This window comes from Mycobacterium bohemicum DSM 44277, assembly GCF_001053185.1.
GTDB lineage: Bacteria > Actinomycetota > Actinomycetes > Mycobacteriales > Mycobacteriaceae > Mycobacterium > Mycobacterium bohemicum.
On sequence record NZ_CSTD01000004.1, the window covers coordinates 343,124 to 455,736 of the forward strand.

Annotated in this window: 106 protein-coding genes and 13 pseudogenes (1 of these 119 cut by a window edge); 42 read left to right on the plus strand and 77 right to left on the minus strand. The window is 70.6% G+C overall.

The window, feature by feature from the left end; genetic code table 11:
- Positions 1 to 318 (plus strand): annotated as a pseudogene (locus tag BN971_RS18940) (hypothetical protein); the annotation flags it as partial.
- A 13-nt stretch (positions 319 to 331) separates the two neighbouring features.
- Positions 332 to 778: a ferritin-like domain-containing protein gene (locus BN971_RS18945; RefSeq protein WP_085180840.1), complete on the plus strand. Its 447-nt coding sequence runs from the start codon at positions 332 to 334 to the stop codon at positions 776 to 778.
- Here the strand turns inward: BN971_RS18945 and BN971_RS18950 are convergent.
- From BN971_RS18950 to mqo, 9 genes and pseudogenes are all read right to left on the minus strand, one after another.
- Positions 747 to 1,955: an alpha/beta hydrolase family protein gene (locus BN971_RS18950; RefSeq protein ID WP_085180839.1), complete on the minus strand. Its 1,209-nt coding sequence runs from the start codon at positions 1,953 to 1,955 to the stop codon at positions 747 to 749. The genes BN971_RS18945 and BN971_RS18950 overlap by 32 nt on opposite strands.
- 161 nt (positions 1,956 to 2,116) lie before the next feature.
- Positions 2,117 to 3,865, minus strand: a complete 1,749-nt coding sequence (locus tag BN971_RS18955) for a proline--tRNA ligase (protein ID WP_085180838.1) — start codon at positions 3,863 to 3,865, stop codon at positions 2,117 to 2,119.
- Positions 3,866 to 3,985: 120 nt separating this feature from the next.
- A complete protein-coding gene (locus BN971_RS18960; protein WP_085180837.1) occupies positions 3,986 to 5,578 on the minus strand; it encodes an MFS transporter in 1,593 nt (530 codons plus the stop codon).
- A gap of 22 nt (positions 5,579 to 5,600) precedes the next feature.
- Positions 5,601 to 6,817 (minus strand): annotated as a pseudogene (gene cobA / locus BN971_RS18965) (uroporphyrinogen-III C-methyltransferase).
- Positions 6,818 to 6,858: 41 nt separating this feature from the next.
- Positions 6,859 to 8,069: pseudogene (locus tag BN971_RS18970) on the minus strand (cobyrinic acid a,c-diamide synthase CobB).
- The gene (cobO, locus tag BN971_RS18975; RefSeq protein WP_085180834.1) at positions 8,066 to 8,680 is read right to left on the minus strand and encodes a cob(I)yrinic acid a,c-diamide adenosyltransferase; all 615 of its coding nucleotides are present in this window, start codon (positions 8,678 to 8,680) and stop codon (positions 8,066 to 8,068) included. The pseudogene BN971_RS18970 and the gene cobO overlap by 4 nt, the downstream one beginning before the upstream one ends.
- Positions 8,681 to 8,691: 11 nt before the next feature.
- The gene (locus BN971_RS18980) at positions 8,692 to 10,524 is read right to left on the minus strand and encodes a magnesium chelatase subunit D family protein (RefSeq protein WP_085180833.1); all 1,833 of its coding nucleotides are present in this window, start codon (positions 10,522 to 10,524) and stop codon (positions 8,692 to 8,694) included.
- Positions 10,521 to 10,991 (minus strand): GNAT family N-acetyltransferase, encoded by a 471-nt coding sequence (locus BN971_RS18985; protein ID WP_085180832.1) that lies wholly within the window; start codon positions 10,989 to 10,991, stop codon positions 10,521 to 10,523. Before BN971_RS18985 ends, BN971_RS18980 begins: the two co-directional genes overlap by 4 nt.
- Positions 10,992 to 11,073: 82 nt before the next feature.
- The gene (gene mqo, locus BN971_RS18990) at positions 11,074 to 12,504 is read right to left on the minus strand and encodes a malate dehydrogenase (quinone) (protein ID WP_211279805.1); all 1,431 of its coding nucleotides are present in this window, start codon (positions 12,502 to 12,504) and stop codon (positions 11,074 to 11,076) included.
- 209 nt (positions 12,505 to 12,713) lie between these two features.
- Here mqo and BN971_RS18995 point away from each other — a divergent pair, with 209 nt between their 5' ends.
- Both BN971_RS18995 and mtr read left to right on the plus strand, forming a co-directional pair.
- Complete coding sequence (locus BN971_RS18995) at positions 12,714 to 13,727, plus strand: alpha/beta hydrolase (RefSeq protein ID WP_085180830.1); 1,014 nt, start codon at positions 12,714 to 12,716, stop codon at positions 13,725 to 13,727.
- Positions 13,728 to 13,736: 9 nt separating this feature from the next.
- Positions 13,737 to 15,119: a mycothione reductase gene (gene mtr, locus BN971_RS19000; RefSeq protein ID WP_085180829.1), complete on the plus strand. Its 1,383-nt coding sequence runs from the start codon at positions 13,737 to 13,739 to the stop codon at positions 15,117 to 15,119.
- 135 nt (positions 15,120 to 15,254) lie between these two features.
- Here mtr and BN971_RS19005 read toward each other — a convergent pair whose 3' ends face one another.
- The gene (locus BN971_RS19005) at positions 15,255 to 15,725 is read right to left on the minus strand and encodes a Fur family transcriptional regulator (RefSeq protein ID WP_085180828.1); all 471 of its coding nucleotides are present in this window, start codon (positions 15,723 to 15,725) and stop codon (positions 15,255 to 15,257) included.
- 381 nt (positions 15,726 to 16,106) lie between these two features.
- On the opposite strand from BN971_RS19005, the gene BN971_RS25160 reads away from it, so the two are divergent.
- The 21 genes and pseudogenes from BN971_RS25160 to BN971_RS19105 all read left to right on the plus strand — a co-directional run bounded on the left by BN971_RS25160 (position 16,107) and on the right by BN971_RS19105 (position 32,299).
- A complete protein-coding gene (locus tag BN971_RS25160; RefSeq protein WP_085180827.1) occupies positions 16,107 to 16,457 on the plus strand; it encodes a WhiB family transcriptional regulator in 351 nt (116 codons plus the stop codon).
- Positions 16,458 to 16,524: 67 nt separating this feature from the next.
- Positions 16,525 to 16,860, plus strand: a complete 336-nt coding sequence (locus tag BN971_RS19015) for a hydrogenase maturation nickel metallochaperone HypA (RefSeq protein WP_085180826.1) — start codon at positions 16,525 to 16,527, stop codon at positions 16,858 to 16,860.
- Between the two features lie 28 nt (positions 16,861 to 16,888).
- Positions 16,889 to 17,650 (plus strand): hydrogenase nickel incorporation protein HypB, encoded by a 762-nt coding sequence (gene hypB, locus BN971_RS19020; protein WP_085180825.1) that lies wholly within the window; start codon positions 16,889 to 16,891, stop codon positions 17,648 to 17,650.
- 230 nt (positions 17,651 to 17,880) lie between these two features.
- Positions 17,881 to 18,936, plus strand: a complete 1,056-nt coding sequence (locus tag BN971_RS19025) for an NADH-quinone oxidoreductase subunit B family protein (protein ID WP_085180824.1) — start codon at positions 17,881 to 17,883, stop codon at positions 18,934 to 18,936.
- 53 nt (positions 18,937 to 18,989) lie between these two features.
- Entirely contained in the window at positions 18,990 to 20,789 is a 1,800-nt protein-coding gene (locus tag BN971_RS19030) for a nickel-dependent hydrogenase large subunit (protein WP_085180823.1), read from the plus strand.
- A 3-nt stretch (positions 20,790 to 20,792) separates the two neighbouring features.
- The gene (locus BN971_RS19035) at positions 20,793 to 21,707 is read left to right on the plus strand and encodes a NifU family protein (protein ID WP_085180822.1); all 915 of its coding nucleotides are present in this window, start codon (positions 20,793 to 20,795) and stop codon (positions 21,705 to 21,707) included.
- Positions 21,704 to 22,366, plus strand: coding sequence for a DUF5947 family protein (locus BN971_RS19040; protein WP_085180821.1), 663 nt, complete (start codon positions 21,704 to 21,706; stop codon positions 22,364 to 22,366). Before BN971_RS19035 ends, BN971_RS19040 begins: the two co-directional genes overlap by 4 nt.
- On the plus strand, positions 22,363 to 22,998 hold the full coding sequence (locus BN971_RS19045; RefSeq protein WP_085180820.1) for a DUF6084 family protein: 636 nt from the start codon (positions 22,363 to 22,365) through the stop codon (positions 22,996 to 22,998). Before BN971_RS19040 ends, BN971_RS19045 begins: the two co-directional genes overlap by 4 nt.
- Positions 22,995 to 24,369, plus strand: a pseudogene (locus tag BN971_RS19050) (hypothetical protein); the annotation flags it as partial. The gene BN971_RS19045 and the pseudogene BN971_RS19050, both read left to right, overlap by 4 nt.
- Complete coding sequence (locus BN971_RS26745; protein WP_090350442.1) at positions 24,360 to 24,479, plus strand: DUF6893 family small protein; 120 nt, start codon at positions 24,360 to 24,362, stop codon at positions 24,477 to 24,479. The pseudogene BN971_RS19050 and the gene BN971_RS26745, both read left to right, overlap by 10 nt.
- Positions 24,480 to 24,495: 16 nt before the next feature.
- Positions 24,496 to 24,993 carry a hydrogenase maturation protease gene (locus BN971_RS19060; protein ID WP_085180818.1) on the plus strand — a complete coding sequence of 166 codons (498 nt, stop codon included), beginning with the start codon at positions 24,496 to 24,498 and terminating at the stop codon, positions 24,991 to 24,993.
- Positions 24,994 to 24,996: 3 nt separating this feature from the next.
- Complete coding sequence (locus tag BN971_RS19065; RefSeq protein ID WP_085180817.1) at positions 24,997 to 25,251, plus strand: HypC/HybG/HupF family hydrogenase formation chaperone; 255 nt, start codon at positions 24,997 to 24,999, stop codon at positions 25,249 to 25,251.
- Between the two features lies 1 nt (position 25,252).
- Positions 25,253 to 25,924: pseudogene (locus BN971_RS19070) on the plus strand (acylphosphatase); the annotation flags it as partial.
- Positions 25,925 to 26,221: pseudogene (locus tag BN971_RS26875) on the plus strand (phosphoheptose isomerase); the annotation flags it as partial.
- The gene (hypE, locus tag BN971_RS19075) at positions 26,218 to 27,330 is read left to right on the plus strand and encodes a hydrogenase expression/formation protein HypE (RefSeq protein ID WP_085180813.1); all 1,113 of its coding nucleotides are present in this window, start codon (positions 26,218 to 26,220) and stop codon (positions 27,328 to 27,330) included. The pseudogene BN971_RS26875 and the gene hypE, both read left to right, overlap by 4 nt.
- 28 nt (positions 27,331 to 27,358) lie before the next feature.
- Positions 27,359 to 27,631, plus strand: coding sequence for a HypC/HybG/HupF family hydrogenase formation chaperone (locus BN971_RS19080; protein WP_085180812.1), 273 nt, complete (start codon positions 27,359 to 27,361; stop codon positions 27,629 to 27,631).
- A 13-nt stretch (positions 27,632 to 27,644) separates the two neighbouring features.
- Positions 27,645 to 28,781, plus strand: a complete 1,137-nt coding sequence (hypD, locus tag BN971_RS19085; protein WP_085180811.1) for a hydrogenase formation protein HypD — start codon at positions 27,645 to 27,647, stop codon at positions 28,779 to 28,781.
- A gap of 35 nt (positions 28,782 to 28,816) precedes the next feature.
- The gene (locus BN971_RS19090; protein WP_085180874.1) at positions 28,817 to 29,527 is read left to right on the plus strand and encodes a DUF6390 family protein; all 711 of its coding nucleotides are present in this window, start codon (positions 28,817 to 28,819) and stop codon (positions 29,525 to 29,527) included.
- A gap of 26 nt (positions 29,528 to 29,553) precedes the next feature.
- Complete coding sequence (locus BN971_RS19095) at positions 29,554 to 30,684, plus strand: alkaline phosphatase family protein (RefSeq protein WP_085180810.1); 1,131 nt, start codon at positions 29,554 to 29,556, stop codon at positions 30,682 to 30,684.
- Positions 30,685 to 30,819: 135 nt separating this feature from the next.
- Positions 30,820 to 31,272, plus strand: coding sequence for a hypothetical protein (locus tag BN971_RS19100; RefSeq protein ID WP_090350445.1), 453 nt, complete (start codon positions 30,820 to 30,822; stop codon positions 31,270 to 31,272).
- A gap of 115 nt (positions 31,273 to 31,387) precedes the next feature.
- Positions 31,388 to 32,299, plus strand: coding sequence for a PPE family protein (locus BN971_RS19105; protein ID WP_085180808.1), 912 nt, complete (start codon positions 31,388 to 31,390; stop codon positions 32,297 to 32,299).
- A 13-nt stretch (positions 32,300 to 32,312) separates the two neighbouring features.
- Here the strand turns inward: BN971_RS19105 and BN971_RS19110 are convergent, their stop codons facing one another.
- The 11 genes from BN971_RS19110 to dxr form a co-directional block, all read right to left on the minus strand.
- Positions 32,313 to 33,089 (minus strand): 3-oxoacyl-ACP reductase, encoded by a 777-nt coding sequence (locus tag BN971_RS19110; protein WP_090350446.1) that lies wholly within the window; start codon positions 33,087 to 33,089, stop codon positions 32,313 to 32,315.
- Positions 33,086 to 35,296 (minus strand): aldehyde dehydrogenase family protein, encoded by a 2,211-nt coding sequence (locus BN971_RS26750; protein ID WP_090350448.1) that lies wholly within the window; start codon positions 35,294 to 35,296, stop codon positions 33,086 to 33,088. The genes BN971_RS19110 and BN971_RS26750 overlap by 4 nt, the downstream gene beginning before the upstream one ends.
- Before the next feature lie 23 nt (positions 35,297 to 35,319).
- Positions 35,320 to 35,871 (minus strand): alpha/beta fold hydrolase, encoded by a 552-nt coding sequence (locus BN971_RS19120; RefSeq protein ID WP_085180804.1) that lies wholly within the window; start codon positions 35,869 to 35,871, stop codon positions 35,320 to 35,322.
- 37 nt (positions 35,872 to 35,908) lie between these two features.
- On the minus strand, positions 35,909 to 37,321 hold the full coding sequence (locus tag BN971_RS19125) for a cobyric acid synthase (protein WP_090350450.1): 1,413 nt from the start codon (positions 37,319 to 37,321) through the stop codon (positions 35,909 to 35,911).
- Between the two features lie 16 nt (positions 37,322 to 37,337).
- Entirely contained in the window at positions 37,338 to 38,195 is an 858-nt protein-coding gene (gene map / locus BN971_RS19130) for a type I methionyl aminopeptidase (RefSeq protein ID WP_085180802.1), read from the minus strand.
- 269 nt (positions 38,196 to 38,464) lie between these two features.
- Positions 38,465 to 39,040, minus strand: a complete 576-nt coding sequence (locus tag BN971_RS19135) for a DUF1707 SHOCT-like domain-containing protein (protein WP_085180801.1) — start codon at positions 39,038 to 39,040, stop codon at positions 38,465 to 38,467.
- 62 nt (positions 39,041 to 39,102) lie between these two features.
- Positions 39,103 to 40,917, minus strand: a complete 1,815-nt coding sequence (locus BN971_RS19140) for a penicillin-binding transpeptidase domain-containing protein (protein WP_085180800.1) — start codon at positions 40,915 to 40,917, stop codon at positions 39,103 to 39,105.
- A 175-nt stretch (positions 40,918 to 41,092) separates the two neighbouring features.
- Complete coding sequence (locus BN971_RS19145) at positions 41,093 to 41,947, minus strand: GNAT family N-acetyltransferase (protein ID WP_085180799.1); 855 nt, start codon at positions 41,945 to 41,947, stop codon at positions 41,093 to 41,095.
- A gap of 55 nt (positions 41,948 to 42,002) precedes the next feature.
- Entirely contained in the window at positions 42,003 to 43,163 is a 1,161-nt protein-coding gene (gene ispG / locus BN971_RS19150; RefSeq protein ID WP_085180798.1) for a flavodoxin-dependent (E)-4-hydroxy-3-methylbut-2-enyl-diphosphate synthase, read from the minus strand.
- Positions 43,164 to 43,185: 22 nt separating this feature from the next.
- Positions 43,186 to 44,400 carry a M50 family metallopeptidase gene (locus tag BN971_RS19155; RefSeq protein ID WP_085180797.1) on the minus strand — a complete coding sequence of 405 codons (1,215 nt, stop codon included), beginning with the start codon at positions 44,398 to 44,400 and terminating at the stop codon, positions 43,186 to 43,188.
- A gap of 18 nt (positions 44,401 to 44,418) precedes the next feature.
- Complete coding sequence (gene dxr / locus BN971_RS19160; protein ID WP_085180796.1) at positions 44,419 to 45,645, minus strand: 1-deoxy-D-xylulose-5-phosphate reductoisomerase; 1,227 nt, start codon at positions 45,643 to 45,645, stop codon at positions 44,419 to 44,421.
- 81 nt (positions 45,646 to 45,726) lie between these two features.
- Here dxr and BN971_RS25965 point away from each other — a divergent pair, with 81 nt between their 5' ends.
- Positions 45,727 to 45,990, plus strand: a complete 264-nt coding sequence (locus BN971_RS25965; protein WP_085180873.1) for a DUF2631 domain-containing protein — start codon at positions 45,727 to 45,729, stop codon at positions 45,988 to 45,990.
- Between the two features lie 15 nt (positions 45,991 to 46,005).
- On the opposite strand, the pseudogene BN971_RS19170 reads toward BN971_RS25965, so the two are convergent.
- The 6 genes and pseudogenes from BN971_RS19170 to pyrH form a co-directional block, all read right to left on the minus strand.
- Positions 46,006 to 46,863, minus strand: a pseudogene (locus BN971_RS19170) (cytochrome c biogenesis CcdA family protein); the annotation flags it as partial.
- A 4-nt stretch (positions 46,864 to 46,867) separates the two neighbouring features.
- On the minus strand, positions 46,868 to 47,374 hold the full coding sequence (gene dsbE, locus BN971_RS19175) for a disulfide bond-forming protein DsbE (RefSeq protein WP_085180795.1): 507 nt from the start codon (positions 47,372 to 47,374) through the stop codon (positions 46,868 to 46,870).
- 108 nt (positions 47,375 to 47,482) lie between these two features.
- Entirely contained in the window at positions 47,483 to 48,541 is a 1,059-nt protein-coding gene (gene rlmN, locus BN971_RS19180) for a dual-specificity RNA methyltransferase RlmN (RefSeq protein WP_090350455.1), read from the minus strand.
- A 22-nt stretch (positions 48,542 to 48,563) separates the two neighbouring features.
- Positions 48,564 to 49,487 (minus strand): phosphatidate cytidylyltransferase, encoded by a 924-nt coding sequence (locus tag BN971_RS19185; protein ID WP_090350457.1) that lies wholly within the window; start codon positions 49,485 to 49,487, stop codon positions 48,564 to 48,566.
- A 32-nt stretch (positions 49,488 to 49,519) separates the two neighbouring features.
- Positions 49,520 to 50,077, minus strand: coding sequence for a ribosome recycling factor (gene frr / locus BN971_RS19190; RefSeq protein WP_085180793.1), 558 nt, complete (start codon positions 50,075 to 50,077; stop codon positions 49,520 to 49,522).
- A gap of 9 nt (positions 50,078 to 50,086) precedes the next feature.
- Positions 50,087 to 50,845, minus strand: coding sequence for a UMP kinase (gene pyrH, locus BN971_RS19195; RefSeq protein WP_085180792.1), 759 nt, complete (start codon positions 50,843 to 50,845; stop codon positions 50,087 to 50,089).
- A 321-nt stretch (positions 50,846 to 51,166) separates the two neighbouring features.
- Between pyrH and mbp1 the strand changes: the two genes are divergently transcribed.
- Both mbp1 and BN971_RS19205 read left to right on the plus strand, forming a co-directional pair.
- Positions 51,167 to 51,406, plus strand: a complete 240-nt coding sequence (gene mbp1, locus BN971_RS19200; RefSeq protein WP_085180791.1) for a microaggregate-binding protein 1 — start codon at positions 51,167 to 51,169, stop codon at positions 51,404 to 51,406.
- 283 nt (positions 51,407 to 51,689) lie between these two features.
- Complete coding sequence (locus BN971_RS19205; RefSeq protein ID WP_085180790.1) at positions 51,690 to 52,433, plus strand: winged helix-turn-helix domain-containing protein; 744 nt, start codon at positions 51,690 to 51,692, stop codon at positions 52,431 to 52,433.
- A gap of 41 nt (positions 52,434 to 52,474) precedes the next feature.
- Here BN971_RS19205 and BN971_RS19210 read toward each other — a convergent pair whose 3' ends face one another.
- Together BN971_RS19210 and BN971_RS19215 are read right to left on the minus strand one after the other, a co-directional pair.
- Positions 52,475 to 53,410, minus strand: a complete 936-nt coding sequence (locus BN971_RS19210) for a lysophospholipid acyltransferase family protein (protein WP_085180871.1) — start codon at positions 53,408 to 53,410, stop codon at positions 52,475 to 52,477.
- A gap of 94 nt (positions 53,411 to 53,504) precedes the next feature.
- Complete coding sequence (locus BN971_RS19215; protein WP_085180789.1) at positions 53,505 to 54,059, minus strand: MPT63 family protein; 555 nt, start codon at positions 54,057 to 54,059, stop codon at positions 53,505 to 53,507.
- A 292-nt stretch (positions 54,060 to 54,351) separates the two neighbouring features.
- Between BN971_RS19215 and BN971_RS25970 the strand changes: the two are divergent.
- Positions 54,352 to 54,509, plus strand: a pseudogene (locus BN971_RS25970) (NAD(P)-dependent oxidoreductase); the annotation flags it as partial.
- A 140-nt stretch (positions 54,510 to 54,649) separates the two neighbouring features.
- Entirely contained in the window at positions 54,650 to 55,069 is a 420-nt protein-coding gene (locus tag BN971_RS19220; protein WP_085180788.1) for a MarR family winged helix-turn-helix transcriptional regulator, read from the plus strand.
- A gap of 6 nt (positions 55,070 to 55,075) precedes the next feature.
- On the opposite strand, the gene BN971_RS19225 is transcribed toward BN971_RS19220, so the two are convergent.
- The 11 genes and pseudogenes from BN971_RS19225 to BN971_RS19275 form a co-directional block, all read right to left on the minus strand.
- On the minus strand, positions 55,076 to 56,491 hold the full coding sequence (locus tag BN971_RS19225) for an amidase (protein WP_085180787.1): 1,416 nt from the start codon (positions 56,489 to 56,491) through the stop codon (positions 55,076 to 55,078).
- Between the two features lie 32 nt (positions 56,492 to 56,523).
- Entirely contained in the window at positions 56,524 to 57,351 is an 828-nt protein-coding gene (gene tsf, locus BN971_RS19230) for a translation elongation factor Ts (RefSeq protein ID WP_085180786.1), read from the minus strand.
- A gap of 1 nt (position 57,352) precedes the next feature.
- Entirely contained in the window at positions 57,353 to 58,207 is an 855-nt protein-coding gene (gene rpsB / locus BN971_RS19235; RefSeq protein ID WP_085180785.1) for a 30S ribosomal protein S2, read from the minus strand.
- A gap of 443 nt (positions 58,208 to 58,650) precedes the next feature.
- Positions 58,651 to 58,819 (minus strand): annotated as a pseudogene (locus BN971_RS25980) (site-specific integrase); the annotation flags it as partial.
- A 33-nt stretch (positions 58,820 to 58,852) separates the two neighbouring features.
- Positions 58,853 to 60,016: a lactate 2-monooxygenase gene (locus tag BN971_RS19245; protein WP_085180782.1), complete on the minus strand. Its 1,164-nt coding sequence runs from the start codon at positions 60,014 to 60,016 to the stop codon at positions 58,853 to 58,855.
- A gap of 35 nt (positions 60,017 to 60,051) precedes the next feature.
- Positions 60,052 to 60,897, minus strand: a complete 846-nt coding sequence (locus BN971_RS19250) for a siderophore-interacting protein (protein WP_085180781.1) — start codon at positions 60,895 to 60,897, stop codon at positions 60,052 to 60,054.
- 32 nt (positions 60,898 to 60,929) lie between these two features.
- A pseudogene (locus BN971_RS19255) lies at positions 60,930 to 61,662 on the minus strand (DprA-like winged helix domain-containing protein).
- Complete coding sequence (locus tag BN971_RS19260; RefSeq protein WP_085180779.1) at positions 61,659 to 63,170, minus strand: YifB family Mg chelatase-like AAA ATPase; 1,512 nt, start codon at positions 63,168 to 63,170, stop codon at positions 61,659 to 61,661. Before BN971_RS19260 ends, BN971_RS19255 begins: the two are co-directional and overlap by 4 nt.
- Positions 63,170 to 63,559, minus strand: a complete 390-nt coding sequence (locus tag BN971_RS19265) for a YraN family protein (protein ID WP_085180870.1) — start codon at positions 63,557 to 63,559, stop codon at positions 63,170 to 63,172. Before BN971_RS19265 ends, BN971_RS19260 begins: the two co-directional genes overlap by 1 nt.
- Before the next feature lie 96 nt (positions 63,560 to 63,655).
- A complete protein-coding gene (fdhD, locus tag BN971_RS19270; RefSeq protein WP_085180778.1) occupies positions 63,656 to 64,477 on the minus strand; it encodes a formate dehydrogenase accessory sulfurtransferase FdhD in 822 nt (273 codons plus the stop codon).
- 33 nt (positions 64,478 to 64,510) lie between these two features.
- The gene (locus BN971_RS19275) at positions 64,511 to 65,500 is read right to left on the minus strand and encodes an NAD-dependent epimerase/dehydratase family protein (protein WP_085180777.1); all 990 of its coding nucleotides are present in this window, start codon (positions 65,498 to 65,500) and stop codon (positions 64,511 to 64,513) included.
- A gap of 192 nt (positions 65,501 to 65,692) precedes the next feature.
- Between BN971_RS19275 and BN971_RS19280 the strand changes: the two genes are divergently transcribed.
- Positions 65,693 to 66,475, plus strand: a complete 783-nt coding sequence (locus BN971_RS19280) for a GAF and ANTAR domain-containing protein (RefSeq protein WP_085180776.1) — start codon at positions 65,693 to 65,695, stop codon at positions 66,473 to 66,475.
- Positions 66,476 to 66,477: 2 nt separating this feature from the next.
- On the opposite strand, the gene BN971_RS19285 is transcribed toward BN971_RS19280, so the two are convergent.
- From BN971_RS19285 to rplS, 4 genes are all read right to left on the minus strand, one after another.
- Positions 66,478 to 66,783 (minus strand): DUF2469 domain-containing protein, encoded by a 306-nt coding sequence (locus BN971_RS19285; protein WP_085180775.1) that lies wholly within the window; start codon positions 66,781 to 66,783, stop codon positions 66,478 to 66,480.
- Positions 66,780 to 67,556 (minus strand): ribonuclease HII, encoded by a 777-nt coding sequence (locus BN971_RS19290; RefSeq protein WP_085180774.1) that lies wholly within the window; start codon positions 67,554 to 67,556, stop codon positions 66,780 to 66,782. The genes BN971_RS19285 and BN971_RS19290 overlap by 4 nt, the downstream gene beginning before the upstream one ends.
- A gap of 13 nt (positions 67,557 to 67,569) precedes the next feature.
- Entirely contained in the window at positions 67,570 to 68,436 is an 867-nt protein-coding gene (gene lepB, locus BN971_RS19295) for a signal peptidase I (RefSeq protein ID WP_085180773.1), read from the minus strand.
- Positions 68,437 to 68,506: 70 nt separating this feature from the next.
- Entirely contained in the window at positions 68,507 to 68,848 is a 342-nt protein-coding gene (gene rplS, locus BN971_RS19300; RefSeq protein WP_085180772.1) for a 50S ribosomal protein L19, read from the minus strand.
- Positions 68,849 to 69,142: 294 nt separating this feature from the next.
- On the opposite strand from rplS, the gene BN971_RS19305 reads away from it, so the two are divergent.
- Positions 69,143 to 70,054 carry a serine hydrolase gene (locus tag BN971_RS19305; protein ID WP_090350460.1) on the plus strand — a complete coding sequence of 304 codons (912 nt, stop codon included), beginning with the start codon at positions 69,143 to 69,145 and terminating at the stop codon, positions 70,052 to 70,054.
- A gap of 24 nt (positions 70,055 to 70,078) precedes the next feature.
- Here BN971_RS19305 and trmD read toward each other — a convergent pair whose 3' ends face one another.
- The 5 genes from trmD to BN971_RS19330 form a co-directional block, all read right to left on the minus strand.
- Positions 70,079 to 70,765 carry a tRNA (guanosine(37)-N1)-methyltransferase TrmD gene (gene trmD / locus BN971_RS19310; protein ID WP_085180770.1) on the minus strand — a complete coding sequence of 229 codons (687 nt, stop codon included), beginning with the start codon at positions 70,763 to 70,765 and terminating at the stop codon, positions 70,079 to 70,081.
- Positions 70,762 to 71,280, minus strand: coding sequence for a ribosome maturation factor RimM (rimM, locus tag BN971_RS19315; protein ID WP_085180769.1), 519 nt, complete (start codon positions 71,278 to 71,280; stop codon positions 70,762 to 70,764). The genes trmD and rimM overlap by 4 nt, the downstream gene beginning before the upstream one ends.
- Before the next feature lie 24 nt (positions 71,281 to 71,304).
- Complete coding sequence (locus BN971_RS19320; RefSeq protein WP_085180768.1) at positions 71,305 to 71,547, minus strand: RNA-binding protein; 243 nt, start codon at positions 71,545 to 71,547, stop codon at positions 71,305 to 71,307.
- Between the two features lie 5 nt (positions 71,548 to 71,552).
- Positions 71,553 to 72,113 carry a 30S ribosomal protein S16 gene (gene rpsP / locus BN971_RS19325; RefSeq protein ID WP_085180767.1) on the minus strand — a complete coding sequence of 187 codons (561 nt, stop codon included), beginning with the start codon at positions 72,111 to 72,113 and terminating at the stop codon, positions 71,553 to 71,555.
- 154 nt (positions 72,114 to 72,267) lie between these two features.
- Positions 72,268 to 72,687, minus strand: a complete 420-nt coding sequence (locus BN971_RS19330; RefSeq protein ID WP_085180766.1) for a nuclear transport factor 2 family protein — start codon at positions 72,685 to 72,687, stop codon at positions 72,268 to 72,270.
- A gap of 70 nt (positions 72,688 to 72,757) precedes the next feature.
- Here BN971_RS19330 and BN971_RS19335 point away from each other — a divergent pair, with 70 nt between their 5' ends.
- Entirely contained in the window at positions 72,758 to 73,345 is a 588-nt protein-coding gene (locus BN971_RS19335) for a TIGR03086 family metal-binding protein (protein ID WP_085180765.1), read from the plus strand.
- A 190-nt stretch (positions 73,346 to 73,535) separates the two neighbouring features.
- A complete protein-coding gene (locus BN971_RS19340) occupies positions 73,536 to 74,405 on the plus strand; it encodes a D-alanyl-D-alanine carboxypeptidase family protein (RefSeq protein ID WP_085180764.1) in 870 nt (289 codons plus the stop codon).
- Here BN971_RS19340 and BN971_RS19345 read toward each other — a convergent pair whose 3' ends face one another.
- From BN971_RS19345 to ffh, 6 genes and pseudogenes are all read right to left on the minus strand, one after another.
- Positions 74,406 to 75,002 (minus strand): TetR/AcrR family transcriptional regulator, encoded by a 597-nt coding sequence (locus BN971_RS19345; protein WP_085180763.1) that lies wholly within the window; start codon positions 75,000 to 75,002, stop codon positions 74,406 to 74,408. It lies immediately after the preceding gene.
- A gap of 1 nt (position 75,003) precedes the next feature.
- On the minus strand, positions 75,004 to 76,785 hold the full coding sequence (locus BN971_RS19350; protein ID WP_085180762.1) for an N-acyl-D-amino-acid deacylase family protein: 1,782 nt from the start codon (positions 76,783 to 76,785) through the stop codon (positions 75,004 to 75,006).
- Positions 76,786 to 76,847: 62 nt separating this feature from the next.
- Entirely contained in the window at positions 76,848 to 77,798 is a 951-nt protein-coding gene (locus tag BN971_RS25985) for an Rv2253/PknI dimerization domain-containing protein (protein ID WP_249262749.1), read from the minus strand.
- Positions 77,799 to 77,931: 133 nt separating this feature from the next.
- Positions 77,932 to 78,462: pseudogene (locus tag BN971_RS26755) on the minus strand (serine/threonine-protein kinase); the annotation flags it as partial.
- Between the two features lie 37 nt (positions 78,463 to 78,499).
- Complete coding sequence (locus BN971_RS19360; RefSeq protein ID WP_372512014.1) at positions 78,500 to 79,600, minus strand: metal-dependent hydrolase family protein; 1,101 nt, start codon at positions 79,598 to 79,600, stop codon at positions 78,500 to 78,502.
- 27 nt (positions 79,601 to 79,627) lie between these two features.
- Entirely contained in the window at positions 79,628 to 81,202 is a 1,575-nt protein-coding gene (ffh, locus tag BN971_RS19365) for a signal recognition particle protein (RefSeq protein WP_085180759.1), read from the minus strand.
- A gap of 173 nt (positions 81,203 to 81,375) precedes the next feature.
- On the opposite strand from ffh, the gene BN971_RS19370 reads away from it, so the two are divergent.
- Entirely contained in the window at positions 81,376 to 82,170 is a 795-nt protein-coding gene (locus BN971_RS19370; RefSeq protein ID WP_085180758.1) for an alpha/beta hydrolase, read from the plus strand.
- 102 nt (positions 82,171 to 82,272) lie between these two features.
- Entirely contained in the window at positions 82,273 to 83,991 is a 1,719-nt protein-coding gene (locus BN971_RS19375; protein ID WP_085180757.1) for a DEAD/DEAH box helicase, read from the plus strand.
- 163 nt (positions 83,992 to 84,154) lie between these two features.
- Here BN971_RS19375 and BN971_RS19380 read toward each other — a convergent pair whose 3' ends face one another.
- The 7 genes and pseudogenes from BN971_RS19380 to BN971_RS19410 all read right to left on the minus strand — a co-directional run bounded on the left by BN971_RS19380 (position 84,155) and on the right by BN971_RS19410 (position 93,706).
- Positions 84,155 to 86,623 (minus strand): [protein-PII] uridylyltransferase, encoded by a 2,469-nt coding sequence (locus BN971_RS19380; protein WP_085180756.1) that lies wholly within the window; start codon positions 86,621 to 86,623, stop codon positions 84,155 to 84,157.
- 45 nt (positions 86,624 to 86,668) lie between these two features.
- Positions 86,669 to 87,007 carry a nitrogen regulatory protein P-II gene (glnB, locus tag BN971_RS19385; RefSeq protein WP_085180755.1) on the minus strand — a complete coding sequence of 113 codons (339 nt, stop codon included), beginning with the start codon at positions 87,005 to 87,007 and terminating at the stop codon, positions 86,669 to 86,671.
- On the minus strand, positions 87,004 to 88,392 hold the full coding sequence (locus BN971_RS19390; RefSeq protein ID WP_090350497.1) for an ammonium transporter: 1,389 nt from the start codon (positions 88,390 to 88,392) through the stop codon (positions 87,004 to 87,006). The genes glnB and BN971_RS19390 overlap by 4 nt, the downstream gene beginning before the upstream one ends.
- Positions 88,393 to 88,580: 188 nt before the next feature.
- Positions 88,581 to 89,912, minus strand: coding sequence for a signal recognition particle-docking protein FtsY (gene ftsY / locus BN971_RS19395; protein WP_085180753.1), 1,332 nt, complete (start codon positions 89,910 to 89,912; stop codon positions 88,581 to 88,583).
- A gap of 134 nt (positions 89,913 to 90,046) precedes the next feature.
- Positions 90,047 to 92,834: pseudogene (smc, locus tag BN971_RS25995) on the minus strand (chromosome segregation protein SMC).
- Positions 92,835 to 93,012: 178 nt separating this feature from the next.
- On the minus strand, positions 93,013 to 93,306 hold the full coding sequence (locus BN971_RS19405) for an acylphosphatase (protein ID WP_085180752.1): 294 nt from the start codon (positions 93,304 to 93,306) through the stop codon (positions 93,013 to 93,015).
- Positions 93,293 to 93,706 carry an OsmC family protein gene (locus BN971_RS19410; RefSeq protein WP_085180751.1) on the minus strand — a complete coding sequence of 138 codons (414 nt, stop codon included), beginning with the start codon at positions 93,704 to 93,706 and terminating at the stop codon, positions 93,293 to 93,295. Before BN971_RS19410 ends, BN971_RS19405 begins: the two co-directional genes overlap by 14 nt.
- 54 nt (positions 93,707 to 93,760) lie before the next feature.
- Between BN971_RS19410 and BN971_RS19415 the strand changes: the two genes are divergently transcribed.
- The gene (locus BN971_RS19415; protein ID WP_085180750.1) at positions 93,761 to 94,534 is read left to right on the plus strand and encodes a PIG-L deacetylase family protein; all 774 of its coding nucleotides are present in this window, start codon (positions 93,761 to 93,763) and stop codon (positions 94,532 to 94,534) included.
- A gap of 87 nt (positions 94,535 to 94,621) precedes the next feature.
- On the opposite strand, the gene mutM is transcribed toward BN971_RS19415, so the two are convergent.
- From mutM to BN971_RS19440, 5 genes are all read right to left on the minus strand, one after another.
- Positions 94,622 to 95,470, minus strand: a complete 849-nt coding sequence (gene mutM, locus BN971_RS19420) for a DNA-formamidopyrimidine glycosylase (RefSeq protein WP_085180749.1) — start codon at positions 95,468 to 95,470, stop codon at positions 94,622 to 94,624.
- A 5-nt stretch (positions 95,471 to 95,475) separates the two neighbouring features.
- On the minus strand, positions 95,476 to 96,189 hold the full coding sequence (gene rnc, locus BN971_RS19425; protein WP_085180748.1) for a ribonuclease III: 714 nt from the start codon (positions 96,187 to 96,189) through the stop codon (positions 95,476 to 95,478).
- Positions 96,186 to 96,773: a YceD family protein gene (locus BN971_RS19430; protein ID WP_090350461.1), complete on the minus strand. Its 588-nt coding sequence runs from the start codon at positions 96,771 to 96,773 to the stop codon at positions 96,186 to 96,188. The genes rnc and BN971_RS19430 overlap by 4 nt, the downstream gene beginning before the upstream one ends.
- Positions 96,774 to 96,832: 59 nt before the next feature.
- Positions 96,833 to 97,570 (minus strand): cell division protein SepIVA, encoded by a 738-nt coding sequence (gene sepIVA / locus BN971_RS19435; protein WP_085180746.1) that lies wholly within the window; start codon positions 97,568 to 97,570, stop codon positions 96,833 to 96,835.
- A gap of 234 nt (positions 97,571 to 97,804) precedes the next feature.
- Positions 97,805 to 98,911, minus strand: coding sequence for a hypothetical protein (locus tag BN971_RS19440; protein ID WP_085180745.1), 1,107 nt, complete (start codon positions 98,909 to 98,911; stop codon positions 97,805 to 97,807).
- A gap of 267 nt (positions 98,912 to 99,178) precedes the next feature.
- On the opposite strand from BN971_RS19440, the gene BN971_RS19445 reads away from it, so the two are divergent.
- Complete coding sequence (locus BN971_RS19445) at positions 99,179 to 100,351, plus strand: permease (RefSeq protein ID WP_085180744.1); 1,173 nt, start codon at positions 99,179 to 99,181, stop codon at positions 100,349 to 100,351.
- A 45-nt stretch (positions 100,352 to 100,396) separates the two neighbouring features.
- Here the strand turns inward: BN971_RS19445 and coaD are convergent, their stop codons facing one another.
- The 5 genes from coaD to BN971_RS19470 all read right to left on the minus strand — a co-directional run bounded on the left by coaD (position 100,397) and on the right by BN971_RS19470 (position 104,127).
- Positions 100,397 to 100,879 carry a pantetheine-phosphate adenylyltransferase gene (coaD, locus tag BN971_RS19450; protein ID WP_085180743.1) on the minus strand — a complete coding sequence of 161 codons (483 nt, stop codon included), beginning with the start codon at positions 100,877 to 100,879 and terminating at the stop codon, positions 100,397 to 100,399.
- Between the two features lie 73 nt (positions 100,880 to 100,952).
- Positions 100,953 to 101,507 carry a 16S rRNA (guanine(966)-N(2))-methyltransferase RsmD gene (gene rsmD, locus BN971_RS19455; RefSeq protein ID WP_085180742.1) on the minus strand — a complete coding sequence of 185 codons (555 nt, stop codon included), beginning with the start codon at positions 101,505 to 101,507 and terminating at the stop codon, positions 100,953 to 100,955.
- Between the two features lie 10 nt (positions 101,508 to 101,517).
- The gene (locus BN971_RS19460) at positions 101,518 to 102,144 is read right to left on the minus strand and encodes a vitamin K epoxide reductase family protein (RefSeq protein ID WP_085180868.1); all 627 of its coding nucleotides are present in this window, start codon (positions 102,142 to 102,144) and stop codon (positions 101,518 to 101,520) included.
- Positions 102,145 to 102,152: 8 nt separating this feature from the next.
- Positions 102,153 to 102,917: a DsbA family protein gene (locus BN971_RS19465; protein ID WP_085180741.1), complete on the minus strand. Its 765-nt coding sequence runs from the start codon at positions 102,915 to 102,917 to the stop codon at positions 102,153 to 102,155.
- A 91-nt stretch (positions 102,918 to 103,008) separates the two neighbouring features.
- On the minus strand, positions 103,009 to 104,127 hold the full coding sequence (locus BN971_RS19470) for an alpha/beta hydrolase (protein WP_085180740.1): 1,119 nt from the start codon (positions 104,125 to 104,127) through the stop codon (positions 103,009 to 103,011).
- A gap of 194 nt (positions 104,128 to 104,321) precedes the next feature.
- On the opposite strand from BN971_RS19470, the pseudogene BN971_RS26000 reads away from it, so the two are divergent.
- A pseudogene (locus BN971_RS26000) lies at positions 104,322 to 104,517 on the plus strand (hypothetical protein); the annotation flags it as partial.
- Complete coding sequence (locus BN971_RS19480) at positions 104,514 to 105,359, plus strand: aldo/keto reductase (RefSeq protein ID WP_090350499.1); 846 nt, start codon at positions 104,514 to 104,516, stop codon at positions 105,357 to 105,359. The pseudogene BN971_RS26000 and the gene BN971_RS19480, both read left to right, overlap by 4 nt.
- A 6-nt stretch (positions 105,360 to 105,365) precedes the next feature.
- Here the strand turns inward: BN971_RS19480 and BN971_RS19485 are convergent, their stop codons facing one another.
- From BN971_RS19485 to BN971_RS19495, 3 genes are read right to left on the minus strand one after another with little or no spacing between them, the layout of a single operon-like run.
- Positions 105,366 to 106,079 (minus strand): HNH endonuclease family protein, encoded by a 714-nt coding sequence (locus tag BN971_RS19485; RefSeq protein WP_085180738.1) that lies wholly within the window; start codon positions 106,077 to 106,079, stop codon positions 105,366 to 105,368.
- A complete protein-coding gene (gene recG / locus BN971_RS19490; RefSeq protein ID WP_085180737.1) occupies positions 106,076 to 108,313 on the minus strand; it encodes an ATP-dependent DNA helicase RecG in 2,238 nt (745 codons plus the stop codon). Before recG ends, BN971_RS19485 begins: the two co-directional genes overlap by 4 nt.
- 2 nt (positions 108,314 to 108,315) lie before the next feature.
- Positions 108,316 to 109,998 carry a DAK2 domain-containing protein gene (locus BN971_RS19495; RefSeq protein ID WP_211279804.1) on the minus strand — a complete coding sequence of 561 codons (1,683 nt, stop codon included), beginning with the start codon at positions 109,996 to 109,998 and terminating at the stop codon, positions 108,316 to 108,318.
- A gap of 272 nt (positions 109,999 to 110,270) precedes the next feature.
- Between BN971_RS19495 and rpmB the strand changes: the two genes are divergently transcribed.
- Complete coding sequence (gene rpmB / locus BN971_RS19500) at positions 110,271 to 110,465, plus strand: 50S ribosomal protein L28 (protein ID WP_085180735.1); 195 nt, start codon at positions 110,271 to 110,273, stop codon at positions 110,463 to 110,465.
- Positions 110,466 to 110,473: 8 nt separating this feature from the next.
- Here the strand turns inward: rpmB and BN971_RS19505 are convergent, their stop codons facing one another.
- Both BN971_RS19505 and BN971_RS19510 read right to left on the minus strand, forming a co-directional pair.
- Positions 110,474 to 111,157 carry a uracil-DNA glycosylase gene (locus BN971_RS19505; RefSeq protein ID WP_085180734.1) on the minus strand — a complete coding sequence of 228 codons (684 nt, stop codon included), beginning with the start codon at positions 111,155 to 111,157 and terminating at the stop codon, positions 110,474 to 110,476.
- Between the two features lie 4 nt (positions 111,158 to 111,161).
- Positions 111,162 to 112,136, minus strand: coding sequence for a thiamine-phosphate kinase (locus BN971_RS19510; RefSeq protein ID WP_085180733.1), 975 nt, complete (start codon positions 112,134 to 112,136; stop codon positions 111,162 to 111,164).
- Between the two features lie 113 nt (positions 112,137 to 112,249).
- Between BN971_RS19510 and BN971_RS19515 the strand changes: the two genes are divergently transcribed.
- Positions 112,250 to 112,613: the 5' portion of a DUF3515 domain-containing protein gene (locus tag BN971_RS19515; RefSeq protein ID WP_085180732.1), read on the plus strand. The gene runs 203 nt beyond the window's last position; 364 of the gene's 567 nt are visible here — the first part of the coding sequence; it begins with the start codon at positions 112,250 to 112,252; its stop codon lies off the right edge, out of view.

Sequence of the window (112,613 nt, forward strand, 5' to 3'; positions counted from 1 at the left end):
GCGGCGCTGACGGTGGTCGCCACGCAACGGGCCGCCCATGCCCGGGCGCTGTCCACCGAGATCGCCCGGGCGGCCGGCAAGATCACCGCGTCGTCGAGCGAGACGACCACCCCGTCCGGCACCGCCGAGCCCGCTGGCCCGCCACCGCCGCCGCCGCCCGTCTCCGACGTGATCGACGCGCTGCGGGTCTCGGCGGAGAACGCCAGCCGGCTGGTCGCCACGTCGTCGGGGTACCGCGCCGGGCTGCTCGCCTCCATCGCCGCTTCCTGCACGGCCTCCTACACGGTGGCGCTGGTCCCCGGGGGTCCGTCGATATGACGCCGGGCTCGTCATGACCTCGGGGAAGGACGCCGACAACGCGGCGCTGTGCGACGCCCTGGCCGTCGAACACTCGACCATCTACGGCTACGGCATCGTGTCCGCGCTGTCGCCGCCGAGCGTCAACAACCTGGTGGTGGAGGCCCTCACCCAGCACCGTCAGCGACGCGACGACGTCATCGCGATGCTGACGGCCCGAAAGGTCACGGCCCCGGTCCCCGCCGCCGGCTATCAGCTGCCGATGCTGGTGGGCAGCCCGGCGGACGCCGCGCGCCTGGCCGCGCGGATGGAGAACGACGGCGCGACGGCCTGGCGCGCGGTCGTCGAGCATGCGGAGACGGCCGACGACCGCGCCTTCGCCGCGACGGCCTTGATTCAGAGCGCGGTGATGGCCGCCCGCTGGAGCCGGATTCTGGGCGCCTGGCCCATCACGACGAGCTTTCCGGGCGGAAACGAGTAACGGCCTGCGCCGGGGCGACGAGACCCGACTGGCACAGGGCGGCGTCGACGAAGTCGTGCACCGGCCGCGACCGGAAAAACCCGGTGTGCGCGCCCTCGTACCATACGATCTCGGGCCGGCCCCAGTGTTCCCACAGGCGCATCACCTGGTGGCGCGGGTTCACCAGCCGGTCGGCGAGGCCGCCGTAGATGAAGCGGCCGGACATCGGCACCCGCGGGGTCAGCGACAGCGGTGAGATCATCCGCCCGATCGGCAGGGCGTGCTCGAGGGTCTGCTTGCGCGGGTCGTCGTCGCGCAGGCCGCCGTGGCCGCTGAGCACCTCGATCAGGTCGGCCACCGGCACGCCCAGCACCGCGCAGGTCAGGCCGTCCTCGACGCTGCAGACCAGCGAGGTGATGTAGCCGCCCAGCGACATGCTGTTCAGGCCGATCCGCGAGTCGGGTTCCTGGGCGCGGATCCACGAGATCAGCCGCCGGATGTCCCACACCGCCTGGGCCGTGGCGTGCACGTCGTCGAGCAGGTCCTGGGCCGGGAACGCCGCGCCCTTGACCTTCCGCGGGCCGTGCAGCGGCAGCACCGGCAGCACCACGTTGAGACCCAGGTCCTCATGCAGATGCCGGGCGCGGAACAGCCGCAGGTCCACGGCCCCGCGGCCCATCAGGGCGCCGTGCACGCACACCACCCAGGGCCGCGGTTCGCTGTGGCGCAGCAGCAGCGCACGCTCGCGGCGGTTGGCGGTGTAGCCCAGCCAGCGCTCGCGGCCGGGCTCGCCCGGGTGCGGCTCGTAGCCGCTGTCGAAGGAGAGGCGGCGCAGGTCTTGGCGGCGGATCCGGCCCGGCACCTCGGTGACGTCCGTCAGCGCCGGCGGGGCCGCGAAGAAGGCCTCGGGGCGCTCCAGCCAGCCCCGCTCCCGGTAGAACTCGAGCGCCGCGGTGACCTCGCGGTCCACCCGCCGGGGGGCGTCGGGCTCCCCCACCGGCAGGAACGTCCGCATGCCGAGCAGCACGAGTTCGTCGTGGAACACCTGCCGGGCGACCGCGATGGTCGGTCGGGCGATCGGCAGTTCGTCGTCGTGATCTCGGTGGCCCTGCCCGGCCATGAACTCGCGGGCGCGCACGAAGGGTGTCGCCACGTCGGCGGGGCGGGCCAGTCGCCGCTCCCGACGGGTGTTTGCCATCGTGCGAGGTTAGCGCGCGACCGCTGTCGCCAAGACGAGTGTGAGTGCTCTCACCCGCGAGTCGTTTTCGGCCCCGGGGCACCTCGCACACCGTCCGGCGGTGATGCAGGACGCGCTGGGCCGCCTCGCGCGCGAGCGGCGCTTCCCCGTACTGGGCTGAGCTAGCGGCCGAGGGCCGCGGCGACGTCGCGGGCCAGCGACTCGCCCGCGGTCAGCTCGCGGGTCTGGCCGCCGAAGCGGTCGCGCAATTCCACCACGCCGTCCGCCCACCCGCGGCCGACCACGACGATCCACGGCACGCCCAGCAACTCTGCGTCCTTGAACTTGACGCCGGGTGAGGCCGAACGGTCGTCGAGCAACACCTCGACGCCCAGCAGGTCCAGGTCGCGGGCCAGCTGCGTGGCGCCGTCGCGGGCCTGCGGGTCTTTGTTGGCGATCACCAGGTGGACGTCGAACGGCGCGACGGCCGACGGCCAGCGCAGGCCCAGCTCGTCGTGGTGCTGCTCGGCGATGACCGCGACCAGCCGCGACACCCCGAGCCCGTAGGAGCCCATCGTCAGGCGCACCGGCTTGCCGTCCTCGCCCAGCACGTCGACGGTGAAGGCATCGGTGTACTTGCGACCGAGCTGGAAGATGTGGGCGATCTCGATGCCCCGGGCCGACACCAGCGGGCCGGCGCCGTCGGGCGAGGGGTCGCCGTCGCGGACCTCGGCGGCCTCGATGGTGCCGTCGACGGTGAAGTCCCGGCCGGCCACCAGCCCGACGACGTGGCGGCCCTGCTCGTCCGCGCCGGTGATCCAACTGGTGCCGTCGACCACCCGCGGGTCGACAAGGTAACGAACACCGTTCTGCCGCAACGCCTTCGGCCCGATGTAGCCCTTCACCAGGAACGGGTACTTGGCGAAGTCGGCGTCGTCGAGCAGCGCGTAGTCGGCCGGATCCAGCGCCGCCCCCAGCCTCTTGTCGTCGACCTCGCGGTCACCCGGCACGCCAATGGCCAGCAGCTCCCAGTCGCCGCCGGGCTGGCGCACCTTGAGCAAGACGTTCTTCAGCGTGTCGGCCGCGGTGATCTCGCGGCCGAGGCCGGCCGTGTTGGCCCAGTCCACCAGGGTGGCGATGGTCGGGGTGTCGCCGGTGTCGTGGACCACCGCCTCGGGCAGGCCGTCGATCGGCCGGGCGTCGGGGCGGGCGGTGATGACCGCCTCGACGTTGGCCGCGTATCCCGATTCCAGGCACCGCACGAAAGTGTCCTCTCCGACCGGGCTCTCGGCCAGAAACTCCTCCGACGCGCTGCCGCCCATCGCGCCCGACACCGCCGACACGATGACGTAGCGAACCTTGAGGCGGTCGAAGATGCGCTGATAGGCCTCCCGGTGCGCGTGATAGGCGGCCTTGAGGCCGGCGTCGTCGACGTCGAAGGAGTAGGAGTCCTTCATCAGGAACTCGCGGACGCGCAGGATCCCGGCCCGCGGGCGGGCCTCGTCACGGTACTTGTTCTGAATCTGGAAGAGCAGCAACGGGAAATCCTTGTAGGAGCTGTACTCCCCCTTCACGGTCAGGGTGAACAGCTCCTCGTGCGTGGGACCCAGCAGGTAGTCGTTGCCGCGGCGGTCCTGCAGGCGGAACACGCCTTCGCCGTATTCGTTCCAGCGGTTGGTCGTCTCGTACGGCGCGCGGGGCAGCAGCGCGGGGAAGAGGATCTCCTGCCCGCCGATCGCGTTCATTTCCTCGCGCACAACGCTTTCGATCCTGCGCAGCACCCGCAGGCCCAGCGGCAGCCAGCTGTACAGCCCGGGCGCGACGGGCCGGATGTAGCCGGCCCGGATCAGCAGCTTGTGGCTGGGCACTTCGGCGTCGGCGGGGTCGTCGCGCAGGGTGCGCAGGAAGAGCTGGGACATCCGGGTGATCACAGCGGGCCAGCCTAGCGGTGACCGCAAGCGCTCGGCCCGCGACACTGACGCCAGGGCGACGACACGCCGATGGGCGTCGCCGTGAGTTCAGCCTCGAGGCAGGCCGAAGCCGGTGTGGAGCTACAGCTCCCCGGCGTCGATCGCTTCCTTGACCTCCTGGGCGTGCGCGACCTGCTCGGGCGTGTAGCCGATCAGCAGCGCGGCCGCACCGACGATGACGGCCACCCCGGCGACCCACAGCAGGCCGTAGGTGTAGCCGTGGTCGAGCGCGCCCAGTTGAACCTCGTTCATGAACTTCACGGGCCCGGTGGTGCCGCCCATGTACAGCGTCCGCGAGGTGATCACGGCCTGGATGACGGCCAGCACCAGCGGGCCGCCCAGGCTCTGCAGCATCAGCGCGATCGCCGATACCGGGCCGATCCGGTCGAAGCCGACGCCGGCGATCGCCGACAGGGTCAGCGGGACCACGCAGATGCCGATGCCGATGCCGCCGACGATGACGGGCAGCACCAGGTTCGGGAAGTAGGGCACGCCGCGGTGCATGAACGCCCAGCCGGAGATCATCGCCCAGAACAGCAGGAGTCCGCCGCCGATCGTCAGCACCCGCGGCGAGAACCGCGACACCAGCTGCGAGGAGACGCCCAGGCCGATGCCCATCGCGATGACGAAGGGGATGAAGCCGACGCCGGCGCGAAGTGCGCTGTAACCCAACACGTCCTGGACGTACAGGCCGATGCACACCGTCAGGCTGAACATCAGCCCGCCGGCCAGGAAGATCGCGGTGAAGGTCATCAGCCGGTTGCGGTCGCGGAACAGGTCGAATGGCACGACGGGGTTCTCGGCCGTGCGCTCGACGATGACGAAGGCGAGCGCGGCGCCGAAGGCCACCACACCCGAGCCGATCGTGGTGATCGAGATCCACCCCTTCTCCGGGCCCATCGAGAAGGCGAACACGGCGGCGGTGCACGCCAGGGTGGCCAGCATGGCGCCGGTGGCGTCGAGCTTCATCCGCTCGCGGTTCGTCTCGCGCAGCGCGGTGCGGGCCAGGTAGATCATCACCAGCCCGATCGGCACGTTGACCAGGAACGCCAGCCGCCACGACACCTCGGTCAGCGCCCCGCCGACGACCAGGCCCATCACCGAACCGACGGCCGTCATCGCGGCGAACACGGCCGTGGCGAAGTTACGCGCCGGGCCCTTCGGGAAAGTGGTCGCCACCAGCGCCAGGCCGGTCGGCGACGCGATCGCGGAGCCGACCCCCTGCGACAGCCGGGCGATGACCATGGTCACCTCGTCCCAGGCGACCGCGCACAGGACCGACGAGATGGTGAACAGCGCGACGCCGACGATGAAGGTGCGCTTGCGCCCGATGGTGTCGCCGAGCCGGCCGCCGAGCAGCATCAGGCCGCCGAAGGTCAGCACGTACGCGGTGATCACCCAGCTGCGGCCGGCGTCGGACAGGCTCAGGTCGTTCTGGATCTTGGGCAGCGCGACGATCGCGACGGTGCTGTCCATGGTCGCCAGCAGCTGCATGCCGCCGATGGCGATGACGGCGGCGATGAAGCGGCGAGAGGGCAGCCAGGCCGGGTAATACTTGCTGATGCGAGCGGTGGCGGTCTCCGCCGGTGCCGCTGTGCGCACCGGGGCCGGACGATCGGGGCGCGCGGACGTCCATTTCTGGGCTGCGCGCTCTGTGTCGTTGAGAGCCGTCATAATGGGTTACCTTACAGTAATCTTAAGAATCGTTTAAACCCCGAACGCCGCCACGGCGCCGATCACGATGATCGCGGGAGGTCGGATACCCTCGGCCCGGATCTTTTCGGGCGTGTCGGCCAGCGTGGCCCGCAGAGTGTGTTGCGCCGACGTTGTCCCGTGCTGAACCACCAGCACCGGCGTATCCGCAGGTCGGCCCCCCTTTATCAGCACGTCGACGAACAGTTCGATGCGTTCGACGGCCATCAGCAACACGATGGTGCCCGACATCGCGGCCAGCGCATTCCAATTCACTAACGATTCGGGGTGCTCGGGCGCCAGATGGCCGCTGACCACCACAAACTCGTGATTCATCGAGCGATGCGTGACCGGAACGCCGGCCAGCGCGGGCACGCCTATGGCGCTTGTCACACCCGGCACGACGGTCACCGGGATTCCGGCGTCGACGCAGGCCAGCACTTCCTCGTAGCCGCGGGCGAACACGAAGGGGTCCCCGCCCTTGAGGCGCACCACGAAGTGCCCGGCCCGCGCGCGCTCGATCATCACGTCGTTGATCGCGTCCTGGGCCATGGCCCGGCCGTAAGGGATCTTCGCGGCGTCGATGACCTCGACGTGCGGCGGCAGTTCGGCGAGCAGCTCCGGCGGCGCCAGCCGGTCGGCGACCACCACGTCGGCGTGGGCGAGTAGGCGACGGCCGCGCACGGTGATCAGCTCGGGGTCGCCGGGTCCGCCGCCCACGAGTGCCACCCCGCCGTGCACCACGTCGTGGGTTTCGGGGCCGTCCGGGGTGATCAGCCCCGACTGCAGCGCTTCGCGGATGGCCGAGCGGATGGCCGCGGACCGGCGGTGCTCGCCGCCGGCCAGCACGCCGACCGACAGGCCGGCGTAGCTGAAGGTCGCCGGGGTCACCGCCGTCCCCTCGACGGCGATGTCGGCGCGCACGCAGAAGATTCGGCGGCGCTCGGCCTCGGCGACCACGGCCGCGTTGACCTCCGCGTCGTTGGTGGCGGCGATCGCGTACCAGGCACCGTCCAGATCACCGTCGCGGTATTCGCGCAGTGACAGCGCGATGCCGCTCATCGCCTCGACGGCCGGGGTGGCGCTGCGGGAGATCACGTGGACGTCCGCGCCGCTGGCGATGAGCAGGGGCAGGCGGCGCTGGGCGACGTTTCCCCCGCCGAGGACGACGACCTTCTTGCCGGTCAGCCGCAATCCGGCAAGGTACGGGCTTTCGGTCACCAGGCAAAGCCTAGTGTCTGCCGATGGCGCGCCCGCGGGCGTCAGGCCCGGCGACCGGCGGCGCGTGTGACGAAGCGCACCACCGCCTCCGGCGCCGCCGCCGGATGGGTGTGCAGGTACGAGGCGTGCACGCCGGCATGCACCACCCCTTCCCGCACGCCGTCGGGCGCGGGGTTGGCGTCCAGGTTGCCAGCGCTGTCGCGATAGGCCCACGCCGGCTGGTAGCCGTCGGTGAACGTGACGGCGGTGCGGTGGAATTCGTGCCCGACGGCCCGCTGGCCGACGGCGTACAGCGGCGACTCGGCCACCGCGACCGCATCGCGATACCCCAGCGTCAGGTTGGGGGTGAACCGCGCCGATCCGTTCAGCACGCCGCACATCGGATGTCCGTCGAGTTCGGAGACGAGATAGATCAGCCCGGCGCACTCGGCGTGCACCGGTGCGCCGGCGCGGGCCAGCTCACCGATCTGCCGGCGGACGACGTCGTTGGCGGACAGCTCGGCGGTGAACTGCTCGGGAAAGCCGCCGGGCAGCACGACCGCGTCGGCGCCGTCGGGCTGGCGGCGGTCCGGACGGCGGTCAGGTCGACGTGGCGGGCGACCAGGGCGGTCATCGCCTCGACCGCGCACTGCGCGCGCCGGCCGTATTCGGTGGCGGTGACCAGGCCGAGATACCTGGTCGGAAGCTCGATTTCGTCGGTGCGCGGGATCGCGCCCAGCACGGTGACGCCGGCCTGCTCGCAGGCCTGCCGCAACACCTGCTCGTGCCGGTTCGACCCGACCCGGTTGAGGATCACCCCGGCGATGCGGGTCGAGCGGTCGAACGTCGAAAACCCGTGCAGGAGCGCGGCGATGCTGTGGCTCTGCCCGCGGGCGTCGACCACCAGGATCACCGGCGCGCCCAGCAGGCCGGCGACGTGGGCGGTGGAACCGGTCGCGGGGGCCGCGTCCGCGGACCCGATGCGCCCGTCGAACAGACCCATCACGCCCTCGATCACCGCGATGTCGGCGCCGGCGGCGCCGTGTGCGTAGAGGGGCCCGATGAGGCCCTCCCCCACCAGCACGGGGTCCAGGTTGCGGCCCGGGCGTCCGGCGGCCAGGCCGTGGTAGCCGGGGTCGATGAAGTCCGGGCCCACCTTGAACGGGGCGACGCGGTGACCCGAGCGCCGCAGCGCGCCGATCAACCCCGTTGCGACGGTCGTCTTTCCGCTGCCCGAGGCCGGCGCGGCGATGACGACGGCGGGCACGCTCACCATTCGATGCCCTTCTGGCCCTTGCGCCCGGCGTCCATCGGGTGCTTGACCTTGGTCATCTCGGTCACCAGATCGGCGGCGTCGAGCAACCGCGCCGGGGCGTTTCGCCCGGTGATGACCACGTGCTGGTGACCGGGTCGCGCGGTCAGTGCCTCGACCACCTCGTCGACGTCGACCCAGCCCCAGGCGAGCGGGTAGGTGAATTCGTCGAGCACGTAGAAGTCGTGGCGCTGGGCGGCCAACCGTCGCGCGATTTCGGCCCAGCCGTCGGCGGCCGCGGCCGCGTGGTCGACCTCGCTGCCGGCCTTGCGCGTCCAGGACCAGCCCGCGCCCATCTTGTGCCACTCGACGGCCCCGCCCACCCCGTGCTCATCGTGCAGCCGGCCGAGGTGACCGAAGGCCGCCTCCTCGCCCACCTTCCACTTCGCGCTCTTGACGAACTGGAACACCGCGACGCGCAGCCCGGCGTTCCAGGCGCGCAGCGCCATGCCGAACGCGGCGGTCGACTTGCCCTTGCCGTCGCCGGTGTGTACCGCGAGCACCGGCGTGTTGCGCCGGGCCCGGGTGGTCAGGCCGTCGTCGGGGACGCGCACCGGGTTGCCCTCTGGCATGGCCGCGCGCCTCAGGCCGCCGTGCGCACGGCACGGACCAGCTGATCGGCGTGCAACTGTTCGAGCCGTACCGTCGGCGCGCCGAGCAGGCGCGCGAGCTGCGCGGCCAAACCGAGCCGGACGTAGGACGTTTCGCAATCCACGACGACGGCGGCGGCGCCCTCGGCGACGAGGCGGGCGGCCGCGATGCGGGTGCGGCCCAGGGGGTCCGGGCCGCCGGTGGCGCGGCCGTCGGTCAGCACGACCACCAGGGGGCGGCGGGTGCGGTCGCGCGCCTTCTCGCGCACGATCAGCTCACGGGCGGCCAGCAGGCCTTCGGCCAGCGGGGTTTTGCCGCCGGTGTCGAAGCGGGACAGCCGCCGGCCGGCGATGTGCGCCGAGGAGGTCGGGGGCAGCAACAGCCGGGCCGCGTCCTGGCGGAAGGTGATCACCGCGACCTTGTCGCGGCGCTGGTAGGCGTCGCGGAGCAAGGACAGGGTGGCCCCGCCGACGGCGGCCATGCGATCGCGGGCTGCCATGGAACCGGATGCGTCGACGACGAAGATCACCAGGTTGCCCTCGCGTCCCTCGTGGACGGCCAGCCGCACGTCGTCAGGCCCGGGCCGCAGCGGGCCGGCCCCGGCTTGTGCGGCGGCCGAAAGCAGGGTGGCGAACAGGTGCAGTCCGCGCGCGCCGGTCGCCGCATCGGCCGGGCCCTCGGCGGCCGCCACCACGCTGCCGGTGGAGTTGCGGGCGCGTGACCGCCGCCCCGGCGCGCCCTCGCCGACGCCGGGCACCCTCAGCGCCCGGGCCCGGAACGTTTTCCCCGGCGGGGCGCTGGGTCTGGGCGCCTGCGGCTTGGCGGGCGGAGGCGAATGTGGTTGCGGCGCATCGTCGTTCGTGAACTGGCCGCCGCCGCCCGGCGGGTCGGGGTCGGGCTCGTTGTCGGCGCCCCCCTGCGCCAGCGCCTGCTCCAGCTGGTCGCGGTCGATGCCGGGATCGTCGAACGGGTCGCGGCGGCGCCGGTGCGGCAGCGCCAATTCCGCGGCCACCCGGACGTCGCGCTCCTCGACGGTGGTGGAGCCGCGCCAGGCCGCGTGGGCGGCCGCGGTGCGGGCGAGGACCAGGTCGGCCCGCATCCCGTCGACGTCGAACGCCGCGCACACCGCCGCGATGCGGCGTAATTCGTTGTCGGGCAACACCACGTCGGCGACCAGCTCGCGCGCGGCGGCGATCCGTCGGGCCAGGTCGGCGTCGGCGTCGGCGTAACGGTCGGCGAATCCGTCGGGGTCGGCCTCGTAGGCCATCCGCTGCCGGATCACCTCCACCCGCACGTCGACGTCGCGCGACGCCCGCACGTCGACGGTGAGGCCGAACCGGTCCAGCAGCTGCGGACGCAGCTCGCCCTCCTCGGGGTTCATCGTGCCGATCAACACGAAGCGCGCCTCGTGCGAGTGCGAGATGCCGTCGCGCTCGATGTGCACCCGGCCCATGGCGGCGGCGTCGAGCAGCACGTCGACCAGGTGATCGTGCAGCAGGTTGACCTCGTCGACGTAGAGCACGCCGCCGTGCGCGCGCGCCAGCAGCCCGGGGGAGAACGCGTGCTCGCCGTCGCGCAGCACCCGCTGCAGGTCCAGCGAACCGACGACGCGGTCTTCGGTTGCGCCCAAGGGCATTTCGACCAGTCCGCCCTCGCCGGTCGCGGCGGAGAGCAGCGCCGCGAGCCCCCGCACGGCCGTCGACTTGGCGGTGCCCTTCTCGCCGCGGATGAGCGCGCCGCCGATCTCCGGACGCACGGCGCACAGCAGCAGGGCCAGCCGCAGCTGGTCGTGCCCGACGATCGCGCTGAACGGGTAGGGCTTCACGGCTGCTCCGGCAGCCCGGAGCCGGGCCGCAGCATCGGGACGTGCGGGATGCCGTCGTCGACGAAATCCTCGCCCGCGCGGACGAATCCGTGCTGTGCGTACATGTCGGCCAGGTAGGTCTGCGCGTCGATCCGGCAGGGGTAGTCGCCCACCTCGGCCAGCGCGGCCCGCAGCAGCCGGGTGGTGTGGCCCTGGCCGCGCGCGCTGCGTTTGGTGCACAGCCGGCCGATCCGGAACGCCTTCTCGCCCCCGGCGTGCTCCTCCATCAACCGCAGCGTGCAGATCACCTCGCCGTCGGGCGTTTCCAGCCAGAAGTGCCGGGTTTCGGCCAGCAGGTCACGCCCGTCCAGCTCCGGATACGGGCACGCCTGTTCGACGACGAACACCTCGACCCGCAACTTGAGCAGCTCGTAGAGCGTGCGGGCGTCAAGATCCTTGGCCCACGACCGGCGCAACGCTTCAGTCATGAGCGCCGCTCCTCCCCGTCGGCGCGTCCCCCACGCCGCTTTGCGGCTGGGGGCGCCCCCACCGCATCGTCGGCGGCGCGGCTCACGCTGCCTCCAAGTTCAATGCCCTCGTCCCCCATGACCACACCTCGTCGAACAGCGCCGGCTCGCGGGACAGCTCCACCCCCAGCGACGGCACCATCTCCTTCAGCGTGGGCAGCCAGGACGGGTAGCGGTCGGGGAAGCAGCGCTGGAGCACATCGAGCATCGCCGGCACGGCGGTCGACGCCCCCGGCGAGCCGCCGAGGAGCCCGGCGATGCTGCCGTCGGCGGAGGCCAGCACGGTGGTGCCGAAGTCGAGCACACCGCCCCTGCGCCGGTCGCGCCGGATCACCTGCACCCGCTGGCCGGCCACCATCGGCTGCCAGTCGGAGTCCCTTGCGCTCGGCGCGAATTCGCGCAGGATGCGCATCCGGTCGGGCTCGGAGAGCCGCAGCTGACCGAGCAAGTAGTTGAGCAGGGTCATCTCGCTGACCCCGACGCCGAGCATCGACACCACGTTGTCCGGCCTGACCGAGCGGGGCAGATCGGTGACGCGGCCGTGCTTGAGGAACTTGGGCGACCATCCCGCGTACGGCCCGAACATCAGCCATGACTTGCCGTGCACGACACGAAGGTCGAGGTGCAGGGCGCCGAGCGGGGGCGCCCCGGGGGCGGGCGCGCCGTACACCTTGGCGCGGTGCGCGGCGGTGAGCGCCGGGCTGTGGGCGCGCAGGAACCGGCCGCCGATCGGGAACCCGGCGAACCCCTTGACGTCGCTGATGCCGGAGCGCTGCAGCAGCCGAAGCGCGTCACCACCGGCCCCGACGAACACGAATCTGGCGTTCAGGCGGTGCTTTGCGCGGGTCCGGCGATTGACGATCAGCAGTGTCCAGCTGCCGTCGGACGCGCGGGTGAGGTTGCGCACCTCGTGCCCGAACAGGGTGGCGGCGCCCTCGCGCACGCAATAGCCCAGAAGTTGGCGTGCCAGCGCCCCGAAGTCGACGTCGGTGCCGTGCGCGGCCCAGTTGAGCGCGGTCGGCTCGGAGAAATCGCGGCCCGCGGCCATCAGCGGCAGCCGGCGGGCGAACTCGCCGGGATCGTCGATCACCTCGATGCCGGCGAACAGCGGGTTGCCGGCCAGCGCGCGCTGCCGGCGCCGCAGGTAGCCGACCCGACGGGCGCCCCGCACGAAGCTGGCGTGCGGGATCGCGGTGATGAAGGAGCGGTCGCCGAGGATGCCGTTCTCCGCGGCGTACGCCCAGAACTGGCGGGTGACCTGGAACTGCTCGTTGACGCGGACGGCCTTGGTGATGTCGATGGAGCCGTCGGCCCGCTGCGGTGTGTAGTTCAGCTCGCAGAGCGCGGAGTGCCCGGTGCCCGCGTTGTTCCAGGGGCTGCTGCTCTCGGCGCCGACGGCGTCCAGCCGCTCGACGATCGTCATCGACCACCCCGGTTCCAGCCTCCGCAGCAACGCCCCCAGCGTGGCGCTCATGATGCCCGCGCCCACCAGCACGACGTCCGCGCGTGCGGTTTCGGTTCGCTGGCCTGTGAGCGACACCGGATCGTTGGTCCTTTCGTGGGCCGTCAGCGGCCCCTGCGCTGGTTGTGCCGTCCCAGGCTATCCCGACGCGCGCCGGCCCCGAACGCCGTGCGCCTCCCCACGGCCAGCAAAGCCTTTAAGCTGGCCTCGTGACTGGCTGGATGCCGGACGTCCTGCCCGGCTATTGGCGGCGCGCACTGCCGCTGGGGCCGGATCCCCACGGCGAGGGCGACATCGTCGCCACCCTGGTTCGGCGCGGCCCGCCGACGGAAGCCACCGAGAATTTCGCGGCGGACCGCGCGGTGCTGGCGGTCCACGGCTACACCGACTACTTCTTCCACACGGAACTGGCCGACCACTTCGCCGGCCGGGGCTTCGCCTTTTACGCGCTCGACCTGCAGAAGTGCGGCCGGTCGCACTGCGGGCGACAGACCCCCCACTTCATCACCGACCTCGCCCACTACGACGCCGAACTCGAGTACGCCCTGGCGGTCATCGCCGAGCAGACAAGCGCTGCCCAGGTCCTGGTGTACGGGCATTCGGCCGGCGGGCTCATCGTGTCGCTGTGGCTGGACCGCCTCCGCGCACGCGGCGCCCCGGCGCACGCGGCCGTCGGCGGGCTGGTGCTCAACAGCCCCTTCCTGGACCTGCACGGCCCGGCGGTCCTGCGGCACGCGGTGGCCTCGGCGACGATCGCCGGACTGTCGCGGCTGCGGCCCAAAGGCGTGATCCGCCGGCCCACCCCCGGCGGGTACGGAACCACGCTGCACCGGGATTACGGCGGCGAGTTCGACTACAACCTGCAGTGGAAACCGGTGGGCGGCTTTCCCATCACCCTGGGCTGGCTGCACGCCGTGCGCCGCGGCCAGGCCCGGCTGCACCGCGGCATCGACGTCGGTGTGCCGAGCCTGATCCTGCGGTCGGACCACAGCGTGCGGGAAAGCGCGGACCCGGCGGCAATGCATTGCGGTGACGCGGTTCTCGACGTCGACCTGATCGCCAAATGGGCGAGCCGCATCGGGAGTCGCACCACGATCGTCCCGGTCACCGACGCCAAGCACGACGTCTTCCTGTCGCTTCCACAGCCGCGCCGCGCGGCCTATCAGCAGCTGGACCGGTGGCTGGACCATCACCTCGTCAACACCGACGCCCCGGCGTCATCGGACAAAGGATGACCCTCGGCCATGGAAACCTACGACATCGCGATCATCGGAACCGGTTCGGGGAATTGCATTCTCGATGAAAGCTTCGCCGCAAAGCGGATGGCCATCTGCGAACACGGCACCTTCGGCGGCACCTGCCTCAACGTCGGGTGCATCCCGACGAAGATGTTCGTCTACGCCGCCGAGGTCGCCACGACGATCCGGGAGGCGGCGCGGTTCGGCGTCGACGCGCACATCGACCGGATCCGCTGGGCGGACATCGTCTCGCGGGTCTTCGGCCGGATCGACCCGATATCGATGAGCGGCGAGGACTTTCGGCGCTCCGCGCCCAACATCGACGTGTACGGCGCGCACACCCGGTTCGGGCCCGTCCAGCCCGACGGCCGCTACCTGTTGCGCACCGCCGCCGGTGACGAATTCTCCGCCGACCAGGTGGTGATCGCCGCGGGCTCGCGCCCGGTGGTCCCGACCGCGATCCTCGCGTCCGGCGTCACTTTCCACACGAGCGACACGATCATGCGGATCCCGGAGCTGCCCGATCACCTCGCAATCGTCGGGAGCGGTTATGTCGCAGCAGAATTCGCGCACATCTTCTCCGCGCTGGGGGTGCGCGTCACCCTCGTCGTCCGGGGCAGCACGCTGCTGCGGTATTGCGACGATACGATCTGCGAGCGCTTCACCCGCATCGCGGCGGCCAAATGGGAACTGCGCACCCACCGCACCGTGGTGAACGCCGCCGACCGCGGTTCCGGCGTGGCCCTCGAACTCGACGACGGCAGCATCCTGGACGCCGACCTGCTGCTGGTGGCGACCGGCCGGCTTTCCAACGCCGACCTGCTCGACGCCGAGCAGGCGGGTGTCGACGTCGAGGACGGCCGGGTGGCGGTCGACGAATACCAGCGCACGTCCGCGCGCGGGGTGTTCGCCCTCGGCGACGTCTCCTCGCCTTATCAGCTCAAGCACGTCGCCAACCACGAGGCCCGTGTCGTGCAGCACAACCTGACGTGCGACTGGGACGACACCGACTCGATGACCATGACCGATCACCGCTTCGTGCCGTCGGCGGTGTTCACCGATCCCCAGCTGGCGGCCGTGGGCCTGACCGAGAACCAAGCGCGGGCAAGGGGCTTCGACATATCGGTCGCGATCCAGGACTACGGCGATGTCGCCTACGGGTGGGCGATGGAAGACACCACCGGGATCGTCAAGCTGATCGCCGAGCGCAACAGCGGATGCCTGCTCGGCGCGCACATCATGGGGCATCAGGCGTCGTCGATCATCCAGCCGCTCATTCAGGCGATGCGCTCGGGAATGACGGCTCAGGAGATGGCCCGCGGCCAGTACTGGATTCACCCGGCGCTGCCGGAAGTGGTGGAGAACGCGCTGCTGGGCCTGCGCCCGTGACGATCGCAGCCGGGCGCCGCGGGTCGTCACCCTCAACCGTGACGATCGCAAGCGCGGCGTAGCCGGGCGCCGCGGGTCGTCACCCTCAACCGTGACGATCGCAAGCGCGGGTCGTCACCCTTAACGACCTCAGCGTCAGCGCGGGTCGCCCTGGCACAGGGGGCACAGGCCGTGCAGTGTGAGGCCGGCCTCCTCCGACAGTGCGAAGGAACTGCCGGCCATCGCGTGCTCGAGCGCCGAGGTGAGCTGACGCGCGGGCACCTCGATGATGGCGCCGCATTGCGTGCAGACCGCGTGATGGTGCGGGGCGGTGGCCAGGCCGTAGGTGGTGACGCCGCCGTCGAGGGTGAGCGCATGCAGCACGCCCTGGTCCACCAGCGTGGTGACCGTGCGGTAGATGGTCGCCACGTCGGGCGGCTGGGCGCCCGGTGGCAGGCAGGCCCGCACCCGCTGATGGATCTCGGCCACCGGCAGGTGCCCGTGGACCGGCTCGAGCACCGCCAGCACCTGGATCCGCGACGCCATCCGCCGCAGCCCGCGGGCCCGCAGGAAATCGCCGAGCCGCGCGGCGACGGACGGGTCCAGTACCGACGGCTTGTTCGTCACCCGTCCAGTGTCGCGCGTGGCGGCCCGGATTGCCAGCGGTCCGGGGCGGCCCCCCGGGCGCCGGGTGTGGCCGCATCGGTCGCGCGCAGGCGCCGATCACCGTGAATTACGTTGCCTCCCAGCGCCACCGGATTTACTTTACCCGCCCCCGGCGGCCCAGCCCGCACGGCGATTAGGGGCCGTCGGTAATGCCCAGTGGTGACAATGGTCCCTAGGTCAACGGCGAGCCTCTTCGTACTGTCCGGGAAGACGCCTGCTTCATCCCTGCACACGGACGAGCACAACAGGGGGTTGGCGCCGCGCCGGAAGGAATTCGGCCGGCGTACACGCTCGGCCACGGGGGCCAAGGCAGGCGGGCTGAGGAAGGCAAAAGGGGGAATAGTGTCAACGAGTCGTACCGCCCGAAGGGTAGTCATCAGATCGATCCGGGGTTCCGTCTGGGGTGCGGAGGCCGAATCCCGCATGGAGTGGGTGTCCAAAGCCCTGTGCCGCACCGTCGACCCCGACGATTTGTTCGTGCCGGGCGCCGCCCAGCGCAAGGCCGCACAGATCTGCGGGCACTGCCCGGTGCGCCTGCAGTGCGCCGTTGATGCGCTCGACAACCAGGTCGAGTTCGGTGTCTGGGGCGGCATGACGGAACGCCAGCGCCGCGTCCTGCTCCGGCAACATCCGGACGTGAAGTCCTGGACCGACTTCTTCGCCGACAAGGGCAACCAGCGCAGCGCTTCCTAGCCGGCCGGGGCACACGCGCGTGCCAAGCCGGTGCGCGCGGGGGCCCGTCCGGTGTACAACGGTGCTCATGCACGAGCTGTCGCTCTGCGAAGCCATCGCCGGCCTGGTCAGGTCGCACGCCGACGGACGCCACGTCGACGTGGTGCGGGTGCGGATCGGCGCCCTGCGACAGGTGGTCCCCGAATCTCTCTCGTTCTGTTGGACGCTCGTGCGCGACGCCGAGAACATGCCGGACGCGGAGCTGGAACTGGAGTGCGTCACCGCCGAGGTGCAGTGCCGTCGGTGCGGACGACGATCGGAGATCACCTCGGCCTGGTCGATCTGGTGCCCGCAGTGCGACAGCACCGACGTCGAGGTGCTGCGCGGTAACGAATTCCTGCTGACCTCCCTGGACGTTTCATGAAAGGCCCTGGCAATGAATCGATCTGACCATGGGTAGGTTTCACCGCCACGAAGACGGAACCGTGCACGACCACGAGCACGAGCACGAGCACGGGGATCACAGTCACTACGGCACGGGCGCGCAGCGCGTCGAGGTGCTGGAGTCGATCTTCGCCGAAAACGACCTGCTCGCCGAAGCGAACCGCAAGGCTTTCGACAGCTGCGGAGTCCGCGCCGTCAACCTGATGAGCTCGCCCGGAGCGGGCAAGACGACCATCCTGCAGGCAACGCTGGACGAACTCGCCGGCGACTTCGCGATCGGCGTGATCGAGGGCGACATCGCCACCGACCTGGACGCGGCCAAGCTCGCCGGCCGCGGCGCCCAGATCTCACTTCTGAACACCGGCAACGGATTTGGCGGCGAATGCCACCTTGATGCCCCCATGGTCGACCGCGCGCTGCGGGGCCTCGACCTGCCCGCGCTGGACCTGGTGGTGATCGAGAACGTCGGCAACCTCGTCTGCCCGGCGGAGTTCGACGTGGGCGAGCACGCCAAGGCCATGGTCTACTCCGTGACCGAGGGCGAGGACAAGCCGCTGAAATACCCCGTGATGTTCCGCTCGGTCGATGTGGTGCTGCTCAACAAGATTGACCTGGTGCCGCACCTGGACGCCGACGTCGACACCTACATCGAGCACGTGCGGCGGGTCAACGCGGCGGCGGAGATCCTGCCGGTCAGCGCCCGCACCGGGGCGGGCATGGCCGCCTGGTTCGGCTGGCTGCGGCGCTTCGCCGAAACCCCGCCGGCCTGAACCGCGTTCTGCGAACGAATCGCATGACTGCGCGACCGGGCCGCGGCGGCGAAATCCCCTGGGGCAAAAGAACAGAGCCTATGCAACGAGTGTTTAACAAATGAACGCAACGGGCACCGTTGACAACGCCCAACGGCGGGAGTAGACCCAAGAACAGCGCCGCGCAAGTGGGCCGACGGTCGACTCCGGCGGCGCAGGAGCCTTCAGCCCGGCTCCGGGAAGCCTGCAGCATGCCAACGGAAGCGGCAGTCAAAGCAGAAGAGACGTTGATCCACGTCCTCTGGATCAACGCGGGCCTCAGTTGCGACGGCGATTCGGTGGCGTTGACTGCCGCCACCCAGCCCAGCGTCGAGGAGATCGCGCTCGGCGCGCTCCCCGGCCTGCCGAAGGTCGCCGTGCACTGGCCCCTGATCGACTTCGAGTGCGGACCCAACGGGGGGGCGGACGATTTCCTCGAGTGGTTCTTCAAAGCCGATCGCGGTGAGTTGGAGCCCTTCGTGCTGGTCGTCGAGGGGTCGATTCCCAACGAGAAGATCAAGGACGAGGGGTATTGGTGCGGGTTCGGCAACGACCCGGCCACCGGGCAGCCGATGACCACCAGCGAGTGGCTCGACCGGTTGGCGCCCAAAGCGACGGCGATCGTCGCGGTGGGCACCTGTGCCACCTACGGCGGGATCCACGCCATGGCCGGCAACCCGACCGGTGCGATGGGCGTGCCGGACTACCTCGGCTGGGATTGGAAGAGCAAGGCCGGCATCCCGATCGTCTGCGTGCCCGGCTGCCCGATCCATCCGGACAACCTGTCCGAGACCCTGACCTACCTGCTCTACATGGCGACGGGGCAGGCGCCGATGATCCCGCTCGACGACGCGCTGCGGCCCGCGTGGCTGTTCGGCAACACCGTGCACGAGGGGTGCGACCGCGCCGGCTACTACGAGCAGGGCGACTTCGCCACCGAGTACGGATCGCCGAAATGCATTGTCAAGCTTGGGTGTTGGGGACCGGTCGTGAAATGCAACGTGCCCAAGCGGGGGTGGATCAACGGCGTGGGCGGCTGCCCCAACGTGGGCGGTATCTGCATCGGCTGCACCATGCCGGGCTTCCCGGACAAGTTCATGCCCTTCATGGACGAGCCGCCGGGAGGCAAGCTCTCGAGCACGGCAGTCGGCCTGTACGGCAGCGTGATCCGCAGCCTGCGCGGGATCACCGGGCGCACCGTCGACAAGGAGCCGCGCTGGCGGCACAACGGCAACGAACTCACCACCGGAGCGCGCCGCACCTGGTAGGTCACCTACCGGGTCGGGCGCTTTGAGAAGTCACTTCAGACGGGAAAATCGCAATGACAACTATTGTCCCCGAGCCGTCCACCGCCAAGCGGGAGCCCGGCCAGCTCGTCGAGATGGCGTGGGACCCGATCACCCGGATCGTGGGCAGCCTCGGCATCTACACCAAGATCGACTTCGAGAACCGCGAGGTCGTCGAGTGCCACAGCACCTCGTCGATCTTCCGTGGGTACTCGATCTTCATGAAGGGCAAGGACCCTCGCGACGCACACTTCATCACCAGCCGCATCTGCGGGATCTGCGGTGACAACCACGCGACGTGTTCGTGCTACGCGCAGAACATGGCCTACGGCGTGAAGCCACCGCACCTGGGCGAGTGGATCGTCAACCTCGGTGAGGCCGCGGAATACATGTTCGACCACAACATCTTCCAGGAGAACCTGGTCGGCGTGGACTTCTGCGAGAAGATGGTCGCCGAGACCAACCCGAGCGTGCTCGCCAAGGCCGAGAACACCCCCGCCCCGCAGGCCGGCGCGCACGGCTACCGGACCATCGCCGACATCATGCGCTCGCTCAACCCGTTCAGCGGGGAGTTCTACCGCGAGGCGCTGGCCGTCAGCCGGTGGACGCGAGAGATGTTCTGCCTCATGGAGGGTCGCCACGTGCACCCGTCCACGCTGTATCCCGGCGGGGTCGGAACGGTCGCGACCATCCAGCTGATGACCGACTACATGAGCCGGCTGATGCGCTACGTCGAGTTCATGAAGAAGGTCGTGCCCATGCACGACGACCTGTTCGACTTCTTCTACGAAGCGCTGCCCGGCTACGAGAAGGTGGGCCTGCGGCGCACCCTGCTCGGCTGCTGGGGCTCCTTCCAGGACCCCGAGGTGTGCAACTTCGAGTACAAGGACATGGAGCGCTGGGGCAACGCCATGTTCGTCACGCCCGGCGTGGTGGTCGACGGCAAACTGGTCACCCACTCGCTGGTGGACATCAACCTCGGCATCCGAATCCTCTTGGGCAGTTCGTATTACGACGACTGGACCGACCAGGAGATGTTCGTCAAGACCGACCCGCTGGGCAACGCGGTGGACCGCCGCCACCCGTGGAACCAGCACACCAACCCACACCCGCAGAAGCGGGACATGGAGGGCGGCAAATACAGCTGGGTGATGTCGCCGCGCTGGTTCGACGGCAAGGACCATCTGGCGCTGGACACCGGCGGCGGCCCGCTGGCGCGGCTGTGGTCGACGGCCCTGGCCGGCCTCGTCGACATCGGCTACGTCAAGGCGACCGGCAGCAGCGTCCAGATCAACCTGCCCAAGACCGCGCTCAAGGGCCCGGTGGAGTTCGAGTGGAAGATCCCGCGGCACGGCAGCAATACGATCGAACGCGACCGGGCGCGCACCTACTTCCAGGCCTACGCGGCGGCGTGCGCGCTGCACTTCGCCGAGAAGGCGCTGGCCGAGATCCGCGCCGGGCGCACCAAGACCTGGGAGCGCTTCGAGGTGCCCGACGAGGGCATCGGCTGCGGCTTCACCGAGGCGGTGCGCGGCGTGCTCAGCCACCATCTGGTGATCCGGGACGGCAAGATCGCCAACTACCACCCGTACCCGCCGACGCCGTGGAACGCCAACCCGCGCGACGTGTACGGGACGCCGGGCCCGTATGAGGACGCGGTGCAGGGCCAGCCGATCTTCGAGGAGAACGACCGGGAGAACTTCAAGGGAATCGACGTCATGCGCACGGTGCGCAGCTTCGACCCGTGCCTGCCGTGCGGCGTGCACATGTACCTGGGTAAGGGCAAGACCCTGGACAGATTGCACTCGCCGACCCAGTCGCCCGCCGGGGAGTGACGCATGGCGGATCGCCCGGACACACCCGCGGGAACTCCCCAGGACGCGCAGTGGCGCACGGCGGGCGATCGGATCCAGACGCTGCTGGATTCCTGCGCGGCCGGCGGGGCCGCCGCGTATGAGCGTGCCCAGGAGCTGGTCCGCGAGGTGGTCGGGCTCTACGGCGCCGGGCTGGAACGGATCATGGCGCTCCTTCTGGAGGCCGCAGACCCCGCCCTGGCCGAGCGGCTGGCCACCGACGACCTGGTGGCCAGCCTGCTCCTGGTGCACGGCCTGCACCCGCACGCCGTGCACCGCCGGGTGGCCGAAGCGTTGGACCGGGTGCGGCCCTACCTGGGCTCGCACGGCGGTGACGTCGAGCTGATCGAGGTCACCGGGGACACCGTCCGGCTGGCCTTCGCGGGCAGCTGCAAGAGCTGCCCCTCGTCGGCGGTGACGCTGGAACTGGCGGTACAGGACGCGATCCGGGCGGCCGCCCCGGAGATCACCTCGGTCGAGCTCGTGACCGTCGAGCCGAGCACCGTGATCGCCGCCGATTCGCTGCTGGCGCGCCTGCATTCCAACGGGCACACGGATTCCCACGGCCAGGGCGGCGCCTCCTGGCATCCGGTCCCCGGGCTGGCCGACCTGCGGCCGGGCGAGGTCGCCGGTTTCGAGGTCGCCGGGGCGCCGGTGCTCGCCTGCCGGGTCGACGGCCGGCTGTACGCCTACCGCGACCGCTGCCCGGAGTGCGACGACACGCTGGCGGGCGCGGTATTGCGGGGCGCGGTGCTGAGCTGCCCGCGGTGCCGGTCGCGTTTCGACGTCGCGCGTGCGGGCGCGGGCCTCGATTCGGCCGGGGCTCACCTGGATCCGCTGCCGCTGCTGGACCGCGACGGCGCGCCATCGGTGGCGGTGCCGATGGGGGTCGGCGCATGACCAGCCCGTACGAGGTGCTCAACCGCATCCGGAGCAACCGGCGAACCCCTGAACCCGCCGGGGAGCGCTGCGAGATGTGCTCCGAGCCGATCGTCGACGAGCACCAGCACGTGGTGAATGTGGCGGCGCGGCAACTGATGTGCGTCTGCCGCGCCTGCTACCTGCTGTTCACCGACACCGATGCCGAGCTGCGCTACCGCTCGGTGCCCGACCGGTATCTGGCGCTGGAGAATTTCGCGCTCGACCGCCGCGCCTGGGAGGCCCTGCAGATCCCGGTCGGCGTCGCCTTCTTCTTCCGCAACTCGGCGCTGGGACGCACCGTCGCCTTCTATCCCGGCCCCGCCGGGGCCTGCGAGTCGGAAATCGACTCGCACGCCTTGCAAGAGGCCTGGAACGCCATCGCCGGCGCGGACCCGCGGGTGCGGCTGCTGGCCGACGACGTCGAGGCGCTGCTGGTCCGGGTGCCCGACGACGACAACGACGAATCCGCCTCGCCGCACACCTATCTCGTCCCGATCGACGCCTGCTACGAGTTCGTCGGCCGGTTGCGCATGCTCTGGCGCGGCTTCGACGGCGGCCAGGAGGCCAGGGCGTTCATCGACGACTTCTTCACCCGGGTCGCCTCCCGGGCCGCCAGCGCCCCACGGACACCGCCATGACCGACATCGACTTCGCCGTCCTCGACGTGGCACCCGAACCATACGCCGTCACCCCGGTGCTGACCGCCCGCGTCGGCGTCACCGCCGGCGACCCGGTGCACGCCGTCGCCCTGCGCTGCCAGGTCCGCATCGAGCCGCTCCGCCGGTCCTACTCCGACGAGGAGGGCGCCGGGCTGCTCGACCTCTTCGGCACGCGCGAACGCTGGGCCAACACCCAGCGCACGTTCCTGTGGCAGCACTGCACCGCGATGGTGCCCGGTTTCACCGGCAACACCACCGTCGCGCTGCCGCTGGAGGCCACCTACGATTTCGAGGTCACCGCCGCCAAGTACACCCACGCCCTGCGCGACGGCGCGCTGCCGCTGCAATTCCTTTTCAGCGGAACGATTTTCGTCAAGTCCGAGCGCGGCTTCTCCGTCCAGCAGGTGCCGTGGGACTGCGAGTGTCGCTACGACATGCCGGTGGCGGTGTGGCGGGACCTGATCGCCCGGCACTACCCCAACGCGGGCTGGCTGCGGCTGAGCCACGAGACCATCGCGGCGCTGGCCGAATACAAATCCGCACACGGCCTGCTCGACCTCGACCACGCGATCACCTCGCTGCTGGACGCCGACCTGAAGGCCGCGCGGTGACCGCTTCGCCGACGTCGAGCTGGGACCGGGCCCGCGCCGTCGCGGACGCGGTGCTCTACGAGGGCTACCTGCTCTACCCGTACCGCGGCACGTCCACCAAGAACCAATCACGTTGGCAGTTCGGGGTTTTGGGGCCGCCCGGCGCGGCGGAAGCGGGCCTGGGCGAGGACCACGCCCTGGCGGCGCAGTTCCTCGTCGACGGGGCCCGGGCGCTGCGCCTGGTGGTGCGGTTCCTGCAGTTGCAGCACCGCCGGGCCGAGCGCGCCCTGCCCGGCGGGGGATACGAGCTCGTCGCCGAGCTGACGACCGCCGCCGGGTCGTGGCTGACCTGGGACGAGGCGGTCGAATACGAGGTGCCCTTCGAGCCCTTGGAGTTCGCCGGCGCCGCGCCAGCCCAGTCCTGGACGCTGCCGGTGGAGGCCGACACGGCGACCGACATCCACCTGCTCGACGGCGGGCGGCTGGTCCGTGAACGGCGCCCGGTGCGCGGCGTGCTCGAGGTGACCGGCGAGCCGGACGGCGCGCTGCGCCGGGTGTCGGTGAAGCTCTCGAACGTCGGCGATCCGGCGCGGGACAAGGACGACGCGATCGCGCGGTCGATGATCGGCACCCACATCATCGCCGAGGTCGACGGCGGCCGGTTCGTGTCGTTGCTCGAGCCGGGCCCCGCGGCGGCCGACGCGGCGTCGCGGTGCGCCCAGCACCGCTGCTTCCCCGTGCTGGCCGGGCCGCCCGGCGCCGAGGACATGCTGCTGATCTCGCCGATCATCCTCTACGACCACCCCGAGGTCGCCGAGCAGAGCAACACCGCCCTGTTCGACTGCACCGAGATCGACGAGATCCTCACGCTGCGGGTGATGACGATGACCGACGCGGAGAAGGCGCAGGCGCGCGCGACCGATCCCCGCGCCGCGCGGATCATCGACCAGTGCGACGCGATGTCGCCGCAGGACATGGCGCGCCTGCACGGTGTGCTGCGCGACCCGCACGCGCTGACCGAGTCGGCCGGCCTGGTGCCCGACATCCCCGAGGGCATCGACTGGTGGGACCCGTTGGCCGACAACGCCGTTCGTCCCGAAATCGACGCCGTGCTGGTGAACGGTGTCCGCGTGGCCCGCGACAGCCGGGTGCGGCTGCGGCCCCGGCGCAACGCCGACGCGCAGGACATCTTCGTCGCCGGCAAGACCGCCCGGGTCACGTCGGTGCACTCCGACGTCGAGGGCAACAAGCACGTCGCGGTGGTGGTCGACGACGACCCGGCCGCCGAACTGCACGAGTGGTACGGGCGCTACCTGTACTTCTCCCCCGACGAGCTCGAGCCGCTCGAGGAACAACACAGCCCGCCGTGAAAGGAGTTCGGCATGGAGATCATGGGTTGGATATTCGTCGCGATTCTCGCCCTGGTGGTGGTGGTCGCGCTGGGGCTGGGGGTGGTGTCGCTGCCCGATGCCCGCCGTTACCTCAAGCTGAGGCGGATGTAGCCCCAGCGGCCGGCTCATGACGGCACGCATCTTGGTGGCCGGAATCGGCAACATCTTCCTGAGCGACGACGGGTTCGGCTCGGAGGTGATCCGGCATGCGGGTATCGCGCGCGACGACCCCGGAATCCGCGTCACGGACTACGGAATCCGCGGCATGCACCTGGCCTACGACCTGCTCGAGGAGTGGGACACGCTGGTGCTCGTCGACGCGGTGCCCAGCCGCGGCAGCCCGGGCACGCTGCACGTGTTCCAGGCCGAGTGCGACGAAGACCCCGAAACCGCCTGCGCGCCGGAGCTCGACGCGCACAGCATGGACCCCAACGCCGTGTTCGCCAGCCTGCGCGCCCTGGGCGGGACGCCGCCCTACACCGTGGTCGTGGGGTGCGAGGCGGGCAGCGTCGAGGAGGGCATCGGCCTGAGCGAGCCCGTGGCCAGGGCGGTTCCCCGGGCCGTGCGCGCCGTCGAGGAGATCGTCAGCGCGCTGCAGTCCTCCGCCGCGCGAGAGGAGCGCTGACCCGTGTGCCTTGGTATTCCCGGTCAGGTGATCCGGATGCTGGAGGGTTACGAGGGGCAACTCGCGCTGGTCGACGTCACCGGCGAGCCGCGCAAGATCAACGTGGGCATGCTGCCGGATGAGACCTTCTCCCCCGGTGACTGGATAATCATTCACATGGGCTTCGCCGTCGAGAAGACAGACCGCGCCGGGGCGGAGCAGGCGATGGCCGGGCTCGAGCTGATGGGCCGCGGCCGTACCGCGCCGGAGGACGGCTGAGGTGACGCGATCCCCCCTGCTGCTGCGATCGGGGCCGCCCGACACCGAGGTGCGGCAGCGCGTCACCGTGACCGGCGTCGTGCAGGGGGTGGGCTTTCGGCCGTTCGTGCACCGCATCGCGGGCGAGCTGGGCCTGGCCGGGTTCGTCGGCAACGATTCGGGCGCGGTCTTCCTCGAGGTGCAGGGCGCGCGCGAGCGGGTGAGCGAGTTCGTCCGCCGGCTGCGCGCGCAGGCGCCCCCGCTGGCGCGGATCGACGGCATCCGGGTCGTCGAGGTTCCGGCCGACGGCACTGGCGACCGCGGATTCCGGATCGTGGCGAGCAGGACGATTTCCGGGCCGAGCACGCCGATCCCGCCCGACGTCGCCGTGTGCGGTGACTGCGTCGGCGAGCTGTTCGACCCGCGCGACCGGCGCCATCGGCACCCGTTCATCACCTGCACCAACTGCGGACCGCGGTTCACCATCATCCGCGAGTTGCCCTACGACCGCCCGGCCACCACCATGGCGGCGTTCACGATGTGCCGGCGCTGCGCCACCGAATACCACGACCCGGCCGATCGCCGCTTCCACGCGCAGCCGATCGCCTGCCCGGAATGCGGTCCCTCCCTGTGGTTTTCGTCGCCGACCGGACGGGTCTGCGGGTCGGACCGGGCCCTGGCGGCCGCCCAGCGCGCCCGGCAACTGATCGCCCGGTCGGCGGCGGGCGACATCGCGATCGCGATGTCGACGAGCGGCAATTCGCCCAACCTGCTGGCCGGGCTCGCCGAGGCGCGGCGGCGCGGACTGTTCACCGTCGGCTTCGCCGGGTATGACGGCGGCGCCTTCGCGCAGAGCCCGCACGTCGACGCGTGCTTCGTGGTTCGGTCGCAGAGCGTGCACCGGATCCAGGAAGCCCAGGCGCTGCTCGGGTATCGGTTGTGGCTGGCGGTCCACGAACGCCTGGGCGACGAGGATGCGGGGGCCGCATGAGCACGTCACCGGGCGACTACCTGGCGTCGGGCCCGCGGTTCGCCGAGGGCGAGGTGATCGAGCGGATCGAGTCGTTCCGCCGGCGCCGCCCCCGGTTGGTCGACGACCACGTGACGCTGGCGCACGGGGCGGGGGGCAAGGCGTCGGCGGCGCTGGTGGACGCGGTGTTCGTGGAGGCGTTCCGCAACCCGCTGCTGGAGTCGCTGGGCGACGGCGCGGTCATGACGCTGCCGGGCGGTGACCGGGTGGCGATGTCGACGGACTCGTTTGTCGTGTCGCCGCGGCGTTTTCCCGGCGGGTCGATCGGCGCGCTCGCGGTCCACGGCACCTGCAACGACCTGGCGATGGTCGGGGCCGTGCCGTCGTGGTTGTCCGCGGCGTTCGTGCTCGAGGAAGGGTTCCCGATCGCGGAGCTGCGGGAGGTCGTGGCCGACATGGCGGCCGCGGCGGCGGTCGCCGGCGTGCAGATCGTCACCGGGGACACCAAGGTGGTGCCCAAGGGGGCGGCCGACGGGATGTTCGTCACCACGACCGGCGCCGGGGTGATCCCCGCCGGACGCGCCCTGTCGGCGGGCTCGGTGCGCGTCGGCGACCGGGTGCTGTTGTCGGGCACGATGGGCGATCACGGCATGGCGGTCATGCTGGCCCGCGGTGACCTGGCGATCGAGGCCGACATCGCCTCGGACACCGCGTCGCTGAGCCCGCTGGTGGAGCTGCTGCTGGCGGCGGCGCCGTCGACGCGGTGGCTCCGCGACGCCACCCGGGGCGGGGTGGGCACCGTGTGCAACGAGCTGGCCCAGTCCTGCGGGCTCGGCGTGCTGCTGCACGAGGAGCGGCTTCCGGTGGCGCCCATGGTGACCGGGGCGTGCGAGCTGCTGGGCATCGACCCGCTGTATGTGGCCAACGAGGGCAAGTTCGTCGCCGTCGTGGCACCCGACGAGGCGCAGGCCGGGCTGGCCGCGCTGCGGTCGCATCCCCTGGGCGCCGAGGCGGCCGAGGTCGGCCAGATCGTGGCCGAGCCGGCCGAAACTGTCGTGCTGCGAACCGGGTTCGGCGGCACCCGGATCGTCGACATGCTCGTCGGTGACCCATTGCCGCGAATCTGCTGAGGGGCGTGGCGAGAGGAGATGGGCTGACATGTGTTTGGGCATTCCGGGGCGGATCGTGGAAATCACCGACGCCGCAAACTATCTGGCCAAGGTCGACGTCGGCGGGGTGCAGCGCACCATCAGCGTGCGGCTGCTCGAAGACGACCTGCCCGCGCCCAACGACTGGGTGCTGGTGCACGTCGGGTTCGCGATGGCCAAGATCGACGAAACCGAGGCGCTGCTCACCCTGGCCGCCATCCAGAAACTGGGCGACGCCTACGCCACGGAGTTGGAAGCCTTCGACTCCTCGGCGATCATCTGAGCAGGGGGACACCATGAAATTCGTTGACGAATTCCGCGATCCGGCCGCGGCCCGCAAGCTGCTCGCCGCCATCGAACATCTGGCACACCAGGCCGGGGACGGCGAGGTGTTCAAGTTCATGGAGGTGTGCGGCGGGCACACCCACACCATCTACCGGCACGGCATCGAACACCTGCTGCCCGACAACGTCGAACTGGTGCACGGGCCCGGCTGCCCGGTGTGCGTGATCCCGATGGGCCGCATCGACGACGCGATGTGGCTGGCCTCCCAGCCGGACGTGATCTTCACCTGCTTCGGCGACATGATGCGCGTCCCGGGTTCGAGCGGCAGCCTGCTTGACGCCAAGGCCCGGGGGGCCGACGTGCGGTTCGTCTATTCGCCGCTGGACGCCCTCAAGCTGGCGGTCGAGAACCCCGACAAGCAGGTGGTGTTCTTCGCGATCGGGTTCGAGACCACCGCGCCCTCCACCGCGGTGACGCTGGTGCGCGCCCGCGAGATGGGGCTGACCAATTTCAGCGTGTTCTGCAACCACGTCACGATCGTGCCGCCCATCAAGGCCATCCTGGAGTCACCGGACCTGCGGCTGTCGGGGTTCATCGGGCCGGGCCACGTGTCCACCGTGGTCGGCAACCGGCCCTACCGGTTCGTGCCGGCGGTGTACGGAAAACCATTGGTGGTGGCGGGTTTCGAGCCCCTGGACATCCTGGCGGCGGTGGCCATGCTGCTCACCCAGATCCGCGAGGGACGCTGCGAGGTGGAAAACCAGTACAAACGGGTGGTGCCCGAGGACGGCAACCCCGCCGCGCTGGCGCTGATGGGCAAGGTGTTCGCACTGCGCCCGCACTTCGAGTGGCGCGGACTGGGTTTCATCTCCCAGAGCGCGCTGCGACTGCACGACGACTTCGCCGGGTTCGACGCCGAACTGCGCTTCACCATGCCCGGCGTGCGCGTCGCCGACCCCAAGGCCTGCCAATGCGGCGAGGTCCTCAAGGGCGTGCTCAAGCCCTGGGAATGCAAGGTGTTCGGCACCGCCTGCACCCCCGAGACGCCGATCGGCACCTGCATGGTCTCCCCCGAGGGCGCGTGCGCGGCCTATTACAACTTCGGCCGCATGCACCGCGACGCCGCGAAACTCGTGGGTCGCCCTTGACGCGCGACGAACTCGGCTGGCCAAGGGGCGTGGAGATGTTCGCCCGCTACGCGTACGCCCCCAACGCGCTGGGCTACTGCGGCCCGCCCCTGGGCGCCACCCTGCGTAGCGGCTCGGCCGACGACGTGCGCGCCGCCGCCCGCCGCTTCTCCGGGGCCTGGCCCTACCTGAAGGTGCTGGCCCGGCTCACCGGGATCGCCGACCCGCTGGATTATGAACTCGTCGAATCGTATTGGCTCGGCGGCGGCCGCGGCGCCGAGGTGGACCCGCACGCCTTCTACCCCGCGCTGCTCGACATCATCGGCCCCCAGGCCGGCCACTACTGGTCGCATCTGACCCCCGACCTCGCCGACGAGGCCAGCCCCAACCACAACTTCCACGTCTTCGGCGTCTACCCCTGGACCCGATTCCTGGGGCGCGGCATGGACGAACATCCGCTCGGTGTCCTCGACAACTGCCGGATCACCTGGGGCACAGTGGTTTCCGTCTCCGGCGAACGGGTCGAGGTATCGTGCCGAAGGTTGGCGTGGGACGGCCGCGCGCTCACGCTGTCCGAACACTCGCCGCGGGTGCTCGACATCTGGGCCGACGGCTACAGCGCGGTGCCCGACGTGGCGGCGGGTGATCGGGTGGCCGTGCACTGGGACCGGCTGTGCGGCCGGCTGTCGCCGCGGCAGATGGCCGCGCTGGCCGAGAGCACCGAGCGCCAGCTGCGGCTGACCAGTCAGCGACTGGCGCGCGTCTAGCCCTGCACCGTGTCACACTGGCCAGCGTGCCGGGTTCGATCTGCGACGTGCTGCCCGCCGCCGCGGCGCTGCTCGGCTTCCCCGGCGCCCCCGACACCCTCGCGCTGACGGACTCCGCCGACGTCGACCGGATCGACCGCGTCGGCGTCGTGCTGGTGGACGGCATGGGCTGGCACCTGCTGCCGGAACTGGCCCGCAGCGCGCCACTGCTCGCCGCCGTGCTGGCCCAGGACTCCCAGGACTCCGGGCTGCTGCTGGAGCTCGCCTGCACCTTTCCCTCGACCACACCGACGAGCCTGGTGTCGCTGGGCACCGGCGCGCGGCCGGGCGAGCACGGCATCCTGGGCTTCACGCTCAACGTGCCGGGCACAAACCGGGTGCTCAACCACATCACCTGGCGAGACGATCCCCTGCCCGCCGTCTGGCAGCCGCTGCCCACCTGGTTCGCCCGGCTGGAACGGGCCGGGTTCAGCGCCCGCGCCGTGCTCCCGGAGTGGTTCATCGGCAGCGGGCTGACCGATGCCGCGTACGGCGGCGCGCAGTTCCGCCCCACCGGGCCGGCCGACGATTACGCCCTCCGGGTGGCCGACGAGTTGTCCGCGGCGCCGGGTCTGGTCTACGGCTACACCGCCGAACTGGACACCGCGGCGCACGTTTTCGGCGTCGGTTCCGACGCGTGGCATGAGGCGGCGGGGCGGGTGGACGCGGGCCTGACGCGCCTGGTCGAGACGCTGGGACCGAACGCGATGCTGCTGGTGACCGCCGACCACGGCGGCCTCAACGTTCCCGAGGACGCCCGCGTCGACCTCGACGCCGACCCCCGGCTGAGCGACGGGGTGCGGGTGGTCGCCGGTGAGCCGCGGGTGCGCTACCTGCACACCGAGCCGGGGGCCGAATCCGATGTGCGGGCCGCCTGGACCGAAATACTCGACGGCCGCGCCGAGGTGTACAGCCGCGACCAGGCCGTCGCCAGCGGGATGTTCGGGCCGGTCACACCGGCCCACCTGTCCCGGATCGGCGACGTCGTGGTGGTGTGCACCGGCGCCGACGCGGTGCTGGCGACCGGACACGAGCCTCCGGAAACGGCCCGCCTCATCGGGTTTCACGGCGCGGCCACCGCGGCCGAGACGGCCATTCCGCTGATCGTCTGGGGATGACCACCGGCTCGACCCGGTTCGGCCCGCGATGACGCCGGCGCGCCGCCCGCCGCGGGCGCGCACCGCACTTTGAGCGTTTTCACAGCCAGCTCCGCTTGCGGCCCAAGTATCGCGTTGTACAGTCGGGCCACCGTGATGTCGTGGGGCGCTGGCAAGGACCGACGACGGCAGGCCGCCGTCGCAATCGTCGCCGCGATCGGCGTTTTCATTGCCCTCGTCGCGGGTTCGTCGTTGCGACCGCAGTTTGCCGCCGCCGCATTGCCCGAGCCGGCGGCGTGGACCCAGAACGCCCCCGAGCCGGCGGTCAACGCCGCGCAACCCCAAGCCCATCCGCTCGCGCAATCGACAAGCGTTGACAAAGAAGGGTTTTCACCGCGGCCCGCGGCACCGGGCAAGAAGCCGTTCCACAGCATGTGGATGACGCGGCAGGTGCCCGCGTCATGGACCCGGTTGCCGGCCCTGGCGCCCTGGCCACCGGTGTCGGCCTCACCCAACGCCGTTCGGCCGATCGGCCATCGCTGCGACGCGCCCGCCGCCACCGGCTTCGTCGACATCAGTGTGACGCGGCTCTGCATCGCCCGCTGCTGAAATACCGGCGCCAGATCGTCGTTGCGAGCGGGGTCCGTAACCCCCGGGTCTATTTCTGAAAGAGCGCGCGCGTTCTCACGCACGACGCATACCGCCCGGTTAGGCAGAGATACACATGAATTTTGCGATGCTCCCGCCCGAGGTCAACTCCGGGCGCATGTACCACGGGCCCGGCTCGACATCGCTGGCCGGGGCCGTTGCGGCGTGGGACCGGCTGGCTGTCCGGTTGTGCGCGGCGGCGGCCGACTATCGGGCGGTGACCGCACAGCTGCACGCGGTGTGTACGGACCCCGCGACGAGGGGAATGGCGGCATCCGCCGCGGCCTACACCGATTGGCTGCACGCCGCCGCCGGGCACGCCGAGAGCGCGGCCGTCCACGCCGCGGCGGCGGTGCGCGCCCACCGTGCGGCATTGACCGCGATGGTGCCCCCGCCGGTCATCGCCGCGAACCGGACGCGGCGAACGTCGCTCGCGGCCGCCAACTGCCTGGGCCAAAGCGCCACGCAGATCGCGCAAACCGAGGCCGATTACGAGCGAATGTGGGCCCGGGACGCCGAAGCCATGTACGCCTACGCCCGCGCCTGCGCCGACGTCTCGCCGCTGGCGCCGTTCGCCCCGCCGCCCAGCGCGGGACGGGTGCACGGCGACGGGTCAGGCCCATGGCGGCTGACGTCCGCGCCCGAGGTCGTGTCGAGCGGCCGGCGGGTGATGGCGGCCATCCCCGACGCGCTGCTGGCGGTTTCGGTGTCACCACTCGCGTCGTTCGACGTGTCCCTGTCGCCGGTGACGGCGCCGCTGTCGAGGCTCAGCTCGCTGAGTGCGCCGTCGGGGATCGCGATCAGTCACCTGAATTCGCTCAACAAGGCGGCCGCACTGCGCTGCCTCTTCCCGAACCGGGGTGGTGCTGATGGGGCGCCGATCGGGGCGAGGGCCGGCCGCTCGGCGTCGATCGGGGCGTTGTCGGTGCCCCAAGTCTGGTCGGCGGCGGCCACGCCTCCCGCCGTCTACCGCGGAACGGTCGCGTAGGGTCGGCTCGGCCCTAGAGCGGGGTGACATAGGCCGAGCTGATCCCGCCGTCCACCAGGAACGTCGACGCCGTAATGAAAGACGCGTCGTCACTGGCGAGAAAGGCCACGGCGGAAGCGATTTCGCCGGGCTCCGCGAAGCGCCCCACGGGCACGTGCACCAGGCGGCGGGCGGCTCGTTCGGGGTCCTTGGCGAACAGCTCCTGCAGCAGCGGGGTGTTGACCGGTCCCGGGCACAGCGCGTTGACCCGGATGCCCCGGCGCGCGAACTGCACGCCCAGCTCGCGCGACATGGCCAGCACCCCGCCCTTGGACGCGGTGTAGGAGATCTGCGAGGTCGCCGACCCCAACACCGCGACGAACGACGCGGTGTTGATGATCGAACCCCTGCCGGCGGGGACCATGTGCCGCAGCGCCGCGCGGCAACACAGGTAGACCGACTTCAGGTTGACGTCCTGAACCCGTTGCCAGGCAGGCAGTTCCGTGTTCTCGATCAGGTCGTCGTCGGCCGGTGAGATGCCGGCGTTGTTGAACGCGATGTCGACGGAGCCGTAGGCCGCGGCGGCGGCGTCGAACAGCGCGTTGACCGCCGCCTCGTCGGACACGTCGGTCGGCACGAACACCCCCGACAGCTCCTCGGCCGCCGCCGAACCGGCCTCGGCGTCGACGTCGGCGACCACGATGTTCGCGCCCTCGGCGTGCATCCGCCGCGCCGCGGCCAGCCCGATGCCGCCGCCGCCGCCGGTGACGACGGCCACCTTGCCCGCCAGCCGTCGGGTGAGATCCATCAGGGCTCCTCTCGGATCGCGATGAACACGTTCTTGGTGTCGGTGAACTGCAGCGGCGCGTCGGGGCCGAGCTCTCGCCCCAGCCCGGAGTGCTTGAAGCCGCCGAACGGGGTGCTGTAGCGGACCGAGGAATGCGAGTTCACCGACAGGTTGCCGGATTCGACCGCCCGCGATACCCGCAGCGCGCGCGACAGGTCGTCGGTCCAGATCGATCCCGACAGCCCGTAGGGGGTGTCGTTGGCCAGCGCGACGGCGTCGGGCTCGTCGTCGAACGGCAGCACGGTGACGACCGGGCCGAAGATCTCCTCGCGAACGCTGCGGTCGGTGCGCGCCGGGGTGAGAACCGTGGGGGGGAACCAGAATCCGGGCCCGGACGGCGCCGTGCCGCGAAACGCGACGGGCGCCCCGTCGGGCACGTAGGAGGCGACCTTGGCGCGGTGCTCGGCCGACACCAGCGGGCCCATCTCGGTGTCCCGTGATCGTGGGTCCCCGACGACGACACCGCGCACCGCCGGCTCCAGCAGCCCCATGAAGCGGTCATAGACGCTGCGCTGCACGAGGATCCGGCTGCGCGCGCAGCAATCCTGGCCCGCGTTGTCGAACACCCCGGCCGGCGCGGTCGCCGCGGCCCGCTCCAGGTCGCAATCGGCGAAGACGATGTTGGCGCTCTTGCCGCCGAGTTCCAACGTCACCCGCTTGACGTCGGCCGCCGCCGCGGCCATTACCGCCTTGCCCACCACGGTGGAACCGGTGAACACGATCTTGCGCACCTCGGGACGCGTCACCAACCGCTGCCCGACCACACCGCCCGCGCCCGGCAGCACCTGCAGGAGATCGGGGTCCAGCCCGGCCTGCGCCGCCAGCTCCCCGAGCCGGATCGTGGTCAGCGGCGTCCACTCGGCGGGTTTGACCAGCACCGCGTTGCCGGCGGCCAGGGCCGGGGCGATGCCCCAGGAGGCGATCATCATCGGGAAGTTCCACGGCGTGATCACCCCGACCACGCCGAGCGGCTCGTTGAACGTGACGTCCAGGCCGCCCGCGACGGGAATCTGCTTGCCGCACAAGCGTTCCGGGCTCGCGGCGTAGAACGTCAGCACGTCACGGACGTGGGCCGCCTCCCACTCGGCCGACCCGATCGGGTGGCCGGAGTTGGCGACCACGCGCAGCGCGCAGGTGCGGTTGTCCAAACCCCACGCCACGGCGGTGGGCGCGAAGCTGCCGTCGGCAAACCGCTTGTAGGAGTTGATGTTCGGCGCGTGAAACAACGTCAGCTCGCGCAGCGTGGCCAGCAGCCCGGCGACGAAGCAGCCGAAGGTCTCCGACATGCCGTGGGGGCGGGCGGCGTCGGGAAAGACCGCGGAGCCGTCGCGGTCGCGCAGCGAGAGGTGGATGTGACAGCTATTGCCTTCGCGCTCATCGTATTTCGCCATGAACGTCACGCTCTTGCCGTGCTGGTCCGCGATCTCCTTCGCGCCGTTCTTGTAGATGGCGTGGTTGTCGCAGGTGATCAGGGCCTCGCCGTAGCGGAAACCGATCTCCTGCTGGCCCCTGTTGCACTCGCCCTTGACGGCCTCGAAGTGCAGGCCGGCGCCGACCATCCCCTGCCGGATGTCATGCAGCAGCGGTTCCATCCGCGACGACGCCAGCACCGCGTAGTCGATGTTGTAGTCGCTCGCCGGGGTCAGCCCGCGGTAGCCGTCGGCCCAGGCCTGCCGGTAGGGCTGGTCGAACACCAGGAACTCCAGCTCGGTGGCCACGTCCGCGACCCATCCGCGCCCGGCCAGCCGGTCGAGCTGGCGGCGCAGGATCGCGCGCGGGGCCGCCGCCACCGCGGTGCCGTCGCCCCAGGCGAGGTCGGCGATGACCAGGGCGGTGCCGGGCAGCCAGGGCACCAGCCGGAGCGTGGAGAGGTCGGGCGTCATCACCATGTCGCCGTAGCCGGTGTCCCAGCTCGACATCGCATAGCCGGCCACGGTGTTCATCTCGACGTCGACGGCCAGCAGGTAGGCGCAGCACTCGGCGCCGTGGGCGGCGACCTCGTCGACAAAGAGCCGGGCCGAGACCCGCTTGCCGACGAGCCTGCCCTGCATGTCGGTGAACGCCACGATGACGGTGTCGACCTCGCCGATGCCGACCAGCTGGTCGAGTGCGGCCAGCGGCAGCGGGGCCGCGGGGCCGTCCGCGCCTTCGGTGCTCTCCCTGCGAACCATGCAGGCTAGTCAACCAGGAGCCGCTACCAGCTGCTGGTGCGCAACACGATCTCGGCGGCCAACTGCGCGGTCGACTCCTGCGGGTTGCGCCCGCCGAGCTCGACGACGCGGTAGTCGGAGTAGACGAACCGGTCGCTGTCGCGGGCGACCTGGCGCGCCGCCGGCGAGCTGACCAGCGCGGTGGTGCCGACCTCGACCGGGGGGCAGTGTTCGTCGGCGACGGCGCCCTCGGTGTTCGCCACCCGCGGATGCCCGCGATCGATCACCACCAGGCCCACGAACCGGCCCAGCCTGGTTGCCGCCAGCTCCCACGCGAGCTCGCCGCCGGCGCGGTCGCCGACCACCACGGCCCACCCGATGCCCAGCGCGTCGAGGATGCCCACCACCGACTTGGCGGTCAGCCGCGGGTCGAAGCCGACCACGACGGTGCGCAACGAGGCGGTGTGCAGCCGGTCGCACACCCCGTCGTAGGCGTGCGGCGAGCGGTGCTCGTCGCCGAGAAGGAGGACGACGACGCCCTTTTCGGGACCGCCTACGGCGACCGGCACGGCCAACCCGTCGAGCGTGGTCATCATCGAGGGCACTCTCGCACGTTACCCCACCGCGAACGCCTCAGGGCCGCAGACCAATCGCGACACAGGGGCGCCGCGGGGGTGGTCCGTCGAGCAGGCCCAGCACGGCGGCGACGTCGAGGTGGGACGCCAGCAGGTCGGCGATCGTGTCCAGTTGCGCGTCGCGCCGGGCCGCGACGTCGGTGTCGGCGGCGACGACGAAGACCTCGCCGCGGCGCACGCCCTGCGGTTCGGCGTCCACGTCGAACCAGGCGTCCTCGCCGCAGCGGGAGACCCGGCCGTGGTGGATCTCGTACCCGGCCAGCGGCCGGCCCCAGCGGCGCAGCGTCTTGCTCTCGTCGAAGGCGATGTCGGCGTCCAGGAGCCCGAGCCCGACGACCTCGCCGGCCCCGGATTCCACGGGGTCGTCGATGCGCCGGCACAGCATCTGGAATCCCCCGCAGATGCCCAGCAGCGGCTTGCCGGCGCGCGCGTGGTCGGCGATCGCTGCGGCCAGGCCGCGCTCGCGCAGCCATGCGAGGTCGGCCACGGTGGCCTTGCTGCCCGGAATCACGACGAGGTCGGCGTCCGCGAGGTCGGCGGGGTCGGCGACCCAGCGGACCAGGACCCCGGGCTCGCAGGCCAGCGCCTCGACGTCGGTGGAGTTGGAGATCCGCGGCAGCCGGATCGCTGCGACGCGCAGCCACTCGCGCCCGCGCGGCGGGGCGGGCGCGCCGACGACACGGTGCGCGACCACCGACAGCGAGTCCTCGGCGTCCAGCCACAGGTCGTCGGCGTAGGGCAGCACCCCGTAGGTGGGGCGGCCCGTCATCGCCTGCAGTTGCCGCAGTCCGGGTTCGAGCAGCGCGGGGTCCCCGCGGAACTTGTTGACCACGAAGCCGGCGATCAGCGCCTGGTCGTCGGGGTCGAGCACCGCGACCGTCCCGAACAGGTGGGCCAGCAGGCCGCCGCGGTCGATGTCGCCGACCACGATCACCGGCAGGTCGGCCGCGCGGGCAAGGCCCAGGTTGGCCAGATCGGTGGCCCGCAGGTTGATCTCGGCCGGCGATCCCGCCCCCTCGCAGATCACCGCGTCGAACTCCGCGCGCAGGCCCGCCAGTTCCGCCTCGACGATCCCGGCCAGCCGGTCGCGGTGCGCGAAGTAGTCGGCGGCGCCGACCGTGTCGGCGGCGCGGCCTCGGATCACCAACTGCGAGGTCCGGTCGCCCCCGGGTTTCAGCAGGATCGGGTTGAACCGCACGCTGGGCTCCAGCCCCGCCGCCCGGGCCTGGATCGCCTGCGCCCGGCCGATCTCGCCGCCCTCGACGGTGACCACCGAGTTGTTGGACATGTTCTGCGCCTTGAACGGCGCGACGCGAACACCCTTTCGCCGGAGCAACCGGCACAGGCCGGCCACCACCACGGACTTGCCCGCGTCGGAACTGGTGCCCGCGACCAGCAGCGCACCACTCACCGGGCTCGCCGCGACCTCAAGGCAGCGTGAGGATCTCGACGCCGGTGTCGGTGACCAGCAGGGTGTGCTCGAACTGGGCGGTCCATTTGCGGTCCTTGGTGACCACGGTCCAGTTGTCGTCCCAGATCTCGTAGTCCAGGCCGCCGAGGTTGATCATCGGCTCGATGGTGAACGTCATGCCCGGCTGCATGATCGTCGCGACCGACGGCTGGTCGTAGTGCAGGACCACCAGGCCGTTGTGGAACGTGGTGCCGATGCCGTGGCCGGTGAAGTCGCGAACGACGTTGTAGCCGAAGCGATTTGCGTAGGCCTCGATGACCCGCCCGACGACCGACAGCGCACGCCCCGGCTTGACGGCGTTGATCGCGCGCATCGTGGCCTCGTGGGTGCGCTCCACGAGCAGCCGGTGCTCCTCGGAAACGTTGCCGGCCAGGAAGGTGGCATTGGTGTCGCCGTGCACCCCGTCGATGTAGGCGGTGACGTCGATGTTGACGATGTCGCCGTCCTCGATCACCGTCGAGTCGGGGATCCCGTGGCAGATCACCTCGTTGAGCGACGTGCAGCACGACTTGGGGTAGCCCTTGTAGCCCAGCGTGGACGGGTAGGCGCCGTGGTCGACCATGTACGCGTGGGCGATGCGGTCCAGTTCGTCGGTCGTCACCCCGGGCGCGACGGCCTTGCCGGCCTCGGCGAGCGCGCCGGCCGCGATGCGTCCGGCGACGCGCATCTTCTCGATCACCTCGGGCGTCTGCACCCAGGGCTCGCTGCCCTCCTGGGCGGTGGTCTTGCCGACGTATTCCGGTCGGGGGATGCGGCCGGGCACCGGCAGAGTCGGGGACAGCACTCCGGGGGACAGCGCGGTGCGGGTAGCCATGCCGCCAGCTTAGTGGGGCTCGACGGCCGGCGCGTTGCTCCGCTCGCCGCGCGCTCGTTCATCACACCGGCCACTTTGGCCCCCGACCGGACCGGGCACTCGTTGTGCCCGCCTTCGAGCGACAATCGGCCGGGTGTCGGTGGCGCGGTGCCCGATTACGGCCAGTTGTCGCTCGAAGGCGGGCACAACATGCGCCGCCCGGGCCAGGGACTCGTGAGACTGCCGGTGCCGGTGTGACGGCAGGGGCTCGGTTGGCGCCGGCGGCCGCGTCAGGGCCGGTGCCGGCGCAGCAGCGACCGGCGCGGTCCCCGGATGGTCACCGAACCGCCGACCACCCGGCCGGTCACCACCACGTGCGGGCGCCCCTCGCCCGGGGCGTCCTTGCGACGGTCGCTGGCGCTGCCGACGTACACCTCCACGTCGTCGATCGAGGCGCTGGCGCCCTCCGGCAACCGGATGTCCACCGACCCGAGGCGGATGTCGAGCTCGATGACGACCACCGGCCCGGCGAAGCGGGCCTTGGTGAGGTCGAGATCGACCGAGCCCATTCGGCGCACCAGCGCCAGCCGCGTCGGCACCATCCACTCACCGTGACGCTTCAGCGAGCCGGCCCAGCCGCGCAGTTCCACCCTGTCGGCCGCGGAGGTGACGATGGCGCCCGGGCCCGGCAGGTCGTCGACGAGCCCGTCCAGCTCGCCCCTGGTGCGCGCGTAGGAGACCCGCGACGAACGCTGCTCGAACTCGTCGATGTCGATCAGCCCGAGCGCGACGGCGTTGTGCAGCCGCCGCATGGTGCCGTTGCGGTCGGCGTCGGAAACGCGCAGCGCCGACGGCGCGGCCACCATGTCGCCTCCGGATGTTTCGCCCACCCCCGCAATTTACCGCTGACGCGAGGCCGGGAGACCGCTCACGCCAAGAAGTCCCGGGGCAGCGACTCGAACATCACCTTGGTCATGCGGACCGCGTATTCCGAGCTGCCTCCCCCGACGATCAGCGAGGCGAACGCCAGGTCGCCGCGGTAGCCGGCGAACCAGGAGTGCGAGCCGCCGGGGAACTCGGCCTCCCCGGTCTTCCCGTACACCGCGCCGCACCCGGCGATCTCCTTGGCCGTCCCGTTGGTCACCACCAGGCGCATCATCGGACGCAATGCGTCGACCATCTTCGGCGAGATGGGGGTGGAGTCGCCGTCCACCGCCGTCGGCCGCCCGGCGATGAGCTGCGGCACCGGCGTCCTGCCCGCCGCGACGGTGGCCGCGACCAGGGCCATGCCGAACGGGCTGGCCAGCACCTTGCCCTGGCCGAAGCCGTCCTCGGTGCGCTCGGCGAGGTCCACCGTCGGCGGCACCGAGCCGGTGACCGTCGTGATGCCCTCCACCTGGTAGTCGAGCCCGATCCCGTACTGGGTGGCCGCCTGCGTCAGGCCACGCGGCGGTAGCTTGCTGCTCAGCTCGGCGAAGGTGGTGTTGCAGGAGCTGGCGAACGCGCGCGACATGGGCACCACGCCGAGGTCGAAGCCGCCGTAGTTGGGGATGGTGCGGTGCCCGATGTCGATGTGGCCGGGACAGCCCAGCATCGTGTTGGGCGTGGCCATGTCGCGCTCGACGGCGGCGCCGGCGGTGACCATCTTGAACGTCGACCCGGGCGGGAAGAGCCCGTTGGTGGCGAGCAGGCCGTCGGCGTCGGCCCCGGCGTTCTGCGCGATGGCCAGGATCTCCCCCGTCGACGGCTTGATGACGACGATCATCGCCTTGCCGCCCCGGGTGTCCACCGCGTGCTGGGCGGCGTTCTGCACGGACCGGTCCAGGGTGATCGAGACCGACGGCGCCGGCGCTCCCTCGACCTCGTGCAGCACTGCGACGTCGACACCGTTCTGGTTGACGCTGACCACGCGCCAGCCGGCCTGGCCGTCGAGCTGGTCGATCACGGCCTTCTTCACCGCGCCGATCACGGCCGGCGCGAAATGCGGGTCGGTCGGCAGCATGTCGGCCTGGGGCGTGACCACGATGCCGGGCAACCGGCCGATGGCGGGAAACACCTTGTCGTTGTCGTCGGGGTGCAGCGTCACCCCAAGGTCCAGGGGGTCGGTGCGGGAGCTGGCCTTCTCGGCCAGCAGCTGGGGATCGGTGAGGGTGTCATTGAACGGGTGCAGGACGTCGACCACCGCGTGGGCGGTCCCGATCAGCGCCGGACCGGCCTGGGTCGCGTCCAGCGTGTAGTGGTACAGGTAGCCCGGCGCCAGCACGTCGCTGCCGCCCAGCTCGTTGACCGAGGCCCGCCGCGGGGGGTCGGACCGCAGCGCGAAGGTCTGGTGCTCCCCCAGCTTGGGGTGCAGCCCGTTGGCGGCCCAGCGCACCTCCCAGCGCCCCTCGTCGCGCGCCATCCGCAGCTGGCCGTCGTAGGCCCAGGTGCGGTTCTTGGGCAGGTGCCAGGTGAAGCGGTAGCTGACCGTGCCGGTGTCCTCGGCGTACTTGATGTTGAGGATCTGCGCGTCCAGGTGGGAGGCCTGCAATCCCGCCCAGGCGGCGTTGAGCGCCGCGCGGGCCTCGTTGGGGTCGTCGCTGAGCTGGGCCGCGGTCGCGGTATCGCCGATCGCGAGGGCGCCGAAGAACTTCTCGGCCGCCGGTCCCGGACCGTCAGGCCGCGGGGTGCAGCCGGGCAGGGCCAGGGCCGCGACGAGGAGCAGAGCCGCCGCGCCCGATACCAGTGGGGTTTTTGTGACCATTGGTACAGATGTTATGCGGGTGGTCGTCACACCAACGCCGACACACCGAGACGCAATCGTGATGCGCCCGAGGCTGATCGCCCGATACCGAGCGCCCGGCCAGCCGGGCGTTGGTGCGTCACTGCCCGCGCAGCCGGGCATTCGCCGGCTGGCAGGCCGCGGCCCAGGACGCGTCTCAGTCCAGCAGCACCGTCGCGAAGGTGCCGACCTCGGCGAAGCCGATCCGGGCGTAGGCCGCGCGGGCGACCGTGTTGAAGCTGTTCACGTACAGGCTGGCGATCCGCCCGCTTCCGACTGTCACGGCGGCGACGGTCGCGGTGCCGCGGGTGCCCAGGCCCCGGCCGCGCCACTCGGGGTGGACCCAAACGCCCTGAATCTGTCCGACGCCCGGGGACTGCGACCCCACCTCGGCCTTGAAGATGACCTCGCCGTGCTCGAACCGGGCCCAGGCCCGGCCGGCCGCGATCAGGCTGGCCACCCGCCGGCGATAGCCGCGGCCACCGTCGCCGAGCCGCGGGTCGACGCCCACCTCGCCGATGAACATGTCGACGGCGGCCACCAGGTAGGCGTCCAGCTCGTCGGGGCGGACCTGGCGCACCTCGACATCGATGTCGCAGCTGGGATGGCTGGACAGCGCCATCAGCGGCTGGTTGTCGCGGACGTCGCGCGCCGGACCCCAGGCCGCCTCCAGCCGCTCCCACATCGGCATCACCAGGTGGGCCCTGCCGACCAGCGACGAACAGCGCCGGGTCCCGCTCATCGCCTCGTCGGCGAACGCGTTGAGGTCGTCGCGCGCACCGCGCAGCGGGATGAGGTTGGCGCCGGCGAAGCACAGCGACTCCGCCACGCCGCTGCGCGTCCACAGCTCGCCGCCGATCGCGTTCGGTTCGATGCCGTGGTCGGCGACCCGGGCCGCGACCATGCACGAGCCCACCGGGTCGTCGTGGAAGACGCGCCACACCGCGGCGGCGTCGCGCACCACGGACACTCGTCGGTCGCCGGCAAGGCGGAAGAGTGGCGGAGCCGACATCGTGCGAACTCTCTGTGGTGCGAAGCGGGGACCGGCGAAAGGGCGCCGGCCCCTATCAGCTTACGGTCACAACAGGCGAACCGCTCGCATCTGTTCCGCGATCGGCTTCCATTTCAGCTGCGATTCGCATGGCCTCTTCGATCAGCGTCTCGACGATCTGAGATTCGGGCACCGTCTTGATCACCTCGCCGCGAACGAAGATCTGCCCCTTGCCATTTCCGGACGCGACGCCGAGGTCGGCCTCGCGGGCCTCGCCGGGACCGTTGACGACGCACCCCATCACCGCGACCCGCAGCGGCACCTCGAGGCCGTCCAGGCCTGCGCTGACCTCGTTGGCCAGGGTGTAGACGTCGACCTGGGCGCGACCGCACGACGGGCAGGACACGATCTCCAGGCGGCGCGGCCGCAGGTTCAGCGACTCGAGGATCTGGTTGCCGACCTTGACCTCCTCGACCGGCGGCGCGGACAGCGAAACCCGGATGGTGTCACCGATGCCCCGCGACAACAGTGCGCCGAAGGCGACCGCGGACTTGATCGTGCCCTGGAACGCGGGACCGGCCTCGGTGACGCCCAGGTGCAGCGGGTAGTCGCACTTGGCCGCCAGCAGCTCGTAGGCGGCGACCATCACCACGGGGTCGTTGTGCTTGACGCTGATCTTGATGTTGCCGAACCCGTGCTCCTCGAACAGCGAGGCCTCCCACAGCGCGGACTCCACGAGCGCCTCGGGCGTGGCCTTGCCGTACTTCTCCAGGAACCGCTTGTCCAGCGAGCCCGCGTTGACCCCGATGCGGATCGGGATGCCGGCCGCCGCCGCGGCCTTGGCGACCTCGCCGACCCGGCCGTCGAACTCCTTGATGTTGCCGGGGTTCACCCGCACGGCCGCGCAGCCGGCGTCGATGGCGGCGAAGATGTACTTCGGCTGGAAGTGGATGTCGGCGATCACCGGGATCTGGCTGTGCCGGGCGATCTCGGCCAGCGCGTCGGCGTCCTCCTGACGCGGGCAGGCGACCCGGACGATGTCACAGCCGGCCGCGGTCAACTCGGCGATCTGCTGCAGCGTGGAGTTGACGTCGTGGGTCTTGGTGGTGCACATCGACTGCACCGAGATCGGATAGTCGCTGCCGACCCCGACGTCGCGGACCATCAATTGCCGCGTCTTGCGCCGGGGGGCGAGCGTGGGCGCCGGAGCGTCCGGCATGCCCAGGCCAATGCTCACTGGTATCGGTTCCTTTGGTTGATCACTGGAAGAGCCTGATCGGATTCACCAGATCCGCGGTGACGGTCAGCAGCATGTACCCGACCACGAACACCAGCACCACGTACGTCGCCGGCATGAGTTTGAGGTAGTTCACGGGCGCGGCCGCGACCATGCCGCGGGCCGACCGGATCATGTTGCGGATCTTTTCGAAGACCGCGATGGCGATGTGCCCGCCGTCGAAGGGCAGCAGCGGCACCAGGTTGATCGCGCCCAGGATCAGGTTCAGCTGGGCCAGGAAGAACCAGAACGCCACCCACAGCCCGTGGTCGACGGTGTCGCCGCCGATGATGCTGGCCCCCACGACGCTCATCGGGGTCTGCGGGTCGCGCTGCCCGCCGCCGATGGCGTGCACCAGGGCGCCGACCTTCGTCGGGATCGTGACGAGCGCCTTGCCCACCTCCGCGGTCAGGTCGGCCGCGAAGGCGACGGTGGCGGGAACCGCCGTGAGCACGTTGTAGTGCGTCGGCGCAACCCGCTGCGCGCCGACGCCCATGGCCCCGACCGTGGCGGGTTCGGGCTTGGCCCCCTCGCCCTTGGTGATGTAGCGCCGGGTGGGCGTCACGTCGACGTAGGCGGTGATCGGCGTGCCGTTGCGCTCGACCACGACGGGGACGCTGCCGTGCAGCTTGCGGACCGCGGCCGCCATGTCCTCGAAGGTGGACACCTTGGTGTCACCGACCTTGACGACGACGTCGCCGGGACGGATCCCGGCCAGGGCCGCCGGACCCGGTCCGGTGCACTCGGCCACCTTGCCGGGGCTCACTTCGGGTGCGACGCAAGCGGTTTCGCCGACGACGGCCCGGGTGTCGGGGTGCAGGTTCGGCAGACCCCAGGCCAGCGCGATGCCGTAGATCAAAACCAGGCAGATGACGAAGTTCATGCCGGGGCCCGCGAACAGCACCGCGACGCGCTTCCAGACGGCCTGCTTGTACATGGCGCGGTCGGCCTCGTCGGGGTCCAGTTCCTCGACCGTGGTCATCCCGGCGATGTCGCAGAAGCCGCCCAGGGGCACGGCCTTGAGGCCGTATTCGATCTCCCCCCGCCGGGTGGACCACAGGGTGGGCCCGAAACCGACGAAGTACCGGCGCACCTTCATGCCGGTGGCGCGGGCGACCCACATGTGCCCGCACTCGTGCAGGGCCACCGAGACGAGGATGGCCAGCGCGAACAGCACAATGCCAATCGCGAACATCATGGGCTGTGACGACCTTTCTCAGACCACTCCGGAGACCTTGACGGCTGCGACCGCGCTCCGCGCCCGCTCCCGGGCCCAGCGCTGCGCGTCGAGCACTTCTTCCACGGTAGCGGGTTCGGCGGCCCATTGGCCTGCGGCGTGCAGCACGTCGGCAATGGTTTCGACGATCGCGGGGAACGGCAGCCGCCCGGCGAGGAACGCCGCCGCCGCCTCCTCGTTGGCCGCGTTGTAGACCGCCGTCAGGCAGCCGCCGGTCTCACCGGCGTGGCGGGCCAGCTCCACGGCGGGGAAAACCTCGTGGTCCAGCGGCTCGAAATCCCAGCTGGACGCGGTGCTGAAGTCGCATTGCGCCGCCGCGCCGGCCACCCGGCGCGGCCAGCCCAGGGCCAGGGAGATGGGCAGCTTCATGTCCGGGGGGCTGGCCTGCGCCAGGGTGGAGCCGTCGACGAAGGTGACCATCGAATGAACAATCGACTGGGGGTGCACGACCACGTCGATCCGGTCGTAGGGGATGCCGAAGAGCAGGTGGGTCTCGATGAGCTCGAGGCCCTTGTTCACCAGCGACGCCGAGTTGAGCGTGTTCATCGGCCCCATCGACCAGGTCGGGTGCGCGCCGGCCTGCTCGGGGGTCACCGTCGCGAGCCGGGCGGCGGTCCAGCCGCGAAACGGCCCGCCCGAGGCGGTCAGCACCAGCTTGGCGACCTCGTCGGGGTCGCCGCCGCGCAGGCACTGGGCGAGCGCGGAGTGTTCGGAGTCGACCGGGACGATCTGGCCGGGCCGCGCCGCCCGCAACACCAGCGGGCCGCCGGCGATCAGCGATTCCTTGTTGGCCAGGGCCAGCCGCGCGCCGGACTCCAGCGCTGCCAGGGTCGGACGCAGGCCCAACGCCCCCACCAGCGCATTGAGGACGACGTCGGCGTCGGTCTCCTCGACCAGTCGGGTGACGGCGTCGGGCCCGCTGAACGGGACGTCGCCCATGCGCCGGGCGGCGGCCTCGTCGGCGACGGCGACGTTGGTCACGCCGGTCTCGGCGCGCTGCCGCGACAGGGTGTCGGTGTTCGCGCCCCCGGCGGCCAGCCCCACCACCTCGAACCGGTCGGGGTTGGCGGCGATCACCTCCAGCGCCTGGGTGCCGATCGAGCCCGTGCTGCCCAGCACCAGGACGCGCAGGCGGCCCCCGGGGTCGGCTCGCTCCGTCGGCTTCCTCACCCACTCATTGTGCCGCCCGCCGACGGCACGGGCCATGTCCCGCTGGCCCGCCGCGCCGCGGCGCGCGTATGCCAGAATCTCCGGTGGGAAGCCGAACCGATCCGAAAGGGGCTCGCCGTGGCCAGTACCGAGGTGCAGCGCTACGGAGACGTCAATGGCGTCGACGTGGCCGAGGTGCCGTCCGCCGCGTGGGGTTGGAGCAAGATCAACTACCGCTCCTGGCACCTGACCGGCCTGGTGATCATCCTGTTCCTACTGGCCATGCTGCGGGGTAATCACGTCGGCCACATCGAGGACTGGTACCTGATCGGGTTCGCCGCGGTGGCGCTCTTCGTCCTGATCCGCGACCTGTGGGGTCGCCGGCGCGGCTGGATCCGGTAGCCGCCCACGAGGGTGTTTCGCCCGCCGGTGCAGGGCGCCGGCGAATGCGCCGACGGATAGCAGGATCAGCGCCACCGCCCACGGCCGGGCCCCGTGGTCGTGCACCCAGCCCGCCAGCACGCCCTGCAGCCGTCCGGCCGCGGTGATCACCGCGTCCGGCCCGGTCGCTCGTGGGCCGGACAGGCGCAGCTCGTAGACGCCGTAGTAGGCCACGTACAGCCCGACCGGCACCAGCAGCGCGCCCCCGAGGCGATGGACGAACGGCAGCGCCCGTCGCAACCGGTCGGCCACGGCGGTGCTCGCCGCCGCCGCCGCGACCGCCAGCACGCCGACGACCAGGGTCAGCCCGGCCACGTAGGCGAGGTAGATCGCCAGCGCCGACACCACCGATCCCCCGCGCAGGCCCGCGGCCGCCACGGCGAGGAACGGGCCCACGGTGCAGGACAGCGACGCGATCGCGTAGGTGATGCCGTACCCGTACATCGACCCCAGCCGCGCGGTGGGGGCCCATTGCGGTCGAAGCGCGCCGGGCGTCAGCGCGGTCACCTCGCGGCCCGACAGCAGCCAGAGTCCGAGCCCGACAAGGACCAGGCCGATCAGCACGGTCGCGTAGGGAAGGTAGCGCTGCACAGTCGCGGCCGCCGAGATGGTCAGCACGCCGAACGAACCGAAAACCGTCATGAACCCGAGCGCCATCACCGCCGTGGCCGCCAGCGCCCTGCCCACCGCCGCCAGGGGCGCCGGGAACCGTCCGCCGGACCCCTGCCCGCGCACCACCAGCAGCAGATACCCGGGCAGCAGGGCGAACCCGCACGGGTTCAGCGCCGCCACCAGCCCGGCGGCGAAGGCCAGACCGACAAGACCGTGGTCCACGGCGTCAGCGCGTCAGCGCGGCGACCCGGCCGGACAGGTCCTGCTCGGAGATGGCCGAGGTGGGGTTGTTGACGAACGTCGAGCTGCCATCGGGCCGGTAGAACACCCACGCCGGCTGCCAGGGCACGTTGTAGCGCGCCCAGATCGAGCCGTCGGCGTCGTTGAGGGTGGTGAAGTTCAGGTTGTACTTGGAGACGAAGTTCTGCATCGCGCCCACGTCGGAGTGCGCGGCGACGCCGACGAACGTGACGGCCGGGTTGGCCGCCGCCACCCGGCTCACGCCGGGCGCCTCGGCGTTGCAGAACGGGCACCACGGCGTCCAGAACCACAGCACCGCCGGCTTGCCCTGCAGGCTCGCTCCGCTGAACGGCGCGCCGCTGAGGGTGGTCCCGGTGAACTGCAGCCGGTCGTCAGCGGCCGACGAGCGCGGCGCATTGGCTAGCCCGACCACGATGACCAGCGTGAACGCGACCGCGGCAAACAGCTTGAACGGGAAGAACGAACGGAACATCGAGACACCCCTTGTTTGCTGGCTACTGTCGGAGAAGACGCGCGGAAGCCCCGCTTGGTTCACCGCTCGGCGGCCAGCTGTCCGCAGGCCCAGTCCGAATCGCCCGCGCTACCGCCGCCCGCCTTCGGCGGCCAGCTGTCCGCAGGCGGCGCTGATCTCGCGGCCGCGGGTGTCGCGCACCGTGCACGAAACCCCCTTGGCCCGGACCCGTCGCACGAATTCGCGCTCCACCGCCTTGGGGCTGGCGTCCCACGCACTGCCCGGCGTCGGGTTGAGCGGGATGAGGTTCACGTGCACCAGCGGCCCGAGGACGCGATGCAGCCGCTCGCCCAGCAGGTCGGCCCGCCACGGTTGGTCGTTGACCTCGCGGATCAGCGCGTACTCGACCGAGACGCGGCGGCCGGTGGCGTCGGCGTAGTAGCGCGCGGCGTCCAGCGCCTCTGCGACGTTCCACCGGCCGTTGACCGGCACCAGCGAGTCGCGCAGCTCGTCGTCGGGGGCGTGCAGCGACAAGGCCAGGGTCACGCCGAGGCGTTCGTCGGCGAGCTTGCGGATCGCCGGGACCAGGCCCACCGTCGACACCGTCACCGAGCGCGCCGAGATGCCGAAACCCTGCGGCGGCGGATCGGTGATCCGGCGCACCGCGGCCAGCACCCGCGCGTAGTTGGCCAGCGGCTCCCCCATGCCCATGAACACCACGTTCGACAGCCGGTCGCCCCCGAAGTCGTCGCGCAGGGCCACCGCGGCGGCGCGGACCTGTTCGAGGATCTCCGCGGCCGACAGGTTGCGGGTCAGCCCGCCCTGACCCGTCGCACAGAACGGGCAGGCCATTCCGCACCCCGCCTGCGAGGAGATGCACACCGTATTCCGCTGCGGGTACCGCATCAGCACCGACTCGACCGTCGCCCCGTCCAGGGCCCGCCACAACGTCTTTCGGGTCTGTCCGGCGTCGCAGGTGACGTCGGTGACCGGCGTGAGCAGCGTGGGAAACATCGCCTCGGCGATGCGCTCGCGCAGCGCCGCCGGCAGGTCGGTCATCTCCCGCGGGTCGGCGATCAGGCGGCCGTAGTACTGGTGGGCGAGCTGCTTGGCGCCGGCGTCGAGGTCGGCCAGGTGCCGCGGCGGCCTGCTCGGCCGGGGCTCGTCGAAGATCAACTGTTGGGCCATGACATGCCCAGTATGGGTCAGGTCAACGCACCAGCGTCAGCACCGTCCAGGTCGCGACCGCCGACGGCAGCACGCCGTCGAGCCGGTCCATCAGCCCGCCGTGGCCGGGCAGGAGCCGGCCCATGTCCTTGATGCCGAGGTCGCGCTTGACCTGGGACTCCACCAAATCCCCCAGCGTGCAGGTGATCACCAGGACCACCCCCAGCAGCACGCCAATCCACGGCGATCTGTCGGCCAGGAAGGTCGCGGCCAGGGTCGCCGCCGTGATCCCGAAGATCAGGGAACCGGCGAACCCCTCCCAGGACTTCTTCGGGCTGATCGCCGGGACCATCGGGTGCTTGCCGAACAGCACCCCCACGGCGTAGCCGCCCACGTCGGAGGCGACGACGGTGAGCATCAGGCAGAACACCCGGCCCGCCCCGTCTTTCGGGTAGACGAGCAGCGCGGCGAAGGAGGCGAACAGCGGCACCCAGGCGGCCAGGAAGACCGTCGCGGACGCGTCGCGCAGGTAGTTCGCCGAGGGCGAACCGACGAACGGATCTGGTCGTTTGCTGTTGTCCTGCATCAACAGCCGCCAGAACAGGCAGACCACCACGGTGACACCGAAGCCGGACAGCGCGCCCGCGGCGTGGAACGGCCACGTCAGCCACACGGTGAGCTGACCGCCCGCCAGCAGCGGGACGACCGGGATCGAGTACCCGGCCTCGCGGAGCCGGCGGACCACCTCGTGGGTGGCGACCAGGATGGCCCCGGCGACCAGGACCACCCAATAGCGGGGGGCGAATAACAGCGTCACGATCAGGACGCTGCCGATGCTGGCCCCGACGGCGATCGCGGCCGGCAGGTCGCGCCCCGCCCGGGACGTCTTCTTCGCAGGCTGGCGCACGGTCTGGCTGGGCTCATCCATCGGCTCGTCGGACGGGATGCCTGCGCCGGTGGTTGCCACGGGCCCGGATTTATTTCGCTGCTGAGCGGCCGCTAGACCTCCAGCAGCTCGCCTTCTTTGTGCTTGACCAACTCATCGATCTGCGTGACGTACTGGTGGGTGGTCTTGTCCAGGTCCTTTTCCGCCCGGCCGACCTCGTCCTCGCCGGCCTCGCCGTCCTTGCGGATTCGGTGCAGCTCCTCCATCGTCTTGCGACGGATGTTGCGCACCGACACTTTGGCGTCCTCCCCCTTGCCCTTGGCCTGCTTGACCAGCTCGCGGCGGCGTTCCTCGGTGAGTTGGGGCACCGCGACCCTGATCAGGGTGCCGTCGTTGGTGGGGTTCACGCCGAGGTCGGAGTTGCGGATCGCCGCCTCGATGGCGCCCAACTGGCCGGCCTCGTAAGGCTTGATGACGACGAGCCGCGCCTCGGGGACGTTGATGCTGGCCAGCTGCGTGATCGGGGTGTTGGTGCCGTAGTAGTCGATGGTGATCCGGGAGAACATGCCGGGGTTGGCGCGGCCGGTCCGGATGGTCGACAGGTCGTCGCGGGCGACAGCCACCGCTTTTTCCATTTTCTCTTCGGCATCGAAGAGAGCCTCATCGATCATCGTTTCCCCTCAGGTGGTGACCAGCGTCCCGATCTTCTCACCGGCGACCGCGCGGGCGATATTGCCATTGGTCAGCAGGTTGAACACCAGGATCGGCATGCCATTGTCCATGCACAGGCTGAACGCGGTCGCATCGGCCACCCGCAGCCCGCGGTCGATGACCTCGCGGTGGCTGATCGCCGCGATGAGCTTGGCCTCGGGGTTGATCCGCGGGTCCGCGGAGAACACCCCGTCGACCGCCTTGGCCATCAGCACCACCTCGGCGCCGATCTCCAGCGCCCGCTGCGCGGCGGTGGTGTCGGTCGAGAAGTACGGCAGTCCCATGCCGGCCCCGAAAATGACCACCCGTCCCTTCTCCAGGTGGCGCACCGCGCGCAGCGGAATGTAGGGCTCGGCCACCTGCCCCATGGTGATCGCCGTCTGGACCCGGGTCACGATGCCTTCCTTCTCCAGGAAGTCCTGCAGCGCAAGGCTGTTCATCACCGTGCCCAGCATGCCCATGTAGTCAGAGCGGGTGCGTTCCATCCCCCTCTGCTGAAGCTGGGCGCCCCGGAAGAAGTTGCCGCCGCCGATCACCACGGCGACCTGGACCCCGTCGCGCACCACCTCGGCGATCTGCCGGGCGACCTGTGCGACCACGTCGGGATCCAGTCCGACCTGGCCCCCGCCGAACATCTCGCCGCCGAGCTTGAGCAACACTCGCGCATACTTCGATCGCCGCGCCGGCTGGCCGAAGTAATTGGTGGTCGGCTCCGTGGACTCCGTCATCAGACTCCTCGCATGAGAGCGCCATCCCGGGCGACCTCATCCGGAACGGCATTGCACATCCTGCCTCATCGCAGCACAACGGGGCGTCGGAGGGGTGCATTATCTGCACACTCTGGGGCCGGTATCGGCGCCGCCGGCGCACGCGCCTGGAGAAGCGGATGTTTGAGCGGGCGGTGCCAGCGGGAATTCGCACCATCGCGGCGGGTTACGCAGGTTTCGAGAACCGGGGACCACGGCCGCCGCGTGACCGGGCCGATCGCCTGATCGGCCGGCGTTGGGCGAGAACGCTCAACAAGGACGCCACCAAGAAGGAGCTAATCCATGGCGGACAACAACAAGTCCGGACCTGCCGAAGGCATCAAGGGCGTCGTCGAGGACGCCAAGGGCAAGGTCAAGGAAGCGGTCGGCACGGTTACCGGCCGTGACGACCTCACCCGCGAGGGCCAGGCTCAGCAAGACAAGGCTGAGGCGCAGCGCAACGCGGCCAAGAAGGAAGCCGAGGCCGAGGCCGCCCGCGGCGGTGCCGAGGCAGCCGAGCAGCGCCAGAAGTCTCACCAGTAACTGGTCGAAGCTTGTATCCCGGATGGGTCCGGTCTGCGAAAGCGGACCGGACCCATCAACGTTCGAGCGTCCGGTCTGCGAAAGCGGACCGGACCCATCAACGTTCGAGCGTCCGGCCTGCGAAAGCGGACCGGACCCGTTAGGTTCTCCTAGTCGGGGGTGACGGCGAGCCGGGGAATCACTTGCATGGATTTGCTCCGAATCGGGTACCCAGCTTTGCGCTGGCGGACATGTCCCCGGCGCCAGGGGTCGGGGTTCAGGGTCCCCCGACAGAGCTTTGGAGATGTCGTTGGACGTGCTGCTCCTCACCGACGAGGACGACTTCGAATCGGCGGTGCCCGCGCTGAGCTCGATAGCGCGGAGCATGCGACGCGCACCGCTCACGACGTCGGACGGCGACGGCCGGGGCGGCGACCCCGACGTCGCGATCATCGACGCCCGCACTGACCTGGCGGCGGCGCGCAGCCTGTGCCAACGGCTGACGGCCGGGAGTCCCGCCATCGCGGTGGTGGCCGTCATCGCACCGGCCGACTTCCTGGCGGTCGATGCCGACTGGCACGTCGACGACGTGATACCGCCGGCAACCGGCGCGGAAGAGCTCCAGGCGCGCCTGCGGCTGGCGGTCACCCGTCGGCGCAGTGCGCTGGACGGCGCCTTGAAGTTCGGTGACCTGATCCTGCACCCGGGCAGCTTCTCGGCCTCACTACAAGGCGAGGACCTGGGCCTGACGCTGACGGAGTTCAAACTCCTGAATTTTCTGGTGCAGCACGCGGGCCGCGCGTTCACCCGGACCCGGCTCATGCACGAGGTCTGGGGCTACGACTGCCACGGTCGCGTCCGAACCGTCGACGTCCACGTGCGCCGGTTGCGCGCCAAGCTCGGAGCCGAGCACGAGTCGATGGTGGACACGGTCCGGGGGGTGGGCTACATGGCGGTGACGCCGCCGCATCCGGAATGGATCGTGCACGAGCCGACGGCCGCGGCGGCGCCGGCACTCGCGCAGACGATCGATCCCGTCGCACCGTAAACCGTTGCGGCGCAACCACACTGCAGTCACACTGCGGTCCATTATCCGAACAGCGGAAACGCCCGCTTGCGCGCAAGCGCGTCCATGCCGTCCTGGATGGCGTCCTGCACTTCGTGGTACTTGCTCTCGACGTACGCGTCGTCATCGGCACGCGCGGGGTCGTGGTCGAGCTCCACGGCCGGCATGAATCGGGTCCGGATCTTGGCCGGCAGCGGCAGCTGGGGCAGCGCGGCGGGCGCGATACCCCACGGCAACGAGATCGCCAGCGGGAACACCTTGAGCCGCAACAGCCGATCGAGCCGCAGGGCCTGGGACAGCCGGTCACCGCGGATCAGCACGGGCATGGCGTCGGCGCCGCCCACGGTCGAGATCGGCACGATGGGCACGCCCGCGCGAATTGCCATCTTGACGAAGCCTTTTCGCCCGGCCAGGTTGGCGCGGTCGCGTTCGGTCCACGGACGCAACGAGTCCACTTCCCCACCCGGCCACAGCGCGACGTCGCGCCCCTGGGCCAACGCGGTGGCGATCGCGTCGGGGGCGGCCGGAAGCACACCCATGGACCGGAAGTAGCGCCCGATCAGCGGTATTGCCATCAGCGCGTCGTGCGCGGTGCCGTGCAGCTGGCGCTCGGGTCCGAAGTGCCGCCACCACTGCAGGCCGACGGTCCACGCGTCCCACACGAACGGAGCCCCCGAGTGGATGCCGACCAGCAGGACCGGCGGTTCCGGGATGTTTTCCCAGCCGTCGATCTCCATCCGAAACCAGTGGTCCACGAGCGAGTTCCAGAAATACTTCTGCCGCTGCAGGGCGGCCTCGTCGAAGCCGCTGAGGTCCCACGCGCCCGCTCGCTCGGCCACCCAGCCGGCCACCCCACCGGCATGGCCGTTGCGCCGCTCCGCCATGGCGGCCCGCGCCTCCTCGGCGTTTTGCTGCGCCTGTTCGCGAACTTCTGCGGGCCTGTGATCGTCGCAACTCATGCCGGCGGGGTACCCCATCTCCTCGCGCGCCATGCCCGCATACGCAGTCCTCCCCGCGTCACCGGAGTGACGCGGGGAGGATGTGGTGAGCGGATCAGCTGTGGACGGCCGGGCTCGGCGGCGTGCCCGGGGCCGCGCTCGAGTTCGGTGCGCCCGAGCCCCCAGGAACGTTCGACGTCCACATCAGGACGTCCTGCCCACCCGCGTTGTACGCGACGCCGTTCGGCGGGGCACCGGTGACATCGAAGTACACGACGCCGGTCGATTCGCCGCCCTGCGGAATCGGCGCGGGGTTGAGGCCGTTCGGAGCCGGAACGTTGTCGATCACGTGGTAGTTCTGGCCATTGGGCCCCCGGGCGATGAAGTCGCTGACGATCGGGGTGACGGTCCCGCTGGTCGCCCGGGCGGTGATGTTCGCCTCGTACAGCGTGCCCTTGGGGGTGTAGCCGGGGATCGTGACGTTGGTCGGCTGCAGGTTGCTGACGGTGTAGCTGGTGACCATGGGTCCGTCGACGAGTTGCTCGCTGGTGCCGAATCCCTGGATGTTGGGCGGCGGCGCGGCGGAAGCGATCGCCGGGGCGAACATCGTGGCGGCCGCTATCCCCGCAGCGGCAATCGCTGTCTTGGCGGCGGTTTTGGTGAACTCCATTGCACATTTCCTTTCGAATCCAATATTCGCTCCCCCCGAAGGGCGATAAGCGCACACGACTATGCGTAACCACTCGGCACCCGGGCTAAACGCGGCGACTTTCGGCGAATTGTCCGCGCGACGCCCTTAACTGCGCAGATCGTGACGAATCCGATTTCGGCGCCGCAATTCTCCTCGTTCACATCTTTCACATTCGCATCAATTCCCACAAACGGATTAGCCGGCGCACCCCCGGGTATCCGACCGGTTTAGGCACGCGCGCGGAGCCAGGGCGTGCTGAACATAAAGGGCATTGACAGAGAGCTTTGCGGCGCAACAGCAAACCGTCGCCGGCGTGCAGTCCCGGATGAACCCGTCCCCGACTGTGGCGAAAGCAGCGACCTCGGATCGGGCAAACTCGTCGGCAAGAAAGCGATTATCGCATTTGCCAGAGATGGCAGCGACGCCCTCCGCCGACCGGCCTGAGGCGCGGGGACGGCTTCCCGGCTTTCGTCGTCTTGGGCATCAGAAATCCTCGTTGACCGGTGAACATGGCTTGCGCTGCCGGTCGGTTACCCCGCCCGTGCCCGCGGTATGTAAGGATCGTTGACATGGTTGAGGCCGAAGACCCGCCGCTCGGGTACCTGCTCTACCGGGTGGCGTCCGTCCTGCGCCCGGAGGTTTCGGCCGCCCTGGCGCCCCTTGGCCTGACGCTGCCCGAATTCGTTTGCCTGCGCATCGTTTCGCAGTCGCCGGGGCTGTCCAGCGCCGAGCTGTCGCGACAGGTGAGCGTCACACCGCAGGCCATGAACAGCGTCCTGCGCAAGCTCGAGGACATCGGGGCCGTGGCCCGGCCGGAGTCGGTGTCCTCGGGCCGGGCGCTGCCGGCGACGCCGACCCAGCACGGGCGCGGGCTCCTCAAGCGCGCCGAGGCCGCGGTCAACGAGGCCGACGCCCGCATCCTCAGCAAGCTGACGCCGGCTCAGCAGCGCGAGTTCAAGCGGATGCTCGAGAAGCTCGGATCCGACTGACGTTCTTCAGTCCTGAATGCGCGCCCACGGCTTGGCCTCTTCGAGTTCGTAGGCCAGCTCCAGCAGCAGCGCTTCCTGCCCGAGGTCGGCCGTGAGCATCATGCCTACCGGCATGCCGTCGCCGGACTGGGCCAGCGGCAGCGACATCGCCGGCTCGCCGGTGACGTTTTGCAGTGGGGTGAAGGAAACCCAGTCGATCAGCCGGTCGATGACCTGCCGGTAGTCGGTGGGAGCCAGGTGGCCGATGCGGGGCGTCTCGTCGGCGAGGGTGGGCGTGAGCACCGCGTCATAGGTCGCGAACAACTTGGCGGTGTGCCGACGAACCCTGCGCAGGCGCACGATCGCCAGCGGCAGACGATGCAGGTTCCGGCTGGTGTGGCGCTCCAGCCCCAATGTGAGGCTGTCCAGTCGGGTCCGGTCGAACGTATCCCCGAACATCCGCCGGCCGCCGCGGATCTGGGCGAGCGCCAGGAATCCCCAATACAGCACGAAGTCGTCGACGAAGTTGGCCGGTATCGGCGGCTCGGCGAGGTGTTCGACGCGGTGGCCAAGCTGTTCGAGTAGCGCGGCGGACTTGAGCGTCAGTTCCCTTACCTGCGGACCGCTTTCGCGCTGCACCGACCGGGTCAGGACGGCGATTCGCAGCCGCCGCCGGCCGGGGCAGGTGACGTCTCCGATCGGCGCCAGCTTGTGGTTGCGCCAGATGCGTTCGGCCTCCCGGTAGAACGCGGCCGTGTCCCGCACCGTGCGGCTCACCACGCCGTTGACGACGACGCCCACCGGCATCCGCCGCAGATGCGGATCCAGCGGCAGCCGGCCACGCGACGGCTTCAGCCCGACCAGCCCGTTGCACGCGGCCGGGATGCGGATGGAGCCGCCGCCGTCGTTGGCGTGTGCCATCGGCACCACGCCGGCCGCGACGAACGCGCCCGATCCCGACGACGACGCGCCCGCGCTGTAGTCGGTGTCCCACGGGTTGCGGACCGGCCCGAGCCGCGGGTGCTCGGCCGACGCGCTGAAGCCGAACTCCGACAGCTGCGTCTTGCCCACCGGCGCCAAGCCCGTCGCCAGGAACAGCCGCGTGAATTCGCTGTCGGAGGTGGCGTTCCAGGGCGTCCACGCGTCGGTGCCGTGCATGGTCGGCTGACCGGCGATGTCGACGTTGTCCTTCAGGAACGTCGGAACGCCGCTGAAAAACCCGTCGGCGGGCTTGCCGTTCCCGGCATTCTCAGCGGCCTCCCGCGCTTGCCGAAACGCCGCATAGGCCAAGCCGTTGAGGACGGGGTCGACGACCTCGGTGCGCGCGATCGCCGCCTCGATGACCTCCGCCCGGCCGACCCGGCCGGCCCGGAGTGCGTCGCTAAGGCCGACCGCGTCGAGGTCACCGAGGGCATCGTCGCAGAAAGCGTGGACGCGTCGCATGGCACCGACGCTAGCCCGCCCGCGGGGGCCGCTCAGGCCTGACCCACCTCGAAGCGCACGAACCGGGTCACCGACACCCCGGCCTCGTCGAGCAGGGCCTTGACGGTCTTCTTGTTGTCGGACACCGATGGCTGCTCGAGCAGCACGGCGTCCTTGAAGAAGCCGTTGAGCCGGCCCTCGACGATCTTGGGCAGCGCCTGCTCGGGCTTGCCTTCGGCCTTGGCGGTCTCCTCGGCGATGCGGCGCTCGCTGGCCACGACCTCCTCGGGCACGTCGTCGCGGGACAGGAAGCGGGCCTTGAGCGCCGCGATCTGCAGCGCCACCGCGTGCGCGGCGGCTGTGCTTGTGTCCGGGTCCTCACCCGTGAATTCGACCAGCACGCCGACGGCCGGCGGCAGGTCGGCGGCCCGCTTGTGCAGGTAGGTCTCGACATTGCCGTCGAAGTACTGCACGCGGCGCAGCTCGAGCTTCTCGCCGATCTTGGCCGAGAGGTCGGCGATGGCCTGCTCGACGGTCTTGTCACCGATCTTGGCCGCCTTGAGGGTGTCGACGTCGGTGGCCTTGGCGGCCAGCGCGGCGTCGACGACCTGGTCGGCCAGCGCCTGGAATTCGGCGTTCTTGGCGACGAAGTCGGTCTCGGAGTTGAGCTCGACGAGCGCCCCGCCCTTGGCCGCGACCAGGCCCTCGGCGGTGGCGCGCTCGGCGCGCTTGCCGACGTCCTTGGCACCCTTGATCCGCAGCGCCTCGACGGCCTTGTCGAAGTCACCGTCGGTCTCGGCGAGGGCGTTCTTGCAGTCCAGCATTCCGGCGCCGGTGAGCTCCCGAAGCCGCTTGACGTCGGCGGCGGTGAAGTTCGCCATATCAGCCTTCCGTGGGTGTTGGTTCTGTGGCGCCCGCAGCGGCGTCGGTGGGGCCAGACGATGGAGTGGTGGCAGCTGTCGCTGTCGCCGAGGCCAGCAGCTCCTGTTCCCATTCGGCGAGCGGCTCGGCGGCCTCGGCTTCGGGCTTGCCGTCGCCGCGGCCCAGGCCGGCGCGCGCCTGCAGGCCCTCGGCGACCGCCGAGGCGATCACCTTGGTGAGCAGCGCGGCCGAGCGGATCGCGTCGTCGTTGCCCGGGATCGGGTAGTCGACCTCGTCGGGGTCGCAGTTGGTGTCCAGGATCGCGATCACCGGGATGCCGAGCTTGCGGGCCTCGCCGACGGCGATGTGCTCCTTGTTGGTGTCGACGACCCAGACCGCCGACGGCACCTTGTTCATGTCCCGGATCCCGCCGAGGCTGCGCTCCAGCTTGTTCTTCTCGCGGGTCAGACCCAGGATTTCCTTCTTGGTGCGGCCCTCGAACCCGCCGGTCTGCTCCATCGCCTCGAGCTCCTTGAGGCGCTGCAGCCGCTTGTGCACGGTGGAGAAGTTGGTGAGCATGCCGCCCAGCCAGCGCTGGTTGACGTACGGCATGCCGACGCGGGTCGCCTCGGCCGCCACGGACTCCTGCGCCTGCTTCTTGGTGCCGACGAACAGCACCGTGCCGCCGTGGGCGACGGTCTCCTTGACGAACTCGTACGCCTTGTCGATGAACGTGAGCGTCTGCTGCAGGTCGATGATGTAGATGCCGTTGCGGTCGGTGAAGATGAACCGCTTCATCTTGGGGTTCCAGCGACGGGTCTGGTGCCCGAAGTGGGTGCCGCTGTCGAGCAGCTGCTTCATGGTGACTACGGCCATTGCCGGTATTCCTTTGTGTCGGTTGTCGCCCGGCCTCGGGTGAGGCCCAGCCCTGGCGCCTGCGCAATGCCGCACCCGTCTCCGGGGAAACCCCGAGATGGGACCGCACGGCAATCGATCGGTTGCAGGCGCGCGAAGTCAGCCCGCGAACGAGCTGCGACCAGCAGTTTACACGGGCTCAGCCCATGGTTATGCACAGCACCGACTGGCGTCGCCGTCGATCCGGTACTGGACTGCACGGCGTGCGGCGGGCCATCGGGGTGGTGCTGAGCGTGGGGCTGGCCTGCGCGGCGCCGGCGGCTGCCGACGATCCCCGGCTGGAGTGGCCGCTGCGGCCGCCGCCCGTCGTCACCCGCGGGTTCGACGCGCCGACTCCCGACTGGCAGCCCGGGCACCGGGGGGTGGATCTGCCCGGGTCCGCCGGCCAGCCGGTCTACGCGCCGGGCGACGCGACCGCAGCACCGGCAGACTCAGCCCGGTCACGCCGACGCCGCGCGCGTCGAGGAACGCCAGCAACGAGCGCACATCCCCGAGATAGGCGCGCCGCGTGTGCGCCGAGCGATCGCACTGCAGGTTCAGGTAATCGTCGAACTCCTCGAGGATCGCCTCCACGCCGTCAACGTTGGCAGGCGCCGCGGGCGCGACTCAGACGACGCGCCGCAGTGTGTCCGGGGTGAGATCTTCCAGCGTGGGATAGCCGTCGACGGCCATGATCAGGTCGGCCTCGGCGAGGATGGTGCGCAGCACGTGCACGACGCCGTCGACGCCGCCAAGGGCCAGGCCGTACGCGTACGGGCGGCCGACGCCCACCAGGTCCGCGCCCAGGGCGAGCGCCTTGACGGCGTCGGCGCCACTGCGGACGCCCGAGTCGAACAGCACCGGCAGCCCGTCGGCCGCCTCCACCACCGCCGGCAGGCAATCCAGGGCGGGCAGGCCGCCGTTGGCCTGCCGGCCGCCGTGGTTGGAGCAGTAGATGCCGTCGACGCCCCCGTCTTTGGCGCGGCGGGCGTCGTCGGGATGGCAAATGCCCTTGACCAGCAGCGGCAAATCGGTCAACGACCGCAGCCAGGGCAGGTCGTCCCACGACAGCGCGGAGCCGAAGACCTGCACCCAGCGCAGCACGGCTCCCTGCGGGTCCTCCTCCGGCGGGCGGGGCAGGCCGGCGCGGAACACCGGGTCGCTGGTGTAGTTGGCCAGGCAGTGCCCGCGCAGCTGGGGGAAGTTCGCGGTGCTCAGGTCGCGGGGGCGCCAGCCGGTGACCCAGGTGTCCAGGGTGACGACGATGCCCTTGAACCCGGCGGCCTCGGCGCGGTGCACGAAGCTTGCCGCCAGCTCGCGGTCGTTGGGCGTGTAGAGCTGGAAGAACCCGGGCGTATCGCCCAGGGCGGCGGCGACGTCCTCCATCGGGTCGACGGACAGCGTCGAGGCCACCATCGGGACGCCGGTGCGGGCGGCCGCGCGGGCGGTGGTCAGGTCGCCGTGACCGTCCTGCGCGCACAGGCCGATGACGCCGATCGGCGCCATGAACAGCGGCGACGGCAGGGTCAGGCCGAACAGCTCGACGGTCAGGTCGCGCTGGGCGGCTCCGGCGAACATGCGCGGGATCAGGCCCCACCGGTCGAAGACCTCGCGGTTGGCCCGCTGCGTGCGCTCGTCGCCGGCTCCCCCGGCGACGTAGGACCAGATCGACGGCGGGAGCGCCAGCTCGGCCCTGGCCTCCCACTCCGCGAACACCATCGGCAAGGGCGGCACCACCCCGGCCAGGCCCCGCAGGTAGATCTCGTTCTGGTAGTCGCCGAAGTGTGCCATGCGTTAGAGGATGCCAGCGCCCGCTCCAGCCCCGCTCAGCCCCCGGCTTCGGCCTCGGCGAGCTCCTTCTTCCACTGCCGGAACGTCTCCTCGGTGCGGCCGCGGCGCCAGTAACCCGAGATCGACGCCCACTTCGCGTCCACGCCCCGCTCGTTGCGGATGTAGGGCCGCAGGTTGTGCATGACGGCCTGGGCTTCGCCGTGGATGAAGGCGTGCACCTGGCCGGGCAACCACTGCGCGGTGGTGACGGCCTCGATCAGCGGGGCGAAGTCGCCGGCGCGGTCCTCGGGGACCAGGTCGGCGCGGCCACCGCGATACACCCAGCTCACCTCGACGTTCTCGGGCGCGGTCAGCGGAATCTCGTCCTCCTGGCCGGCGACCTCGATGAACGCCTTGCCGACCGCATCGGCGGGGAGCGCCTCGAGCGCCGCGGAGATCGCGGGCAGCGCCGATTCGTCGCCGGCCAACAGGTGCCAGTCGGCGGCGGGGTCGGGGGTGTAGGCGCCGCCGGGGCCCATCAGGTGGATGGGCTGGCCGGGCTGGGCCGCGGCGGCCCAGGGCCCCGCGATGCCGTGCTCGCCGTGCACGGCGACGTCCACCGCGATCTGGCGGGCCTGCGGCTCGACGTGGCGGACGGTCAGGGTCCGCACGGCGGGCCTCTTCGCGGGCGGCAGGACGTCGAAGCTGTCCAGCGTCAGGGGGTGCGGCAACGCGGCCACGTCGACGTCGGGACCGACGAACACCAGCTTGACGTAGGAGTCGGTGAATTTGCTGGGCACGAACGTCTCGAAATGCCCGCTCCCGAGCACCACCCGCACCATGTGCGGGGCGAGCTGCCGGGTTTCGACGACCTCGAAGCTCTGCACAGGTCGACCTGCCACTTCCCCTCCTGTCCGGACCCGACCCCCGTCGACTATACGAGCCGCGAGCGCGCGGCCGCCCGGCCCGCGGTGACGCGCACGATTCGCCACCGGCCGTCATCGCGGCGCGTCAGCCCGGCCAGCTCCAGCATCGCCAGCGGTCCGAGAACCTGCTCGGGCGGCAGGCCCGACGCGATCGCGATCTCGTCGACCGTGACGGCCCCACGGCCCGGCAACGCCTCGTACACCCGGCGCTCCGCGCCGCCGAGGCCATCCAAAGGAGTCGCCGGGTGCGGCTCGTCGGGCGCCAGCTCTCCGATGCGACCGACCAGCTCCACGACGTCGCCGGCCCGGGTCACCAGCTCCGCGCCGTCGCGCAGCAGGGCGTGACACCCCGCCGACGCCGACGAGCGCGGCGGCCCGCTCGGCGACCTCGTCCAGGAGTGCCGGACCGAGCGCCCACAGGGCCAGCGGGGCGACCGGGTCCCTGCCGCGCGACCCGGCCGCACCGCCGAACGCCGCGAACGCCAGCGCCGGCCACTCGTCGCTGTCGGGGGTGATCAATCGCCCGCCCCGCGCGGACAGCTTCGCTAAATCCCCTGCCGCGCAATCAATTTCGCGCCTGGCCTCGGTGCGCCGGGCCAACTCGGCGTCGACGTGCCCGCGCCTCACCCGCTCGGCGGCCTCCACCGGACCGACGCCGCCCACCAGGGCGACAAGCTCCGCGCAGGGCGGCTCGACCACCCGCGACAGGTAGGCCCAGGCCCGCAGCACGGCATCGCTCATCGGTGCGCCCCCGCCTGCCGGAAACTCAGCGCGGTGGTGACCTCTTCGATCCCCGGTGACGTCCGCCCGGCCAGGTCGGCAAGGCTCCAGGCGACCCGCAAAGTGCGGTCCAGGCCGCGGATGCTGAGCAGCCCGCGGTCCAGCGCTGCGCGCAGCGGTTCCATCGCGGCGTGGCCCGGGCGGAACCTGCGTCGCAGCAGCGCCCCGCTGACCTCGGCGTTGGTGGCGAATCCGTGTGGGCGCCAACGCTGGGCGGCGGCGGCCCGCGCCAGCGCGACGCGTTCGCGCACCCGTGCCGTCGACTCGGCCTCGGCGCCCGAGAACGCCCCGGCACGCACCGCGTGCATCTCCACCCGCAGGTCCACCCGGTCAAGCAACGGTCCGGACAGCTTGCCCAGGTAGCGCCGTTTGGCCGCGGCCGCGCAGATGCAGTCCTGCGGGTCGGCGGGGGCGCAGGGGCACAGATTGGCCGCGAGCACCAGCTGAAACCGGGCCGGGTAACAGGCCACCCCGTCGCGGCGGGCGAGGCGGATTTCGCCGTCCTCCAACGGAGTTCGCAACGCCTCGAGCGCGCTGACGCTGATCTCGGCGCACTCGTCGAGGAACAGCACGCCGCGATGCGCCCGGCTGACCGCGCCCGGGCGGGCCATCCCCGATCCCCCGCCGACGAGCGCGGCGACGGTGGAGCTGTGGTGCGGCGCGACGAACGGCGGCCGGGTGATCAGCGGAGTGTCCCCCGACAGCAACCCGGCGACCGAGTGGATGGCGGTGACCTCCAGCGCCTCGCTGTCGGACAGCGGCGGCAATAGGCCGGGAAGTCGTTGGGCCAGCATGGTTTTCCCGATGCCCGGGGGGCCGGTCAGCATGAGGTGATGCGCCCCGGCGGCGGCCACTTCCACCGCGAACCGGGCTTGGGCCTGACCGACCACGTCGGCCAGGTCCGCCCGGTCCTCGGGCTCCGGGGTTCCCCCGTCGATCCGGTCGACCAGGGCGGCGGAGCCGCCGAGCCACTTCTGCAGCTGCCGCAGCGTGCGGACACCCCACACGTCGATGCCGTCGACGAGGCTGGCCTCGGCGAGATTGTCGACCGGAACGACGACCGCCGGCCAGCCCTCGCGCTTGGCCGCCAGCACCGCGGGCAGCACCCCGCGCACCGGCCGGACCCGGCCGTCCAGCGAGAGCTCACCCAGCAGCACGGTCTTCTCCAGGCGCTCCCACGGGTTCTTGCGCTGCGCCGACAACACCGCGGCCGCGAGGGCGATGTCGTACACCGATCCCATCTTCGGCAGCGTCGCCGGCGACAACGCGAGGGTGAGCCGCGCCATCGGCCAGCTGTTGCCGCAGTTGGCGACCGCGGCCCGGACCCGGTCGCGGGACTCCTGCAGCGCCGCGTCGGGCAGTCCGACCAGGTGCACGCCCGGGAGGCCCGAGGTGATGTCGGCTTCGATCTCCACGATCTGCCCGTCGAGGCCCCGCACCGCGACGGAGAACGCCCGGCCCAGCGCCATCAGCCGATCCCTTGCAGGTGGGTGATCTCGGGGGTGCGGCGTGAATTCTTGGGTCCGACCCGCACACCGATCACGTCGATGCGGACCGCGGCCCAGCGCCGGTCCTGCCCGGCCAGCCACAACCCGGCCAGCCGGCGCAGCCGCCGGACCTTGCGCTCGGTGACGGCGTGCGGCAACCCGCCGTAGCCGTCGCCGGTGCGGGTTTTCACCTCGACGAACACCACCGTGCGCGTCGCCTCGTCGCAGGCGATCACGTCGAGTTCGCCGTAACGGCAACGCCAGTTGCGGCCGAGGATCCGCAGGCCCATCCTCGTCAGGTGGTCCACGGCGAGCGCCTCGCCGAACGCCCCCAGCTGCAGCCGCGTCATCGTCGTCTGTTGGCTTGTCATGTCGGCCACCGTGCACCGGGACGCCGACACAGGCGCTCGGTCGCGGGCTCCACCGGGCCGGTTATCCCCAGTCCGGCGCCCGTCCACAACGGACGGTCAGGCGATGCGGTCCGGCCTGGTGTAGACGTTCATCGAGTCCTCGCGCAGGAACGCGACCAGCGTCATCCCGGACTCCTCGGCCAGGGACACCGCCAGCGACGACGGCGCCGACACGGCCGCCAGCACCGGAATGCCGGCCATCACGGCCTTCTGCGTCAACTCGAACGACGCGCGGCCGCTGACCATCAGCACCGTGGCGCGCAGCGGCACCCGTCCGCGCTCCAGCGCCCAGCCGATGGCCTTGTCGACGGCATTGTGCCGGCCGATGTCCTCGCGCGCGACGAGCATCGTGCCGTCGGTCCCGAACAGCGCCGCCGCGTGCAGACCCCCGGTGCTGTCGAAAACCCTTTGCGCCGAACGCAATTGGGCGGGCATCGCCCGCAGCGCCTTGGCGGATACCGGGGCGGGATCCGCGCCCGGCGGAAACCGTCCGGCCAGCCGCACCGCGTCCAGCGACGCCTTGCCGCACACCCCGCACGACGAGGTGGTGTAGAAGTTGCGGGTGACGTCGACGTCGGGGGCCGCGACGCCGGGGGCCAGGGTCGCGTCGAGCACGTTGTAGGTGTTCGCACCCGTGACGGTGCCGTCGTCGCAGTAGCGGATGGTCGCCACGTCGTCGCGGCCGGTGATGACCCCTTCGGTCAGCAGAAACCCTTGGGCCAGTTCGATATCCGACCCGGGCGTGCGCATGGTCACGGTGACCGGCGCGCCGTTGACCCGGATCTCCAGCGGCTCCTCGACGACCAGGGTTTCGGGCCGGGTGATGACATTCTCGGCGGTGAGGTGCCTGACCCGCCGACGCGCCGTTACGCGACCCACGACGTCAACCTACAGGGACCCCCGGCGGCGCCGTCACAGCGAGGAGGCGAGGGCGGCCAGGGTTTCCGCCGAGGAGTGGACCGGTCGCCAGCCGAGCTGGGTCTTGGCCTTGGAGGTGTCCATCACCACCGACGTCCGCGCGCTGTGCAGCCACTCGAACATGGACGGAACCTTGGGCACCTTGGAGATCGCCGCCGACGCCGCCGACGCCGCGACCGCCGGCACCCTGACCGGACGGCCGCCCAGCGCCCTGGCCACGTCCGACACCGTGACGGTGCCGTCGCCGGCGAGGTTGTAGGCCCCCGGCGGCGCCGGGGTGGTGGCGGCCAGCGCGACGGCCGTCGCGACGTCGTCGTGGTGCACCAGCTGAAGCGGGACTCCCGGGTCCGGGACGACGGGCTTGAGCACGGGCACGGCGCCGACCACCGCGCGCATCGGGGCCGGCAGCTGGTTCCACGGCATGGCGTCGGCCAGGGCGGTGGCGTTGGGCCCGGCCACGATGCATGGCCGCAGCACGAAGACCTCGAGCGGCGAGTCTGCGGTGATCTCGGCCAGCAGGGCCTCGCACTGCGCCTTCTGCGCCGAGTAATAGTGCTCGGCGGAGCCGCGCGTCGGCACGTCCTCGGTCAGCGGGACGGGGTTGTCGGAGTGGTAGCCGTAGGCGGCCACCGACGAGGTGTAGACCAGGCGATGCGGCCGTCCGGTCGCGGCCCCGGCAACCACCGCCTCGAAGACGTTGCGGGTGCCCTGCAGGTTGATCCGCGCGCTTTCCTCCCGCGAGCCCATGATGATGAACGCCAGGTGGACCACCACATCGGCCCCGGCCACCAACGCGTCGACGGCCTCGCGGTCCAGGATGTCGCCCTGCTGGTAGGTGGTCTTCGACCAGCCGCGCGACGACGGGTCGAACGGGCGACGGGCCATTCCGATGATCGCGTCGACCGCCGGTTCCCGCTCGAGTGCGGTCACCGCCGATATCCCGATCTCCCCAGTTGGCCCGGTGACGGCGACGGTGATACCCATCCGGGGATCCTTCCCCGCCGCGGCACCCCGAAAACCCCGCCTGCGGAATGTCACCGGGCCGGCCGCCCGGCCGCACCGCCGAAACCCGCTGATCGAGCCCGCGGATACCGGTAGCGTATGAGGGTCGTCGGGGACCGATAATCTGGCTGTCGGACGTGAGTCTCATGACGCACGGCTCAGGAGGGGCACAGCATGGTAGACGAGCCGAACGCGGGCGGTGAAATGCCGGGCGGGGAGAAGGCCGACCCGGCGACGGTGTTCGCGGCCCTGGCCGAGATCATCTACCAGGGCTCGGATGCCGGCGAGATGTACTCGGCCATCTGCATCGCCGCCACCCTCGTCGTCCGCGGCTGCGACCACGCCAGCCTCTTGGTGCGCGAGAACGATCGGTACGTCACCGTCGGGGCCAGCGACCGGCTCGCCCAGGAGATCGACGACATCGAGATCCGCGCCGGCGACGGCCCGTGCATCGACGCGATCGAGGAGGAAACCCCGCAGATCGACACCGACCTCACCACGCCGTCGTTGTGGCCCAAGCTCGCCAAGATCCTGGTGGCCGAGACCCCGGTGCGCGGCGCCATGGGCTTCCGGCTACTGGTCGACAAGCGCAAGGGGGCGGCGCTCAACCTGTTCAGCGACACCCCGAACCTGTTCGACGCCGAGTCCGCCGGGCGCGCGGCGGTGCTCGCGTCGTTCGCCAGCGTGGCGATCAACGCCGTCGCCAAGGGTGAAGACGCCGCCAGCCTGCGGCGCGGGCTGCTCAGCAACCGGGAGATCGGCAAGGCGGTCGGGATGCTGATGCTGCTGCACGACATGAGCGAGGACCAGGCCTTCGACTTATTGCGGCGCCACTCGCAGGCGCTCAACATCAAGCTCGCCGACGTGGCGCGCGCCGTCATCGAACAGCGCGGCCAGCTGCCCCCGACGGGCCAAGCCGGCCAAGCCGGCCAGGCCGACATTTCCGCGAACGGCTAGCGCTATTCGGGCAGCCGCAGCTCGGGCTTCTCGACCTCTTCGATGTTGACGTCCTTGAAGGTGACCACCCGCACCTGCTTGACGAACCGCGCCGGCCGGTACATGTCCCACACCCACGCGTCGGACAGCATCAGCTCGAAGTACACCTCGCCGTCGGCGTTGCGCGGCATCATCTCCACGCTGTTGGCCAGGTAGAAGCGCCGCTCGGTCTCGACGACGTAGCTGAACTGGCCGACGATGTCCTTGTATTCGCGGTACAGCGAGAGCTCCATCTCGGTTTCATACTTTTCGAGATCCTCTGCGCTCATCTGCCACTCACCTGCTCGGACGTCCTTCTCGCTTGGTGCTCTGTCTCATCTTCCTCACCCATGTCGGCCGCGTCCCCCGGAGGGTCCGGTTTGCATTCGGCCACCACGCGCCCGCCCGCTCCGCCGGCCACGCGCCGCACGTTGATGAACGAATACCGATGCTCGGCGCAGCGGCCCAGCTCGGTGAGCGCCGCGCCGTGCGCGGGCGTGCTGTAGCCCTTGTGCTCGGCGAAACCGTAGCCCGGATAGTCGGCGTCCATCGCGACCATGAACCGGTCCCGGCTGACCTTGGCCAGCACGCTGGCCGCCGCGATGCAGGCCGCGACCGCGTCGCCGCCGATGACCGGCAGCGACGGAACGGGCAGCCCCGGGACGCGGAATCCGTCGCTCAGCACGTAACCGGGCCGCACGGGCAACCCGGCCACGGCGCGGCGCATGCCCTCGATGTTGGCGATGTGCACGCCGCGGCGGTCCACCTCGGCCGCGGGGATGAACACCACGTGGTAGGCCAGCGCGTAACGACGGATCAGCGGGAACAGCCGCTCCCGCGCGCTCTCGGTCAACTTCTTCGAATCATCAAGGGCTGCGAGGCTTTCCAGCCGGTTCGGCGCCAGCACGCACGCCGCCACCACCAGCGGGCCGGCGCAGGCCCCGCGGCCCACTTCGTCGACCCCGGCGACCGGCCCGAGGCCGCTGCGATACAGCGCGGACTCCAGGGTGCGCAGACCCCCGGACTTGCGGATCACCGTCCGCGGCGGCCAGGTCCGGGTCATATGCGAGCCACGGCTACCCACTCTGCTGGGGGTTTACCGAACTCACACCGCCCCACCGCGACGGTGGCCACACGATGAACCTGGCCTTCCCGATGACGTTGGACACCGGCACCGTGCCCGAGTTCGGGTCGCCGGTGCACAGGATCTCCTTGAGCGCGTCGGCCGGCACGCTCTCGCAGTGGGCGCGCGAGTCGGCCGAGTGGGTCCGGTTGTCGCCCATCACCCACAGCCGGCCCGGCGGGACGTGGACGGGCCCGAACTGGCTGCCCAGGCACGGGTACACCGACGGGTCGGCCATCATGGTGGTCTTGTCCAGATACGGCTCGTGCAGCGGCTTGCCGTCGACCGTCAACCCGGTATCCGCCCGGCACTCCACCGTCTGCCCCCCGACGGCGATGACCCGCTTGACCAGGTCGTTCTCGTCGGGCGGGACGAAGCCGATGAACGACAGCGCGTTCTGCACCCAGCGCAGCACGGTGTTGTTCGACCGGATCGACTTGTATCCCCGGTTCCACGACGGGGGCCCCTTGAACACGATCACGTCGCCCGGGCGCGGTTGGGTGAAGCGGTAGGTGACCTTGTCCACCATGATGCGGTCGCCGACGCAGCCCGGGCAGCCGTGCAGGGTGGGCTCCATGGACTCCGACGGGATCAGGTAGGGCCGCGCGACGAACGTCAACATGACGTAGTACAGCACCACCGCTATGACCCCGAGGACGGCCAGCTCGCGCAGCGTCGACTTCTTCTTGGGCTGGGGCTCGGGTTCGGCATCCGGGGCCGCGGGCGCCTCTACGGGCGCGTCGGGGTCACGGGTGGAGACTTTCGGCTCGGGATGGCCCGGGTCGGGCTGGGGCTCAGGTGAATCCGGGGAGGCGGTCACGAGATCAGCGTAGCCAGCGCGGTGTGGTGCCGCCGAGGCGACCGAGGTCGGCCGCCGAGGCGGCCGGAGATCAGCGCTTCTCCTTGATCTTGGCCTTCTTGCCGCGAAGTTCGCGCAGGTAGTACAGCTTCGCGCGGCGGACGTCGCCGCGGGTGACCAGCTCGATGTGGTCGATGTTGGGCGAGTGCACCGGGAAGGTCCGCTCAACCCCGACGCCGTAGCTCTCCTTGCGGACCGTGAAGGTCTCGCGGACGCCGCCGCCCTGGCGGCGGATCACCACGCCCTTGAAGACCTGGATCCGCTCCTTGGCGCCCTCGATGACCTTCACGTGCACATTGATGGTGTCGCCCGGGCCGAACGCCGGGATGTCGTCGCGCAACGACGGTTGGTCGACAAAGTCCAGCCGGTTCATCTGAAGGCACTTCCTTGAGGTCGGGCTCGCGGCAGGGGTCACCGGGCCGATGGTTTCGGGCTTTCGGCGTATCTCGCAGCATGCGGGAAAGCGGCCCAACCGGCCGACATCCACTGGAGACAACTGACCAATTGTGCCAGACGCCCGGCATACGGAAAAAATCACAGAAAATCGCAGGGTTTGCGGCGCGCCGAAACCGCTGGTGAGTGGTACATATGAACGAACGCTCAGGGCGGACGACGATGCGCCCGGAGTGCAGGTTTTTCCGTCGAAGGAGAAGCTCGGAGGAGACAGATGCCGTTCCGGCCGCTGACGCTGATCACCGCCATGGCGGCGGTTGCGTTGGTGGTCGTCGCCGGCTGTGAGGCGAAAGTGCAGGCCAAGACGCACACGCCGCCGGTCCACGCCACCCCCGAGCAGGCCGCGCCGCAGCCTTCCCCGCAGCTCGCCGAGCTGCTCTTCGAGGCGATCGCGCCGTCCCCGGCGGCGACACCCGAGATCCAGGCCACCGACGAGGCCGCCGCCAGCGGCGCGGCCCTGTCGGTGGCGATCCTGGACCGCGCGACCCATCAGCTGGTCTCCAGCGGCAACGGCCAGGTCGTCGGCACCGCGTCGGTGGCCAAGCTGTTCATCGCCGACGACCTGCTCCTGCGCGAGTCGCAGGGCAAGGTAGCGCTGAGCCCGGAGGACCGCCAGGCCCTGGACGTCATGCTGCAGTCGTCCGACGACGGCGCGGCGGAGCGGTTCTGGGACTCCGGCGGCGGCGACGCGATCACCACCGCGGTCGCGACGCGGTACGGGCTCGCATCCACCACCCCGGGCGACGACGGGCGCTGGTGGAACACGATGAGCTCGCTGCCGGACCTGATCCGCTACTACGACATGCTGCTCGACGGGTCCGGCGGCCTGCCGCCCGACCGGGCAAGGGTCATCATCAGCAACCTGGCGAAGTCGACCCCGACCGGCGTCGACGGCTACCCGCAGCGTTTCGGCATCCCGGACGGCCTGTATGCCGAGCCGGTGGCCGTCAAGCAGGGCTGGATGTGCTGCATCGGCAGCGCCTGGATGCACCTGTCGACCGGCGTGATCGGCGCCGACCACCGCTACATCATGGTGATCCAGTCGCTGCAGACCTCGGACGACGCCACGGCCCGCGACACGATCACCCGCGCGGTCAGGACGATCTTCCCCAACGGCCGGGTCTGACGCGCGGGCTCGCTCTTCGCGAGGTCAGTCCAGCAGGTCCGGGCGGCGTTCGCGGGTGCGCTGCAGCGAGACCTCGCGGCGCCAGGCGGCGACCCGCGCGTGGTCACCCGACAGCAGCACCTCGGGGACGTCCAGGCCGCGCCAGCTCGGCGGCCGCGTGTAGCTCGGCCCCTCCAGCAACCGGTCCAGAGCCGGGGAGTGCGAATCGTCGCATGCGGACGCCGGATTGCCCAGCACTCCGGCGAGCAGTCGCACCACGGCCTCGATCATCACCACTGCCGCCGATTCACCGCCGGGCAACACGTAGTCGCCGATCGAGACCTCCTCGACCCGCATCCGCCGGGCGGCGTCGTCGACGACGCGCTGATCGATGCCTTCGTAACGGCCACAGGCGAACACCAGGTGCGCCTCCTCGCTCCAGCGCTGCGCGGTGGCCTGGGTGAACAACCTGCCGGCGGGCGTCGGGACCGCGAGAAGTGTTTCAGCCGAACAGATTTCGTCCAGCGCTTGGCCCCAGACCGGCGCCTTCATGACCATCCCGGGGCCGCCGCCGTACGGGGTGTCGTCGACCGAGTGGTGCACGTCGTGGGTCCACCGGCGCAGGTCGTGCACGTGCAGGTCCACCAGCCCAGCGCCGATCGCCTTGCCCGGCAAAGATTGTCGCAGCGGATCCAGGCAGGCCGGGAAGATCGTGACGACGTCGATCCTCATGGGAGATCGAGCAACCCGTCGGGCGGGTCGATCTCGACGAGACCGTCGGCCAGCGACACCGAGGTGACGATCGCGCTGACGAACGGCACCAGTTTTTCGCCCGATTCGCCTCTGACAGAAAGCAATTCGCCGCCCGGGGTGTGCAGAACCTCCGCGACGACTCCGACGTCCCGGCCGGCGATCGTCCGGACCCGGAGGCCCTCGAGCTGATGGTCGTAGTAGGTGTCCGGCTCGTCGATCGGCGGCAGGTCGTCGGACTCCACGACGAACAGGGTGCCCCGCAACTCCTCGGCCGCGTCGCGGTCGTCCACCCCGGCCAGTCGCACCAGCAGCCGCCCGCCGTGCTCGCGGGCGCTCTCGACGACGTAACCGCGCTCCGGTCCGCCGCGAGGTTGCTTGCCGCGCAACGTGTTACCGGGTGCGAACCGGGCGGCGGGATCGTCGGTGCGGATCTCCACCACCAGCTCGCCGCCGACGCCGTGCGCCTTGGCCACGCGCCCGACGGTCAACTCCAACGGAGTTCCATGAGCAGCGCTCCGCTACCGGTCGGTGTCCACCACGTCGACGCGGATGCCGCGGCCGCCGATCCCGGCGACCAGCGTGCGCAACGCGGTCGCGGTGCGTCCCCCGCGGCCGATCACCTTGCCCAGGTCGTCGGGGTGGACGTGGACCTCCACGGTGCGCCCCCGCCGGCTGGTCACCAGGTCCACCCGGACATCGTCGGGGTTGTCGACGATCCCGCGCACGAGGTGCTCGACGGCGTCGACGACGACGGTGCTCATCCGGGTCAGCTTTCCGTCGACTCGGACTGCTCGGCGGCCGGCGCCTCCGGGGCGGCCTCGGCGGCCGGGGCCTCAGCCGCGGGCTCGGGGGTGGCTTCGGGCGCTTCGGGGGCGGCCTCCGCGGCTTCGGGGGTGGCTTCGGCCGCTTCTGGTGCGGCCTTGGCGGCGGCCTTCTTCGCCGGCGCCTTCTTCTTCGGCCTGGCGGCCTCGGTGGTGGGCGCGCCGTCGGCGGCGGCCAGCGCGGCGTTGAACAGCTCGAGCTTGCTGGGCTTGGGCGGGGCGACCTTCAGGCGGCCCTCGGCGCCGGGCAGGCCCTTGAACTTCTGCCAGTCACCGGTGATCTTGAGCAGCTTGAGCACGGGCTCGGTGGGCTGGGCCCCGACGGAAAGCCAGTACTGGGCGCGCTCGGAATTGATCTCGATGAGGCTCGGGTCTTCCTTCGGGTGATACCGGCCGATGACCTCGATGGAGCGGCCGTCGCGCCGGGTGCGGGCGTCGGCGACGGCGATGCGGTACTGGGGATTGCGGATCTTGCCGAGTCGGGTGAGCTTGATCTTCACAGCCATGGTTAAGCGACTTCTCCTGTGTGTGTCACGCTGCAATTCAGCGAGCGGGCGGGATGCCCGGTCCGGTTTTGCCTCGCGTGTGTGACCACCGGGCGGCCATAACCGCGCGGCGGACAGCCGCCCATTGTGCCAGAACCCGGCGCCCGGGCAGAAATCACATCACCTTCTGGAAGACCTTCGCCTCCACCCGACGCGTCATCCGCCACCCCTCGGGCGTGCGGACGAATTCGTCGTCGTACCACAGCCCGCAGAACAGGATCTGGTCGCTGTCGCCGGGCAGCACCATCGGGTTGAAGCAGATAACCCGCGACGACGCGGTGTCCCCCTCGATGCGCACCGAGAAGTTGCCCAGCATGTGCGCATACACCGGGAAGGTCGGCAGCACCTCCGACAGCCACTTCTTGACCTCGGGATAGTGGCCGTCGATGCCGCCCAGCGCGCGGTAGTCGATGTAGGCGTCGGGGGTAAAAACTTTGTCCAGGTCGTCGAATCGGCGCTGATCGATGGCGGAGGAATAGTCCACCAGCAGCTGCTGGATCTCCAGGCGGTCGGATATTTCGGCCAGGCTCAACATGCATCGATTCAACACGAGGCCGGCGCTCCGAAGACCGGGAGGCGTCGGTCACCGGCTCTACGATGCACCCATGAACGACCCGACCGCCCTTATCGGGCCGATGGCCGGCCAGGCTATCGACCTCCTTGTCCACGCGGTGGAGCGAATTTCGCCGGAGAGCTGGGACCACCCGTCCAACCTGGACGGCTGGAGCGTTCGCGAACTGGTCGGTCACGCCACCGGCAGCGCGGCGAAGATCGTCGCGCTCGTCGCGGACCAACCGCTCTGGGCCGGCCCGTCGAAGCCGCAGGACTGGGTCTGCGAGGACCCCGCGGCGAAGCTGCGCGAACTCGCCACCCGGCTCGAGGAGGCCTTGCCCGCGGCCGACTTCGACGCCATGCGGACGTCGCCGCAGGGCGAGGTCCCGCTGCGCCGCGCCCTGACGTTTCCCGTCTCCGATGTGGCGATTCACAGCTGGGACGTGCAACGCTCACTGGGCCGGCCGGCCGAACTGCCGGAGGACCTGCTGGGGCTGTGCCGTGCGCTTGTGGAGTCGATGCCGCAGGAGGCGCTGCGCCGGCCGGGCGGCTTCGGTCCGGCGCAACCGTTCCCACCGGACGCGACGCCGACGTCCCGGCTCATGGCCTACCTCGGACGCTCGGTCGACGGCCCCGGCTGATTGCCCGGGCGAGCCCAATCCGGCGGGCAGCACCCGCGCCCTGGGACAACAGCGTGTGTGCCACGACTACTACTGGGATTACTAGGCGTGCACGACATCGGCGACGGCGCGTTCTACGCCCGGCGCGACATGCCCTGGCACTAGTCGCGCAATGGGCGTTCTGCCGGCACGGGCGTTAAACTCGGCGCCCATGCGCAAGCTGATGGGGGTGATCGCCGCTGCGCTGGCGATCGGTACGTGCGGCATGGCGACGTCGCGGGCAGACAGCGTCCAGCCGGTCGGTTCGATGCCCATTCCCGACGGCCCGGCTCAGACCTGGATCGTGGCCGACATGGACAGCGGTCAGGTGCTGGCCGGGCGCGACCAGAACGTCGCCCACCCGCCCGCGAGCACCATCAAGGTGCTGTTGGCGCTGGTCGCCCTGGACCAGGTGAGCCTGGACCAGACCGTCGTCGCCGACACCGCCGACACCGAGGTCGAGTGCAACTGCGTCGGGATCAAACCGGGCCGCACCTACACCGCGCGCCAGCTGCTGGACGGCCTGCTCCTGGTCTCGGGCAACGACGCCGCCAACACGCTGGCGCACATGCTGGGCGGCGCCGACGCCACCGTGGCCAAGATGAACGCCAAGGCCGCGTCCCTGGGCGCGATGAGCACCCACGCCGCGACCCCATCCGGGCTGGACGGCCCAGCCGGCTCCGGCGCGTCGACGGCGCACGACCTCGCCGTGATCTTCCGCGCCGCGATGGCCAACCCGGTCTTCGCCCAGATCACCGCCGAACCGTCGGCGATGTTCCCCACAGACACCGGTAACCAGCCGATCACCAACCAGGACGAGCTGTTGTCGCGCTACCCCGGCGCGATCGGCGGCAAGACCGGCTTCACCGACGCGGCCCGCAAGACGTTCGTCGGCGCCGCCGCCCGCGGCGGCCGGCGGCTGGTGATCGCCATGATGTACGGGCTGGTGAAGCCCGGCGGGCCGTCGTACTGGGACCAGGCCGCCAGCCTGTTCGACTGGGGGTTCGCGCTCAATCCTGAGACGGGCGTCGGATCGCTGTAACTAGCTGCCCGGCACCAGTCCGGTGATCAGCGTCGTCAGCAGCGCGATCCGCCGCTCCTCGATGTCGGGCTGGGGCAGCACCCCGCGCACCAGCGCGGCCCCGTCGAAGACGTTCGTCAGCAGGGCCACCAGCACCGGAAACGTCTCGGCGGGAACGCTTTCCGCCCCCGGCAGCGTCCGCGCGGCTTCGTAGATCTTGGTGGTGTAGGGACCCAGCGCGTCGCGCAGATGGGCGTTGAGCTTCTCGTCGGTGCGGGCGGCGACCATCAATTCGTAGAGCACCGCATTGGTCGGTCGGCTGGTGATGTCCCGCAGGATCGTCAGGGCGGCCTCCAGCGCCGGCCGGTCGGCGGGTATTTCCGTCACCTGCTTGGTGAACGACTCCACCTGGCGGCGCAGCACCTCGGACGCCGTCGCGGCCATGAAATCGCTCATCGTCTCGAAGTGGCGGAACAACGCCCCCACCGACACCCCGGCGCGCTTGCTGATCACGGCCGCCGACGCCCGGGCGTAGCCCACCTCGACGATGCTCGCGATGCCGGCCTCGAGGAGCCGCCCGACGGTCTCCTCGCGGCGCTGCTGCTGGGTCCTGGCCATGTCAGACGCCGACCGCCGCCGCCGACCGAGCGTCCGCCCGCAGGTATCGCCCGGACTTCACGGTTTGGCCGTAGCCCTCGCGGAACCGCCCCTGGCGGAAGACGACCGCGCCGCCCACGCCGGTGGCGACGACGGCGTCGTCGTTGCGGTTGACCATCCGGCGCAGCCCGCCGTAGAACGGCACCTCTTCCTCGTGGTAGCCGTCGACCGCGTCGTTGAGACCGGCCGGGTCGATCACGACGAAGTCCGCGCGGTCGCCCGCGCGCAGCGTGCCGGCGTCGAGGCCGAACCACTCCGCCAGCTCGCCGGTCAGGCGGTGCACCGCCCTCTCGGTGGACAGGAACGGCCTGCCGGCCCGGTGGGCGTCGCGGGTCCGCTTGAGCATTTTCAGCGGGAAGTTGTAGAACGCCATGTTGCGCAGGTGGGCACCGGCGTCGGAGAAGCCCATGTGCACGCTGGGCTCGGCGGCCAGCTTGTCGAGCTGTTTGGGCCGGTGGTTGGCCACGATCGTCGTCCACCGGACGTTGCGCTCGCCGTTTTCGACCAGCACGTCGAGGAACGCGTCGAGCGGGTGCAGGCCGCGCTCGTCGGCGATGGCGCCAAAACTCTTGCCGATCAACGACTTATCCGGGCATTCGACGATCACCGCGTCGTGGAAGTCGCGGTGCCACAACGAGGGACCCAGCTTGACGCGGTCGAACTCCCGCCGGAAGCGCCGCCGGTAGGACTCGTCGGCCAGCAGCTCGTTGCGCTCGAGCTGATCGCGCAGGTGCAGCGCGGCGGTCCCGGCACCGAACTCCTCGAAGACCGGCAAATCGATTCCGTCGGAATACAATTCGAACGGAACCGGCAGGTGCTGGAACCGCACGCTGGACCCCAGCAGCTTGTTCAGCAGCCGGGTGCCCAGCCCGAAGGTGTGCACGGCCAGTGGCATCGACTTGGCGTCGGCGGACACCAGTAGGCTCATTCGGACGCCCTTGCGGCGGTTGAGGATTCGGCTGCTGGTCAGAAAGAACATCAGGCCCGACGACGGCTTGTCCACGTTGGGGGCGCTCTGCAAGATGCGGCCGCGCTTGCGCAACACCTTGATCAACCGCCGCCGTTCCCGCCAGGTCGCGAACGTGGACGGCAGGGCGCGCGAGCGGAACCGGTCGCCGTCGAGCTTGTCGATCGCCGCGTCCATCCCGGACATGCCCAGCATGCCCGCGTCCAGCGCCTCCTCGAGCAGGGCTTCCATCTTCTGCAGTTCGCCCTCGGTCGGCCGCACGCTGGCGTCCGTCGCCCGATCCAGGCCGAGCACCGTGGCACGCAGGTCCGAATGACCAAGCAGCGAGCCGATATTCGGCCCCAGGGGCAGAGTGTCGATCGCCTCGACGTATTCGGCCGCCGTCGACCAGGTCCGGTGCGACGCTAAAGCGCCGTAGACGTATTCGCGCGGCACCGCCTCGACCCGGCTGAACAGGTCGGCCGCGTCCTGCGAGCCGGCGTACACCGTGGACAGCGAGCAATTGCCGAGCAGCACCGTCGTCACGCCGTGGCGCACCGACTCGCCCAGCCCCGGATTCAGCAGCACCTCGGCGTCGTAGTGGGTGTGCACGTCGATGAAGCCCGGCATCACCCATTTACCGGCCGCGTCGATCACGTCGGGGCAGCCGCTCTCGTCGAGCGGAGTCTCGGACACCGTGGCCAGCACGCCGTCGCGGATGCCGAGCGTCCGCGTCTGCGCCGGGCGCCCGGTGCCGTCGAACCACAATCCGTCGCGAATGATCACGTCGTAGGTCATTGCTGCCTCCCAGCTGTCCGGTGTGGGAGAACCGTAACATAGATAGTGAGTACTCGCAATCTTTATCTGGCGTGCGGTCCCTCTGTCGGGGCATCGGGCGGCGCGTCGCCGCTACGGCGCAGCACTGCCGGGGTGCGCTCGACGGCCGACCGCTGCCCGCATTCGTTGGTCTGCACCGTGACGGTCTCCTCGCCGACGAGCTCGCCGCGCGCCTGCGGTCCCAGCGACAGCACGACCGTCGTCGCCTGGCTCTGCGTCAGCCCGTCGGGCCCGACGCAGGCGACCTGCACCTCGTCGGGCTGCGACTGCCAGCGACCGTCCCGGAACCGCATAACCAGCTGACGCCCCGACGCCCCCGCGTGCTCGCCGCCGTCGAGCGAAGTCGCGGTGGCGGTGCAGGAGGCCGCGACGCATGAGGAGTGAAAGACCCACCAGCTGTTCACGTCCGGCGGTCGCGGGTCGGCCGTGTAGTTGAAGGTCTGCTTGCTGCGCTCGACCTGGAGGCGGTAGGTGCCGTCGAGCGGCTCGGGTGCGGCGGGAGCCAACGTCGGAACCGGCGCGGGCGCGGCAACGCGGGACGACGGGACCGGCGACGCGACCGGGGCGCGGCCGACCCCGGTCGTGCGCCCGACGAGGACGCCGGCGGCGATCAGCCCGGACACCACCACCGCCGCCGCGACGGCGAGCACCACCCGGCGGGGACTGGGCTTGCGCGGCACGGTCGCAACGCGATGCGGGGCCGGGCGCCCGGCGGCCGCGGATACCTGGCGGGCGACGGGACCGGGTACCGACCGCGGCGCCCGGATGGGAGCCACCGGATTCCGGACGGCGGATCCGACCGCGGCGGGCGCCTTCCTCGCGTGGGCTCGGTATTCGGCGACGACGGCGGGGCGGGGTGCCTGGGGGGCGCGCGTGGCGATCGCCACGCCGGCGCGTTCGTTGGCCGCGTCGGCGAACGCGCGGCAGGTCGTGAACCGGTCGGCGGGCCGCGCGGCGAGCGCCCTGGCGAACACGCCGTCGAGGTAGGCCAGTTCGGGCCGCTGGTCGCTGAGCCGGGGTGGCTGCTGCGCCGGCGGCGGGGCCCCGGTCAGCAGGTCGAACGCGACCGCCGCCAGGGCGTACCTCGGCGCCGGTGAGCGCTTCGGGCGCGGCGTAGCCGGTGTGGCCCGGGGGCCGCCGGGCTATCCCGAAGTCGCTGAGCAGGATCCGCTGTTCGCCCTCCCCCCGGCCGGTCAGCAGGATGTTTGTGGGCCGGACATCGCGGTGCAGCATCCAGCGCTCGTGCGCGTAGTCGAGCGCTCCCGCGACGGCGGCGACGATGGCGAGCACCTCACCGGCCGGTGCCACGGCCGGGAACCAGTCGGCCATCAGCTGGGCCGCGTTGATGCCGTCGACGTACTCCATCGCCACGTACAGCCGGCCGTGAAACTCGCCGCGCTCGTCCACCGCCACGATGTGCGCGTGACGCAGGGTCGCCGCGACCGGGGTCTCCGCCTGGAACCGCCGGATGAATTCGGCGTCGGCCGACATCGCCGGCGAGAGCACCTTCAGCGCCCGCCACCGCGCCGACCGCGGGTCCTGCACCAGGTAGACATCACCGGTCGCCCCGGAGCCCAGCCTCCGCGCGATCACATACCCGGCAAACGTCGCGCCGCTGGCCAGCGCCTCCAACGCCATCGTGCGATCCTAGTCGCGATCGCGACGCCGCGCCGCGCTAGCCCTTCGGCCGAAACGCCTTGCCGCGCAATATCACGAGATCGGGGCGCGCCAGCACGGCCGGGCCCGACCGGGGGTCCTCCCGATAGCACAGCAGGTCCGCCGAAGCCCCCTGCTCGAGTCCCGGCCGGCCCAGCCAGCGCCGCGCGTCCCAGCACGCCGCGCCCAGCGCCTCGGTCGGGCTCATCCCTATCGCCTTGAGCGCTTCGACCTCGTCGGCGATCCGGCCGTGCGCAACCATCGTGCCCGCGTCGCTGCCGGCGTAAATCGGCACGCCCGCCTCGCGCGCGTCCGCCATCCGCCCCTGGCAGCGGGCATACAGGTCGCGCATGTGGGCGGCGTACGCCGGGTACTTCGTGGCGGCGTCGGCGATGCCGGTGAAGTTGTCGATGACGTTGATCAGCGTCGGTACCAACGCGGTGCCGCGTTCGACCATCAGGGCGATGGTGTCGTCGGTGAGCCCGGTCCCGTGCTCGATGCAGTCGATGCCGGCGTTGATAAGCCCGGGCAGGGCCTCCTCGCCGAAGACGTGCGCGGTGACCCGGGCGCCGTGGGCGTGCGCGGCGTCGATCGCGGCCTTGAGCACGTCGTCGGACCACAGCGGCGCCAGGTCACCGACGCCGCGGTCGATCCAGTCGCCGACCAGCTTGACCCAGCCGTCGCCGCGCTTGGCCTCCGCGGCCACCGCCGCCGGCAGTTGCGACTCGTCGTCGAGTTCGCGTGCCAGACCCGGCGCGTAACGCTTCGGCCGGGCCAGGTGTTTTCCGGCCCTGATGATGCGGGGCAGGTCGTGCTGGTCGTCGAGGCTGCGGGTGTCGGTGGGCGAGCCGCAGTCGCGCAACAGCAGGGCGCCGACGTCGCGTTCGGTCTCGGCTTGCGCGGTCGCCTCGTCGAGCGGCATCTCGCCATGTGGGCCGAGGCCGACGTGGCAGTGCGCGTCGACCAGCCCGGGCAGGATCCAGCCGCCATCAAAGATGGTGTCCGCCCCGGCGACGGGCTCGGTGCTGATGCGGCCCTCGGCGACCCACAGCCGGACCTCGGTGTCCTCGGGCAGCCCCCTGCCCCGCACGTGCAGTCGCACGGCGCGGCTACAACCGATCGTGACGACCCGCCGCGCTCGCGATCGTCACGGCTTGCCCGGGAACTTGAGCTTGGACAGGTCGAAGTCGGCCAGCGCGGGGGGCAGCTCGTTGAGGCCCTCGGGCATCTGCGACAGGTCGGGGAAGCCCGGCGGCATTCCGGCCATGCCCGGCATCCCTGCACCCAGCGGGCTCCGGACCTTCGGCGGCGTCGGCCCCCGCGCGCCCTTCTTGCCTTTTTTGCCCTTGGCGCCCTTGGCTTTTCGGGTCGCCGATTTGCGGCCCATGCCGGGTATGCCCATGCCGCCCAGCATCGATGACATCATCTTGCGCGCCTCGAAGAAGCGGTCGACCAGTTGGTTGACCTCGGCCACCGTCACGCCCGAGCCGTTGGCGATGCGCAGCCGCCGCGACGCGTTGATGATCTTCGGGTCGGCGCGCTCCTGCGGCGTCATCCCGCGGATGATGGCCTGCAGCCGGTCGAGTTGGCTGTCGTCGACCTGGGCCAGCGCGTCCTTCATCTGCCCGGCGCCGGGCAGCATGCCCAGCAGGTTGCCGATCGGGCCCATCTTGCGGATGGCCAGCATCTGCTCCAGGAAGTCCTCCAGCGTCAGCTCGCCGCTGCCGATCTTGGCGGCGGTGGCCTCGGCCTGCTGGGCGTCGAAGACCTGCTCGGCCTGTTCGATCAGGCTCAGCACGTCGCCCATGCCCAGGATGCGGCTGGCCATCCGGTCGGGATGGAAGACGTCGAAGTCCTCGAGCTTCTCACCGGTGGAGGCGAACAGGATCGGCACGCCGGTGACCTCGCGGACCGACAGCGCGGCCCCGCCGCGGGCGTCGCCGTCGAGCTTGGTCAGCACCACGCCGGTGAAGCCGACGCCCTCGCCGAACGCCTGGGCCGTGGTGACGGCGTCCTGGCCGATCATCGCGTCGAGGACGAACAGGACCTCGTCGGGTTTGACGGCGTCCCGGATGGCGGCGGCCTGGGCCATCAGCTCGTCGTCGATGCCCAGACGGCCTGCGGTGTCGACGATGACCACGTCGAAGTGCTTGTCCCGGGCCTCCTCGAGGCCCTGTGCGGCGACGGCAACCGGGTCTGGGGGCCCGGCGTCGGGCCCCGGTGCCCCAGCGCCCGGATGCGGCGCGAACACCGGCACCCCGGCCCGCTGGCCGACGACCTGCAGCTGGTTCACCGCCGCCGGGCGTTGCAGGTCGCACGCCACCAGGAGCGGCGTATGCCCCTGACCGCGCAGCCACGTGGCGAGCTTGCCGGCCAACGTGGTCTTGCCCGAGCCCTGCAGGCCCGCGAGCATGATGACGGTCGGCGGCGTCTTCGCGAACGCCAGCTGGCGGGTCTGGCCGCCGAGGATGCCGACGAGTTCGTCGTTGACGATCTTGACGACCTGCTGGGCGGGGTTGAGCGCACCGGAGACCTCGGCGCCGCGCGCCCGCTCCTTGATCCGGTTGACGAACTCGCGCACGACGGGCAGCGAGACGTCGGCTTCCAGCAGCGCCAGCCGGATTTCGCGGGTGGTGGCCTCGATGTCGGCGTCGGTCAGCCGGCCCTTGCCGCGCAGTCCCGCCAGCGCACCGGTCAACCGGTCGGAGAGCGATTCAAACACGCCGCCCAGCCTAGTGGTTGCGTGGGCAGGGCCGCCGTGTCCCGGCCCCGTCGACCCCCCGCGACACTGCAACCACGCACACGACACGCCGACGCGGATGTGCGTGGATTCAGCCTCGGCGGGGCGCCTTCGAAGGGCTTGACGGCGCGCCCGCACCCAAGAAAAGTCAGCTCATGCTCGAGGTGATCGACAAGGGATCCTGCAGCCACGACCATCCGGTGCCGCTGCTCTTCGTGCACGGCGGCTGGCACGGCGCCTGGTGCTGGGAAAACTTCCTGGACTTCTTCGTCGGGGCGGGCTACCGCGCGGTCGCGGTGAGCCTGCGCGGACACGGCGCGAGCCCGACGGCCAAGCCCTTGCACAAGGTCTCGATCGCCGACTACATCGACGACGTCCGGTCGGTGGCCGATTCGCTGGGCGGCGCGCCGGTGCTGATCGGCCATTCGCTCGGCGGCTTCGTGATCCAGCGGTACCTCGAGGAGCGCCCCGCCCCGGCGGCGGTCCTCGTGGGCTCCGTGCCGCCGCAGGGCGTCCTCACATTGGCGCTGCGCGTCTGGCGCCGGCGGCCCTCGATGACGATGGAAGCCTGGAGCGACCGCACGCTGCTGAAATTCCTCGCGACCCCGGCGCTGGTCCGCGAGTACCTGTTCTGCTCCGACACGCCCGAGGAAGTCGTCGAATCCTGCCGGCAACGCGCCGGCGCGGAGAGCCTGCGCGCCGCCATGACCGATCCGATGATCCGCCGCGTCAGGACCCGCCGAGTGACCACCCCGATCCTGGTCCTCGGCGCCGAGTACGACGGGTTCGTCAGCGTCGGCGAGGTCCGCACCACGGCGCGCGCCTACCGGACCGAGCCGGAATTCTTCGCGATGGGGCACAACATGATGCTGGAGCCGGGCTGGCCCGACGTCGCTCAACGCATCGACGCGTGGTTGGTGGCGCGCGACCTGGCGAGCCGGGTGGCGTAACCAGCTCGAGTCGTTACTGCGTCGAAAAGCGTTGGCGTGCTAGATTTCACAGCCACCGCCTGATCGAGCCGGCCGCGTCGAACACACAACCATAGGGGGGAAATGTCCGTGCAATCGGTGGCTCGCACGGACTCCTCCGTCGACGGCGGCGGCGCGCCACTGCGTGGCTGGCAGCGCCGCGCGCTGGTGAAGTACCTCGCGGGCCAGCCGCGCGACTTCCTGGCCGTCGCCACGCCCGGATCCGGAAAGACGACGTTCGCGCTGCGGGTTGCGGCCGAACTGCTGAGCCAGCGCGCCGTCGAGCAGGTGACGGTCGTGGTGCCCACCGAGCACCTCAAGACACAGTGGGCGCTGGCCGCGCAACGGCACGGCCTCGCGCTGGACCCGAAGTTCTCCAACACCAGCCCCCAGACGTCGCCGGAGTACCACGGCGTCATGGTGACCTACGCCCAGGTGGCCGCGCACCCGACGCTGCACCGGGTGCGCACCGAGCAGCGCAAGACCCTGGTGATCTTCGACGAGATCCACCACGGCGGTGACGCGAAAACCTGGGGCGAGGCGATCCGCGAGGCCTTCGGCGACGCCACCCGCCGGCTCGCGCTGACGGGAACCCCGTTTCGCAGCGACGACAGCCCCATCCCGTTCGTCAACTACGTCCCGGGCGCCGACGGGGTGCTGCGCTCGCAGGCCGACCACACCTACGGCTACGCCGAAGCCCTGGCCGACGGCGTCGTGCGACCGGTGGTGTTCCTGGCCTATTCGGGCGAGGCGCGCTGGCGAGACAGCGCCGGCGAGGAGCACTCCGCGCGCCTGGGCGAGCCGCTGTCGGCGGAGCAGACCGCGCGGGCCTGGCGCACCGCGCTGGACCCCGCCGGCCAGTGGATGCCCGCGGTGATCGCCGCGGCCGACCAGCGACTGCGCCAAAAGCGCACCCACGTGCCCGATGCCGGCGGCATGATCATCGCCTCGGACCGCACGGCGGCGCGCGCGTACGCCGCCCTGCTGACGAAGCTGACGTCGGAGGCGCCGACGGTCGTGCTCTCCGACGACCCCCGATCCTCGGCGCGCATCAGCGAGTTCGCCGAGAGCACCAGCCGGTGGCTGGTCGCGGTGCGCATGGTTTCCGAAGGGGTCGACGTGCCCCGGCTGTCGGTGGGAATCTATGCCACCAGCGCCTCGACGCCGCTGTACTTCGCGCAGGCCGTCGGCCGGTTCGTGCGGTCGCGCCGGCAGGGCGAAACCGCGAGCATCTTCCTGCCGTCGGTGCCCAACCTGCTGCAACTGGCCAGCGAACTGGAAGCCCAGCGCAACCACGTGCTCGGCGAACCGCACCGCCCGGACGAGGATCCGCTGGACGGCGACCCGGCCACGCGAACCCAGACCGAGCGGGGCGAGGCCGACAACGGGTTCACCTCGCTGGGCGCCGACGCCGAGCTCGACCAGGTCATCTTCGACGGGTCTTCGTTCGGCACGGCCACCCCGGCCGGCAGCGAGGAGGAGGCCGACTATCTCGGCATCCCCGGGCTGCTCGACGCCGAGCAGATGCGTGCCCTGCTGCACCAGCGTCAGGACGAGCAGCTGCAGAAGCGCGCCGCCGTCCCCCGATCCGCCCAACCGGCCACCACCCACGGGCAACTGCGCGAGCTGCGCCGCGAACTCAACACGCTGGTCTCCATCGCCCACCACCGCACCGGCAAGCCGCACGGGTGGATCCACAACGAGCTCCGGCGTCGCTGCGGCGGCCCGCCCATCGCGGCGGCGACGCGTGACCAGCTCAAGGCCCGCATCGACGCGGTGCGGCAGTTCACCACCGAGGCGTAAGTGACGGTGGCGACCCGCTACGCCCGGCTACGCCGCGCTTGCGATCGCCACTAATCCCGACGGTGGCGACCCGCTCCGCCCGGCTACGCCGCGCTTGCGATCGCCACTAATCCCCGACAGTGGCGACCCGCTTCGCCCGGCTACGCCGCGCTTGCGATCGCCACTAATCCCCGACGGGCTCGTCGAGCACCTCGACGGACGGCCCGCCCAGGACGGCCAGCAGGTGCTGCTTGACGGCGGCACGCGCCGCCTCCTCGCCGTCACCCGGCGCCACGGTCACGCAGAACACGTCGGCCGCCGTCGACCCGAACGTGTTGACCTTCGCCCACTGGACGTCGGCGTTCGCCCGCTCCAGCGCCCGCGTCAGCAGGGCGAGCAGACCCGGACGGTCCATTGCGCGGACCTCGACCAGGAGCTGCCCGGGCGTGGAGCTGTCGAGCCACAGGATGCGCGGCGGGGCGGTGGACCGCGTCACGGGGACCCCGAGTTGTACCTCGCCGGCGCGCGCGGTGGCCGAGCTGACCGCATCGCTGTCGCGCTTCTCCAGCGCACCGAGGACGTCGACGTCGCCCGCGAGGGCACCCACGAACTGCTGGCGCAGCAACCCCGGCTCCGGCGGCGACCCGAACAGCGGCGACGCCACGAATTCGGTGATCGCGACGCCCTCGTGCGTGTTGGCCGTCGCCGAGTGAATCCGCAGCGAGTTCAGCGCCAGCACCGCGGCGGCTTTGGACACGAACCCGCGCTGGTCGGGGGCGACCATGACCACCCGCAGGCGCTCACCGCCGCCGGTGGTGATCTCCACGTGCACCCCGTGGTCAGCGGCAAGCGAAAGATAGTGGGGCGCGGTCGGTTCCGCCTGCGGCAAAGACTCTCCGGCCATCACCAGCCGGCAGCGGCGGACCAGCTCGTCGATCAGGGACGCCTTCCACTCGCTCCACACACCCGGGCCGGTGGCGTTCGAGTCCGCCTCGGACAGCGCCCGCAGCACCTCCAGCAGCACCGGGTCTCCGCCCAGGGTTTCCGAGACCTCCTTGATGGTTTGGGGGTCGTTGAGGTCGCTGCGGGTGGCCACCACCGGCAGCAAGAGGTGGTGGCGCACCACCTTGGCGAGCACCTCGGTGTCAGGGGGCGACAGGCCGATCCGGGCGCCGATCTCGCGGGCCAGCTTCTCCCCGACCACGCTGTGATCCCCACCGCGGCCCTTGCCAATGTCATGCAGCAGCGCCCCAAGCGCGAGCAGGTCGGGCCGCGCCACCTGGGTGGACAGCGGCGCCGCGTTGACCGTCGTCTCGACCAGGTGCCGGTCCACGGTCCACTTGTGGGCGATGTCGCGGGGCGGCAGGTCGCGGACGGTGTCCCATTCCGGTAGGAGCCGGCCCCACAGGCCGTTGCGGTCGAGCGCCTCGACGGTCGCCACCGCGGTGGGCCCGGCGGAGAGCACGACCAGAAAGTCGTCGAGCGATTCCCGCGGCCAGGGAACGGGCATCTCGGGGGCGCCGGCGGCCAGGCGGCTCAGCGTGCCGGCGCCGATCGGCACCCCGGTGTCCGCCGACGCCGCGGCCACCCGCAGCACCAGGCCGGCGTCGGCCTCCGGGCGGGCGTCGCGGGCCAGCACGATTTCGCCGGCGTATTCGACGACGCCCTCGTCCAGCGGGCGGCGCTTCGGCCGCCGCACCAGCGCCGTGATGCCGCGGCGCGGCAACGCGTTCGCGGCCGTGCGCAGCCCCGTTTCGGCGTGGTAGGCGATGGTGCGCCCGGTGCTGGAAAGCTTGCGCGCCAGGTCAAATCGATCGCCGAGATGCAAGGAGGCGCTGATCTCGTCGGCGAATTGGGCCAGCAGCATGTCGCGCCCGCGGCCGGACACCCGGTGCAGTTCGGTGCGCACGTCGAGCAGGGTCAGGTACGCGGCGTCCAGCGAGCCGCCGGGCGAGTTGGGGTTGGCCATGCCGTGGCGGTCGATGAGCTGGGCGATGCCCAGCGCGTCGAGCAACTGCACGTCGCGCAGGCCGCCGCGACCGGATTTCAGGTCCGGCTCGGCCCGTTGCGCGATGCGGCCGCACCGCTGCCAGCGCGCCTCGGTGATCTGCACGAGCTCGTCCATGCGGGAACGAATCGCGCTGCGCCACTGGCGTCTTGCGCCGGCGATCAATTCCTCCGACAACGCGGCGTCGCCGGCGATGTGGCGGGCGTCGAGCATGCCCAGTGCCGCGATCAGGTCGCTGTTGGCGACGCCCAGCGCGCCGGACACCGTCCGCACGCTGTGGTCAAGCCGAATGTTGGCGTCCCACAACGGGTACCAGAGCCCGTCGGCGACGCTTTCCAACACCTCGGCGGGCTTGTCGTCGTGCAACAGCATCAGGTCCAGGTCGGAATACGGCAGTAACTCGCGACGGCCCAAACCCCCGATCCCGACGATCGAGAAGCCGCTGCCGTCGGTGATGCCGATCTCGGCGGCCTTGGCGGCCAGCCAGGTTTCGTGCAGTTCCAGCCAGGCCTGGCGCAGTTCCGCAGCGTCCAGCTGGCCGGCTTCGGACAGCAGACGGCGCCGCGAGGCAGCCAAATCGGCTGCCCCGCGGGCGCTTTCTGTCGCAGATATCTCGCCGGGCGGTTCGGGCCCGTTCGGCTTCATGCCGTCGACGCCCGCCCCGGTGTGATCAACGATCGGCGGCTGACGTCATAGGGCATCGGTTCCGCGTTCACCGGTGCGCACCCGCACGATGGTTTCCACGGGACTCACCCAGACCTTGCCGTCGCCGATCTTGCCGGTGCGCGCCGACCGGACGATGCTGTCCACGACCTTGTCGACGATCGAGTCGTCGACGACGACCTCGATCCGGACCTTCGGCACGAAGTCCACCGAGTACTCCGCGCCCCGGTAGACCTCCGTGTGGCCCTTCTGCCGCCCGTAGCCCTGGACTTCGCTGACCGTCATCCCCAGGACACCGGCCTCCTCGAGGCTGGTCTTGACGTCGTCGAGGGTGAACGGCTTCACGATCGCGGTGATCAGCTTCATGACTGTTCTGCCTCCACTTTGTCGCCCACTCGATCCTCCACGCCGTTTCGGTCGTCGACGGGATGCCGCGCCGGCGGAAGCACCGACCCCTGCCCGCCGATCGTCCCGAAATCGTAACTGCTCTCCGCGTGCTCGGACTCATCGATACCCGTAGCCTCCGCCTCGGCGTCGACGCGGAGCCCGATCGTGTACTTCAGGATCAGGGCCAGGATCAAGGTGACGATGCCCGAGTAGAAGAGGACGGCGAACGCGCCGACCGCCTGCCTTTCCAGCTGGGACCAGCCGCCGCCGTAGAACAATCCCTTGGACACGCCGGCGACGCCGCTGATGGCGGTGCTCTCCGGCGCGGCGAGCAGCCCCACCAGCAGCGTGCCCGTCAGACCACCGATCATGTGGACGCCGACCACGTCGAGCGAGTCATCGAAGCCCAGCTTGAACTTCAGGCCGACCGCCAGCGCGCACACCACGCCGGCCACCAGGCCGACGACGATGGCGCCCAGCACGTTGACCGACGAGCACGATGGCGTGATGGCCACCAGCCCGGCCACGATGCCCGACGCCGCTCCCAGCGTCGTCGGCTTCCCGTCCCGGATGCGCTCGGTGAGCAGCCAGGCCAGCATCGCCGTGGCGGTCGCGATCGTGGTTGTCATGAACGTCGACCCGGCCGAGCCGTTGGAGCTGGTCGCCGAACCCGCGTTGAACCCGAACCAGCCGAACCACAGCAAGCCGGCGCCGAGCATCACGAACGGCAGGTTGTGCGGACGGAAGAGCGTTGTGGGCCAGCCTTTCCGCTTGCCCAGCACTATCGCCAGCGCCAGACCCGCCACACCGGAGTTGATATGGACCGCGGTTCCCCCGGCGAAGTCGATGGCGTGCAACTTGTTATTGATCCACCCGCCCTTCTCGGACGCGAACCCGTCGGCCGCGAACACCCAGTGCGCGACCGGGAAGTAGACCAGGGTGGCCCACAATCCGGAGAACACCAGCCAGGCGGTGAACTTCAGCCTGTCCGCCACCGCGCCCGAAATAAGGGCGACGGTGATGATCGCGAACATCAGCTGGAAGGCGACGAAGACCGTGGCGGGCATGGTGCCGGCCAACGGAATGTCGACCTGGGTAACGCCTTTGGTGGGATCGGCCTTGACGGCGTTGCCGCCGATGAGACCCTTGAGGCCCCAGTAGTCGCCCGGGTTGCCCACGACGCCACCCTTGTCGTTGCCGAACGACATCGAGTAGCCGTAGAGCACCCACAGCACGGTGACCACACCCATCGCGCTGATGCTCATCATGATCATGTTGAGCACGCTTCGGGTGCGCACCATGCCGCCATAGAAAAACGCCAGCCCCGGCGTCATCAACAGCACCAGCGCGGAACTGGCCAACATCCAGGCGGTATCGCCGGTATCGGGTTGGCCCAGAATCGGGAATGCCACTCGCTTTCACCTCCGGTCGGACATGAACGGCCGTCAGACGTGCGCCTGTGCCTGATCCAGAACCTTGCGCAATGGTTGTTTCTGCAATGAAGCGCCGATGTTTCGTGAGGATTAACGTCCCACCGGGCGAGTGCGAGAGGTCAGCCGAGCAGCGCGTCGACGAACGCGGCCGGCTCGAACGGCGCCAGGTCGTCGGGCCCTTCGCCCAGACCGACCAGTTTTACCGGCACCCCGAGTTCCTGCTGAACGCGGAAAACGATGCCGCCCTTGGCCGTTCCGTCGAGCTTGGTCAGCACCGCACCGGTGATGTCGACCACCTCGGCGAACACCCGCGCCTGGGCGAGCCCGTTCTGGCCGATGGTCGCGTCGAGCACCAGCAGGACCTCGTCGACCTCGGCCCGCTTGGTCACCACCCGCTTGACCTTGCCGAGTTCGTCCATCAGCCCGACCTTGGTGTGCAGCCGCCCGGCGGTGTCGATGAGCACGACGTCGGCGCCCGACGCGATGCCCTTGTCGACGGAGTCGAACGCGACCGACGCCGGGTCGGCCCCTTCGGGCCCGCGCACCACTTCCGCGCCGACCCGCGATGCCCAGGTCTGCAACTGGTCGGCCGCGGCGGCGCGGAACGTGTCGGCCGCGCCCAGCACCACACGCCGGCCGTCGGCCACCAGCACGCGGGCCAGCTTGCCGACCGTGGTGGTCTTGCCGGTGCCGTTGACCCCGACGACCAGCAGCACCGACGGCCGTTCGGCGTGCGGCAGGGCGCGGATCGACCGGTCCATGTCGGGCCGCAGCTCCTTGATCAACACGTCGCGCAGCGCGGCCTTGGCGTCGGCCTCGGTGCGTACGTCGCTGCTGGCCAGCCGGCTGCGCAGCTGCGTCATCACCGACTCGGTGACCACCGGCCCGAGATCGGCGATGAGCAGGGTGTCCTCGACGTCCTGCCAGGAATCTTCGTCCAAGTCGCCGCCGCCGATCAGACCCAGCAGGCTCTTGCCGAAGGCGTTCTGCGACTTGGCCAGCCGGCCGCGCAGCCGTTCCAATCGGCCTTCGGTGGGCTCGATCGCCTCGATCTCGGGCGCCGGCGGGGCCTCGGGCGCGGGTTCGGCCTCGAGCGCGGCAGGAGGGACCGGTGGGGCCTCGGGCGCCGCCGCAGGAGGGACCGGTGGGGCTTCGGTTTCGGGGAGCTCGACGTCGGAGATCGTGCGCCGCGGCGCGTCGCGGGGAACGGTCGCGTCGTCGCCGACCGCGGGCAGGCCGGTGGTGTCGATCCCTTCGGCCGGCGGGGCGGTCTGGCTGAACGTGATGCCCGACGACGCGGTGTATCCGCGCGGGCGGTCCAGGGTGCCGGGTTCGGGCCGGGCGGATAGGCGGATCTGGCGGCGCCGGTAACGCGCCAGGCCCAGGACCAGCGCGGCGATGACGACCAGGGCGGCTATGACCGCGATAGCGATCCAAAGACCTTGTGACACGCTGACATTCTTTCAGGGGCCGGATCGCCTGCGGTCGGCGGCAAGCGCTGGGCCGACGGCGGCGACCCGCAGCGCCCGGCTACACCGCGCTTGCGATCGCCGCTGGGCCGATGGCGGCGACCCGCAGCGCCCGGCTACGAAGAGCTGGACACCAGCTGATCCACCTGCTGCCCCCGCATCCGCTGCGAGATCACCGCGGTGATGCCGTCGCCCTGCATGGTCACGCCGTACAGCGCGTCGGCGACCTCCATGGTCGGCTTCTGGTGCGTGATGATGATCAGCTGCGACCGCGCCCGCAGCAGCTCGAACAGGCCGATCAGCCGCCGCAGGTTGGTGTCGTCGAGCGCGGCCTCCACCTCGTCCATGATGTAGAACGGCGACGGGCGGGCCCGGAAGATGGCCACCAGCATCGCCACCGCGGTCAGCGCCTTCTCGCCGCCGGACAGCAGCGAGAGCCGGGTGATCTTCTTGCCGGGCGGCCGGGCCTCCACCTCGATGCCGGTGGTGAGCATGTCGTCCGGGTCGGTCAGCCGCAGCCGGCCTTCGCCGCCGGGGAAGAGGACCGTGAAGACCTCCCGGAACTCGCGTTCCACGTCGACGAAGGCGTCGCTGAACACCTGCAGGATGCGGGCGTCGACGTCGGCGACGACGTCGAGCAGGTCCTTGCGGGCGGCCTTGACGTCCTCGAGCTGGGTGGACAGGAAGTTGTAGCGCTCCTCCAGCGCGGCGAACTCCTCGAGCGCCAGCGGATTTACCCGGCCCAGCTCGGCGAGCTCACGCTCGGCGCGCTTGGCCCGGCGCTCCTGCGTGGCGCGGTCGTACGGCATGGGCGCGGGCGCGACCACCTGCTCGCCGCGCTCCCGGGCCTGCTCGAACTCCGCCATCTCCAGCTCGGTGGGCGGAAGCGGCACGTCGGGACCGTATTCGGCGACCAGGTCCGCCGGTGCCATGCCGAACTGCTCGAGTGCCATCTGCTCGAGCTGCTCGATCCGCATCTCCGCCTGGGCGTTGGCCACCTCGTCGCGGTGCAGCGAGTCGGTGAGGGTGGCCACCCGGGCGCTCAGCGCGTTCACCTCGTCGCGCACCGCCGCCATCGCCGCCGAGCGGGCCTGGCGCTCGGCAGCCAGGGCGTCCCGGATGCGGGACGCCGAGTCGACGACGCCGTCGAGCCGCTGAGCCAGCAGCCGTCCGGCGTCGGACACCGCCGCGGCAGTCGCCCAGGACCAGCGCGGCGCGGCCCCCGTCGGCCTCTTTGAGCGCGGCGACCGCGGCGCGGGCCGCGCCGAAGTTCTCGGCGCCCAGGGCGTCGGCGGCCGACCCGAGCACCGCCGCCAGCGCCGTCTCGTACCCCGGGCGGACCTTGACCAGTTTCGCCAAAGGACCGAAAATCCCTGCACCGGAACGATTTTGGGTCAGCCACGCGGCGCCGTCCTTGCGTTCCAGACCGACCGAGAGGGCGTCGATGCGGGCCCGCAGGGACGCCACCCGGCGCTCGGCGTCGCGCTCGGCGGACTGCAGCTCGGCCACCCGCGCGTCGGCCAGGCGCAGCGCGGCCACGGTCCGCTCGTGGTGCTCATCGAGGCCCATCTCGCCCTGGTCCAGCTCCCCCACCCGGGCCTGCACGGTCTCGAATTCCGCCCGCGACTGCTGGGCGCGGGCGGCGGCCTGCTCGATCCGTTCGGACAAGCGCGCGACGCTCTCGTCGATCGACTCGACGCGCGCCCGCATCGTTTCCACCTGCCCGGCCAGGCGGGCCAGCCCCTCGCGGCGGTCGGCCTCAGCCCGGACGGCCGCCAGATGGGCGCGGTCGGCCTCGGCGGCCTCGCGTTCCCGCTCGGCCAGCTCGGCGCGGGCCGCATCCAGGCGGCCGCGCGCCGCGTCCAGCTCGGTGAGCAGCCGTTGCTCGGTGGCTTCCACTTCTCGGGCCTCTGCGTCCAGTACGTCGGGGTCGGTGTCCCCGGTCGCGACCGGCTCGACGTCGAGGTGCTGGGCGCGTTCATTGGCGATGCGCACCGTCGCACCCACGCGTTCGGCCAGCGCGGACAGGCCGAACCAGGTGTGCTGGACCGACTCGGCGCGAACCGAGAGCTCGCCCAGCGCGGTCTCGTGGGCCGTCAGCTCCTCGGAGGCCACCGCGAGGCGGGCGGCGGCCTCGTCGTGCTCGCGGCGCATCGCCGCCTCGGCCTCGAGGATGGCGTCGCGCTGGGTCTGCCGGTTGACCAGGTCGTCGGCGGCCAGCCGCAGGCGGGCGTCGCGCAGGTCGGCCTGGATGGTCTGGGCCCGTCGGGCGACCTCGGCCTGGCGGCCCAACGGCTTGAGCTGGCGGCGCAGCTCGGTCGTCAGATCGGTGAGCCTGGCCAGGTTGGCCGACATGGCGTCGAGTTTGCGGAGAGCCTTCTCCTTGCGCTTGCGGTGCTTCAGCACGCCCGCGGCTTCCTCGATGAACGCGCGCCGGTCCTCGGGCCGCGACTGCAGGATCTCGTCGAGCTTGCCCTGCCCCACGATGACGTGCATCTCGCGGCCGATCCCGGAGTCGCTCAGCAGCTCCTGGACGTCCATCAAACGGCAACTGCTGCCGTTGATTTCGTACTCGCTCGCGCCGTCGCGGAACATCCGGCGCGTGATCGACACCTCGGAGTACTCGATGGGCAGCGCGTTGTCGGAGTTGTCGATGGTGACGGTCACCTCGGCGCGGCCGAGGGGGGCCCGCGACGAGGTGCCCGCGAAGATGACGTCCTCCATCTTGCCGCCGCGCAGGGTCTTTGCTCCCTGCTCCCCCATGACCCAGGCCAGGGCGTCGACGACGTTGGATTTGCCCGAGCCGTTGGGGCCGACGACCGCGGTGATGCCCGGCTCGAAGCGCAGAGTCGTCGGCGAGGCGAAGGACTTGAAGCCCTTCAGCGTCAGACTCTTGAGGTACACGGCCAGCCAGACTACCGGTCGGATCGGCTCGTCCCGGCTCCTCGCGGGGGTGTCGGCGGCCCCGAAATCTCGCGGTCGGCGCACCGGCCACAGGGGCCACATCCGTCACTCGGAGAGCGGGTATCGGTGCTCTCCCAACGCGATAGCGCCGGCGCTATCGCGCAAGTGGCCGGTGCGGTCAGCGCTCGACGAAGCTGGTGAACCGTTCCCGCGGCGGCGACCACTCGGCGACCACCTTCTCGACGCGCCCCGGCCGCGACGGCCACGACGTCTCGCCCTCGAGCAGCGCCAGCAGCCTCTCGCCGGCCTCGAGGGCCCCCTGGGCGACGACCAGGACGCGACCGTCGGGCTGGTTGGCGGCGTAACCGGTGAGCCCCAGCTCGAGCGCCCGGCAACGCGTCCACCAACGGAAGCCCACACCCTGGACTTTCCCGTGCACCCAGGCGGTGAGCCGGACGTCAGGATCCGACATCGAGAACCTCGAAACGGACGTCGGTGCCCGACTTGAGCGTGCGCCCGACGGTGCACACCTGGTCGATCGCCCGGCCGACGACCACCAGCAGCCGCTCCTTGTCCGCCGCGGACAGGGCGGACAGGTCCAGCTCGAGCGTCTCTTCCAGCAGCGGGTAGACCTCGCGTTCGCGGTCGGCGGCGCCCGAGACCCTGATCACCGCCTCGTAGTCGTCGCCGAGCCGGCGGGCGAGCGGCTGGTCGCTGGACATCCCGCTGCACGCGGCGAGGGCGATCTTGAGCAGCTCGCCCGGGGTGAACACGCCCTCGACGTCCTCCGAGCCGACGAGTACCTGCGCGCCGCGCGAGCTATATCCGGTGTAGCGGCGTGATCCGGTGCGCTCCACCCATAGTTCGGTCATGGCTCATTTGTACCGTTCGGTCGTGACGCCGACGTGGACGGCCTACTGCGGTGCATGGCCACGGTCGTCGCGTTCCACGCCCATCCGGACGACGAGGTGATCCTCACCGGCGGCACGCTGGCACGGGCGGCGGCGGCAGGAAATCGCGTGGTCATCGTCACAGCGACCGACGGGCGGATGAGGAACGAGGAAAACGGTTTCCGGCTGGACGAGCTACGGTCGAGCGCACGGATTCTCGGAGCCCACCGCGTCGAGTGCCTGGGCTATGCCGACAGCGGCTACGGCCCATTGTTCTACCCGGACCCGCCAGGACGGATCAGGTTCGGGCGAGCGGATGTCGAGGAGGCGTCGCGGCGGCTCGCGACCATACTCCGCGACGAAGACGCGGATCTGCTGCTGAGCTATCAGCCCAATGGCGGGTATGGCCACCGGGATCATGTGCAGGTGCACCATGTCGGCAAGCGAGCCGCGGAGCTTGCCGCGACCCCCCGGGTGCTCGAGGCGACGATGCCGCGCGAATTAGTCTGCCGGGTAGGCCATCTCGCTCGTCTGCTGCGACTTCCCGGACCCTACGAGCGCGACGTCGTCCGCACGGCGTACGCCCCGCGGGCCACCATCACGCACCGGATTGACGTCTTCCGGTTCGCGCGCCAGAAGCGAGACGCGTTCGCCGCCCACCACTCACAGATCGGCGGCTCCGGCACCGCGCGCGGGTTCGCGGGCCTGCTTCGACTGCCCCCGCAGATTTTCGGATTGCTTTTCTGGCGTGAGTGGTTCGTCGATCCGGCACTGCCGGCGGGGACCGTGCGCCGCGACATCTTCGACTGATCAGACAGCCGTCGGGGGTGATTCCCGAGAGGGACGCCGCCGCCGCATTCCCGGCCCGGGCTCACACTCCGGTCAGCGGGGTCACACTCAAAGTCGCGGGCGCGGCTGACATTTCGGGCAGTAGAACGACGAGCGGTTCATGAACCGCTCCCTGCGCATCACGGCGCCGCAGCGCCGGCAGCTCTGCCCCTCGCGGCCGTAGGCGTCCAGCGACCGGTCGAAGTATCCGGATTCGCCGTTGACGTTGATGTACAGCGAATCGAAGGATGTCCCGCCCTGCGCCAGCGCGTCGCGCATGACGTCGGCGGCCGCGTCCAGGACGGCGGTCAGGCGGCGGCGGCTCAGCGTGGCGGCGATCCGCGCGCCGTTCACCTTGGCCCGCCACAGCGCCTCGTCGGCGTAGATGTTGCCGATCCCCGAGACGACGGTCTGGTCGAGCAGCTGCCGCTTGAGCTCGGAGTGCTTGCGCCGCAACACGTCAACGACGGCGTCGGTGTCGAACCGGGGGTCCAGCGGGTCGCGCGCCAGGTGCGCGACGGGCACCGGCACCACGCTGCCGTCGACCTCGACCAGGTCGGCCAGCATCCACCCGCCGAAGGTGCGCTGGTCGGCGAAGCTCAGAACCGTGCCGTCGTCGAGCAGCGCCGAGATCCGGACGTGGTCTTGTCGCGGCACCGCCCCGAGCAGCATCTGCCCGCTCATGCCGAGGTGTACGACCAGGGCGGTGTCGCCGTCCAGCAACAGCCACAGGTATTTACCCCGCCGGTCCGTGCCGGTGATGTGGGCCCCCAGCAGCCGTGCGGTGAGGTCGGCGGGCCCGGCCTCGTGGCGGCGCACCGCGCGCGGGTGATGCACGCGGACCGCGGTCATCGTCCGACCCACGACGCGGGCCTGCAGGCCGCGGCGCACGACCTCGACTTCGGGAAGTTCGGGCATCCGGTCTAGACGGACGTCTGGCCCGCGGTGTCCAGCACCTCGATGGCCTTCCAGGTGACCGCCGCGGCCTTCTGTTCGGCTTCCTTCTTAGAGCGGCCGACTCCGGACCCGTACTCGGTGCCCATCACGACGACGACGGCGGTGAATTCTTTGTCGTGGTCGGGCCCGGTGGATGTCACCACGTACGACGGCGCCCCCATGCCGCGGGCGGCGGTCAGCTCCTGCAGGCTGGTCTTCCAGTCCAGGCCCGCGCCGAGCGTCGGCGCGGCGTCCAGCAGCGGGCCGAACAGCCGCAGGATCACCTCGCGCGCGGTGTCGATGCCGTGCTCCAAATAGATCGCCCCCAGCAACGACTCCATGCCGTCGGCCAGGATGCTCGACTTGTCGGCGCCCCCGGTGTTCGACTCCCCGCGCCCCAGCAACAGGTGCACGCCGAGCCCCCCGTCCGCGAGGTTGCGCGCGACGTCGGCGAGCGCCTGGGTGTTGACCACGCTGGCCCGCAGCTTCGCCAGATCCCCTTCGGAGCGGTCCGGATGCCGGTGGTAGAGCTCGTCGGTGACCGTCAGGCCGAGGACCGCGTCACCGAGGAACTCCAGGCGCTCGTTGGTGGGCAGCCCGCCGTTTTCGTACGCATAACTGCGGTGGGTCAGCGCCAGCGAGAGCAACTCCTCGGGCAACTCGACCCCGAGGGCGTCCAGCAGCGCCTGGCGTGACGTCAAAGCCGGCCTCGGGGCGCGTCGGGCTCGGGCGTGACCATTCCGGCCAGCTTGGCCCATCGCGGGTCGATCCGGGCGTGCTGATGCCCGGGCTCGGCGGCGAGCGAAACCCCACACTCGGGGCACAGGCCCGGGCAGTCGGGGCTGCACACCGGCGCGAACGGGAGCTCGAGGCCCACGGCGTCGATGATCGGCTGCTCGAGGTCGATCTTGTCGTCGACGACGCGTCCGACCTCCCCTTCCTCGGTGGTCGCCTCGGTTGCGCTGTCGGGGTAGGCGAACAGTTCGGTCAGCGATACCTCCACCAGACCGGTGAGCGGGGCCAGGCAGCGGGCGCATTCCCCCACGGTGGTAGCCGTCACCGTGCCGGTGACCAGCACGCCTTCGGATACCGACTGGATCTGCAGGTCCAGTTCCAGCGGCGCGCCGGATTCGATTCCGATCATGTCCAGCCCGATGCGCGACGGGTTGGGCACGGTGTCACGGAGCGTGACCATCGCCCCGGGACGCCGGCCGAGCCGCGTGATGTCCACGGTCATCGGGGAGGTCGGATGCCGCTGCGCTGTACTGCTGTGCTGCCGCGTCATACCAGAAATCCTACGGCTCGCGCCGCACAACGCAGGGCCGAACGCGACGGCCCGGCGCGCTAACGGGTGGCGTAGTCGTGCGTGCCCGCCGCCGTGCGCAGCTGGTGGCGGCCGCGACCGACGGACCGGAGCGTGCCGTTGAGGAATTCCTCGAACTCGGCCAGCTTGTTGTCCACGTAGATGTCGCACTCGCCACGCAGGCGGTCGGCCTCGGCGTGGGCCGTGTCGATCAGGCGCGTGGACTCCGCGTGGGCGGCCTGCACCACCTCGTTCTGCGAGACCAGGCGCTGCTGTTCCTTGATGCCCTCTTGCACGGCCTTCTCGTAGGAGATGTTGCCGTTCTCGATTAGCCGGTCCGCCTCGGCCTGGGCGCGGCTGATGCTGGCCTCGTACTCGCGCTTGGCCGCCGTGGCGATGCGGATCGCCTCCTCGCGGGCCTCGCCGACCATCCGCTCGCTGTGCTGGCGCGCCTCGCTCACCATGCGGTCGGCCTGGGATTTCGCGTCCGACAGGATGCGGTCGGCCTCCGCGCGGGCGTGATTGAGCATGGATTCGGACTCGGTGGTCGCCGAGGACACCATCGAATCCGCGTGGGCCTTGGCGTCATGCAGCATCGTGTCCCGCGCGTCGAGCACGTCCTGGGCGTCGTCCAGTTCGCCGGGGATCGCGTCCTTGATGTCATCGATCAATTCCAGGACGTCGCCGCGGGGCACCACGCAGCCGGCCGTCATCGGCACGCCACGGGCTTCTTCGACGATGGCGCCCAATTCGTCCAGCGCTTCAAAGACTCGGTACACGGCCAAAACCTCCTGGCGTCTTGCCCAAAAATCCTGTTGTTACCAGTGTGCCTGGTGTTGCAGCTGTGGCAGCGGTGGCGGGACCGGTGTGTCGGGTATTTGCCCGGAGCGGCCCTCACGCACCCTGTCGGCCGCCAACGCCCTGCATGTCATGAGGAAAACGATAGGCGTCGCCGCGTCCGGCGGCGCCGCGCGGCGTTGCCGGCGGGATCCGACGGGGCGCGACGGCGTGGCTCAGGCCAGGCCGATGATCGGACGGATCGCCGCCGGAGCGTTCCGCGGCCCGCATTCCGAGGGCACGGCCACGGCTCGCAGCCACTTCGGGAACGGATCGGGAAGCGAGGCGAGTTGACCGCGATCGGCGGGATCCTCGGCAGGGGCGTACAGGGCTCCCTCGTCGTAGAACGTCGTGTGCGCGGCCGGCAGGAAGCTGACGACCAGCGGCAGGTAGTCCTCGCCGACCCAGGTCCACCAGACGGGCTGGGCGGGCAGTCCCAGTATTCCGTCGGCGCCGCGCAGCGACCCGCTCAGGTCGCGGCCGTGGCAGGCGGCGCCCCCGAGCGGGTGGTTACGCAGCACCTCGCCGGTGGCCAGCACGCTGCCGCGGGCGCGCGCGTATTCGACGAAGAAGCGCCGTACCCTGTCGCGCCACCCGGCTTCGTCCAACGGCCCGGCCAGCATCTTGAGCCTGTCGACCACGATGCCGTCCCACTCGTTGGGGTACAGCCCACCGTCCAGGCACGGGTAGGCCCCGTCGAACCACGCCACATCGCAGTAGGTGGAGATGAACCGCTCTTCCCCGTCGCGGTCCAGGCGGTAGGGAAGCGGATACGCGTTGCCGAAGCGTCGCGGAAGCGCCTCGGGCAGAAAGCTTTTGGCGGTCTGGATCCACGACGACGGCGCATCGGGCGCCGACGCCGAGGAATACCACCGGAGGTCCAGCACCCGCACGGGCTCGGCCCGCCGGTGCGGGGCCTTGCGGATCTTCGCGGGGCCGATGACGTCGTCGGTCTGTTCGTCGACCACCACGCCATCGGCGGCGAGCGCCAGCGCCTTGGCGAACCGCCGGGCGGGCCGCACCTCGTGGTCGCCGCCCTCGACGGTGACGTGCCAACGGGTGGCCGGCTCGGGAAGGCGCGAGACCACGTCCGGAACGTGCGCCGCGTCGATCGCCCGCGGGCCGAAGACGGTGAAGGCATGCCGTTCCCGCTTGCAGTGCACGACGGTCATGCCGCCGGCGCCGCTGTCGCCGACCGAGAGCCCGGGGAGGGACTCGACGACCTCCCTCAACCGCTCCACCTGCAGGCCGCCCGCCGCGTAGACGGTCAGGTCGTAGGACATCGCGCCACCCCTCCCGGCGGATCCACCAATACTGCTACGTATTTAATCAGAGCATTACGTAGCACTGCAACATCTAACCGAGGGACGATCTGCGCAATTAGGCACTCTATCTGCAATTATGTGCCGAAATGACGCTTTATATGGCGACCCAGATGCTACGTATTGGCTCGTGAGACCGATTGACACTTATACCCCATAGGGGTATACAGGGGAGCGTGCTGGGCGCGGCCCCGGCCTTGAACAATTGACCGGAGGTGGAGGGCGTCGATGACGGTGCTGGCGGCGGTGGGCCACGCGTTGGCGTTGGCCGGGTCGATGACGTGGGAAATCCTGTGGGCGCTGATCCTCGGGTTTGGGCTCTCGGCGGTGGTTCAGGCCGTGGTGCGTCGCTCGACCGTCGTCGCCCTGCTGGGTGACGACCGGCCGCGGACCCTGGCCGTGGCCGCCGGGCTGGGGGCCGCGTCGTCGTCGTGCTCGTACGCCGCGGTGGCCTTGGCCCGCTCGTTGTTTCGCAAGGGCGCCAACTTCATGGCAGCCATGGCGTTCGAGATCGGATCCACCAACCTGGTCGTGGAACTCGGCATCATCCTCGCCCTGCTCATGGGATGGCAATTCACCGCAGCCGAATTCGTCGGCGGCCCACTGATGATCGTGGTGCTGGCCGTCCTGTTCCGGCTGTTCGTGCGCTCCCGGCTGATCGACGCGGCCCGCGAGCAGGCCGAGAAGGGCGTCGCGGGGTCCATGGAAGGCCACGCCGCCATGGACATGTCGATTCAGGGCGACGGCTCGTTCGCGCAGCGGCTGTTTTCACCGCAGGGCTTCACGTCGGTGTCGCACGTCTTCGTGATGGAGTGGTTGGCCATTCTGCGCGACCTGGTTCTGGGCCTGTTGATCGCGGGAGCCATCGCCGCATGGGTGCCCGGAAAGTTCTGGCAGGCCTTCTTTTTGGCCGATCACCCCGGCCTGTCGGCGCTGTGGGGACCGATCGTCGGCCCCGTCGTGGCGATCCTGTCCTTCGTCTGCTCGATCGGCAACGTGCCGCTGGCAGCGGTGCTGTGGAACGGGGGTATCAGCTTCGGCGGCGTCATCGCGTTCATCTACGCGGACCTGCTGATCCTGCCGATCTTGAACATCTATCGCAAGTACTACGGCACCAGGATGATGCTGACCCTGCTGGGCACCTTCTACGCCGCCATGGTAGCCGCGGGTTACCTGGTCGAGTTGCTGTTCGGCGCGGCGAATCTCATTCCGGCCCAACGTAACTCCACGGTCATGCAGGCGGGCATCACGTGGAACTACACCACCTGGCTCAACATCGCCTTCCTGGTGATCGCGGCCGCGCTGATCGCCCGCTTCGTCACCTCGGGAGGAATGCCGATGCTGCGCATGATGGGCGGCTCGCCCGAACCGGCAACCGGGCACCGCGACCACTGCGGGTGAGGCAGCAGAAAGCGGTTGGGGCGCAGCAAGGTCCGCGTCCGCTGCTCAGCGGGCGCCGGACAGCTTCTCGCGCAACCGCCGATTGACCGGCTCGGGCAGCAGCTCGGACACGTCACCGCCCAGCGTCGCGACCTCCTTGGCCAGCGACGAGGACACGAACGAATAGCGCGGCGCGGTCGCGACAAAGAAGGTGTCGACGCCGGCGATGTGCTTGTTCATCTGCGCCATCTGCAGCTCGTATTCGAAATCCGTGCCGGTGCGCAGCCCCTTGACGATCGCGGTCATCCCACGCGCCCGCACGAAGTCGACCACCAGGCCTTGTCCGGACTCCACCCGCAGGTTCGGCAGGTGCGTCGTCGACTCGGTGATCATCGCGATCCGCTCGTCGAGATCGAACATGCCGCGCTTGGCGGGGTTGGTCAGGATCGCCACCACCACCTCGTCGAATTGGGCCGAGGCGCGCTCGAAGACGTCGATGTGACCCAGCGTGACTGGGTCGAACGATCCGGGGCACACCGCGCCGCTCATGGCGCGCGCCGGCGACGATGCGAAGCGGGGGGATGAGGAGGCGCGCCCATGACGAATGACGGTACACGCCTGGTCAGAGCCGCTGGGCCAACTCCAGACGGGTGTCGCCGTACACCCGCCCGGGCCACACGGACCAGCCCGCCGGCCAGTTCAACGGCGCGCCGTTGGCTGCGCGCTCGACCACCGCGATGGTCCCCTCGCGCACCCAACCCCCATCGGTCAGCGCGGCGAGGGTGGCCTCGACCTCGCCGGCGTCCACGTCATAGGGCGGGTCGGCGAAGACCAGGTCCACCGCGGCCTCGGCTCCCGCCGCCAGCACGCTCGCCACCGCGCCGCGGCGCAACGCCCCACCCGCCAGCCCGAGGGCCTTGATGTTGTCCGCGATGACGGCCGCCGCGCGCGCGTCGGACTCGACGAACACCGCGGACGCGGCCCCGCGGGACAGTGCCTCCAATCCCAGTGCGCCGGAACCGGCGTAGAGGTCCAGCACCGCCAGCCCGTCCAGGTCGCGCCGCGCGGAAACGATGTTGAAAATCGACTCGCGCACCCGGTCGGTCGTGGGCCTGGTGCCCCGGGGCGGGACGGCGATGCGCCTGCCGCCCGCGACGCCGCCGATGATGCGCGTCATCCGGGACCACCTACAGCAGCGTCGACCAGTAGTCCCAGAACCGCACCATGATCAGCAGGGCGACCGCGGTGAACCACAGCACCGCGATCGACCACCGCCACCGGTAGACCGCCAGCGCCACACCGGGTTCCCGACGCTCGAGCCCCGGGCGCAACGCGATGGACCCCACGACCACCAGCAGCGAGATCGTCAGCGCCCACACCACCATGCAGTACGGGCACAACGCCCCGATTCGGTACAGGCTTTGGAAGATCAGCCAGTGCACGAACACCGCGCCGACCAGGATGCCGACCGCCAGGCAGCTCCAATACCATTGCGGCAAGTGAACTTTCGCCACCGCCAGCACGCCCGTGACGGTCACGACGGTGAAGGCCACGATGCCGACCAAGGGATTCGGGAAGCCCAGCACCGATGCCTGCGGCGTGATCATCACCGATCCGCACGCGAGTATGGGATTGAAATTGCACGACGGCACGTAGGACGGGTTGAGCAGGATCTCGATCTTCTCGTAGGTCAGGGTCATCGAGGCCAGCAACCCGGCCGCACCGGCGATCAGCACCCACCACGCGCTGGGCGCGGCCACGCGCCCGGGGGCCGGAGAGTCCAGGTCGCGGTCGGCGACCGGTTGGGCGGACACCGAGGTCGTCACGTCGCCGGTGGCGCGACGGCGGTGTCGATCCCCGGGACGTCGCCGACGATCTCTTTGATCTTGGCGACCAGCGCATCGGGTGTCGACGGCTCGTAGTCGGCCCCGTTGATCTTGATGGTCGGGGTCGCGTTGATGCCCGCCACCCCGGCCTCGGCGGTCACCTTGGACAGGTACTTGCCGCTGTTGATGCAGTCGGGGACCGTGCCCACGACGCCGGCCTCCCGCGCGAGCTCGATGAGCCGGGCGTTGTCGGGGAAGCTGCTGGCGCGCTCGTCGGGCTGGATGCCCTTGCTGTAGAGCGCGGCGTGGAAACGGCGGAACGCGTCGACGGACTCATCGGCGACGCACAGGGCGGCCGCGCCGGCCCGCGACGAGTAGTTCTGGTTTCTGGGGCTGTCCAGGATCGACACCATGGAGTAGTCGGCCGCGATGGCGCCGGCGTCGATGAGGTTGGACACCGTCGGGCCGAACGTGCGCTCGAAGTTGCCGCAGGCCGGGCACAGGAAGTCCTCGTAGAAGGCGACGACGGCCTTGGGGTTGCTGGTCCCGGGCTGGGTGACCAGCTTGCTCGAGGTCACCCGGATGGCGTCGCCGGGGCCGGTGGCGGCGCCCTTCTTGTGGTGGGAGGTCACGATGTAGAAGACGAGCGCGACCGCGAAGATCACGATGAGCGCCGTGCCGCCGATCTGGATCAGCCGGCCGGACCTGCGCTCGCCGGACTTGAGGTCGAATCGCGGGGGACGTTTCGGTTTGTCGGCCACTGGTCGCTGATCCTTCGGTATCGGGCATGTCCGGTGGTCGGACGGTGTCGGACGGGGGCCTTCAGATTACCGGCGGCCCGGGATGCGCGATTCAGACCCGGCTCAGGTGGGCCCGCAGAGCCGAGATCAGCTCGCCGGTCCCCTCGGCGCTGCCGCCACCGAGCTGGAACGCGTTGATGAAGGTATGGCACAGCGAGCCCAGGCACCGCAGGTCCACCGCTACGTCGGCGGCGCGCAGCGCCAACGCATAGCTCTCCCCCTCGTCGCGCAGCGGGTCGAACCCGGCCACGGCGATCAGGGCGGGCGGCAGCCCGGACAGCGACTCGGCCAGCAGCGGCGACACTCGCGGGTCGGTCCGGTCCACGTCGGAGCGGCGCAGGTACTGGGCCTCGAAAAAATCCATGTCGCGCTTGGTGAGCATGAAGCCGCGGGCGAACAGGCTCAGCGACCGCGTCTGCGCGGTGAAGTCGGTCCGGGGGTAGATCAGCCATTGCAGCACCGGGGCCGGGCCGCCCGCGTCGCGCGCCAGATGGCACACCACGGTGGCCAGGTTGCCGCCCGCACTGTCCCCGCCCACGGCCACTCGTCCGGGAGCCGCCCCGAGCTCGGCGGCGTGCTCGTAGGCCCAGGTGAACGCCGCGTAGGCGTCCTCGACGGCGGCCGGGGCCGGATGCTCGGGGGCGAGCCGGTAGTCGACCGACAACACGCCGATGCCGGCGTCGCGACACGTCAGCCGGCAGAACGCGTCGTGGGTGTCCAGGTCGCCGACCACCCAGCCGCCGCCGTGGAAGAACACCAGCAGGGGCGCGCGGCCGCCCTGCGGCGGGCGGTAATGCCGGGCCCGGAGCTCGCCCCCCGGCCCGGGTAAAGAGATGTCCTCGACGTCGACGTGGATTTGCGGACCCGGCATCGCCAGGCAGGTTCGGCGCACCTGCTCCCGGGACGCGACCGGGTCGTCGTCGACGACGAGGCCATCGATGCCGACCGCCCGCGAACCCGACAGCATCAGTTGCAGCGTGGGATCCAGCGTGTTGCCGTCGATGACGACCGCGCGGCCGCCGAACAGCGCCCGCTTGGCCGGGCCGGGGATCCACGGGATGACCTTCAGCCCGGCGCTCGCGACGGAGCCGCGCAGGCGTGAGGTGAGGCGCATCGGCGCGGGCTTGACTCCGCGCCGGAGACCGGCCTCGCCCTGCGAAGTGCTGGTCATGGGGCCCCCTCGAAAGTAACTGCGGCGCGCGCGACGACGGCAATCGGTTTCACCCACGGACATCCCCGCGTCCAACCGCGACAAAACGAAGACGGTGCGGGCAATTCTCAATTTCGGTGAGTCGCCGACTAACTGTACGTGGTGACAACGGCCCGCCGATCGGACCGCCCTGCCCGCCGGTCCCGGCCACCGATGTCAGATGCCGTATCGAACTCGGTAATATCGTGATCCCCAAGTCGGTGACCCCCGCACAGATTGCGAGTAGCTTCGACGTGTTCGATTTCGGACTCAGCCACACCGAAATGGCGTCGATCCCATCGATCGACGACCGGAGCGCGGCTTGGTCCGAATCCACGACTTCAATTTCATAAGGCAGGTGAATGGCGTTGACTGGCGAGTCGGGCGTTGTCGTTCCGTCCATAGCTCTCAATGATGAAAACACGATGCCCGTGCTCGGCCTGGGCGTTGCGGATTTGTCGGACGACGAGGCGGAGCGCGCCGTGGCGGCGGCCCTGGAGATGGGCTGCCGGCTCATCGATACCGCGAAGGCCTACGGAAACGAGGCCGGCGTCGGGCGGGCGATCGCCGCCTCCGGGATTCCGCGGGCGGAGCTGTTCGTCACCACCAAGCTCGACATCGCCGACCAGGGGTTCATCAGGTCGCAGGAGGCCTGCGTGGAGAGCCTCGAGCGGCTGGGCCTGGACTACGTGGACCTGTACCTGATCCACTGGCCCGCGCCGGCGCTCGGCACCTATGTGGACTCCTTCGGCGGTTTGATCCAGTCGCGCGGCGAGGGGCAAGCCCGTTCGATAGGCGTGTCCAACTTCACCGAGGAGCAACTCTCGACGGTCATCGACCTCACCTTCGTCACGCCGGCGGTCAACCAGGTCGAGCTGCACCCGCTGCTCAACCAGGCCGAGCTGCGCAAGGCCGACACGCAGCACAACGTCGTCACGCAGGCTTACACGCCGCTGGTCCTGGGCAAGTTGATGGACAACGCGACGGTGACCGCGATCGCGAACGAATACGGCAAGACCCCCGCGCAGGTGTTGCTGCGGTGGAACGTTCAACTGGGCAACTCGGTGATCTTCCGCTCGACCGAGCCCGAACACATCGCCGGCAACCTGGACATTTTCGACTTCGAATTGGCCTCCGAGCACATGGACGCGATCGACGGGCTGAACGACGGCACCCGGTTGCGCCCCGATCCCAACACCTACAGCGGGGAGTAGCCCCGGCTATCCGGCCGGACAGGTGGCGGCGGCCTGACGCAGCACGCCGACCGACGGCTGGTCCACCGGCAGTGCGTAGCCACGCAGCACGGCGATGAACTGCATGGCGTACTGGCAGGCGAACGCGCCGTTGGGCGGCATCCACTGGGCGGGCGGCGAGTCGCCCTTGTCCTGGTTGGCCTGCCCGTCGACGGCCAGCAGATTCGCCGGGTCGTTGGCGAAACGCACCCGCTCGGGCTCCGGCCAGCCGTAGGCGCCCATGTCCCACGCGTAGGACAGCGGGACGATGTGGTCGATCTGTACGGCCTCGCCCACCTTGGGTCCGCGCTGGAAGGCGATGGTCTTGTTGGTGTACGGGTCGTGCAGTGTGCCGGTGGCCACCGCATCGGGGCAGCGCTTGACCGACACATAGGTCTTGTCGACGAGGTCGCGGTTGAGGATGTCGTCGCGGGTGTCACACCCGTTGTGCCCCAGGGGGGCATCGTTGTCGTCCGTCCAGGCCTCGCCGAACGCCGCCCGCAGGTAGTCGTACCGGTGGGCCCGCAGCGGCAGCACGGCGATGCCGGCCAGCACGTCGGTGCCCGGCTGCACCGTCGGAACGTCGGCGCGGGCGGCGTATTCGGCGGCGTGCCTGGCCGCCGACGATCCCAGCGCCTGGTAGGCGACCAGCACCGCGACGATCGCGGCGGCGGTCAACCACCAGAGCTGTCTGCGGGTCACGCCTTGTCCAGGTATTCGATGCGGTCGGTGTCGGTGAACTGCGCTGCCAGCAGCGCCAACCCGGGATCCTGCGGGTCCCGGTCGTAGGCGTCGACGCAGAACGCGCGGGCGGCCTCGATAACGTCGACGTGGTCGGCCAAAGACAGCAGGCGCAGATTGATCGCACGGCCGGACTGGTTGCGTCCCAACACATCTCCCTCGCGCCGTTCCTTGAGGTCCAGGTCGGCGAGCGCAAAGCCGTCCAGCGTGCCGGCGACGGCGCGCAGCCGCGCTCCCGCCCGCGATCCCGGGGGAACCCAGCTGGCCAGCAGGCACAGGCTCGGGTGCTCGCCGCGGCCGATGCGCCCGCGCAGCTGATGCAACTGGCTGATCCCGAAGCGGTCCGCGTCCATCACCAGCATCACCGTGGCGTTGGGGACGTCGACGCCGACCTCGATGACCGTCGTGCACACGAGCACATCGAGGTCGCCCGCGCGGAAGGCCGCCATGGCGGCCTCCTTCTGGTCGGAGGGCAGCCCGCCGTGCATCAGTCCGAGCCGCAGGTCGGCGAGTTCCCCGGACCGCAACCGGGCGAACAGGCCCTCGGCGGTGGCCGACGGGCGAACGCCCGGCTGCTGTTCGGCGTCGTCGGACTCATCGATGCGCGGCGCCACCACGTAGGCCTGGCGGCCGCCGGACACCTCTTCGATGATGCGCCGCCACGCGCGCTCCAGCCACGCGGGTTTGTCGGCGACGAAGATGACGTTGGTGGTGATCGGTTGCCGGCCACGCGGAAGTTCGCGCAGCGTCAGGGTTTCCAGGTCGCCGTAGACGGTCAGGGCGACGGTGCGCGGTATCGGAGTCGCCGTCATCACCAACAGATGGGGCGTGATTCCCGGACGAGCCTTGGCGCGCAACTGGTCTCGCTGCTCGACGCCGAAGCGGTGTTGTTCGTCGACGATCACCATGCCGAGGTTGTCGAATTCGACCGCGTCCTGCAGCAGGGCGTGCGTGCCGATGACGATGCCGACCTGGCCGCCGGCGATCTCGGCGCGCACCTGCTTCTTCTGCGCGGCCGTCATCGAGCCGGTCAGCAGCGCCACCCGGGTGGCCACCCCGTCGTCGCTGTCGGCGCCGCCCAGCTGCCCAGCCATCGCGAGGGGCCCTAGCACGTCGCGGATCGACAGAAGATGTTGGGAGGCAAGGACTTCGGTCGGGGCGAGCAGGGCGCACTGGTAGCCCGCGTCGACCATCTGCAGCATCGCGAGCACGGCGACGATCGTCTTGCCGGAACCCACCTCGCCCTGCAGCAGTCGGTTCATCGGCTGGGTTGCCGCGAGCGCACCGGTCAGCACGTCGAGCACGTCGCGCTGGCCCTTGGTCAATTCAAAGGGCAAGCGCCCCAGTAGGTTCGCCGCCAGTCCGTCGGGCCGGGGCGGCGCCGGCGGGCCCGATTCGGACAGTTCGCCATGCCGGCGGGCCAGCAGCGCCCATTGCAGGCCGACGGCCTCGTCGAACGTCAGTCGCTCGCGGGCCCGCCGGCGTTCGCTCTCGTCCTCGGAGACGTGGATCGCGCGCAGCGCCTCGTCCTCGGAGATCAGGCCGAGATCCGCGCGCAGGTCGGCGGGCAGCGGGTCTGGCACCGGATCGAGGACGTCGAGGACCTGGCGCACCGTGGTGAAGATGGTCCAGCTCTGCAGCTTGGCGCTGGCCGGATAGATCGGAAAGAAGTGGCGTTGGTAGGCATCCGCAAGCTCTTCGCCGCTGCTGGCGCGGGAGGCGTCGGCGATGCTCCGCAGCGACGCCGTGCCGCGGTTCTTCCCGTCCGGCGAGTCGACGATGAGGAATGCGGGGTGCGTCAGCTGCATGACGTCCCTGAAGAACCCGACCTCTCCGGAGAGCATCACCTTGGTGCCCTTGGTGAGGTCCTTCTTGATGTAGTTCGCGTTGAAGAACGTGGCGGTCACCCTCCCGCGTCCCGAGCCGAGAGTGATGCGGAGACACACCTTGCCCGGCTTGTTCCTCATCGGGAACGTCTCCGTGGCGGCGATCGTGTCGACGATGGTGATGTGCTCACCGGCCGGCGGCCGCTCCTCACCGTCACCGTCGGCGCCCCAGCGGCTGGCGCCCTCGGTGTAGCTGCGGGGGTAGTGGCGCAGCAGGTCGTTGACGGTGTGAATGCCGAAGACCTCGGCCAACAGTGGCACGACTTTGCCGCCGACGACGTAGTCCAGGCGGTCGGACAGCGTCGCCACGGCTACTCGACCCCGATCAGCAGGGCGTCGCCGCGGTGCCCGGTTCGGTACGTCACCAACTCGGTGCCCGGGTGGTGGTCGTGCATGTGCCGTTCCAGGATGCCGTTGAGCGCGTCCTCGCCGACGGAGCCCGCGCCCACCAGCACCGTCACCAGGTCGCCGCCGGAGGCCAGCAGAAGATCGAGCAGGCCGATCGCCGCCCCGACCGCGTCGCGGGCCACGATCAGCACCTCGTCGCCCGCGATACCCAGTCCGTCACCCGGCTGGCAGCGACCCGCCCACGTCAGCGCGCTTTCGGTCGCGATGCGCACCGACCCGTGCCGCGCGGCGCCCGCGGCGCGGGCCATGGTGTAGCCGTCGTCGACGGCCGGCCGGCCCCTTTCGTGCACGGCCAGCGCGGCCAGCCCCTGCACCATCGACCCGGTCGGTATCGGCACCACGTCGATGCCCCAGCCGATGGCCGCGGTGCAGCCGGCCACCAGCTCCTCGGCGGCCACGTAGCCGTTCGGCAACACCATGACCTGTGCCGCACCGGTGTCGACCACGGCCCGCATCAGCTGGTGCGCGCTGATGTCGGTGTCGGGATCCGGTCGCAGCACGTTCGCGCCCTCGCCGGCGAACAGCTCGGCTGCGCCGTCGCCGTCGACCACCGCGAGCACCGCCCGCTCCCGCGTCCAGCCACCCGCCGGCATCCCCGCGATGCCCGAGTCCAGGACCGAGATCACGATCCGGCTGGTCCGCCCGGCGGCCAGCCCCGCCTCGACGGCGGCGCCGGCGTCGTCGGTGTGGACGTGCACCGAATAGGTGCCGTCGGTCGGCGAGGCGGCGGCGGCCGCGATGGCGACCGAATCGCCCAGCTCCCCGAGCCGGTCCCGCAGCGCGTCGGCGGCCGCCGGATCGCAACCGTCGAGCCGGTACATCACCTCGAACTGCGGCGCGGGCCGCGCGGCGGGCGCCTGCGGTTGGGGCACCCGCGGCGACAGCTGGTACACCGTCCGCGCCGGCGCCGGCCCGGCGACGGTGGACCGCAGCGCGTCGAGCAGGACCAACAGGCCCCGGCCGCCCGCGTCGACCGCGCCGGCGTCGGCCAGCACGTCCAGCTGCTCGGGGGTCTTTTCCAGCGCGATCACGGCCGCGTCACCGGCGGCGGTCACCGCCGCGGCCAGTCCTTCGTCGGAGCACTCCGCAGTGGACTCAATGGCGTCGGCCGCGGCGCGCAGCACCGACACGATGGTCCCCGGAACTTCCTGACCCCCCATCGACGAGATGACCAGCTCGACCCCGCGCCGCAGGCCCGCCCCCAGCGTGGCGGCGTCCATGTGCTGCAGTTCGCCGCCTCGGGCGGCGGCCGCAGTCGCGGTCACGTCGGCGATGCCGCGCAGTATCTGGGAAAGGATGACGCCGGAGTTGCCGCGGGCGCCGTTCAACGCACCGGTCGACAGGGCCGCCGCCGTCTTGGCCACGCAACCGCCGCCGTCGGCGTTGGCCCCCGCGTTCGCCTCGGCCAACGCCGACCGCATGGTGAACAGCATGTTGGCGCCGGTGTCGGAATCGGCGACCGGGAAGACATTGAGCCGGTTGATCTCGTCGATGTGGGTGATCAGGTCGCTGACGGCGGTGTGCGCCCAATCCCGCAGGGTGACGGCGTCCAGGAGGCGGTCCGCCGGAGCCTCTGACGTGCCCAGTGTGCCCACCTCCTCTGCGCCGGCCGGCCGGCATCCGATGGGCGCCAGCGTAGCCCGGTGACATGCGCGGCGGCTGTGCCCAGTGTCTGTGTTCGACGGTCGCCTGCGCGGCCATCCGGCCCGCTGAGCCTACCGAGCGGGGCCGACAGCGCCGGTGACGGTTTTGGCGGTTATCAGGACAGTCGGTATCCTGGTTGGGCCCGGTCCCCCGGGCCGTCCCGGCTTCCGACGTGCGAGTTGCCGGACCCCCGATTTCTTGAGGAGTTTGAACCATGGCCGCTGTGTGCGACATCTGCGGGAAAGGCCCCGGCTTCGGCAAGTCGGTGTCCCACTCCCACCGGCGCACCAGCCGACGGTGGGACCCCAACGTCCAGACCGTGCGCGCCGCGACCCGCCCCGGCGGCAACAAGCAGCGCCTCAACGTCTGCACGTCCTGCATCAAAGCCGGCAAGGTCGTCCGCGGCTAGTCGCCTGCTCAGGGCAGCCGCCAGTCGATCGGGTCGGCGCCCATGTCCGCCAGCAACGCGTTGGCGCGGCTGAACGGCCGCGAACCGAAGAACCCGCGCGATGCCGACAGCGGCGAAGGATGCGGCGACTCGATCGCGACGCAGTTTCCCTCGGCCAGCATCGGTTTGAGCGTGGACGCGTCGCGACCCCACAGGATCGCGACCATCGGTTGCGACCGCGCGGCCAGCGCCCGGATGGCGCACTCCGTCACCGCTTCCCAGCCCTTGCCGCGATGCGACGCCGGATTGCCGGGGCGAACCGTGAGCACCCTGTTGAGCAGCATGACACCGCGCTGCGCCCACGGCGTCAAATCGCCGCATGCCGGCTGGGGATGACCGAGGTCGGCGGTGTACTCCTCGAAGATGTTGGCCAGGCTGCGCGGCAGCGGGCGCACCTCGGGCGCCACCGAAAAGCTCAACCCCACAGCGTGTCCGGGGGTCGGATAGGGATCCTGGCCAACGATGAGGACCCGGACGGCGTCGAAGGGGAAGGTGAAGGCGCGCAGCACGTTCGGGCCGGCCGGCAGGTATCGGCGCCCGGCGGCGATCTCCTCGCGCAGGAATTGCCCCATCTGAGTTACCTGGCCGGCCACCGGCTGCAGCGCCGCCGCCCAGCCCTGCTCGACGAGTTCATTCAACGGGCGCGCGGTCACCGCGTCACCCTAGCTCGTCATAGGACTGCCACCCGGCGTAGCCGCTGAACGCGTCGCCGTCGACGAGCACGCGGGCCGGCCCCTCGATCACCCGCCCGATGACGCGCCACCCGGCCGGCACCGGACCGCCGAAACAGGCGACCAGCGCGTGATCTTCGCCACCGCCCAGCACCCACGCCAGGGGGTCCGCGGCGGCCGCCGCGGCGGCGCCGGCCAGCGCTTCGCGGTCGGCGGCCAGCGCCGCGGTGGATAAATCCACGCCCACGCCGGAGGCCTCGGCGACGTGCCGCAGGTCGGCCACCAAACCGTCGGAGACGTCGATCATGGCTTCGGCGCCGGCCGCCGCGGCCGCCGCGCCCTGGCCATAGGGCGGCCGAGGCACCAGGTGACTGCGCCGCAACTCGTCGAAGCCCTCAATGCCGTTGCGCCACAACGAATAACCGGCCGCCGAGGCGCCCAACTCGCCCGCGACGGCGAGAACCGAGCCGGGTTTGGCGCCCGAGCGCAACACGGGTGCACGGCCGCCCGCGTCGCCGAGCACCGTCACCGAGATCACCCAGTGCGGGCTGCTGACGAGATCCCCGCCGGCGATGCCGGCACCGACGCGGGCCGCCTCGTCCCACATCCCGTCGACCAGGGACTCCACCAGATCGGCCGGCGTGTCACCGGGCGCCCCGAAGGCGACCACGAAGGCGGTGGGCCGCGCGCCCATCGCCTCGATGTCGGCGGCATTCTGGGCGATCGCCTTGCGACCCACGTCGTGCGGCGTCGACCAATCCAGGCGAAAATGCCGGTCCTGCACCAACATGTCGGTCGAGACCACGACGCGGCCGTCCGCGGCGGAGACCACGGCGCCATCGTCGCCGGGCCCGAGCAGCACCGCGTCGGGTTGCCGCCGGCCGCGCACTAGCCGGTCGATGACGGCGAACTCGCCGAGCCGCCGCAGCGTCGGGCGCTGCCCCGGTGCGTCGTCGTTCACGCCACCTCCTGCGCGGGTCCGGTTGTGTGAGGCCACACTACGGTCGCGCCCCCACGGTAAGTTGGGTGCCTGCCGGGCGAGCGCACCGGGCGCAGACAGGAGGTGCGAGGGCCGTGACCACCGATCCCGGTCCGGGCTCCGATGCCGGCGGGCCGTCGCGTTGGGCGATCCTCGCCGCGCTCACGCTGGCCGTCGCGGTGATCGGGGTTGTGCTGACGCTGGCGAGCCGAAGCACGCCGCCGCGCGATGTGACCGTCGCGGCCGTCGACGCACCGCAAGCCGAGAGCCCCGCGTGCCAATCCCTGGGCGCGGCTTTGCCACAGCGGCTCGGTGACTTTCAGCGAGTGGCCCTCGCGCAACCTGCGCCCTCGGGCGCGAGCGCCTGGCGGGCCGTGCCCGGTAGCAATCCGGTGGTGCTGCGCTGCGGACTCGACCGCCCGGCCGACTTCGTCGTCGGGTCCCCACTCGAGGTCGTCG

Coding starts and splice junctions, on each gene's coding strand:
- BN971_RS18945 (WP_085180840.1), top strand. CDS start 332: ATGACCTCGGGGAAGGACGCCGACAACGCGGCGCTGTGCGACGCCCTG.
- BN971_RS18950 (WP_085180839.1), bottom strand. CDS start 1,955: ATGGCAAACACCCGTCGGGAGCGGCGACTGGCCCGCCCCGCCGACGTG.
- BN971_RS18960 (WP_085180837.1), bottom strand. CDS start 5,578: ATGACGGCTCTCAACGACACAGAGCGCGCAGCCCAGAAATGGACGTCC.
- cobO (WP_085180834.1), bottom strand. CDS start 8,680: ATGCCAGAGGGCAACCCGGTGCGCGTCCCCGACGACGGCCTGACCACC.
- BN971_RS18985 (WP_085180832.1), bottom strand. CDS start 10,991: ATGACTGAAGCGTTGCGCCGGTCGTGGGCCAAGGATCTTGACGCCCGC.
- mqo (WP_211279805.1), bottom strand. CDS start 12,504: ATGAGCGCCACGCTGGGGGCGTTGCTGCGGAGGCTGGAACCGGGGTGG.
- BN971_RS18995 (WP_085180830.1), top strand. CDS start 12,714: ATGCCGGACGTCCTGCCCGGCTATTGGCGGCGCGCACTGCCGCTGGGG.
- mtr (WP_085180829.1), top strand. CDS start 13,737: ATGGAAACCTACGACATCGCGATCATCGGAACCGGTTCGGGGAATTGC.
- BN971_RS19015 (WP_085180826.1), top strand. CDS start 16,525: ATGCACGAGCTGTCGCTCTGCGAAGCCATCGCCGGCCTGGTCAGGTCG.
- hypB (WP_085180825.1), top strand. CDS start 16,889: ATGGGTAGGTTTCACCGCCACGAAGACGGAACCGTGCACGACCACGAG.
- BN971_RS19025 (WP_085180824.1), top strand. CDS start 17,881: ATGCCAACGGAAGCGGCAGTCAAAGCAGAAGAGACGTTGATCCACGTC.
- BN971_RS19030 (WP_085180823.1), top strand. CDS start 18,990: ATGACAACTATTGTCCCCGAGCCGTCCACCGCCAAGCGGGAGCCCGGC.
- BN971_RS19035 (WP_085180822.1), top strand. CDS start 20,793: ATGGCGGATCGCCCGGACACACCCGCGGGAACTCCCCAGGACGCGCAG.
- BN971_RS19040 (WP_085180821.1), top strand. CDS start 21,704: ATGACCAGCCCGTACGAGGTGCTCAACCGCATCCGGAGCAACCGGCGA.
- BN971_RS19045 (WP_085180820.1), top strand. CDS start 22,363: ATGACCGACATCGACTTCGCCGTCCTCGACGTGGCACCCGAACCATAC.
- BN971_RS26745 (WP_090350442.1), top strand. CDS start 24,360: ATGGAGATCATGGGTTGGATATTCGTCGCGATTCTCGCCCTGGTGGTG.
- BN971_RS19060 (WP_085180818.1), top strand. CDS start 24,496: ATGACGGCACGCATCTTGGTGGCCGGAATCGGCAACATCTTCCTGAGC.
- hypE (WP_085180813.1), top strand. CDS start 26,218: ATGAGCACGTCACCGGGCGACTACCTGGCGTCGGGCCCGCGGTTCGCC.
- BN971_RS19080 (WP_085180812.1), top strand. CDS start 27,359: ATGTGTTTGGGCATTCCGGGGCGGATCGTGGAAATCACCGACGCCGCA.
- hypD (WP_085180811.1), top strand. CDS start 27,645: ATGAAATTCGTTGACGAATTCCGCGATCCGGCCGCGGCCCGCAAGCTG.
- BN971_RS19090 (WP_085180874.1), top strand. CDS start 28,817: ATGTTCGCCCGCTACGCGTACGCCCCCAACGCGCTGGGCTACTGCGGC.
- BN971_RS19100 (WP_090350445.1), top strand. CDS start 30,820: ATGTCGTGGGGCGCTGGCAAGGACCGACGACGGCAGGCCGCCGTCGCA.
- BN971_RS19105 (WP_085180808.1), top strand. CDS start 31,388: ATGAATTTTGCGATGCTCCCGCCCGAGGTCAACTCCGGGCGCATGTAC.
- BN971_RS26750 (WP_090350448.1), bottom strand. CDS start 35,296: ATGGTTCGCAGGGAGAGCACCGAAGGCGCGGACGGCCCCGCGGCCCCG.
- BN971_RS19120 (WP_085180804.1), bottom strand. CDS start 35,871: ATGATGACCACGCTCGACGGGTTGGCCGTGCCGGTCGCCGTAGGCGGT.
- map (WP_085180802.1), bottom strand. CDS start 38,195: ATGGCTACCCGCACCGCGCTGTCCCCCGGAGTGCTGTCCCCGACTCTG.
- BN971_RS19135 (WP_085180801.1), bottom strand. CDS start 39,040: ATGGTGGCCGCGCCGTCGGCGCTGCGCGTTTCCGACGCCGACCGCAAC.
- BN971_RS19140 (WP_085180800.1), bottom strand. CDS start 40,917: ATGGTCACAAAAACCCCACTGGTATCGGGCGCGGCGGCTCTGCTCCTC.
- BN971_RS19145 (WP_085180799.1), bottom strand. CDS start 41,947: ATGTCGGCTCCGCCACTCTTCCGCCTTGCCGGCGACCGACGAGTGTCC.
- BN971_RS19155 (WP_085180797.1), bottom strand. CDS start 44,400: ATGATGTTCGCGATTGGCATTGTGCTGTTCGCGCTGGCCATCCTCGTC.
- dxr (WP_085180796.1), bottom strand. CDS start 45,645: ATGGCCCGTGCCGTCGGCGGGCGGCACAATGAGTGGGTGAGGAAGCCG.
- dsbE (WP_085180795.1), bottom strand. CDS start 47,374: ATGTTCCGTTCGTTCTTCCCGTTCAAGCTGTTTGCCGCGGTCGCGTTC.
- rlmN (WP_090350455.1), bottom strand. CDS start 48,541: ATGGCCCAACAGTTGATCTTCGACGAGCCCCGGCCGAGCAGGCCGCCG.
- frr (WP_085180793.1), bottom strand. CDS start 50,077: ATGATCGATGAGGCTCTCTTCGATGCCGAAGAGAAAATGGAAAAAGCG.
- pyrH (WP_085180792.1), bottom strand. CDS start 50,845: ATGACGGAGTCCACGGAGCCGACCACCAATTACTTCGGCCAGCCGGCG.
- mbp1 (WP_085180791.1), top strand. CDS start 51,167: ATGGCGGACAACAACAAGTCCGGACCTGCCGAAGGCATCAAGGGCGTC.
- BN971_RS19205 (WP_085180790.1), top strand. CDS start 51,690: ATGTCGTTGGACGTGCTGCTCCTCACCGACGAGGACGACTTCGAATCG.
- BN971_RS19210 (WP_085180871.1), bottom strand. CDS start 53,410: ATGAGTTGCGACGATCACAGGCCCGCAGAAGTTCGCGAACAGGCGCAG.
- BN971_RS19215 (WP_085180789.1), bottom strand. CDS start 54,059: ATGGAGTTCACCAAAACCGCCGCCAAGACAGCGATTGCCGCTGCGGGG.
- BN971_RS19220 (WP_085180788.1), top strand. CDS start 54,650: ATGGTTGAGGCCGAAGACCCGCCGCTCGGGTACCTGCTCTACCGGGTG.
- BN971_RS19225 (WP_085180787.1), bottom strand. CDS start 56,491: ATGCGACGCGTCCACGCTTTCTGCGACGATGCCCTCGGTGACCTCGAC.
- tsf (WP_085180786.1), bottom strand. CDS start 57,351: ATGGCGAACTTCACCGCCGCCGACGTCAAGCGGCTTCGGGAGCTCACC.
- rpsB (WP_085180785.1), bottom strand. CDS start 58,207: ATGGCCGTAGTCACCATGAAGCAGCTGCTCGACAGCGGCACCCACTTC.
- BN971_RS19245 (WP_085180782.1), bottom strand. CDS start 60,016: ATGGCACACTTCGGCGACTACCAGAACGAGATCTACCTGCGGGGCCTG.
- BN971_RS19260 (WP_085180779.1), bottom strand. CDS start 63,170: ATGGCGCTGGGCCGGGCGTTCTCCGTCGCGGTGCGGGGCCTCGACGGG.
- BN971_RS19265 (WP_085180870.1), bottom strand. CDS start 63,559: ATGACAAGCCAACAGACGACGATGACGCGGCTGCAGCTGGGGGCGTTC.
- BN971_RS19275 (WP_085180777.1), bottom strand. CDS start 65,500: ATGGGTATCACCGTCGCCGTCACCGGGCCAACTGGGGAGATCGGGATA.
- BN971_RS19280 (WP_085180776.1), top strand. CDS start 65,693: ATGGTAGACGAGCCGAACGCGGGCGGTGAAATGCCGGGCGGGGAGAAG.
- BN971_RS19285 (WP_085180775.1), bottom strand. CDS start 66,783: ATGAGCGCAGAGGATCTCGAAAAGTATGAAACCGAGATGGAGCTCTCG.
- BN971_RS19290 (WP_085180774.1), bottom strand. CDS start 67,556: ATGACCCGGACCTGGCCGCCGCGGACGGTGATCCGCAAGTCCGGGGGT.
- rplS (WP_085180772.1), bottom strand. CDS start 68,848: ATGAACCGGCTGGACTTTGTCGACCAACCGTCGTTGCGCGACGACATC.
- BN971_RS19305 (WP_090350460.1), top strand. CDS start 69,143: ATGCCGTTCCGGCCGCTGACGCTGATCACCGCCATGGCGGCGGTTGCG.
- trmD (WP_085180770.1), bottom strand. CDS start 70,765: ATGAGGATCGACGTCGTCACGATCTTCCCGGCCTGCCTGGATCCGCTG.
- BN971_RS19320 (WP_085180768.1), bottom strand. CDS start 71,547: ATGAGCACCGTCGTCGTCGACGCCGTCGAGCACCTCGTGCGCGGGATC.
- rpsP (WP_085180767.1), bottom strand. CDS start 72,113: ATGGCTGTGAAGATCAAGCTCACCCGACTCGGCAAGATCCGCAATCCC.
- BN971_RS19330 (WP_085180766.1), bottom strand. CDS start 72,687: ATGTTGAGCCTGGCCGAAATATCCGACCGCCTGGAGATCCAGCAGCTG.
- BN971_RS19335 (WP_085180765.1), top strand. CDS start 72,758: ATGAACGACCCGACCGCCCTTATCGGGCCGATGGCCGGCCAGGCTATC.
- BN971_RS19340 (WP_085180764.1), top strand. CDS start 73,536: ATGCGCAAGCTGATGGGGGTGATCGCCGCTGCGCTGGCGATCGGTACG.
- BN971_RS19345 (WP_085180763.1), bottom strand. CDS start 75,002: ATGGCCAGGACCCAGCAGCAGCGCCGCGAGGAGACCGTCGGGCGGCTC.
- BN971_RS19350 (WP_085180762.1), bottom strand. CDS start 76,785: ATGACCTACGACGTGATCATTCGCGACGGATTGTGGTTCGACGGCACC.
- BN971_RS19370 (WP_085180758.1), top strand. CDS start 81,376: ATGCTCGAGGTGATCGACAAGGGATCCTGCAGCCACGACCATCCGGTG.
- BN971_RS19375 (WP_085180757.1), top strand. CDS start 82,273: ATGTCCGTGCAATCGGTGGCTCGCACGGACTCCTCCGTCGACGGCGGC.
- BN971_RS19380 (WP_085180756.1), bottom strand. CDS start 86,623: ATGAAGCCGAACGGGCCCGAACCGCCCGGCGAGATATCTGCGACAGAA.
- glnB (WP_085180755.1), bottom strand. CDS start 87,007: ATGAAGCTGATCACCGCGATCGTGAAGCCGTTCACCCTCGACGACGTC.
- BN971_RS19390 (WP_090350497.1), bottom strand. CDS start 88,392: ATGTTGGCCAGTTCCGCGCTGGTGCTGTTGATGACGCCGGGGCTGGCG.
- BN971_RS19405 (WP_085180752.1), bottom strand. CDS start 93,306: ATGTCGGATCCTGACGTCCGGCTCACCGCCTGGGTGCACGGGAAAGTC.
- BN971_RS19410 (WP_085180751.1), bottom strand. CDS start 93,706: ATGACCGAACTATGGGTGGAGCGCACCGGATCACGCCGCTACACCGGA.
- BN971_RS19415 (WP_085180750.1), top strand. CDS start 93,761: ATGGCCACGGTCGTCGCGTTCCACGCCCATCCGGACGACGAGGTGATC.
- mutM (WP_085180749.1), bottom strand. CDS start 95,470: ATGCCCGAACTTCCCGAAGTCGAGGTCGTGCGCCGCGGCCTGCAGGCC.
- BN971_RS19430 (WP_090350461.1), bottom strand. CDS start 96,773: ATGACGCGGCAGCACAGCAGTACAGCGCAGCGGCATCCGACCTCCCCG.
- BN971_RS19440 (WP_085180745.1), bottom strand. CDS start 98,911: ATGTCCTACGACCTGACCGTCTACGCGGCGGGCGGCCTGCAGGTGGAG.
- BN971_RS19445 (WP_085180744.1), top strand. CDS start 99,179: ATGACGGTGCTGGCGGCGGTGGGCCACGCGTTGGCGTTGGCCGGGTCG.
- coaD (WP_085180743.1), bottom strand. CDS start 100,879: ATGAGCGGCGCGGTGTGCCCCGGATCGTTCGACCCAGTCACGCTGGGT.
- rsmD (WP_085180742.1), bottom strand. CDS start 101,507: ATGACGCGCATCATCGGCGGCGTCGCGGGCGGCAGGCGCATCGCCGTC.
- BN971_RS19470 (WP_085180740.1), bottom strand. CDS start 104,127: ATGACCAGCACTTCGCAGGGCGAGGCCGGTCTCCGGCGCGGAGTCAAG.
- rpmB (WP_085180735.1), top strand. CDS start 110,271: ATGGCCGCTGTGTGCGACATCTGCGGGAAAGGCCCCGGCTTCGGCAAG.